101 protein-coding genes, 3 tRNA genes and 1 riboswitch (1 of these 105 cut by a window edge) are annotated in these 113816 nt (G+C 59.0%); of the genes, 64 read left to right on the forward strand and 40 right to left on the reverse strand.

The features are described 5' to 3' along the window. Together tamA and tamB are read left to right on the forward strand one after the other, a co-directional pair. A protein-coding gene (tamA, locus tag I6G90_RS02040) for an autotransporter assembly complex protein TamA (RefSeq protein ID WP_197929517.1) crosses the window boundary here: on the forward strand, positions 1 to 211 show its end. Its footprint begins 1565 nt before the window's first position; the window shows 211 of its 1776 coding nt (coding positions 1566-1776); its start codon lies off the left edge, out of view; its stop codon occupies positions 209 to 211. 61 nt (positions 212 to 272) lie between these two features. Beyond that, entirely contained in the window at positions 273 to 4121 is a 3849-nt protein-coding gene (gene tamB / locus I6G90_RS02045; RefSeq protein WP_197929519.1) for an autotransporter assembly complex protein TamB, read from the forward strand. Between the two features lie 175 nt (positions 4122 to 4296). Here tamB and I6G90_RS02050 read toward each other — a convergent pair. Together I6G90_RS02050 and I6G90_RS02055 are read right to left on the reverse strand one after the other, a co-directional pair. Beyond that, positions 4297 to 4381: transfer RNA gene (locus I6G90_RS02050), tRNA-Tyr, on the reverse strand. A 34-nt stretch (positions 4382 to 4415) separates the two neighbouring features. Continuing rightward, positions 4416 to 4500: transfer RNA gene (locus tag I6G90_RS02055), tRNA-Tyr, on the reverse strand. Between the two features lie 124 nt (positions 4501 to 4624). On the opposite strand from I6G90_RS02055, the gene I6G90_RS02060 reads away from it, so the two are divergent. Beyond that, the gene (locus tag I6G90_RS02060) at positions 4625 to 5134 is read left to right on the forward strand and encodes a VC2046/SO_2500 family protein (RefSeq protein ID WP_197929521.1); all 510 of its coding nucleotides are present in this window, start codon (positions 4625 to 4627) and stop codon (positions 5132 to 5134) included. Between the two features lie 112 nt (positions 5135 to 5246). Here the strand turns inward: I6G90_RS02060 and hpf are convergent, their stop codons facing one another. Then, complete coding sequence (hpf, locus tag I6G90_RS02065; protein WP_005334257.1) at positions 5247 to 5585, reverse strand: ribosome hibernation-promoting factor, HPF/YfiA family; 339 nt, start codon at positions 5583 to 5585, stop codon at positions 5247 to 5249. Positions 5586 to 5953: 368 nt separating this feature from the next. Here hpf and I6G90_RS02070 point away from each other — a divergent pair, with 368 nt between their 5' ends. The 3 genes from I6G90_RS02070 (at position 5954) to I6G90_RS02080 (ending at position 11635) form a co-directional block, all read left to right on the forward strand. Continuing rightward, positions 5954 to 8458: a putative bifunctional diguanylate cyclase/phosphodiesterase gene (locus I6G90_RS02070; RefSeq protein WP_197929523.1), complete on the forward strand. Its 2505-nt coding sequence runs from the start codon at positions 5954 to 5956 to the stop codon at positions 8456 to 8458. A 99-nt stretch (positions 8459 to 8557) separates the two neighbouring features. Continuing rightward, entirely contained in the window at positions 8558 to 10459 is a 1902-nt protein-coding gene (locus tag I6G90_RS02075) for a transglycosylase SLT domain-containing protein (RefSeq protein ID WP_197929531.1), read from the forward strand. 177 nt (positions 10460 to 10636) lie between these two features. After that, on the forward strand, positions 10637 to 11635 hold the full coding sequence (locus tag I6G90_RS02080) for a LacI family DNA-binding transcriptional regulator (protein ID WP_075112099.1): 999 nt from the start codon (positions 10637 to 10639) through the stop codon (positions 11633 to 11635). Positions 11636 to 11714: 79 nt separating this feature from the next. On the opposite strand, the gene I6G90_RS02085 is transcribed toward I6G90_RS02080, so the two are convergent. After that, a complete protein-coding gene (locus I6G90_RS02085) occupies positions 11715 to 13667 on the reverse strand; it encodes a TonB-dependent receptor domain-containing protein (RefSeq protein ID WP_197929533.1) in 1953 nt (650 codons plus the stop codon). Positions 13668 to 13879: 212 nt separating this feature from the next. Between I6G90_RS02085 and I6G90_RS02090 the strand changes: the two genes are divergently transcribed. The 6 genes from I6G90_RS02090 to I6G90_RS21450 all read left to right on the forward strand — a co-directional run bounded on the left by I6G90_RS02090 (position 13880) and on the right by I6G90_RS21450 (position 19070). Continuing rightward, a complete protein-coding gene (locus I6G90_RS02090) occupies positions 13880 to 14824 on the forward strand; it encodes a hypothetical protein (protein WP_232254400.1) in 945 nt (314 codons plus the stop codon). 268 nt (positions 14825 to 15092) lie between these two features. Further along, positions 15093 to 16181 (forward strand): pyruvate dehydrogenase (acetyl-transferring) E1 component subunit alpha, encoded by a 1089-nt coding sequence (pdhA, locus tag I6G90_RS02095; RefSeq protein WP_197929534.1) that lies wholly within the window; start codon positions 15093 to 15095, stop codon positions 16179 to 16181. Then, entirely contained in the window at positions 16174 to 17160 is a 987-nt protein-coding gene (locus I6G90_RS02100) for an alpha-ketoacid dehydrogenase subunit beta (protein ID WP_197929535.1), read from the forward strand. The genes pdhA and I6G90_RS02100 overlap by 8 nt, the downstream gene beginning before the upstream one ends. After that, positions 17157 to 18257 (forward strand): dihydrolipoamide acetyltransferase family protein, encoded by a 1101-nt coding sequence (locus I6G90_RS02105; protein ID WP_197931139.1) that lies wholly within the window; start codon positions 17157 to 17159, stop codon positions 18255 to 18257. The genes I6G90_RS02100 and I6G90_RS02105 overlap by 4 nt, the downstream gene beginning before the upstream one ends. 207 nt (positions 18258 to 18464) lie before the next feature. Continuing rightward, positions 18465 to 18674, forward strand: a complete 210-nt coding sequence (locus I6G90_RS02110) for a cold-shock protein (protein ID WP_075112094.1) — start codon at positions 18465 to 18467, stop codon at positions 18672 to 18674. A 90-nt stretch (positions 18675 to 18764) separates the two neighbouring features. Continuing rightward, complete coding sequence (locus tag I6G90_RS21450) at positions 18765 to 19070, forward strand: hypothetical protein (protein ID WP_332260273.1); 306 nt, start codon at positions 18765 to 18767, stop codon at positions 19068 to 19070. On the opposite strand, the gene I6G90_RS02115 is transcribed toward I6G90_RS21450, so the two are convergent. Further along, entirely contained in the window at positions 19057 to 19305 is a 249-nt protein-coding gene (locus I6G90_RS02115) for a TIGR02647 family protein (protein WP_197929536.1), read from the reverse strand. The genes I6G90_RS21450 and I6G90_RS02115 overlap by 14 nt on opposite strands. A gap of 245 nt (positions 19306 to 19550) precedes the next feature. On the opposite strand from I6G90_RS02115, the gene I6G90_RS02120 reads away from it, so the two are divergent. Continuing rightward, entirely contained in the window at positions 19551 to 20102 is a 552-nt protein-coding gene (locus tag I6G90_RS02120) for a hypothetical protein (RefSeq protein WP_197929537.1), read from the forward strand. A gap of 194 nt (positions 20103 to 20296) precedes the next feature. Here the strand turns inward: I6G90_RS02120 and I6G90_RS02125 are convergent, their stop codons facing one another. After that, on the reverse strand, positions 20297 to 22411 hold the full coding sequence (locus I6G90_RS02125; protein WP_197929538.1) for a TonB-dependent receptor domain-containing protein: 2115 nt from the start codon (positions 22409 to 22411) through the stop codon (positions 20297 to 20299). Positions 22412 to 22787: 376 nt separating this feature from the next. Here I6G90_RS02125 and I6G90_RS02130 point away from each other — a divergent pair, with 376 nt between their 5' ends. The 11 genes from I6G90_RS02130 to I6G90_RS02180 are packed head-to-tail and all read left to right on the forward strand — an operon-like array spanning position 22788 to position 30050. Then, positions 22788 to 23411: a PepSY-associated TM helix domain-containing protein gene (locus I6G90_RS02130; RefSeq protein WP_197929539.1), complete on the forward strand. Its 624-nt coding sequence runs from the start codon at positions 22788 to 22790 to the stop codon at positions 23409 to 23411. A 12-nt stretch (positions 23412 to 23423) separates the two neighbouring features. After that, complete coding sequence (locus tag I6G90_RS02135; RefSeq protein WP_197929540.1) at positions 23424 to 23906, forward strand: DUF2271 domain-containing protein; 483 nt, start codon at positions 23424 to 23426, stop codon at positions 23904 to 23906. After that, the gene (locus I6G90_RS02140) at positions 23903 to 24712 is read left to right on the forward strand and encodes a DUF4198 domain-containing protein (RefSeq protein WP_197929542.1); all 810 of its coding nucleotides are present in this window, start codon (positions 23903 to 23905) and stop codon (positions 24710 to 24712) included. Before I6G90_RS02135 ends, I6G90_RS02140 begins: the two co-directional genes overlap by 4 nt. Continuing rightward, positions 24709 to 25017: a hypothetical protein gene (locus tag I6G90_RS02145; RefSeq protein WP_182932584.1), complete on the forward strand. Its 309-nt coding sequence runs from the start codon at positions 24709 to 24711 to the stop codon at positions 25015 to 25017. The genes I6G90_RS02140 and I6G90_RS02145 overlap by 4 nt, the downstream gene beginning before the upstream one ends. Beyond that, on the forward strand, positions 25001 to 25471 hold the full coding sequence (locus I6G90_RS02150; protein WP_197929544.1) for a hypothetical protein: 471 nt from the start codon (positions 25001 to 25003) through the stop codon (positions 25469 to 25471). The genes I6G90_RS02145 and I6G90_RS02150 overlap by 17 nt, the downstream gene beginning before the upstream one ends. Beyond that, the gene (locus I6G90_RS02155) at positions 25471 to 26343 is read left to right on the forward strand and encodes a metal ABC transporter solute-binding protein, Zn/Mn family (protein WP_182934300.1); all 873 of its coding nucleotides are present in this window, start codon (positions 25471 to 25473) and stop codon (positions 26341 to 26343) included. Before I6G90_RS02150 ends, I6G90_RS02155 begins: the two co-directional genes overlap by 1 nt. Further along, positions 26343 to 27026: a metal ABC transporter ATP-binding protein gene (locus tag I6G90_RS02160; protein WP_182932582.1), complete on the forward strand. Its 684-nt coding sequence runs from the start codon at positions 26343 to 26345 to the stop codon at positions 27024 to 27026. The genes I6G90_RS02155 and I6G90_RS02160 overlap by 1 nt, the downstream gene beginning before the upstream one ends. Beyond that, positions 27026 to 27904, forward strand: coding sequence for a metal ABC transporter permease (locus tag I6G90_RS02165; RefSeq protein ID WP_182932581.1), 879 nt, complete (start codon positions 27026 to 27028; stop codon positions 27902 to 27904). Before I6G90_RS02160 ends, I6G90_RS02165 begins: the two co-directional genes overlap by 1 nt. Beyond that, positions 27901 to 28677, forward strand: a complete 777-nt coding sequence (locus I6G90_RS02170; protein WP_128821457.1) for a hypothetical protein — start codon at positions 27901 to 27903, stop codon at positions 28675 to 28677. Before I6G90_RS02165 ends, I6G90_RS02170 begins: the two co-directional genes overlap by 4 nt. Positions 28678 to 28690: 13 nt before the next feature. Next, positions 28691 to 29668, forward strand: a complete 978-nt coding sequence (locus I6G90_RS02175) for a LysR family transcriptional regulator (RefSeq protein ID WP_197929557.1) — start codon at positions 28691 to 28693, stop codon at positions 29666 to 29668. Then, complete coding sequence (locus I6G90_RS02180; protein WP_042057449.1) at positions 29658 to 30050, forward strand: DUF2750 domain-containing protein; 393 nt, start codon at positions 29658 to 29660, stop codon at positions 30048 to 30050. The genes I6G90_RS02175 and I6G90_RS02180 overlap by 11 nt, the downstream gene beginning before the upstream one ends. Positions 30051 to 30167: 117 nt before the next feature. On the opposite strand, the gene I6G90_RS02185 is transcribed toward I6G90_RS02180, so the two are convergent. The 5 genes from I6G90_RS02185 to I6G90_RS02205 all read right to left on the reverse strand — a co-directional run bounded on the left by I6G90_RS02185 (position 30168) and on the right by I6G90_RS02205 (position 37389). Continuing rightward, positions 30168 to 32018, reverse strand: a complete 1851-nt coding sequence (locus I6G90_RS02185; RefSeq protein ID WP_197931140.1) for an extracellular solute-binding protein — start codon at positions 32016 to 32018, stop codon at positions 30168 to 30170. 130 nt (positions 32019 to 32148) lie between these two features. Continuing rightward, positions 32149 to 33042 (reverse strand): EamA family transporter, encoded by an 894-nt coding sequence (locus I6G90_RS02190; protein WP_197929559.1) that lies wholly within the window; start codon positions 33040 to 33042, stop codon positions 32149 to 32151. 172 nt (positions 33043 to 33214) lie between these two features. After that, a complete protein-coding gene (locus I6G90_RS02195; protein ID WP_197929561.1) occupies positions 33215 to 33961 on the reverse strand; it encodes a DeoR/GlpR family DNA-binding transcription regulator in 747 nt (248 codons plus the stop codon). 94 nt (positions 33962 to 34055) lie between these two features. Beyond that, positions 34056 to 36488 (reverse strand): formate C-acetyltransferase/glycerol dehydratase family glycyl radical enzyme, encoded by a 2433-nt coding sequence (locus I6G90_RS02200; RefSeq protein WP_197929563.1) that lies wholly within the window; start codon positions 36486 to 36488, stop codon positions 34056 to 34058. Positions 36489 to 36492: 4 nt separating this feature from the next. Next, positions 36493 to 37389, reverse strand: coding sequence for a glycyl-radical enzyme activating protein (locus I6G90_RS02205; RefSeq protein ID WP_182939308.1), 897 nt, complete (start codon positions 37387 to 37389; stop codon positions 36493 to 36495). Between the two features lie 128 nt (positions 37390 to 37517). On the opposite strand from I6G90_RS02205, the gene fsa reads away from it, so the two are divergent. Together fsa and I6G90_RS02215 are read left to right on the forward strand one after the other, a co-directional pair. Beyond that, positions 37518 to 38171, forward strand: coding sequence for a fructose-6-phosphate aldolase (gene fsa, locus I6G90_RS02210; protein WP_042057440.1), 654 nt, complete (start codon positions 37518 to 37520; stop codon positions 38169 to 38171). Positions 38172 to 38299: 128 nt separating this feature from the next. Further along, positions 38300 to 38479: a hypothetical protein gene (locus I6G90_RS02215; RefSeq protein WP_042657126.1), complete on the forward strand. Its 180-nt coding sequence runs from the start codon at positions 38300 to 38302 to the stop codon at positions 38477 to 38479. 17 nt (positions 38480 to 38496) lie between these two features. On the opposite strand, the gene I6G90_RS02220 is transcribed toward I6G90_RS02215, so the two are convergent. Further along, positions 38497 to 39696 (reverse strand): HD-GYP domain-containing protein, encoded by a 1200-nt coding sequence (locus I6G90_RS02220; RefSeq protein ID WP_197929565.1) that lies wholly within the window; start codon positions 39694 to 39696, stop codon positions 38497 to 38499. A 168-nt stretch (positions 39697 to 39864) separates the two neighbouring features. Between I6G90_RS02220 and rsuA the strand changes: the two genes are divergently transcribed. Continuing rightward, positions 39865 to 40557 (forward strand): 16S rRNA pseudouridine(516) synthase RsuA, encoded by a 693-nt coding sequence (gene rsuA, locus I6G90_RS02225; RefSeq protein ID WP_005359501.1) that lies wholly within the window; start codon positions 39865 to 39867, stop codon positions 40555 to 40557. 19 nt (positions 40558 to 40576) lie between these two features. Here rsuA and I6G90_RS02230 read toward each other — a convergent pair whose 3' ends face one another. Next, positions 40577 to 41476 (reverse strand): DMT family transporter, encoded by a 900-nt coding sequence (locus I6G90_RS02230; RefSeq protein ID WP_042057436.1) that lies wholly within the window; start codon positions 41474 to 41476, stop codon positions 40577 to 40579. Between the two features lie 156 nt (positions 41477 to 41632). Here I6G90_RS02230 and I6G90_RS02235 point away from each other — a divergent pair, with 156 nt between their 5' ends. Continuing rightward, positions 41633 to 43270: a peptide ABC transporter substrate-binding protein gene (locus I6G90_RS02235; RefSeq protein ID WP_197929566.1), complete on the forward strand. Its 1638-nt coding sequence runs from the start codon at positions 41633 to 41635 to the stop codon at positions 43268 to 43270. 10 nt (positions 43271 to 43280) lie between these two features. Then, positions 43281 to 43823 (forward strand): phosphodiesterase, encoded by a 543-nt coding sequence (gene yfcE, locus I6G90_RS02240; protein ID WP_058053721.1) that lies wholly within the window; start codon positions 43281 to 43283, stop codon positions 43821 to 43823. Positions 43824 to 43859: 36 nt separating this feature from the next. Here yfcE and I6G90_RS02245 read toward each other — a convergent pair whose 3' ends face one another. The 3 genes from I6G90_RS02245 to flgA form a co-directional block, all read right to left on the reverse strand. After that, on the reverse strand, positions 43860 to 44276 hold the full coding sequence (locus tag I6G90_RS02245) for a flagella synthesis protein FlgN (protein ID WP_042057429.1): 417 nt from the start codon (positions 44274 to 44276) through the stop codon (positions 43860 to 43862). Continuing rightward, positions 44273 to 44593 (reverse strand): flagellar biosynthesis anti-sigma factor FlgM, encoded by a 321-nt coding sequence (gene flgM, locus I6G90_RS02250; RefSeq protein ID WP_005350652.1) that lies wholly within the window; start codon positions 44591 to 44593, stop codon positions 44273 to 44275. Before flgM ends, I6G90_RS02245 begins: the two co-directional genes overlap by 4 nt. A gap of 91 nt (positions 44594 to 44684) precedes the next feature. Beyond that, positions 44685 to 45368, reverse strand: coding sequence for a flagellar basal body P-ring formation chaperone FlgA (gene flgA, locus I6G90_RS02255; RefSeq protein WP_139709299.1), 684 nt, complete (start codon positions 45366 to 45368; stop codon positions 44685 to 44687). 144 nt (positions 45369 to 45512) lie between these two features. On the opposite strand from flgA, the gene I6G90_RS02260 reads away from it, so the two are divergent. The 14 genes from I6G90_RS02260 to mgtE all read left to right on the forward strand — a co-directional run bounded on the left by I6G90_RS02260 (position 45513) and on the right by mgtE (position 60137). Continuing rightward, the gene (locus I6G90_RS02260) at positions 45513 to 46424 is read left to right on the forward strand and encodes a chemotaxis protein CheV (protein WP_197929567.1); all 912 of its coding nucleotides are present in this window, start codon (positions 45513 to 45515) and stop codon (positions 46422 to 46424) included. A 17-nt stretch (positions 46425 to 46441) separates the two neighbouring features. Then, positions 46442 to 47266 (forward strand): CheR family methyltransferase, encoded by an 825-nt coding sequence (locus tag I6G90_RS02265; RefSeq protein WP_042657132.1) that lies wholly within the window; start codon positions 46442 to 46444, stop codon positions 47264 to 47266. Between the two features lie 284 nt (positions 47267 to 47550). Then, positions 47551 to 47949: a flagellar basal body rod protein FlgB gene (flgB, locus tag I6G90_RS02270; protein WP_005334169.1), complete on the forward strand. Its 399-nt coding sequence runs from the start codon at positions 47551 to 47553 to the stop codon at positions 47947 to 47949. Next, the gene (gene flgC / locus I6G90_RS02275; RefSeq protein ID WP_005350658.1) at positions 47949 to 48368 is read left to right on the forward strand and encodes a flagellar basal body rod protein FlgC; all 420 of its coding nucleotides are present in this window, start codon (positions 47949 to 47951) and stop codon (positions 48366 to 48368) included. The genes flgB and flgC overlap by 1 nt, the downstream gene beginning before the upstream one ends. A gap of 15 nt (positions 48369 to 48383) precedes the next feature. Beyond that, a complete protein-coding gene (locus I6G90_RS02280) occupies positions 48384 to 49124 on the forward strand; it encodes a flagellar hook assembly protein FlgD (protein ID WP_139407607.1) in 741 nt (246 codons plus the stop codon). 10 nt (positions 49125 to 49134) lie between these two features. Beyond that, positions 49135 to 50499 carry a flagellar hook protein FlgE gene (gene flgE, locus I6G90_RS02285; RefSeq protein ID WP_058053725.1) on the forward strand — a complete coding sequence of 455 codons (1365 nt, stop codon included), beginning with the start codon at positions 49135 to 49137 and terminating at the stop codon, positions 50497 to 50499. Positions 50500 to 50643: 144 nt separating this feature from the next. Then, a complete protein-coding gene (gene flgF / locus I6G90_RS02290) occupies positions 50644 to 51390 on the forward strand; it encodes a flagellar basal-body rod protein FlgF (protein ID WP_197929568.1) in 747 nt (248 codons plus the stop codon). 14 nt (positions 51391 to 51404) lie between these two features. Beyond that, positions 51405 to 52193, forward strand: a complete 789-nt coding sequence (flgG, locus tag I6G90_RS02295) for a flagellar basal-body rod protein FlgG (RefSeq protein ID WP_005334158.1) — start codon at positions 51405 to 51407, stop codon at positions 52191 to 52193. Between the two features lie 14 nt (positions 52194 to 52207). Continuing rightward, positions 52208 to 52879 carry a flagellar basal body L-ring protein FlgH gene (flgH, locus tag I6G90_RS02300; protein WP_042057417.1) on the forward strand — a complete coding sequence of 224 codons (672 nt, stop codon included), beginning with the start codon at positions 52208 to 52210 and terminating at the stop codon, positions 52877 to 52879. A gap of 8 nt (positions 52880 to 52887) precedes the next feature. Then, a complete protein-coding gene (locus I6G90_RS02305; RefSeq protein ID WP_182932571.1) occupies positions 52888 to 53985 on the forward strand; it encodes a flagellar basal body P-ring protein FlgI in 1098 nt (365 codons plus the stop codon). A 43-nt stretch (positions 53986 to 54028) separates the two neighbouring features. Further along, a complete protein-coding gene (gene flgJ, locus I6G90_RS02310; RefSeq protein ID WP_197929569.1) occupies positions 54029 to 55102 on the forward strand; it encodes a flagellar assembly peptidoglycan hydrolase FlgJ in 1074 nt (357 codons plus the stop codon). Between the two features lie 3 nt (positions 55103 to 55105). Beyond that, positions 55106 to 57109 (forward strand): FlgK family flagellar hook-associated protein, encoded by a 2004-nt coding sequence (locus I6G90_RS02315; RefSeq protein ID WP_197929570.1) that lies wholly within the window; start codon positions 55106 to 55108, stop codon positions 57107 to 57109. A gap of 4 nt (positions 57110 to 57113) precedes the next feature. Further along, entirely contained in the window at positions 57114 to 58322 is a 1209-nt protein-coding gene (gene flgL / locus I6G90_RS02320; RefSeq protein ID WP_197929571.1) for a flagellar hook-associated protein FlgL, read from the forward strand. A gap of 179 nt (positions 58323 to 58501) precedes the next feature. Then, positions 58502 to 58671, forward strand: a riboswitch (M-box (ykoK) riboswitch). Positions 58672 to 58793: 122 nt separating this feature from the next. Continuing rightward, positions 58794 to 60137 carry a magnesium transporter gene (gene mgtE, locus I6G90_RS02325; protein ID WP_058053728.1) on the forward strand — a complete coding sequence of 448 codons (1344 nt, stop codon included), beginning with the start codon at positions 58794 to 58796 and terminating at the stop codon, positions 60135 to 60137. A gap of 60 nt (positions 60138 to 60197) precedes the next feature. On the opposite strand, the gene ppx is transcribed toward mgtE, so the two are convergent. The 3 genes from ppx to I6G90_RS02340 form a co-directional block, all read right to left on the reverse strand. Next, positions 60198 to 61688, reverse strand: coding sequence for an exopolyphosphatase (ppx, locus tag I6G90_RS02330; RefSeq protein ID WP_042057403.1), 1491 nt, complete (start codon positions 61686 to 61688; stop codon positions 60198 to 60200). Continuing rightward, positions 61678 to 63747 (reverse strand): polyphosphate kinase 1, encoded by a 2070-nt coding sequence (gene ppk1 / locus I6G90_RS02335; RefSeq protein ID WP_197929572.1) that lies wholly within the window; start codon positions 63745 to 63747, stop codon positions 61678 to 61680. The genes ppx and ppk1 overlap by 11 nt, the downstream gene beginning before the upstream one ends. A gap of 74 nt (positions 63748 to 63821) precedes the next feature. Continuing rightward, positions 63822 to 64337 (reverse strand): glycine cleavage system protein R, encoded by a 516-nt coding sequence (locus I6G90_RS02340; RefSeq protein WP_033138700.1) that lies wholly within the window; start codon positions 64335 to 64337, stop codon positions 63822 to 63824. Between the two features lie 197 nt (positions 64338 to 64534). On the opposite strand from I6G90_RS02340, the gene I6G90_RS02345 reads away from it, so the two are divergent. The 5 genes from I6G90_RS02345 (at position 64535) to I6G90_RS02365 (ending at position 70581) form a co-directional block, all read left to right on the forward strand. Further along, entirely contained in the window at positions 64535 to 65413 is an 879-nt protein-coding gene (locus I6G90_RS02345) for a DUF2726 domain-containing protein (RefSeq protein ID WP_197929574.1), read from the forward strand. A gap of 267 nt (positions 65414 to 65680) precedes the next feature. Next, the gene (locus tag I6G90_RS02350) at positions 65681 to 67102 is read left to right on the forward strand and encodes a sigma-54 dependent transcriptional regulator (RefSeq protein ID WP_042057396.1); all 1422 of its coding nucleotides are present in this window, start codon (positions 65681 to 65683) and stop codon (positions 67100 to 67102) included. A gap of 106 nt (positions 67103 to 67208) precedes the next feature. Then, complete coding sequence (locus tag I6G90_RS02355; protein ID WP_005334126.1) at positions 67209 to 68243, forward strand: sensor histidine kinase; 1035 nt, start codon at positions 67209 to 67211, stop codon at positions 68241 to 68243. Between the two features lie 91 nt (positions 68244 to 68334). After that, entirely contained in the window at positions 68335 to 69678 is a 1344-nt protein-coding gene (locus I6G90_RS02360; protein WP_197929575.1) for a sigma-54-dependent transcriptional regulator, read from the forward strand. Positions 69679 to 69819: 141 nt separating this feature from the next. Then, a complete protein-coding gene (locus I6G90_RS02365) occupies positions 69820 to 70581 on the forward strand; it encodes a Nif3-like dinuclear metal center hexameric protein (protein WP_197929577.1) in 762 nt (253 codons plus the stop codon). A 117-nt stretch (positions 70582 to 70698) separates the two neighbouring features. Here the strand turns inward: I6G90_RS02365 and purN are convergent, their stop codons facing one another. Next, positions 70699 to 71337 (reverse strand): phosphoribosylglycinamide formyltransferase, encoded by a 639-nt coding sequence (gene purN / locus I6G90_RS02370; RefSeq protein ID WP_197929579.1) that lies wholly within the window; start codon positions 71335 to 71337, stop codon positions 70699 to 70701. Positions 71338 to 71369: 32 nt separating this feature from the next. Then, positions 71370 to 72407 (reverse strand): phosphoribosylformylglycinamidine cyclo-ligase, encoded by a 1038-nt coding sequence (gene purM, locus I6G90_RS02375; protein ID WP_197929580.1) that lies wholly within the window; start codon positions 72405 to 72407, stop codon positions 71370 to 71372. A 176-nt stretch (positions 72408 to 72583) separates the two neighbouring features. Between purM and upp the strand changes: the two genes are divergently transcribed. The 3 genes from upp (at position 72584) to hda (ending at position 75184) form a co-directional block, all read left to right on the forward strand. Beyond that, positions 72584 to 73210, forward strand: coding sequence for a uracil phosphoribosyltransferase (upp, locus tag I6G90_RS02380; RefSeq protein ID WP_005320172.1), 627 nt, complete (start codon positions 72584 to 72586; stop codon positions 73208 to 73210). Between the two features lie 150 nt (positions 73211 to 73360). Next, positions 73361 to 74380 carry a DUF2066 domain-containing protein gene (locus I6G90_RS02385; protein ID WP_197929581.1) on the forward strand — a complete coding sequence of 340 codons (1020 nt, stop codon included), beginning with the start codon at positions 73361 to 73363 and terminating at the stop codon, positions 74378 to 74380. A gap of 102 nt (positions 74381 to 74482) precedes the next feature. Continuing rightward, on the forward strand, positions 74483 to 75184 hold the full coding sequence (hda, locus tag I6G90_RS02390; protein ID WP_021231044.1) for a DnaA inactivator Hda: 702 nt from the start codon (positions 74483 to 74485) through the stop codon (positions 75182 to 75184). Positions 75185 to 75302: 118 nt separating this feature from the next. On the opposite strand, the gene aceA is transcribed toward hda, so the two are convergent. The 4 genes from aceA to I6G90_RS02410 all read right to left on the reverse strand — a co-directional run bounded on the left by aceA (position 75303) and on the right by I6G90_RS02410 (position 79428). Further along, positions 75303 to 76616, reverse strand: a complete 1314-nt coding sequence (aceA, locus tag I6G90_RS02395; protein WP_197929582.1) for an isocitrate lyase — start codon at positions 76614 to 76616, stop codon at positions 75303 to 75305. A 75-nt stretch (positions 76617 to 76691) separates the two neighbouring features. Continuing rightward, positions 76692 to 78299: a malate synthase A gene (aceB, locus tag I6G90_RS02400; RefSeq protein WP_197929583.1), complete on the reverse strand. Its 1608-nt coding sequence runs from the start codon at positions 78297 to 78299 to the stop codon at positions 76692 to 76694. Between the two features lie 688 nt (positions 78300 to 78987). After that, positions 78988 to 79128 (reverse strand): hypothetical protein, encoded by a 141-nt coding sequence (locus tag I6G90_RS02405; RefSeq protein ID WP_162851501.1) that lies wholly within the window; start codon positions 79126 to 79128, stop codon positions 78988 to 78990. Between the two features lie 223 nt (positions 79129 to 79351). After that, positions 79352 to 79428, reverse strand: a tRNA-Pro gene (locus tag I6G90_RS02410). Between the two features lie 312 nt (positions 79429 to 79740). On the opposite strand from I6G90_RS02410, the gene tadA reads away from it, so the two are divergent. The 9 genes from tadA (at position 79741) to I6G90_RS02455 (ending at position 90780) form a co-directional block, all read left to right on the forward strand. Further along, positions 79741 to 80223 (forward strand): tRNA adenosine(34) deaminase TadA, encoded by a 483-nt coding sequence (gene tadA / locus I6G90_RS02415; protein ID WP_232254401.1) that lies wholly within the window; start codon positions 79741 to 79743, stop codon positions 80221 to 80223. A 204-nt stretch (positions 80224 to 80427) separates the two neighbouring features. Continuing rightward, entirely contained in the window at positions 80428 to 82665 is a 2238-nt protein-coding gene (locus tag I6G90_RS02420) for an ABC transporter permease subunit (protein ID WP_042655872.1), read from the forward strand. A 32-nt stretch (positions 82666 to 82697) separates the two neighbouring features. Beyond that, the gene (gene pstA, locus I6G90_RS02425; protein ID WP_042060396.1) at positions 82698 to 84347 is read left to right on the forward strand and encodes a phosphate ABC transporter permease PstA; all 1650 of its coding nucleotides are present in this window, start codon (positions 82698 to 82700) and stop codon (positions 84345 to 84347) included. A gap of 127 nt (positions 84348 to 84474) precedes the next feature. Beyond that, positions 84475 to 85293, forward strand: coding sequence for a phosphate ABC transporter ATP-binding protein PstB (gene pstB / locus I6G90_RS02430; RefSeq protein WP_033138278.1), 819 nt, complete (start codon positions 84475 to 84477; stop codon positions 85291 to 85293). 84 nt (positions 85294 to 85377) lie between these two features. Continuing rightward, a complete protein-coding gene (gene phoU / locus I6G90_RS02435) occupies positions 85378 to 86088 on the forward strand; it encodes a phosphate signaling complex protein PhoU (RefSeq protein ID WP_042060395.1) in 711 nt (236 codons plus the stop codon). A gap of 190 nt (positions 86089 to 86278) precedes the next feature. Next, positions 86279 to 87598 (forward strand): hemolysin family protein, encoded by a 1320-nt coding sequence (locus I6G90_RS02440; protein WP_042060394.1) that lies wholly within the window; start codon positions 86279 to 86281, stop codon positions 87596 to 87598. Positions 87599 to 87616: 18 nt separating this feature from the next. After that, positions 87617 to 88159, forward strand: coding sequence for a hypothetical protein (locus tag I6G90_RS02445; RefSeq protein ID WP_042655870.1), 543 nt, complete (start codon positions 87617 to 87619; stop codon positions 88157 to 88159). Between the two features lie 293 nt (positions 88160 to 88452). Next, a complete protein-coding gene (locus I6G90_RS02450) occupies positions 88453 to 89355 on the forward strand; it encodes a homocysteine S-methyltransferase family protein (RefSeq protein ID WP_197929585.1) in 903 nt (300 codons plus the stop codon). A 9-nt stretch (positions 89356 to 89364) separates the two neighbouring features. Continuing rightward, positions 89365 to 90780 (forward strand): basic amino acid/polyamine antiporter, encoded by a 1416-nt coding sequence (locus I6G90_RS02455; protein WP_197929586.1) that lies wholly within the window; start codon positions 89365 to 89367, stop codon positions 90778 to 90780. A gap of 111 nt (positions 90781 to 90891) precedes the next feature. Here the strand turns inward: I6G90_RS02455 and I6G90_RS02460 are convergent, their stop codons facing one another. Then, complete coding sequence (locus I6G90_RS02460; protein ID WP_197929587.1) at positions 90892 to 91731, reverse strand: sterol desaturase family protein; 840 nt, start codon at positions 91729 to 91731, stop codon at positions 90892 to 90894. Positions 91732 to 91912: 181 nt separating this feature from the next. Here I6G90_RS02460 and I6G90_RS02465 point away from each other — a divergent pair, with 181 nt between their 5' ends. Beyond that, the gene (locus tag I6G90_RS02465) at positions 91913 to 92704 is read left to right on the forward strand and encodes a substrate-binding periplasmic protein (protein WP_197929589.1); all 792 of its coding nucleotides are present in this window, start codon (positions 91913 to 91915) and stop codon (positions 92702 to 92704) included. A 130-nt stretch (positions 92705 to 92834) separates the two neighbouring features. Here I6G90_RS02465 and I6G90_RS02470 read toward each other — a convergent pair whose 3' ends face one another. From I6G90_RS02470 to I6G90_RS02480, 3 genes are all read right to left on the reverse strand, one after another. Further along, positions 92835 to 93578 (reverse strand): amino acid ABC transporter ATP-binding protein, encoded by a 744-nt coding sequence (locus tag I6G90_RS02470; protein WP_197929591.1) that lies wholly within the window; start codon positions 93576 to 93578, stop codon positions 92835 to 92837. An 83-nt stretch (positions 93579 to 93661) separates the two neighbouring features. Continuing rightward, on the reverse strand, positions 93662 to 94621 hold the full coding sequence (locus tag I6G90_RS02475) for an amino acid ABC transporter permease (protein WP_197929593.1): 960 nt from the start codon (positions 94619 to 94621) through the stop codon (positions 93662 to 93664). A 100-nt stretch (positions 94622 to 94721) separates the two neighbouring features. After that, positions 94722 to 95522: a transporter substrate-binding domain-containing protein gene (locus tag I6G90_RS02480; RefSeq protein ID WP_042060381.1), complete on the reverse strand. Its 801-nt coding sequence runs from the start codon at positions 95520 to 95522 to the stop codon at positions 94722 to 94724. Positions 95523 to 96034: 512 nt separating this feature from the next. Here I6G90_RS02480 and I6G90_RS02485 point away from each other — a divergent pair. Continuing rightward, positions 96035 to 97168 (forward strand): GGDEF domain-containing protein, encoded by a 1134-nt coding sequence (locus tag I6G90_RS02485; RefSeq protein WP_197929595.1) that lies wholly within the window; start codon positions 96035 to 96037, stop codon positions 97166 to 97168. A gap of 92 nt (positions 97169 to 97260) precedes the next feature. Here I6G90_RS02485 and uhpC read toward each other — a convergent pair whose 3' ends face one another. The 8 genes from uhpC to I6G90_RS02525 form a co-directional block, all read right to left on the reverse strand. Next, positions 97261 to 98595 (reverse strand): MFS transporter, encoded by a 1335-nt coding sequence (uhpC, locus tag I6G90_RS02490; protein ID WP_197929596.1) that lies wholly within the window; start codon positions 98593 to 98595, stop codon positions 97261 to 97263. Between the two features lie 21 nt (positions 98596 to 98616). Then, positions 98617 to 100137, reverse strand: a complete 1521-nt coding sequence (gene uhpB / locus I6G90_RS02495) for a signal transduction histidine-protein kinase/phosphatase UhpB (protein WP_197929598.1) — start codon at positions 100135 to 100137, stop codon at positions 98617 to 98619. Continuing rightward, positions 100134 to 100724 carry a transcriptional regulator UhpA gene (uhpA, locus tag I6G90_RS02500; protein WP_005334071.1) on the reverse strand — a complete coding sequence of 197 codons (591 nt, stop codon included), beginning with the start codon at positions 100722 to 100724 and terminating at the stop codon, positions 100134 to 100136. The genes uhpB and uhpA overlap by 4 nt, the downstream gene beginning before the upstream one ends. Before the next feature lie 168 nt (positions 100725 to 100892). Continuing rightward, the gene (gene rnk, locus I6G90_RS02505) at positions 100893 to 101288 is read right to left on the reverse strand and encodes a nucleoside diphosphate kinase regulator (protein ID WP_005334070.1); all 396 of its coding nucleotides are present in this window, start codon (positions 101286 to 101288) and stop codon (positions 100893 to 100895) included. Positions 101289 to 101529: 241 nt separating this feature from the next. Then, entirely contained in the window at positions 101530 to 102267 is a 738-nt protein-coding gene (locus tag I6G90_RS02510; RefSeq protein WP_197929600.1) for a substrate-binding periplasmic protein, read from the reverse strand. 82 nt (positions 102268 to 102349) lie between these two features. Next, positions 102350 to 103036 (reverse strand): hypothetical protein, encoded by a 687-nt coding sequence (locus I6G90_RS02515; RefSeq protein WP_197931141.1) that lies wholly within the window; start codon positions 103034 to 103036, stop codon positions 102350 to 102352. Between the two features lie 72 nt (positions 103037 to 103108). Beyond that, entirely contained in the window at positions 103109 to 104500 is a 1392-nt protein-coding gene (locus I6G90_RS02520; protein WP_111806652.1) for an alkaline phosphatase, read from the reverse strand. 11 nt (positions 104501 to 104511) lie between these two features. After that, positions 104512 to 105909: an alkaline phosphatase gene (locus tag I6G90_RS02525; RefSeq protein WP_197929602.1), complete on the reverse strand. Its 1398-nt coding sequence runs from the start codon at positions 105907 to 105909 to the stop codon at positions 104512 to 104514. 323 nt (positions 105910 to 106232) lie between these two features. Here I6G90_RS02525 and ylqF point away from each other — a divergent pair, with 323 nt between their 5' ends. Then, positions 106233 to 107183 carry a ribosome biogenesis GTPase YlqF gene (gene ylqF, locus I6G90_RS02530; protein WP_075113807.1) on the forward strand — a complete coding sequence of 317 codons (951 nt, stop codon included), beginning with the start codon at positions 106233 to 106235 and terminating at the stop codon, positions 107181 to 107183. Positions 107184 to 107339: 156 nt separating this feature from the next. Here the strand turns inward: ylqF and I6G90_RS02535 are convergent, their stop codons facing one another. The 3 genes from I6G90_RS02535 to dinG form a co-directional block, all read right to left on the reverse strand. Further along, a complete protein-coding gene (locus I6G90_RS02535; protein WP_197929604.1) occupies positions 107340 to 108236 on the reverse strand; it encodes a histone deacetylase family protein in 897 nt (298 codons plus the stop codon). Between the two features lie 99 nt (positions 108237 to 108335). Further along, on the reverse strand, positions 108336 to 108995 hold the full coding sequence (locus tag I6G90_RS02540) for a YccT family protein (protein ID WP_197929606.1): 660 nt from the start codon (positions 108993 to 108995) through the stop codon (positions 108336 to 108338). 142 nt (positions 108996 to 109137) lie between these two features. Continuing rightward, a complete protein-coding gene (gene dinG, locus I6G90_RS02545) occupies positions 109138 to 111210 on the reverse strand; it encodes an ATP-dependent DNA helicase DinG (RefSeq protein ID WP_197929608.1) in 2073 nt (690 codons plus the stop codon). Positions 111211 to 111606: 396 nt separating this feature from the next. Between dinG and I6G90_RS02550 the strand changes: the two genes are divergently transcribed. Beyond that, complete coding sequence (locus I6G90_RS02550; protein WP_197929610.1) at positions 111607 to 112710, forward strand: porin; 1104 nt, start codon at positions 111607 to 111609, stop codon at positions 112708 to 112710. Positions 112711 to 113816: the final 1106 nt, after the last annotated feature.

Consider the following 113816-nt stretch of genomic DNA (forward strand, 5'->3'; position numbering starts at 1 on the left):
CAACTACCGTTTCAGCGAGAAGTGGCTGGGGGCCATGTTTGTGGATGGCGGCACCTCCACCACCGATTACAGCGAGCCCTGGAAGATCGGTACTGGTGTGGGTGTGCGCTGGGTCACCCCCATCGGTCAGGTCAGGCTGGATCTGGCGGTCGGGGTATCGGAGGAGGATAAGCCCTTGCGGCTGCATTTCGCATTGGGGCCTGAATTATGATGTTGTCTAAACGCTTTTTTCTTTGGCCGCTGCAGCTGTATCTTGCGCGGGGGTCTGCATTGTGATCTGGCTAAAACGCATTTTTCTCTGGCTGATGGGGCTGGTGTTTCTGCTGCTCATCGGCGTCAGCCTGCTGGGCTTTACCCATCAGGGCAACAAGTGGTTGTGGCAACAGGCCAAGGGGGTGCTACCCTCCCTCAAGGGGGAGCTGGTGGCCGGCCAACTTGGCTACGGCTGGACCCTGGAAGGGGCGGGCTGGCAGGATGAGCTGGTGGATGTCACGGTCGAGCGCGCCGTGCTCGACTGGGATCTCGGCAAGTTGTTGCAGGGTAAGCTCTGGATAAAATCCCTGGCGGTGACCCATCCGGTGGTCAAGGTAGCTGACTCCGAGCCGACACCGGAAGAGCCTTCCGAACCCTTTGTCTGGCACCCGTTGCCGCTTAAGATTCAGATCGACAGCCTCAAGGTCGCGGATCTCGATCTGGCGGTGCCCGGCGTGGCCGTGACCCTGGGGTCGCTCGATATCGGCGCAACCCTCAACCGCAAGGGGATGATTGTGCGCGGCCCGGTGCTCGATAACCTGAAAGTGACGCTGGATGACGCGGCGCCTGCCAGCCCAGCCAAATCTGCCAAGCCGCCAGCCATAGCGAACGCCAAGACCGTTAACGTAAAGCCCATTAACGATAAGAGCGCTAACGAGAAGCAAGCCGGGACTGCGGTTGCTCGCACCGACAAGGCCAGTGCCGAGGTCGCCAAACAGGGCAAAGGGGCGCCAGTTGCAAAACCTGCAAAGGCTGCTCCCGTTATCCTGCCCGCCATTCACCTTCCTTTCCCCATCCAGCTGGAAGGGGTCAATGCGACCCGGGTGCAATATAAGCAGGGCGAGCTGATCGAGGGGCTCGACAAGCTGCTGCTTTCGGCCACCGCCGCCGATGATCGCATCGAGGTGCGCGAGCTCTCGCTGCGCCACGCCATGGCCGATCTGGCGCTCAAGGGCCATATCCAGCTCAGTGATGACTACCCGCTGGCGGTGACGCTGGATGCCAAGGCCCGCAAGGGGCTGCTGGATGGCGAGCTGCAAGGGCAGCAGGCCACGCTGGCGTTGAGCGGTTCGGTCGGCAAGCTGGGGCTGGTGTTGTCGGCCAAGGGACCGGTCGCCGCCAATCTCAAGGGTTCTCTGGCCGCCCTCGACCCGGATCTCCCTTTTGATTTGGCCCTCGACTGGAAGGGCCTCGGCTGGCCATTTCATAAGCCTGCCAAAGATGAGCCGAGCTATCGGCTGGATAAGGGGAGCCTGACTACGAAGGGCAAGCTCTCCGGCTACCAGTTTGCCCTCAATACCTCCGGCAAGGGGACCGATGTGCCCCCCTTCAAGCTTGCACTGGATGGCAAGGGGGATCTGGAGCGGCTCAGCAAGATCGCCTTGCAGCTCAACGCCCTCAAGGGGGAGCTGAAGCTCGATGGCAAACTCGCCTGGAACAAGGGGATCGAGTGGCAGGGGATCACCCTGTTCAAGGGGATCAATCCGGCCGAGCTGGTGCCTGAGCTGAAAGGGACGCTGGCCGGTGAGCTGGAGAGCCGTTTCGTGATGAACGAAGCGGGCCACTGGGAGCTGAAACTGCCCAAGCTCAAGGTGGATGGCAAACTCAACCAGTACCCGTTGGCCCTCAAGGGGGAGCTCAGCGGCAACGACAAGATGGAGTGGCAGATCCCGGCGATCTCGCTGCAAAGTGGCCCCAACCAGTTGCAGGCCAAGGGCAGTATCAGCACTGCCCAGTGGAAGCTCGATGCCAACCTGCAGGCTCCCCAGCTGGGGGGCATCTATCCCGGCCTGAAAGGGGATATCAAGGGACAGGTGAAGGTCAGTGGCAATCAGCAGACGCCAAAAATCGATGCGGATCTGGCCTCCGACCGGCTCTACTATGCCGGCACCGACCTGAAGGGGATTAGCCTCAAGGGCAATGCGGTGATCGGCGCCAAACCGGCCGGTGAGCTCTCGTTGTTGGTGGCGCAGCTGAAACAGGGCGAAACCAAGCTCAGCCAGCTGGCCCTGAACCTCAGCGGCGATATCAGTCAGCATCTGTTGACCCTGACCATGAAGGGTGACCCTGTTGCCGCCAACCTCAAACTGGGTGGCGGCGTGCGCGGGGATCACTGGCGCGGGGAGCTCTCCGAGTTGCAGCTGAAAACCCCGCTGCGCCGCTGGGATTTGAGCTCCCCCTGGGCGCTGGATCTCGATCTGCCGCGTCAGCGGTTGGTGATGGGGGATCTCTGCCTCGGCTCCCAGGGGGCCAGCCTCTGCGTCAAGGGGAGTCAGGTTTCCGCTGCCCAGGGCACCCTGGAGTTTGCCCTGAGCGAGTTTGATCTCAAGCGGCTGCGCCCCTGGTTGCCGGACAACTTCCGCTGGCAGGCGATGCTATCTGCCGATGGTCGCGCCAGCTGGCGTGGCAATCAGCCGACCCTGCATGCGGTGGTGCGCACCACGCCGGGCACCTTTGTCGCCGATGGCCTCAAGACCGACTATCAGCAGCTGGCACTGGCCCTGGATTTCGAGCGGCAGCAGGCGGCCATTCGCCTCGATTTTGCCTCCAAGCAGATCGGCAATATCGATACCGACCTGCTGATCAAGGAGCCTGCCGGTCGCGGTCTGCTCGGCGGTCAGCTCAAGTTTGACGATCTCAAGCTCAATACCTTCGCGCCGCTCATTCCTGAGGTGCGCTCCCTGCAAGGGATCATCTCCGCCGATGCCCGCTTCGACGGCACGCTGGCGGCGCCCCTGCTGTTTGGTCAGCTCAACCTGCGTGACGGTGAAGTGCAGACTCACTCCGACATGGTGACCCTGACCAAGCTGGTGACTCGCCTCAAGATCGAGGGCAACCGCGCCGAGCTCGATGGCTCCATGCTGGTGGGCAAGGGGCCGCTGGCGTTGGGCGGCTGGCTCAGCTGGGCCAAGATGCCGGTCAGCGGCAGCCTCACCATTCAGGGCAAGGATCTGGAGGCGCAATATCCGGGCATGGGCCGGGTCAGAGTCTCGCCCGATATCGCCGTGTCGCTGGGGGAGGAGACCCGCATTACAGGTCAGGTGGATATTCCCTGGGCGCGCATTCTGGTCAAGAGCCTGCCGGATTCGGCGGTGGCGGTCTCCGACGATGTGACCGTGGTCTATGACGATCTGCCCCCCGCTCCCAAGCAGGCCAGTCTGCCGCTGGCGATGAAGGTAGCGATCCGCCTTGGCAACGATGTGAAGCTCGATGCCATGGGGCTGAAGACCGATGTCTCCGGCGGTCTCAATATCCGTCAGGATCCCGAGAAACCGCTGGCAGGCAATGGCCAGCTGGTGCTGACCAACGGCCGCTTCAAGGCCTATGGCCAGAACCTTATCATCAAAGAGGGGCGGATCCTCTTCTCCGGTCCGCTGGATCGGCCATTCCTCAACATCGAGGCCAACCGGGATCCCGATACCATCGAGGGTCAGGTGACGGTCGGGGTGCGGGTGACCGGCCCAGCCAGCAAGCCGGAGATCACTGTCTACTCCGAGCCGCAGATGGCGCAGTCGGAACAGCTCTCCTATCTGCTGCGCGGCAAAGGGTTGCAGACCGGCGGTGAGGATGGCGGTTTCAACGGTCTGCTGGTGGCCGGTGCGGTGAGTCAGGCCAACGGCGTGGTGTCGAGCATCGGCGAGTCGCTGGGGATGAGCGATGTCTCCCTCGATACCGCGGGCAGTGGTGACAACACTCAAGTGACCCTGTCGGCCTATCTGCTGCCGGGCTTGCAGTTCCAGTACGGGGTCGGGGTGTTCAGCCCCATCGCCGAATTCAAGCTGCGCTACGAGGTATTGCCACGGCTCTATCTGCAGGCGATGAGCGGGGTGGCTCAGGCGGTCGATATTTTCTATCGCTTCACCCTGTAACGCTTTGCCCCGTAACAGGGCTGATATGGACGTAAACGGGAGGCGCAGGCCTCCCGTTTTTTATTGCGCGATCGGCAGCGGGCAAACGGCGATAAAGGGCAGCAGTGCAGAGGAACAACGGATTGGGCAGGTCAGAAATGCGAAAACCCGGCACGAGGCCGGGTTTTCTGAATGATGGTGGAGGGAGAAGGATTCGAACCTTCGAAGGCAGAGCCGTCAGATTTACAGTCTGATCCCTTTGGCCGCTCGGGAACCCCTCCACGGGGTATTGCTTTTAACTTGTCGCACTTGAAATGGTGGAGGGAGAAGGATTCGAACCTTCGAAGGCAGAGCCGTCAGATTTACAGTCTGATCCCTTTGGCCGCTCGGGAACCCCTCCACAAGTGCGAGGCGCATACTAACAGATCTTCTGGTTTTGTGAACCCCCAAGCAGGATTTTTCCATTAAAAGAATTGGATTTGTGGCCGATAACCAGTGAAATCGCCATTTTCGAGAGTTATCTCATGCTGCCCAGTTCAATCCGTAATCACCTGCTCGTCGATGAGGGCCAGTTGGGGCAGCGCCTCAACCGTGACCTGCAGCATGGCGATCGGGCGGATTTCCGGTTGCATCTGGCCCTGCTCACTGACGCGGTGGAGGAGCAGCCCTGGTTTGATGCCAAACCGGCGGCCAGTCCCCAGAGCCGTGACTGGCGTCTGCACTTTGACCTGAGACCGGCAGAGGTGCTGGTGGCTGAAGGGGCAGGGAGTGACTGCAGTGCCATCAATGAGCGGTTGCAGCAGGGGGGAAGCATGGTGGATGTGCGGCTCTGGCTGGCGCTGCAAACACCGCCGCTGGCGGTCAAGCAACCGCTGCTGGATGAGGCGGTCTACGACAACCTGTCGCCGCTGGCGCGGGAGCGGTTGCATGGAAAGCTGGCCGATATGCCACGCCAGGAGGATCCGCTGGTACTGTTGCCGATCCTCGACCGTTTGCAACAGGGGGTGGATACCCGGTTGCACTGGCTCAGTTGATGGCGCCTGTTCACTGGCGTAACGCAGCGCTGGTGGGGTAAATCACAGGCAACAAAAAGGCGGGTGACCCCGCCTTTATGCTCTTTGGAATTTTTAGCCTTGCGGCATGCTATCAAGCGTCGGCTTCATCCGGTTGCGGCTGCTCTTTGAGCGCGGCGTTGGCGCGACGGGCAATCGGCTTCTCGGTGTGACGATTGAGTTGGCGCTCGAGCTTTTGACCCAGTTCGTTGATGGCGGCGTAGAGATCCTCATGCTCTGCCTGGGCAAACAGTTTGCCGTTGGGGATGCCAGCACTGGCTTCGACTGTGAACATCAGACGCTCTTTGGAAACAATCACATGGGGTGTGATGAGAGGCACCTGAAGACGTTCGAGCTTTTCAAAACGGGATTCGATGCGCTCGCGGATAGCCGGGGTGATGTCGATGATTTTGCTGGTAATTTCGATTTTCATATTGGCCCCCTTCGGGTCGTCTTGCTTGTGTCTTCACCTTCAGATTACTCATTGGTAAAGATTGAAATGTGATCTATGTCACATAACCTTCCCTTGGCTATTCAGCAACTTATAAATTGTGATCTTTTCCGGTTTCGTGCCAAAAACAGCTTGAGCTCCATGAAACTGGCAGGCAGTATGACGGGAATAGGATCGTTTCTGTCCCTTCTTGGCAGCACTTCGTGTCGACCTCATGTTCGGTTTCCACTGCTTGATATCGCATGTTTGTACTCTTCCCTCGCAACCGCTGATCTGATGAGTGGATGCAGGGGGCGTTGCTGTGCCCGATGGGACATCAAACGTGGTTGGTTGTTGTGTTGGAGTGGTAAATGAAGCAGCAAGCCACGCAAGTCATGTGGTTTTTCGATCGGCAACATGATCAGTGGAGTCTCTCTGATCAGGGGGCCTACCAGCAGTGGCAAGGGGAGGGCAATCATCCCTGGGCCGCTCGCCTGTTACCGGAAGATGAGGCAGGCTTTGCCGACTTTCTCGTCCGGCTTCATGAATCACATCTGCCAGAGCAGTTCATCGGTCATCTGAAAGATGATCAGGGTCAGCTCAACCATGTGCTCTGGAGCGGCCAATTTGTGCCCACCCAGCAGATCTGTTGTGGTTGGCTGGCCCCTCTCGATACTGCCAACAGCGCGGTCTCCTCCCTCAACCTCTCTTTGCCATTGCTGCAAACCACCCTGCTCACCCAGTTGGCGCAGGCGCTCTCTGCCCGCACCGGGCTCGATTTCTTCAATACCCTGGTCAGCCAGCTGGCTCACATTCTCAAGGTGGATGCGGTCTGGGTGGGGGAGCTGTGCGGTGCCGACCGAGTCAGAGTGCTGGCCGCCGACGGGCTGGCGCAGAAGGATTACCCGCTGGCGGGTTCCCCCTGTCAGGAGCTCTACAAGCAAGGTGCCATCTGTTTCGAGGTGATCGACGAGTCGCAGGAGTATCAACCCTGGCTGGCGGCCGGGCAGACTTACTATGGTCAGCCGCTGTTTGATGCCAGAGGTCAACTTCTGGGTCATCTGGCGCTGCTCTATTCGGCCCCGGCAGATACCCGCAACCTCACCTCGGTGCTCAATACCTTCTCGGTACGGATGGTGGCCGAGCTGGAGCGGCTGCAAACTGATGCCCAGATGCGGCTCTCTGCCGTTGCATTCGAGACCCACGAAGGGATCATCATCACGGATCCGGGGTTCAAGATCCTGCGGGTCAACAACGCCTTCAGCCAGATCACCGGCTTTGACAGCCAGTCGGTACTGGGCCTGCATCTGGAAGAGGATCTCTGGCCCAATCTGGGGGGACTGGGCTACGAGCTCAACACCCTCAGCCGCTGGCAGGGGGAGACCCAGCGTCGCCACGTCGATGGTCACACCTATCCCCAGTGGGAGATAGTGACGCCGGTGCAGGATGAGAAAGGGGTGATCAGCCACTTTGTCATCTGCTTCGAGGATATCTCCGAGCGCAAGGCGGCCGAGCGGCGCATTCAGGATCTCGCCTATTACGACGAGCTGACCGGATTGCCCAATCGCCGTCAGCTGCACGAAACCCTGGTGCAGACCTTCAACGAGTCGGTCCGCGACGGCCTGATTGGTGCGCTGCTCTTTATCGATCTCGATCACTTCAAGACCATCAACGACTCCCTAGGCCACGCCACCGGTGACTGGCTGCTCAAGGAGGTCGCCGCTCGCCTCAAACGGCTGGTGCGACAGGGGGATTGTCTGGCACGCCTCGGCGGTGACGAGTTTGTGCTGTTGCTGCCATCGCTCTCGGCCAGCCCGCCCCAGGCGGAGATGCAGGCCGATATCATTGCCGAGCGGCTCATCACCGAGATTGCCGCTCCTTATACCTATGTGGGACAGGTGCTGCACATCGGCGCCAGCGTCGGCATTACTTTGTTTCCGGATCGGGAGCAGGGGGTCGATGATCTGCTCAAGCAGGCAGATACCGCCATGTATCAGGCCAAGTCCGCTGGCCGCAAGACCCGTCGCTTCTTCGATGCCTCGATGCAGCAGCAGGCGGATCGCCGTCTGCTCATTCACAACGAACTGCGCAATGCCCTCAGCCAGCAAGAGCTGACCCTCTACTATCAGCCCCAGCATATGGTCGATGGCGGCGATATCATCGGCGTCGAGGCATTGATCCGCTGGCAGCCAGCCGGTCGCTCACTGGTCTCGCCGGCCGAGTTTATTCCCATCGCCGAGGAGACCGACCTGATTGTCGATATCGGCAACTGGGTGCTGCACGAGGCCTGTGCCCAATACGTACTGTGGGAGGAGAACGGCATCCACATTCCGCAGATCTCGGTCAACGTCAGTGCCAAGCAGTTCCATGCCACCGACTTTGTCGAGCGGATCCACGATGTGCTGGCGCAAACCGGCATGGATCCGGCCTGCCTCAATCTGGAGATCACCGAGTCTGTGGTGCTGGGTCACGCCGAGGACACCATCAGCAAGATGACCGAGCTCAAGGAGCTCGGCATCAGCTTTGCCATCGACGATTTTGGCGCCGGTTACTCCTCCCTGAGCTATCTCAAGCGGCTGCCTGCCGATGAGCTCAAGATCGACCGCTCCTTCATTCAGGACATCCCGAAAGATGGCGACAACATGGCCATCGTCGAGGCGGTGATCGCCATGGCGCGCCATATGGGGTTCAACGTCACGGCGGAAGGGGTGGAATCCCGTCAGCAACTGGAGTTTCTCAAGGCGCAGGGGTGCAGTTTCTATCAGGGCTATCTCGCCTCCAAGCCGCTGCCGGTGCCCTATCTGGAGAAATATGTACAGCGGCTGACCAGACCGGAACCGCTGCGCGAAATACAGCTGAGTAGTGCAGAAAAATAGTCCCTGCTCCCCGCTGTAGCGCTGCCTGGCAACGGGTAGAATGAGAGGCAGTAGACCCACCGCCACCGGGCGGTGTATTGCCCTCAATGGAGATGTTCAGTGAAAGCTGTATGGGGAATTGTTTTGTCGGCGCTGTTTGTGCCGACTCTGATGGCGCAGACTGCCGACCAGACGCTCTACCGTCAGGCGTATGACGCCGTACGGGCCAATGATCAGGCCCGTTTCCAGCAAATTCGTGCCCGGTTGACCCATTATCCGCTGCTGCCCTATCTCGATTACTATCAGCTCGCCTTTCGTCCGGGGGCGGCCGATTACAACGATGTGACCCGCTTTATCCGCCAGCATGGGGATACCCCCCAGTCCAACCGGCTGGAGCGCAGCTATCTGACCTATCTGGCCCAGAGCCAGCAGTGGTCGCAGTTCCTGCGCTTCTATCCGGCCAAGCCGAGCTCCACCGATCTGCTCTGCATGCACTATCAGGCGCTCTATTACACCGGCAAGCCGAAAGAGGCGTTGCAGGGGGCGGGCAAGATCTGGATGAGCGGCCAATCCCGCCCCGATGCCTGCTCCCCGTTGTTCCAGCTGTGGCAGGCATCCGGTCAGCGTACCCAGGAGAAGATCTGGCAGCGGATGACGCTGGCGTTCGAGGCGGAAAACCCCAACCTGATCCGCCATCTTGGCGCGACCCTGGGTAGCGGCTTGCAGAGCTATGGCGATCAGATGGTGACCCTGTTCGAGCAGCCCGCCAAGGCGATGAACCCGGCCTATTTCAGCAACAACCCCTATTCACGCAAGCTGCTCTCCCTCGGCCTGACCCGCTATGCCAATCAGGAGCCGGAGTCGGTGCTGCGCCAGCTGGCGCTGTTCCGTAGCCGTTTCGGCCTGACCCAGGCCGAGGTGAAACCGGTAGAGCGTGCCATTGCCCGCCGTCTGTTGCTGGATCGCGCCATTGCCCAGCGCAGTTGGGTCGACAGCACGGTGAAAAAGCTGGCGGATCCCGATATCACCGAGCTGCGGGCGCGACTGGCCATCTGGGAGCAGGACTGGCGTGGCCTCTCCGGCTGGGTGAAGATGATGCCGATGGCCCGTCAGAAAGAGGATCGCTGGCGCTACTGGATGGCGCGCTCCCTTGAGGTGCAGGGGCAGCAAAAACCGGCGCGAGATCTCTATCTGGAGACCGCCAACCTGCGCGGTTTCTACGGCTTTATGGCGGCCCAGCGCACCGGTGTGCCCTATCGCATGAAGAATCAGAGCGTCAAGCATGTACCGGACTGGCGCACGGCCAGCCAGCGCTGGCCCTTCCTGTTGCGGGTGCGCGAGCTGCTGTCGATGAACGAGATTGCGGCGGCCCGCTCGGAGTGGATCCACAACATGGATCGCAATCCGGTGGCCCAGCGCATCGAGTTTGGCCATATCGCCCTCAATCAGGGGTGGCACGAGCTGGCCATTCTCGCCAGCATTCGCGCTGAAGCGTGGGATGCCCTCGATTTGCGCTTCCCGCTGCCGCTCAAACGCACCTTCTCCCAGATGGCGCAAGAGCGCACCATGAACACCAGCCTGCTCTATGCCATCTCCCGTCAGGAGAGTGCCCTCTATCCGCTGGCCCAGTCGCCGGTGGGCGCGCGCGGCCTGATGCAGCTGATGCCGGCCACCGCCAAAGAGACTGCAGGCAAGCTGGGGGTGCCTTATCGCAACGAGCAGCAACTGTTTGATCCTGCGATGAATATTCGCCTCGGTAGCGCCTATCTCAAGCGCTTGCTGGATGTCTATGATGGCAACCGGATCCTGGCGGCGGCCGCCTACAACGCCGGGCCGGGCCGGGTAAAACGCTGGCGTGACCAGAGTGACAACAAGCCGATGGACGTGTGGGTCGAGAGCATCCCGTACAAGGAGACCCGCAACTACGTCCAAAACGTGTTGTCGTTCGATCTCATCTATCAGCATAAGTTGCAGCAGCCGCTGCGCTTCATGTCGGAGCGGGAGCTCAATCACGCCTATTGAGTCGGGGGCCGCCCGCCGGCCCCTGTTTTCAAATTTCCCTGCAGCCGCGTATCATCGGGTAAGGTTCTGTTACCAAAGGAAACATGCCCGGTGACCTGGCTCCGGGAATTACATCAGGCCGCAGGGTATACTCAGGCGTCGGCACCGACAGGTTCCCCCACAATAAAGGAATGGATAGTGGCAACGATTAAAGACGTTTCTCAGCTGGCAAATGTGTCTATCTCCACCGTGTCGCGCGTTATCAACAACACGGCACAGGTAGCACCGGAAAAGCGTGAGGCCGTATTGGCGGCCATGAAGGAACTGAATTTTCGACCCAACAGTTTTGCTCAGGCACTGGTCAGCAAGCGTTCCAACTGCATTGGCGTGCTGGTCGGCGACCTCTGCGGTGGCCCCTTCTTTGCCCAGATGATGCGTGGCATCGAGACCATGGTCGATCAGGCCAACAAGTTCACCATCGTCATGTCTGGCAACCATGATATCGCCCGCGAGCGTCATGCGATTCAGGCACTGCTGCAGCGCCAGTGCGATGCGCTGATCCTCCACAGCAAGGCGCTGCCGGACGAGGAGCTGAGCGAGCTGGCGGCAGGCTCTACCCCCATTGTCTTTATCAATCGTCAGGTACCCGGGGCCGAAGATCGCTGCGTCTGGCTGGACAATAAGGCCGGGATCACCACCGCGTGCCAGCACTTGCTGGATGCCGGTCATCGCAAAATTGCCTTTATCACCTCCGATGATGAGGAGTTTGTCGATGGCCTGCAGCGGATGGCGGGCTATACCCAGACTCTCGCCAGGGCCGGGATCGCGTTTGATCCGGCTCTCATCAGCCGCGCCTTTGCCGACGAGAACGGCGGCTATGTGGCGATGAGTGAACTGCTGACCCGCGGTGTCGAGTTCACCGCCGTGCTCGGTTTCAACGATGGCATGGTGGCTGGGGCGATTTCTTGCTTGCTGGAGCGGGGTTACAAGATCCCGCAGCAGGTGTCGGTGGTGGGGTTCGACGATATTCCCTACGCCCGCTACATCTATCCCAAGCTCACCACGGTACGTTACCCCATCGAGGAGATGGGCAGCCGCGCCGCCGAGTTGGCGCTGCGCCTGCTCGATCACAAGCCGGTGGACGGTCTGGCGCTCAAGTTTGAAGCCCAGCTGGTGGAGCGTGAGTCAGTCGCCTGACGTGCGTCAAACAGCGAATAACAACGTGGCCCCATCGGGGCCACGTTTGTTTTTGCTTGTTGTCTGCTTGTCGGCCCGTTTAGAAGCGGGCTGATCCGCTGACGTAGTAACTGCGACCCGGTTCCACGTTCTGGAAGGTGGGGTCTTTCTCTTGCAGGCGCACATCGGTCAGGTTGGTGATACCGACCCGCAGATCAAAGTTGCTGGTGACCTTGAAACCGGTGCCGAGATCGAAGGTTTGATAGCTGGGCAGCTTGTGCAGTACGACAACCTTGTTGACGGTCTGCTCGGCAAACTGGGTGCCGGTGTAGGTGGTGCCGACAAAGGCATTGACCCGCTCGGTGGCCTGCCAGGTGATCTTGGCGTTGGCCTTGTGCTCCGGCCGCTCGGGCAGGGCCTGACCCTGATCGCCCTCAGCCTTGAGATAGGTGTAGTTGGCGCCGAGGTTGATATCGTCGGTCAGATCGAGCCTGCCGGTCAGCTCCAGTCCCTTGGTGGTGGCCTTCTCCAGGTTGTACCAGGTGCGGTCAGTGGAGTTCGGCAGCTGTTTGAAGGTGAGCATGTCGTCGATATCGGAGTAGAAGAGAGTGGCGCTGGTCTCCCAGATCCCTTGCCCTGCGATAACGCCCAGCTCGTAGTTGGTGCTGGTTTCCGGCTTGACCTTGTCACTGCCATAGATACGGCAGCTGCCGCCGCAGCTCTCGATGCTGTAACCGTTGGAGTACTGGTGCGGTGCCGGTGCCTTGAAGGCCTGGCTGACACCGCCCTTGGCGGTCACCAGCTCGTTCATCTCATAGACCAGATAGCCGCGCGGGGTGAAGTGGCTGCCGTAGATCTCGTGGTGATCGTAACGGCCACCCAGCGTGAAGGTCAGGCTGTCGGTCAGGCCAATCTCGTCCTGGGCGAACAGCGCCTCCTGTGAGTGGCTCTCCTTGCCACCGATATCCTTGTAGCTCACCGCATCCACCAGCTCCCGATCCAGATATTCACCACCCAGGGTCAGGTAGTGGTTGGCCAGTGCCAGGTTGGTATAGCCCTTGAGGGTCAAGGTGTTCTCTTCCAGCTCCCGCTGCTGCGGGGCTGAGTAGCTGGTGTTGAAGTCGTCGATCTGGGAGGTCTCGTAGTTGGCCATGACGGTGGTGTCACCCCAGCTCCAGTTCCCCTTGTGGGTCAGACCAAACAGGTTGCGATCGTTCTGCTGCTGGCGGCTGTGCACCTTGTTGCCGGTCTTGCGGAAGATATCGAGGGGCCGCTCATCCTGATTGTAGAGATAGTCAAACTCGAAGCGCTGCTGCTCATCCACCAGCCAGCTCAGGGTGGAGGCGAAGTTGCGGGTCTGCTTGGCTTCGATAAGGGGGATGCCGTCAGCAGCTTCGGTGGGGGTCCAGGCTTGACGGTCATACACCTCGCCGTTCATCCGGATCAGCAGGTTGTCGGTCAGCGGGCCGGTAAAGCCCAGGTTGGTTCTGTGCTGATCGCCGCCATCCTTGCCCTCGATAGCCTTAAAGTCGGCATCGGCCGCCCCTTGCCAGGTTTTGCCCGGCTGCTTGGTGATGATATTGATGACACCCCCGATGGCATCGGAGCCGTAAAGTGCCGACATGGGGCCACGGATCACCTCGACCCGCTGGATCATGCCAAGGGGCACCGGGGTGTTGTCGAAGTTGCCGCCGCGCCACAGGGCATTGGAGGAGGAGAGGCGTTTGCCATCCACCAGCACCAGGGTGTACTTGCCGGACATGCCGCGAATACCGATATCGCTGCGGCCATTGGTGTCAGCTTCAGCCTGAATGCCCACCTCGTGGCGCAGCAGGTCGGCAAGGTCATTGACCGGTGCGGCGGCGATCTGTTCTGCCGTGATGACAGAGATGGAGGCTGGTGCCGAGCGGGTATTGTGCGCCGTGGTGGTGACGGTGATCACCTCGTCGGCTTGAGGCGCTTTGTTGGCGGCGATCGCTTGCTGGGTCAGCAGGGTGACTATGGTGGTGGCCAGCAGGCTGGGGGCAATAAAACGGGAGGCTGAGAATTTCATTATTTACATCTTCCATAATATTTAAATGATAAGCATTATCATTATCTCGGCTACCTTGTTCCGTTCGCAACACTTTTTTACTGACGAGCTGACGGGGCGGGTACGGTGCAATGGCAACCACCATCCGTGATCGATGGCTGAGACTATCAGGGGGGGGAATGGATCTGGCCGCGATAACTGATGTCATCAATAAACGCGAGAGGCGGGTTGTCATGGTGGGCGAGAGCGAGGAGATAAACCTGATGTCGGGGATAGCGCAGGAAAGTGAAAACGTGGTCAGAGTGGTCGCCATGACTCCGATAGACGCCATCCGGGAAGCCTTGCTGGCGGGCACGCTGGTTGGGCTGGGGGAGCCGCACTGGCACCCGGATTTTATCCGGCGCCAGCACGCCTGGCTGTGTGATCCGGCGCTCTGGGGAATCATGACCGATCTGGTGCTGGAGTGCGGCAACCGCCGCCATCAGGGCTTGCTCGATGCCTGGCTGGCGGGGGAGGAGAGCTGGCAGGGGGAGCCGCTCACGCTGGTACGGCTCTATCCGGTCTGGCTCGACTCCTGCGCCTTTCCCGCCTGGATGGCCCCCGAGTTTCCGGCCCTCTTCGCTGCCCTGCGCCAGAGCAATCTGGCGCGCCCTGCACATATGCGGCTGCGGGTGCATCTCTGCGAGCCCTTATTCGAGTGGCAGGAGATGAGCCCGAAGCGGTGGCTGCAGCACAACAGGGAGCGGGATCAGGCGCTGGCCGGCTATCTTCTTGCACTTCCCGCTCGTGGCGTGGTGGTACTGGCGGGTGCGCGCCATCTGCTCAAAGCCGCAGGGGATCCCCACTTTGCGCAGCCGACGCTGGGCCAGTTGCTGGAGGCAGCACGGCCGGGTTGGCTGCAGGTGCTTCACCCCTGGCCAATGGTTGATGAGATAGGAGATGAGGAGGAGAGGGTGAGCGAACTGGTCGGTATCACGACAGCCGGTCTCTATCCCCACTGGCCGGAGCATCCGCCGCTGGAGACTCTCATCGATCGGCTGGTGCGCGTGGCTGACAGGGGGCGGGAGATGCGAATTTGCCCCACCTTGCTGGCAGAGCCCTGGCGTAGCCGCTTGCTAAGCCGCGCTCACTTGCTGCCAGTTGGCATGGCCCGCCAGCTGCAACAGTGGCTGGCGTAACTGCTGGTGCGAATAACCACCGAATGACGTAACAGAAGGGGGAGCCAAGCTCCCCTTTTCAATATTTGGCATCCTGCATTCAGCGCCGCAAAGTTGCACCATTTACGGCATACCTTGCCACTCATCGCCGAAAATTCAGCTCCTTCGCTACTTTAAAGAAGTTTCTACTGGTCTTACCTGAGTAAATCCCTTTGCTTTTTATTTAACAAGGTATTTACATCTAAGTGTCACCAGCATCGGTGACGCCTACAACGGCAAGGAGCCAGTTATGACCCATGTCGACATCCCTTTCCTTCGTTACCTCGATGCGGAAGGGTGCCAGGTCGCCACCTTACCGACCTGGCTGGACAAGGCGATACTGCACACCTTCTACCGCAACATGGTGATGGTGCGCAGCTATGACAAAAAAGCGATTGCGCTGCAACGAACCGGCAAGCTCGGTACCTTTCCCTCCCACCTCGGGGCGGAAGCCGTGGGGATTGGCATTGGTCTCGCCATGCAGTCGCAGGATGTCTACGTTCCCTACTACCGGGATATGCCTACTCTCTATGCGCGGGGCGTGCCGATGGAGAAGAACCTGCAATATTGGGGCGGTGACGAGCGGGGCAGCTATTTTCTCAAACCCGATGGGACCCCCTCTGAAGATCTCCCCATCTGCGTCCCCATCGCCACCCAGATCACCCACGCCTGTGGCATTGCGTCTGCCTTCAAACTGCGTAATCAACCGCGTGTCGCCGTTGTCACCATCGGCGATGGCGGCACCTCCAAGGGGGATTTTCTGGAAGGGCTCAACTGCGCCGGTGTCTGGCACCTGCCGATGGTCATCATCGTCAACAACAACCAGTGGGCCATCTCGGTGCCGCGTAAGCTGCAATCGAGCGCCCCTACGCTGGCCCAGAAAGGGATTGGCGCCGGTGTTCGTAGCCTGCAGGTGGATGGCAACGATGTGGTGGCGGTCTACGATGCCGCTCGCAGTGCCATCGAACGGGCCCGCAGCGGCAAGGGGCCGACTTTGATCGAGGCGGTCAGTTATCGTCTAGGGGATCACACCACGGCCGACGATGCCACTCGCTACCGCGATGGGGCCGAGGTCGAGGCTGCCTGGGCCAAGGAGCCGGTCAAGCGGCTGCGCCAGTTTATGCACAGCAAAGGGTGGTGGGATGAAGGGCAAGAGCAGAGCTTGCTGGCAGAGGCTGCCCGAGAGGTAGAGCAAGCGGTCGCCCGTTATGAGGCGATGGCGCCCCAGCCACCGGAGGCGATGCTCGATTATCACTACGCCAGCCTGCCCGCCGAACTGTTGCCCCAGCGCGAGCGAGTGATTGCCAAGGGGATGAAGCAGGAGGTTGGCCATGAGTGAGATCAGTTTGCTGGAAGCGGTCAACATGGCCCTTCACTACGAGATGGAACACGACCCGGATGTGGTGGTACTAGGCGAGGATGTGGGAGTCAACGGCGGGGTATTTCGCGCCACCGTGGGCCTGCGCGACAAGTTCGGTTTCAAGCGGGTGATCGACACGCCGCTGGCTGAAGGGTTGATCGCCGGGGTGGCGGTCGGCATGGCCACCCAGGGGCTCAAGCCGGTGGCGGAGTTCCAGTTTCAGGGCTTCATCTTCCCCGGGATGGAGCAGATCATCTGTCAGGCGGCGCGGATGCGAAACCGTACTCGTGGCCGCCTCTCCTGTCCCCTTGTCTATCGCTCTCCCTATGGCGCAGGCATCCATTCGCCGGAGCACCACAGCGAGAGCGTCGAGGCGCTGTTTGCCCATATTCCCGGGCTGCGGGTGGTGATCCCCTCCAGCCCGAGGCGCGCCTATGGCTTGCTGCTCTCGGCCATCCGTGATCCGGATCCTGTGATGTTTTTCGAACCCGATCGCATCTATCGCTCGATGAAATCCGAGGTGGTGGATGACGGTGTCGGCCTGCCGCTGGATGTCTGCTTCACCCTGCGCCCGGGCCGGGATATCACAGTGGTGGCCTGGGGTGCCTGCATTCAGGAGGTGATGCGGGCGGCGAACCTGTTGGCCGAGCAGGACATCCAGTGCGAGGTGCTGGATCTGGCCACTATCAAGCCGCTGGATATGGCGACCATCCTCACCTCGGTGCGCAAGACCGGGCGCTTGCTGGTGGTGCACGAGGCGTGTGGCAGCTTCGGAGTCGGGGCCGAAATTGTGGCGCGGGTGACCGAGCAGGCACTTCCCAGCCTCAAGGCACCGCCCAAGCGGCTGACCGGCGTGGATGCCGCCGTCCCCTACTATCGCAACGAGGCGTATTACCTCATCACCGAGCAGGATATCGCCGATGCCGCTCACCAGCTGATGGAGAACCAGTGGCTATGAAATTTTTCAAATTACCGGATCTGGGTGAAGGGTTGGCCGAAGCCGAGATCGTCGAATGGAAGGTGAGTGCCGGGGATACCGTCGCGGTCGATCAGGTGCTGTTGTCGGTGGAAACGGCCAAGGCGCTGGTGGATGTGCCCTCTCCGGTGGCCGGGGTAATTGCACGTCTCTGTGGCGCCGAGGGGGATATCCTCCATATCGGTGCACCGCTGGTGGAGTTTGAGGGGGGTGAGGATGATGGCACCGTGGTGGGCAAGGTGAGCGCCCATCAGCAGCACATTGAGGATCACTTCGTGGTGGGGGCCATTGCCCCGGGTGGCATGCTGGTACAAGCCATGCCAGCGGTGCGGCTGCTGGCACAAAAACTGGGTCTGGATATCGAGCGGATCAGGGGAAATGGCAGCGGCGGCATGGTGACCGAGCTGGATGTGCAGCAGGCATTCGAGGCTCAGCAGAGCAGCGGCAACGAGTTTCTCAAAGGGGCGCGGCGGGCCATGGCCAAGGCGATGGAGCACTCTCATCAGACGGTGGTGCCGGTCAGCATCACCGACGAGGTGGATTTGCGTCACTGGAGATCCGATGAAGACGTGACGGTGCGCCTTATCAAGGCCATTGGCGTGGCGTGCCGCGCCGAGCCGTCGATGAATGCCTGGTTTGATGGCGAAACCCTGTCAAGACGGCTGTTCAACGAGGTCAATGTGGCCATTGCGGTGGATTCCAAACATGGTCTCTATGTGCCGGTGATGGAGAACGTGGCCGAGCGCGAGGGGGCGGATATCCGGCAGGGGCTGGATCGGATGATCGCCGATGTGAAGGCGCGCGCTGTGCCTCGCGAAATGTTGCAGGGGGCGACCATTACGCTCACCAACTTCGGCGCCATCGCAGGCCGCTACGCCAGCCCCATCGTCACGCCGCCGCAGGTGGCCATCATAGGGGCAGGCAAGCTGTTCGAGAAAGTGGTGTTCATTCATGGTGAAGCTCGCCCCGTCAGGGCTCTGCCACTGTCGATGACATTCGATCACAGGGCATGCACGGGCGGGGAGGCGGCACGTTTTCTCAGAGCGTTGGTCGAAGCGTTGGAAACGGCCACCTTATAACGGTTTGCGCCCTGTCATTGGCAGGGCACAAATTTGTTTGCGTAATCTACAAAGCCACGTATAATCCAAATCAGCTTGAAAGGGCGATAGTTATGTCAATGAATACGATGTTCTACATCTTGTCCTGTTGTTCATAAGTTAATCCCGTTTTTTGAGCTTTATCCGCTGAAAAGCATAAGTAATTATTTTGAATACAGGTTTAAAGATATGTCTAACATGATCACCGGTACCGTTAAGTTTTTCAACGAAACCAAAGGTTTTGGCTTCATCCAGCAAGAAAACGGCCCGGACGTTTTCGTTCACTTCAGCGCTATTCAAGGTGCCGGTTTCCGCACCCTGGCTGAAGGTCAGCGCGTACAGTTCTCTGTGACCCAAGGTCAGAAAGGCCCGCAGGCTGAGAACGTAACTGCTCTGTAATTCTTACAGAATTTAAGAAAGCCGTGGTACCTCTGGTGCCACGGCTTTTTGTTTATCTGGCTCCCGCTACTGACTCACATGTGCTGAATCATGCTGCTATCGCTTCTGCTTGTTGCCACCCTTACACCGATCTCTGACGCGCCGGTACCGGTTCAATCCGCGATGGAAGTGCAGGCTATCTGCCAGCAATTTGTCCAGGTCAGGATGGGGGCTGCTCTACAGCCCTATGAGGTCCATGCACGACTGGTCCCTGAAAGGGAAAGGGAGTGGCTGGTGGATGGCAAAGTAAAAGGACCCGAAGGTCCTTTGCTGTTTGCCTGTCATCTACGCCAGGGGGCACATTGGGAGCTACTTAACTTTTCACTCTGGGCACCACAGCCCGTCAAAGCGGTTTGAGTGCGACCAGCAGGTGCTGCAGGTGTTCAACCATGGTCATGCCAAACGGGGTGAGATAGCCGCCATCTTCTGCACTGATCAGTCCCTGCTGATGCAGACGAACCGCTGCTTGGCACAATTCATCAGACATATCGCTGCGTAATTTAATCCCCAGGCTCATGTTGGCCGGATCAAAGCATGCCAGTATTTTCAAATCGTTCACGAATTCGTTAGAAACCTGGTCGATCCCAATCATGGATTTACTCCTTACGCTAAAGATGTATGCAAATTAGCATCCCCGGATCCACTTTAGTGGGCGCTGGCTCAAATTATTGATCTTTGGCTGGATGCTGCGTTTCAAATGCTGTTTTTTTCGGCGTAATCAGATGGTTGGCTAACAGCGTCGCCAAGGGTCGAGCCGGGCCAAACGTGATAGGATAGGGCACTTCTTTATATCGGACGGTCTATTGGTGGCTGTTCGCCCTGTTCAAGGTATCGCTCATGGTCAAGATCACTCTGGTATCCCTGCTGCATTCACTTTGTGCCCGCTTTCCTGTCTACCCTACCGCTTCGCTGACGTCACTGCTGGATGCCCATCAGGGCGAGGTGTGGTTGCCTGCGCGCAAGGGGGCCGATATTGCGCTGCTGCGCAAGCATGCCAAGGGGGCTCATGAACTGGCTTCACTCGATGCAGGCTGGTGTGATTTTGCCGCCAGCGACAGTGGCGAGACGCCCGAGCTGGATGCGCTTGCCAACTACGACAGCGAGATGATGGATAACCTGCTGATGTACTGGCACAGCGCCGCCAAGATCAATAGCCCGATCACCGATAACCTGTTCGAGCTGCGCCGCGAAGTGGTGGATGAGGCACACGGGGCCAAGCTCGCGGCCGCCTGGGAGCAGCAACAACAGCTGCGTTTTGAACAGCTGATGGCGATGGCGGCCAAGGGCCGGGATCTGCTCTGCTTTGTCGAAGTGGAGTCCGCCTACTGGCTGCGGCAAAAGCTCAGTGAGCAAACGGACATCAGCCTCTGCGCTCCCTCGATTGAGTGAGTAGGAAGGTGGTTTCGGTACGCAGATGAAGAGGCTGTTCAACCACAAACAGCGGTTGTACAGGAAGGTTGAGCTGTAGCGCGAGGAGTGGTCGGGAGAAGAGTATCTGCTCCCCCATGATGTGCGTTTGGCTAGAGAAGGTTGAAAATAGATGGCCCATGACGGGCCATCCTGGTTAAGTAAACGTCAGCAGATCAGAAGGTAATGTTGGTCGAGATCCAGAAGCGGCGCCCTTCCTGATTGTTGTTGTATTCGTTGGCATACGCGGTTTTGCCACCGTCGTTATAGGCGTGGTACTGCAAGAAGTCCTCATCCAGCAAGTTGTAGATGGTGCCATTGACGGTTACGTTGTCGCTGATCCGGTAAGACGCCCCCAGATGGAACAGGGTAAACGCGCTGTAATCACCAAACGCATCTTGCTCGGCACCCACTCCGCGCCAACGCTTGCTGCGATATTCCCCCTGCAACCAGGTATTGAGCTGGGCTGTGGTTTGCCAGTTCAGCTTCATGTTGACCATATGCTTGGGGGTATCGGTCAGTGGCTGGCCCGCTTGTTTGCCCGATTTCTGCTCGCTGTCGGTGAAGGTGTAGTTGGCCTTGAGATCCCAGTATTCGGCCAACGGAATATAAGATCCCACCTCTACGCCCCGGGTAATGGCTTCATCGATGTTGACCGTCTGGCCAAACTCCTTGATGTCATTCCAGTTGGTGCCAATGTCGATACAACCCGGCTGATTGGGCACCTTGCTGTAGTGACAGTTAGCCACCGGCGTACCACTGGCGATCTTGTCGTGGAAGTCGTTGTGGAACAGGGTGACGTTGGCGTTAAAGCCGTTATCGGCCTGATAGTAGGCGGCTATTTCAGAGCTGGTGGTGGTTTCGGGCGTCAGGCTGGGAGTACCGATCAGCGGCAAGGCACCCTGACGACCAAATCCGACGATCCCGCTGGTCAGTTGATCCAGGCGAGGGGTCTTGTAACCCTGGCTGACACCGCCTTTAAAGGTCCAGTTGCTGCTGGCATCCCATACCAGATATCCACGGGGACTGAGCTGGCTGCCAAATACGCTGTGATCATCGTGACGGGCGCCGATGGTTAGTGCCCAGTCGGGCAGGAAACGCCACTCATCTTCGGCAAATAGCGCCCATTGGGTATGCTCAAACGGTGCAGTAGCGACGCCGTCGATCATCTCGGCTTTCCACCACTGACCACCTACCGAGAGGGTGTTATCGCCCAGTACGGTGACCAGCTTGCTGTCGACAATGGTGTTCTCCAGCTCCAGAGTGCGCGGTGCGCCTGCGGTTTTGCCCGGAACGCCCTTGGGCAGGGTACGCCCTGCGGTGTCGGTTTCACTGCGAGTAATGCTGCTGGAGAGGTTGCCGAAATTGAAACGGCCATCGTGAGCCAGCACATACTGATCGCGGGTATAGCGTTGCTGTTTGTCATAACCCCCGATCTTGGTCGGCGTATCCAGGGTGCCAAGCTGGCCTTCACTGTTGTCATACTCTTGGGTGCCGCGGTCAACATCGAACCAGATGTCCTGATTGTCGGTAGGGGTGAACGTCAACCGTCCTCCCAGGTTGCGGATATCCGATTTAACCGGATTTGCCCCCATGATCGGTGTTTTCTCCACGCCATTCGCATCTTGATAGCGAATGTCAGAGGCACTGCGATCAAACAGGCTGCCACGCAGGGTCAGTCCCAGCTTGTCTTCAATGACGGCGCCGCTGGTATAGAAACTGACGCCGGCACTGTCGCCAAACTCACTGTGTTGCTGCTGGGTATTTTCCAGCGTCAGGGCACCCATCCACTCCTTGGCGGGTTTGCGGGTAATGATGTTGACCACCCCCCCCATGGCATCTGAGCCGTAGAGCGTCGACATGGGGCCACGGATCACTTCGATGCGCTCAATGGCGGCCACTGGCGGCATAAAGCTGTTGGACGTTTCACCGAATCCATTGGGGGTCACGTTCCCCACATTGTTCTGACGGCGCCCATCGATCAGTACCAGGGTGTAGTCGCTGGGCATACCCCGCATGCTGATATTCAGGCCACCAGTCTTGCCGACGCTGCCTCCCACATCCACCCCTTCCACATCGCTGAGTGCATCAGCAATGCTGGCCACCCGTTTTTGTTCCAGATCTTCGCGGGTGATGACCGTGATGCTGGCGGGGGCATCGGTGACCTTCTGCTCAAATCCGGATGCTGTGACCACCATGGTTTCATTGATGGTCTGGGCCAGGGTTGCACCCGCAGGCAGCAAGGCGAGCGCAATGGCGTAACCGAGGTGGGATGGTTGAGGCATGGGCATGTTAACTCTCCTGTTTATATTCTGAACTCTGCTGAACTACCAAAATTATTATTGATAATCATTATCATCCTTTCGCGGCAGCATTCTATGCAAAGTCACAACGCGCAGAGAGTGATGTTTATGGAACCTGTCGTTCCAAAAACTGGAACTCGCGAGAGGAGGCTGTACCTCGGGTGATAGTTAATTAATCGCTTGAGGATTAATTTCATTTAAAATCAGTTGGTTATTTTTTCAGTAGCACAAAATGACGACGCCGCCCTCCCGCAAAAAAAGTGTTGTTGTCAATAACGTTAATTAAACGCCATTGACAATGATTCGCATTTACAATAGTTTGCCGCCGCTTATGACGACCATCCTGCGGGAGCTTTTCTTTATCATGTCGAGCCACTCTGCCCGTCCTCACCATGTACCTCGCTGGGTCCGGCCTCTGCATACCTACAGCTCCATGCTGATGCTGATGGTCATGCTCTTTTTCACCCTGACCGGATTGACTCTCAATAACCGCCAATGGCTACCCGCCCCGTCTCCCCTGATCCAGCAACAGCTGTCATTACCGCCCCTGTGGGCCGAGACCGGTTTATGGCAGGAGGATCCGCTGTTGGCTGGTACTCAGCTGTTTCACTGGTTACGCCAGCAACACGGGCTCGAGGGAGGCGAGATGGTGATGGAGTGGAATGCCGAAGAGCAGTTGCTCACCCTCGACATCAAGCGTCCCGGCGGTTACAGCCTGGTCGAGATTGAACCCGCCTTGGCAGAGGTGAGGATTGAGACCCAGCCATCTGGCGTCCTGGCCGTGCTCAACGATCTGCACATGGGTCGTTACAGCGGTGAGATGTGGCGATGGTTTATCGATCTCAGTTCGTTGGTGATGCTGCTTTTTACCCTGACCGGGTTCTGGCTGGTGTTGTCCCGGCGCAATCGTCGCACCAGCCTGTTTGGCCTGAGTGTGACGGGCGCGGCCCTGATGGGCGTGCTTTATTTCGTGATCCTCTACTACTAAACGGAGTCCCGGATGCTCAAATCCACCATGCTGGCACTCTCGCTGGCGAGCTTGCCAGCGGTTGCTGACGTCACTCTGTCGCTGGAACTGCCCCGCCACGAAGGCAGCCAATACCGTCCTTATGTTGCGGTCTGGGTTGAAAACCCCCGGCAACAGGCGGTGGCGACCATCACCGTCTGGCGCAAAGAGGCGGACTGGCTCAAGGATATGCGGCGCTGGTGGCGAAAAAGTGGTCGTTATGAGAACGGCCTGCCGGATGGCGTCTCCGGTGCGACTCGTAAACCGGGCGTGCACCAGCTGCACTGGGATGGCCGTGACCATCAGGGGAATGCCCTGCCGTCGGGACGCTACTCCCTGCATATCGAAGCCGTGCGCGAACATGGCAGCCGTTCTCTGGTCAGCCAACCCATTGAGCTTGGCCAAACAGCCAGCTACCACCTGAAACCGGTCGCCGAACTGGGCCCGATCACCATACATACCGGAGTTAAATCATGACCAAATATTCTGCTGGCTGGGGGCTGCTCGCCCTGTTCGCCACCTGTGCGGCCGCTCATCCGGTCTGGATGCTGCCGAGCGAGTTCAACGTGTCGAGCGACAAGGATCACTGGATCACCGTGGATGGTACCGCCTCCCACGGGGTCTTCAGCTTTGACAAGCCGATCGGGCTGGACAATGTCACCGTCTATGACCCGGCAGGCAACCCCGGCCGAACCGGTCCTTATTACAAGGGACAGCGCCGCAGCGTGTTCGATCTGGCCGTGAATGAGGTGGGCACTTACAAGATCGAGCTGCGCAATCCGCCTCGCTATGTCACCGCCTATACCATTGGCAAGCGCAATACCGAACGCCGGATCATGGCGAACAAGCAGGAGGCGGCCGCTCAGGTGCCCGCCAAGGCGCAAGGGGTAACCACCTATGCCATGCAAAATGTCAGCGCCTTCTATGTCACCCGTAACACCCCGAGCGATACCGTGCTCAAGAGCACGGGTCAGGGACTGGAGCTGCAACCCTTGACCCACCCCAGTGATGTGGTGGTGGGTGAAGCGGCCCGTTTTCGTCTGACGTTTGAGGGTCAGCCGTTGGCCGATCGCAAGGTGGAAGTGGTGGGTCACGGTACTCAGTGGCGCGACGGGCGCCAGCAGCAGGAACTGGTCAGCGACAAGGATGGTGTGGTGACGGTGACCCCGACCCAGACCGGCCCGCACCTGCTCTCTGCCAACATTGAGCAGGCCAGCCAATCGCCGATGGCTGACAAGGTTGCGATCAATTACCTGCTGACCTTCGAGGTATTGCCGCAATGATCCTGTGTAACAAGTGGCTGCCCGCTCTGGCCCTGCTGATGCCGCTGGCCGCACAAGCTCACTATCCGGTGATGGATTGTGGCCGTGAGGGTAACGAACTGGTCTGCAAGGTGGGCTACAGCGACGGTACCCTGGCGAGCGGTGCCGAGGTCGTCATGTATAGCTATGACGACGAGGTGCTGTTCTCCGTCAAGGCCAATGGCCGTTCGGAAGCGCGTTTCACCGAGCCGGAGGGGGAGTTTTATATCCGCTTCGATGCCGGACATGAAGAACCCGCTGAATTTGATTATGCCGAGCTGCTCTGAGATGAGCGGCTGCCGTGAGCGCGTCGTGCCGGATGATGGCCGCAATGAGAACCGCTGGGTGGCACTGTTCACCGCCGCCGTCTTGTTGTGCGGGGTAGTGGGGATCTATTTGCGTCAGGCGCCAGACACGCCTGTGGCACAAACGCCTGATCTCACCCCGGCTGGCCGTCAGCAGCTGACCGAGCTGGTTATCGCCCTCGATGAGGCCGGCTTTATGGCCAGTGATGGCCACTGGCCCGCGCTGGCCGCCATGGAGCAAGCCCTGATCCCCCCTTTTAGCGAGGGGGGCTGGCAAGAGCTGGCCAATGGCTGCTGGCTGGGACCACGAGTGGGCGAACCCGATGCGCGCTGGCTTGTCTCGTTGCCTGCTAATGCCATTTTTCTCGATGGCGAAGGGGCATCCGGCATCTCTGACTGCACTACACCTCTCCACTGGATTTTGATGACACCATGATGCGTATTTTTCTGGGCCTGAGCCTGCTGCTGACCCCCCTTGTTGCATGGAGCAAGCCGTTGACCGTGGGGATCACCCTTCACCCTTATTACAGCTATGTGCACCATATCGTGGGTGATCGTGCCAAGGTGGTGCCGCTGATCGAGAGCGGCTTCAACCCCCATAGCTATGAACTGCAACCGAGCGATCTCAAGCGCTTGAGCAGCATGGATGCACTGGTGCTCAACGGCATCGGCCATGACGAGTTTGCGGTACATGCCCTTGAGGGGCTGGCGCTGCCCAAGCTGACCCGGATTTACGCCAATGCCGACTTGCCGCTGCTCGCCACCAGCAAGGGGAGCTACAACCCCCATACCTTCGTGGCCATCGATGCCGCGGTGCGTCAGGTCTATACCATTGCTCGCGAGCTGGGGCGACTTGATCCGGCCAACCGCGACTATTTTCAGCAAAATGCCCTGACCTATGCCCGCAGCCTGCGAGCCATCAAGAACCGCTACCGGGCTGAGTTGTTGACGCTGGATCTGGCCAGTGTGCGCATCGCCAGTACCCATAATGCCTACGGCTATCTGCTGCAGGAGTTTGGCATCGGCATCGACACCGTCATTGAACCGGCCCACGGGGTTGAGCCCAATGCGACCCAGTTGCAGCAGACTATTGAGCGGATCAAGGCGGCCAATATTCAGGTGCTGTTTACCGAGCTGGATATGGATAACCGCTACGTGGAGCTGATCCAGAACGCCACCGGGATCCGGATTTACCACTTCTCCCACATGACGTTTGGTGACTATGACCCTGACCTGGTGAGCCGCGAGATGGATCACAACCTCAAGACCCTGGTCAAGGCGCTGTCACTGGCGGCGCAGGCCAGCTGATGGGGCCGTCAATCCTGCTGCAAGGGCTTGCCTTGTCGCTCAATCGGGTGAGCATACTCCAGCCCATCGATGGCACCTTCGCGGCGGGCAAGCTGCATGCCATCGTTGGCCCCAACGGCGCGGGCAAATCCTCCTTGCTCAAGTGCGTGCTGGGTCTGCGACCCCATAGCGGCGACGTGTTTCGGGAGTGGGCGGGGGCGCCGGGTCCGGTGGCTTATGTGCCGCAGCAGAGCCAGTTTGAGCCATCCCTGCCCATCACCATCAACGAATTCCTGCTGGCGACATTCTCGCGCCGCCCCCTGTGGTTGCCGATGACGTCGGCGGCGAAAGTGCGGATCGATCAGCTGTTGGCGCAAGTCGGGCTGACCGGGAAGGGACATTTGCGCCTCGGTCAGCTGTCTGGGGGGGAACGCCAGCGCTTGCTGCTGGCACAAGGGCTGGATCAGGGGAGTCAACTCTGGTGTCTGGATGAGCCCATGACCGGGCTGGATCAAGAGGGACAAGAGATGGTTAACCGCTTGCTGCTGCAACTGCGCGGGCAAGGGGCCACCTTGCTGGTGGTGCATCATGACATGACCTGGGTGAGGCGTTATGCCGACCGGGTATGGGTGATTGATGGCGGGCTGGCAGCGGTCGGTACCCCGGATGAGGTGTTTGCCGATGCCCAACTGGAGGTGGCGTGATGGAGAGTCTGCGTCAATGGGTATTCTCCCTCTTTGCAAGCGGCTATTTGCCCGAGATGTTCCAGTACGCCTTTCTGACCAATGCCCTGGTAGCGGCCCTCTTGATGGGGCCTCTGCTCGGGGCGCTGGGCCCGCTGGTGGTGGTCAAGCGGCTGGCGTTTTTCTCCGAAGCGGTCGGCCACGGTGCCCTGACCGGTGTGGCTCTCGGGATCTTGCTGGGCGAACCGGCGACGGCGCCGCTGGTGGCGCTGTTTTGTTTTTGCATCCTATTTGCCCTGCTGCTCCACTGGGTCAAGAGCCGCACCCAGATCCCTTATGATGCGTTGGTGGGCGTGTTCCTCTCGTTTGCCATCGCGCTGGGGGCCGCCTTGCTGCTCTATGTGGCCAAGCGGGTCAACGTACATATCCTGGAAAACGTGCTGTTTGGCTCGATCCTGACGGTCAAGGATCTCGACCTGCTAGTGCTGCTGATCATTGCCATTCCTGCGCTGCTGATGTTGCTGCGCGGAACCAATACCGCCCTGCTGGCGAGTCTGGCGCCGGAGTTGGCGCGCAGCCGCGGGGTGGCGGTGCGTCTCTATGACTATCTGTTCGTGTTGCTGATTGCCCTGATGACGGTCGCCTCGGTCAAGGTGATTGGGGCCATTCTGGTGGGGGCGCTGCTGCTTATCCCCGCAACGGCGGCCCGACTGGTGAGTCGCAGTGGTGCCCAGTTTTTCTGGCTCTCGGTGCTGTTTTCAACCCTCAGTTGCTTCCTCGGCATTCTGGTGCCGATGGCGGGCGCCCTGCCACTGCCTTCCGGGGCGGCCATCGTGATGTTTGCCTCGCTCTTTTTTGTACTTGCGCTCGGTTACCGTCGCTGGAGAACCATTGAATGAGATCCTTTGTTTGTTTGCTGCTCGGCCTGCTGGCGTTGCCGTTGTGGGCTGCGCCGACCGTGGTCAGTACCGTGCCGGTGTTGCACGCCATCAACCTTTCGCTGTTGGCCGACACCGGTATCGTCGCCCGTTATCTGCCGCCCGCCAGATTGCCGCTGAACCGGATCCCCGGCTGGCTGAGCAAGGTGGACGTGGCCACCCTGGGACCGGCCGATGCCCTGCTGACGATGGAGTCGTTGCAGCCGGAGCTGGCGATATATCCCCTGTTGCGCCAGCGCCAGATCCGGGTCGTGCCCATTGATGTCGCGCGGGAGCTGGCGCCGGCAGGCGCCAAAGTGACCCTGCGAGCGGACGGGGAGGGGGACTACTTCTGGCTCGATTTTGGCAATCTGACCCTGATGGGCAATGTGGCCGCGCGGGATCTGGCCCGTATGTGGCCAGCCCAGAGCGCGCAGATTGAACGCAATCGCCAGCGATTGCTGCGGGCGGTGCAGGGCAGTGCCATGGCGTTTGACGATGTGCTGCTGGCGCACAATGTGGCCAGTCTGGCGGTGGCCGATCAACGGCTGATGCCACTGGCGCAGGCGCTCGGTCTGCCATTGGTGCCGCAACAGCAGGCCGATCTGGTGCTGACCAGTCGTCCGCTCAAAGGGCGTTCCCGTGGCATCTGGCAGCCGGACCCCTTGCTGCGGCTTGGAGATCAGCCGATCGAAGTCTGGCTGATGCAAAATCAGCAAGCTCTGGTTCGCCAGCTCGCGCCAACAGCCGATTGATGCGGGAATGTGAATGCTGGACCTGATCGAAATTAAAATATTCTGCGCCGTGGTCGAGTGCGGCGGTCTAACCGCTGCCGCCGATCAACTCGGTTTCCCGAAATCGACCATGAGCCGTCGTCTCGCCCAGCTGGAGCTGCGGGTTGGTCAGCCGTTATTGCGTCGTCAGAGCAATCGACTGCAACTGACGGAGGCGGGTCGATTATTTGAATCCTATGCCCGGCAGATGCTGCGACTCTCGCAGCAAGGGCTGCAGGTGATGGAGGATCTGCGGGAAGAGGTGAGCGGGGAGTTGCAGGTACGCTGTCACCCCGTCTGTGCCGAGACATGGTTTGTGGAAGCGCTTGAGTCGTTTCTGGAGCACTATCCCGGGGCCAGGATCAGTCTGAAAACAGACGAGCAGCTCTCTCCCAACAGTGCCGCTCAGGGTGAAATCTGGTGCTGGTTCGGGACGGATCCCGAGTGTGGTTTGCGTTACGAGCCGTTGGTGCAACTGCCCGCCTCTCTTTATGCCAGCCCGGACTATCTGGCAGGACAGCAGCCGATACAACACCCCAGGGATGTGAGCACCCATGACTGGATTGGTGAGGGCGCGACGATCAACGACGGGGTGCTGTTACGGCATCGACAGGAGGGGGAGTATCTGTGCCAGCCTACGCCCTCTCGCTTGCTGTTTGATGATGTGGGGATGCAGATCAGCGCGATGCGACGTGGCCGGGGCATCGGTATTTTACCAGATACCCGTGTCCGGGCGCTGAACCGGGCCCATCCGGACAGCTTGATCCCCTGTTTGCCGGGTTGGCAAGCGGTGCCATGGCAGGTGGGATTGCTCTATCCTTATGGGCGGCAGCCGCGCAAGGTCAGTGCATTACTGGCTCATATTCGCAGTGCGCTCCCACCCTCCTGGCGCGGGTGCAAGCTGGACAAGCTGCCGACAAGATGTGAACATGGCGCCCTTTATCGAGAGAGAGACTTGGCCAATGAGCTATGAACTGAGCGACACCGAGCGCAATGCCGCGCTGCAACTGAACGCTGATTACCGTTACGAACACTTCATCAGCAAGCTGGTCGAGCATGAAGAGCTGTTTGTTCTGACTGACGAACATGGCGTCATGATGCTGACCACCGATGATGAAGATTGCATCCCGGTATGGCCGCACCCGGAGTACGCCAAGGCGTGGGCCGAAGGTGAGTGGGCCGATTGCAAGCCGCAGTCCATCACCCTGAAAGTGTGGCTGGAGCGCTGGGTTGACGGTATGGAGCAGGACGAGCTGTGTGTTGCCGTGTTCCCGACCCCGGATCAGGAAGGCATCGTGCTGGAGCCGGCCGACGTGGCTGACGCCATTGCCGAGAAGCAGGCCAAGCGCGGCTAATTGCCTCGTTTGCTTGCAAGCAACCCGGTTGCAAAACAAGACCCCGCCACTGTGCGGGGTCTGTCGTTTTTGGGGCGGACATCCTGTGCTCGCTGGAGCAGAGGAGGGCGGCCAAAATTACGGTTGCCGATAAGTGGTGTCAGTCAGGAGCACGACCGGGAACGTTTGGTCGGCCTTGATGGCCGCTTTGGTCTGTGCCTTTGCCTCTTCATCAATCCACAGCAGTCCACCGTAGCTGTAACCGCTGTTGTCGCCACCGAGGGGCCAGTAGAGCTGCTCGCTCTTGGGGGTTGCGGGCTCCTTGGGCAGTTTGATCCAGCGCCAGGCCCCTTCCCGCGTGTAGGGCACCTGATAGGCAGGGACGAAGCTGGCCAGCTCATAGAGCCGCTGCTGGATCTGCCGTGACAGGGCCGCCTTTTTGGCAAAGTCGAACTCCTTGTCGTACTGCTCCACCAGCGCCGTGATGGCGTCATCATCGATGTTCATGATGTTGTTGGTCTGGGGCTTGTTGGCATTGACCTTGTGGAAGAACTCCCAATAGGCGGGGTAGCGGCCGCCGCTCCAGGCCATCCAGGCGCTCTGATGCTTTTTCTCCAGCATCGATTTGAACCCGGCCGAGGCATCCATCAGGTTGAGCTCGAGATTAAGCCCCGCCTTCTTGGCCTCTTCCCGCAGCAGCGTGAGCCGCTGGGCGTGTTCTGCGGTGGTGTAGGTGATGGCGAGGGTCAGTGACTGCCCCTTGTCGTTTTGCAAAATCCCCTGCGGCCCCACCTTGTTGAAACCGGCTTTGGCAAAGTATTCCCGCGCCAGTTTGGGAGCGAACGGACGGGCCTTGATCTCGCTGTTGGTAAACTCCCCCTGACCGGCGCCATAGCTGTTGAGGCGCAGGTAATCCCCCCGCAACAGGGTGGTGAGCATCTTGTCGAGGTTGAGGGCGTGCTGGATCCCGAGCCGCACATCGAGATTGCTCAGCAGCGGATCGGCGGTGTTGAGATAGAGCCCCATCGGCGATTGCGGGGTCTGGTTGTAGAACCAGATACGCGAGATATAACCCTTTTCGAACTCCGACGTTTTGGTCTTGTCGTGCCACCAGTTGGGCATCACCAGTGGGAAGGTGTCGAGATCGCCGCGCAGGAAGTGCTGCCAGGCGATGTTCAGATCCCTGAGCACCTTGATCTCGATCCGCGCGGGATTGAAGCGATGCTGGAAGTAACGTTCGTCATCCCCCCACCAGTTTTCAATCCGCTTGAAGGTAACCGACTTGCCCTTTTTCACCTGATCGAGCTGATAGGGGCCAGTGACCGGCAACACCTTCCAGTTGTACTCCTTGACCCAGTTGGCAGTGAGCGTGATGGCGTGGCTCGGCTCCGGGCTGATGGGCAGTGATTCGAGCAGATCCTGGCGGCTCTTTTCGGTGCCGCTGGTGATGGCCAGGGTGCGATCATCAAACTTGGTGATGTCGGCTATCTGGGTGCTGTAGTAGTTGTTGTACCAGGGATCGTTGATCTCTTTGCTGCGCATCATCTTGAGGGTAAAGAGCCAGTCATCGGCGGTGACCGGTTGGCCGTCTGACCAGCGCGCCTTGGGATTGATGCGAAAATAGAGGGTCTTGTGGTCGGCGCCGAAGGCCCACTCGTTGGCCAGCATCGGCATGGGATTGCCGGTGACGGGGTGGGTGCTCAGCAGTGGCAGGTTGCTCTCTCGCACGTAACCGGCAAAGCCGCCGTTGGAGTCGGGGCCATATTTGCGCAAGGTAAGGGGGAAGCTGGTCATAAAGGTGCGAAAGGTGCCGCCGCGCCTGGCTGCCGGATCGGCATAGAGAGGATCCTGGTTGTTGCTCTCCCACTTCAAATCAGCGGGTAGCGTGGCACTCCAGCCAAACGGGCTCCAGCACAGGGTCAGGGCGATGGCGGTGGCGCGAATGATAGGGGGGAGGCGGCGCCCCCCGGCGGTGATGGTCGATGGCATATCCTTGCTCTCCTGAAAGTCTGCTTCCTGCAGATCACGCTCTGATAATGTCAGCCCTGATAGGGACTGGCTCATCATGAAAATTTTATCCTGTCAGGTCAATGAAATAGCGCGAATTGACAGGCGCTCATCAAGTCGCGCTCTGTGGTTTTAACCCGCGCAGTCGGCCACCGAGCAGATGCACCACAAAGCCGAGCAGCACCAGACCTGAACCCAGCCACTGCATGGCGGTCGGATGTTCATCGAGCAGCAGGGCGGCCGCCACCATGCCGACACAAGGGATCAGCAGGGAGAGGGGCGCCACCTGTGCCACCGGGTAGCGCATCAGCAGTCGCCCCCACAGGCCGTAACCCAGCCAGGTCGCGACATACGAGAGATAAAGCACGCACAGCAATCCCTGCCAGCTGAAGTTGAGCAGGCTGCTGGCTATCAGCTCCGGCCCCTCGAACAGCCAGGAGAGGGCAAAAAACGGCAGGATGGGCACCAGACCGCCCCAGGCGATCAGGCTCGGCAGCGTGGTCTGATAGCGCAGACCAATCTGGCGATTGATGACGTTGCCAAGGCCCCAGCAGGCTGCGGCGCACAGTGTCAGCACGAAGCCGAGCAGGGTCAGGTTGCCTTCGCCGTGGGTGGCGATGAGATAGAGGCCGAGCCCCGCCAGCGGCAGCGCCACCCAGTGGTGGGGCTGCCAGCGCTCCCCCAGCCAGATCATGGCGAACAGCAGGGTGAACACCACCTGGGATTGCAGCACCAGCGAGGCCATGCCCGCCGGCATGCCGAACTTCATGGCACTGAACAGAAAGGCGAACTGACCGAGGCTGATGGCCCCGCCGTAGGCCAGCAGCCAGCGCCAGGGCATGGCGGGCCTGGGCACCAGCAAGATGGCGGGAAAGACCACGCCGATAAAGCGCAGCGCACCCAGCAGTAGCGGTGGTATCCCCTCCAGCCCCCACTTGATGGCGATGAAGTTGAGCCCCCAGCAGAGGATGACCAGAGCGGCCAGACACTTGTCCTTGGTTTGCATGGTTGAAATCCCTGTCATCAGCAGTGCGGCGCGCGGATTTACACAGCCCGGCGCGATCGGCAAGAGGGCGAGCATACCCCTGAGCTGGTGGTGAGTGTCAAGGACAAAGGCCCGTTTGGATATTTCTGGTTGAGAGGCCCGTAGCTGCTTTTTGTTGCAAGGTCAGGGCAGATCAGGCCGTGACGCAGTGCAGCGCAATACCACGGTTGGTGATAGCCGCACGCATGGGGGCGGGCAGGGCATCGTCGGTGACCAGCACGCTGATCTGGCCCGGTGCGCCAAGCTGGCTCGGGTGAATGGCGCCAAATTTGCTGCTGTCGGTGATCACCACATTGGTCATCCCCTTGGCCAGTACGCTGTTGACCACGTCGGCCCGCATCATGTCGCGACCGGTGAAACCCACCTCGGGGTGAAAACCGTCGACCCCGATAAAGGCCTTGGAGAAGTGCACCTGCTCGATACAGAGGCGCGTCAGCGGCCCCACCACGCTTTCGCTCTGATGCTGGAACAGCCCGCCAAGCAGCACTACCTGAGCCGGGGTGTCTTTGAGCAGATGGGCGATATAGCTGCTGATGGTGATGATGGTGACCCGTTTGTGCAGGGCCAGATGGCGCGCCAGCATGGCGTTGGCGCTGCCCCCTTCGATAAAGACCGTTTCGCCATCTTCCACCAGCTGGGCGGCCCGCTCGGCGAGGCGCTCCTTGAGCAGGTAATTGATGTTCATCCGGGCATCCGGGTCATCGGTCTCCAGCGCCATGGCCGAGCCGTGTACCCGTCTGAGCAGTCCCTGTTTCTCCAGTGCGGTGAGGTCGTTGCGCACCGTCACCTCCGACACGCCGGTGTGTTGGGCGAGCTCACTCACGCTCATCTTGCGAGCCTGATGGACCAGAGTGAGGATCAGTTGGTGGCGTGGGTTCATGGTGCGCTCGCATGCAAGGTGGTGGATAGCGGCAAGCCACCCGTGGGGTGGCTTGCCAATCATATGACGTCACAGGCGCCATGGGCGCGCCCCGTCAGAGACTGTGCTCGGTGCGGGCGATGATATCATCTTGCGCATCCGGGGATAAGGCGGTGAAGAAGGCCGAATAGCCCGCCACCCGTACCACCAGATCCCGGTACTGATCCGGATTGGCCTTGGCCGCCAGCAAGGTCTCCCGCGAGACGATGTTGTACTGCACGTGCCACCCCTTGTGCACCTCGAAGAAGGTGCGCAGCAGGCTCATCAGCTTGGTTTTGTCCCGCTCGTTCTCAAGGCTCGCCGGACTCAGCTTCTGGTTGAGCAGCACCCCGCCGAGGATCGCCGCCGTGGGCAGCTTGCCGATGGAGTTGAACACCGCCGTAGGGCCGAGACGATCCGAACCTGAAGAGGGGCTGGCCCCTTCCGCCAGCGGGGTGCGGGCATGGCGGCCATCCGGGGTGGCCATGGTGGCCGCACCGAACGGCACGTTGGCGGAGATGGAGGAGGTGCCCGCATAGTAGGTGCCACCGATGGGGCCACGCCCGAAGCGGGTGTTGTGCAGCCCCTTGAGCTCGTCGATGTAGCTCTGGTAAGCCTGTACCAGCAGCAGGTCAACCTCGTCCAGATCGTTGCCATATTTGGGGGCGGCGTTGGTGAGGCGCTGACGCAACTGCTCTCCTGCCAGCCCTGCAAAGTCCTGCTCCAGGGCGGCAGCCAGCTCGTGCTGATCCACCACGCCCTGCACGAACACCAGTTTCTTCAGGGCCGCCAGACTGTTGCCGAGGTTGGCGATCCCCACCTGCAGACCAGAGACCCAATCATAGACGGCGCCCCCCTCCTTGATGGTCTTGCCGCGCTCTATGCAGTCATCCACCAAAGTGCTGCAGAGGATGTCGTGGGCTTGGGCCTCCAGCACGCTGTCGACCACGCAGTCGATCTCGATGGATTTGCGGGTGAAGTAGCGCACCTGCTCATCCCAGCGGGCCATCACCTCGTCAAAGTTGCCAAAGCTCCCGTCTCGCAGCGATTGGGTTTGGGGCAGGAATACCTTGCCGGTGGTGGCATCGCGGCCGCCATCGAGGGATGCCAGCAGAATGCGGGCGAAGTTGATAAAGCTCATGCCGGTGCAACGATAGCCCCACTTGCCGGGCACGGCGGTCTCGATGCAGCCGATGGCGGCGTAGTGGTGGGCATCTTCCACGCTCACCCCGAGCTTGATGAACTCGGGGATCACCACCTCGTCGTTGTTGAAGGCGGGCATGCCAAAGCCGCAGCGGATCACCTGAATGCAGGCGTCGAGGAAATCCTCGCTCATCCCCGCGTGGTAGCGCACCGAGAGGTTGGGCTGGGTGGATTTCAGCTGGCCGCAGGACTCCAGAATCGCGTAGGAGAGGCCGTTGACCGCGTCATGGGCCGCGCCATCCCGCCAGTTCTGGCCACCGATGGTGACGTTTTGATAAAGCGGGCTGCCGGCGGAGGCCTTGGAGTGGGTGCCGGAGCGGATCTTGTTCACCTCCAGCAGTTTGAGCCAGCACCCTTGCAGCAGCTCGATGGCGCGCGTCCGAGGCAGGGATTCCGACAATTCTACCTCGCGGCGATACCAGGGGTAGAGGTACTGATCCATCCGGCCAAACGACACCGAGTGGCCGTTGGATTCGATCTGCAGGATGAGCTGGATAAAGTAGCAGAGTTGCAGCGCCTGCCAGAAGGTCTCGGGGGGCTGGTGGGCGATGTGGGCGCAGTTGAGTGCGATGGTTTCAAGCTCGCTTCGGCGCTCGGGGCGCGGCTCTTGCGCTGCCATGTCGCTGGCAAGGGCTGCGTAGCGCCCGATGTGATCGCTGACCGCCTCCAGGGTGATGGCGACGGCGTGCAGGAACTGCTCGCGCTGCAGATCGGCCCAGTCCGCCAGATCCAGCCGACTGCGCCGCTCGGCCACCTTGGCCTTGAAGCCATCGAGACCCAGCGTGAGCAGCTCCTCATAGTTGACCGCGAGGTGAGCATCCCCCGAGGTCATGTTGCCCTCGGCCTTGATGATGCCGCTCTCCAGCAGCGCTTTCTGCTCGTCGGTAAAGAGGCCGAAGCAGCGGTCCTGCACCGTCTGGCCGCGCCAGAAGGGGGTGAGGGCATGGATGACCTCCTTGTCAGTTTCGCTGACCACAAAACCGGCGCCGGGACGGTCGGCCAGCTCGTCGATCTCCTTCTCAATCCAGCTCACCGTGTATTCGGGAAACAGCGGCGCCGCCCGCACCTGACTGGCCTGATTGCCGACGATGAGCTCGTCGTGCTTGATCCAGATGGTGCGCTGCTTGAGGTGGTGGGCCAGCGCCAGGGCACGGCGCACCGGCAGCGGCCGGGCGAGGTGAGCCTGATAGGCCTCGGTGTAGTGGCGGGCCCGCTCGGTGCAGACTGGTGGCTGGACGATGTGGATCAGGCTCTCCTTGTGGGCACGGATCCGCGGGGGCAGGGTGGTGAGGTCGAGCTGGGTCATGATCTTATCCTCTGGTCACAGGGGTCAGCCCCTGACGTTGGGCGTATGCGTGGGCAAAGCGGAGTAAATCGGGATCGTCGAGCGGCGTGTCCGGTGCCTGATAGGGCAGATCCAGAAGGGCATATTTGCCCATCCCCAGCGTGTGGTAGGGGAGGAAGTGGATCTCCTGCACCGTGCCGAGGCTGGCGGCGGTGTCGGTGATGGCTTCGATCGATGCGCGGTCGGCATTGAAGCCGGGAATGAGCGGCACCCGGATCTGCATCGGCACGCCGTGTTCGGCGAGGCGTTTGAGGTTCGCGATGGGCAGCTCCACCTTGCCGCGGGTCCAGTGGAAGAAACGTTCTTTATCCACGTGTTTGAGATCCGCCAGCACCAGATCCAGTGAGGGGAGGCTTGGCTCAATCTGGTGCCAGGGCACATGCAGGCAGCTCTCGACCGCTGTGTGCAGCCCTTCTGCCTTGCAGCGGGCCAGCAGGGCAGCGGCAAAGCTGGGCTGCATAAAAGGCTCGCCACCGGAGAGGGTGACGCCACCGCCGCTGCGCTCGAAGAAGGGGCGATCCCGCAGTATGGTGTCTATCAGGGTGTCCAGGGTGTCATCCCGACCGCACACCTGCAGCGCTTCGCTGGGGCAGAGGCCGCGCAGCCGTTCCATATCGTCGGCCTTGAGGGCAGAACGGCTGAGCTGGATCCCCTCGCTGTCACGCAAGATTGCCGGACAAGCCTGGCTGCAGAGCTGGCATCCCTCGATGCACTGGCGCCGGTCGAGTAGTATGTCCGGCTTGGGAGAGCGGCTCTCCGGGTTTTGACACCACAGGCAAGCCAGCGAGCACCCCTTGAGAAACACCAGGGTGCGAATGCCGGGGCCATCGTGAGTTGAATATCGTTGCAGGTCGAAAATCATACCGCCTCCTTTTGTTTTTTCATTCTATTTGCTTTCATTCGAAAGTTGATTTGATTTCGATCAGGCAATTTGCAGATGTTTTATCGCTAGAATGGCGACATATTGAACATCCCGTTAAGGAGTTAGAGATGGAGCTGTATCTCGATACCGCCGATGTGGCGGCAGTGCGTCGCTGGTCACGGATCCTGCCGTTGGCCGGTGTCACCACCAATCCTTCCATTACTGCCGCCGGGGGCATGCCGCTTCGCGAGCTGCTGCCCGCCCTGCGCGACGTACTGGGCCCCAAGGCGCGCCTGTTTGCCCAGGTAATGGCCAAAACCGAAACCGAGATGGTGCGCGAGGCGTTCGCCCTGCGTGAGCTGGACCCGGATCTGGTGATCAAGATCCCGGTATGCGCAGAGGGATTGGCAGCGATCAAGAGCCTGACTGCCAACGGGGTACCGACCCTGGGGACGGCTGTCTATACCCCGCTGCAGGGCTGGCTGGCGGCGGTAGCGGGGGCGGAATATGTCGCGCCTTACGTCAACCGGCTGGATGCTCAGGGCGGCGATGGCATCGCCACCGTGCAGGAGCTGCAACAGCTGCTTGAGCTACACGCCCCGAACAGCAAGGTGCTGGCGGCGTCATTTCGCACTCCCCGTCAGGCGCTTGACTGCCTGCTGGCCGGTTGCCAGTCCATCACCTTGCCGCTCGATGTGGCGGAGCAGTTGCTGAACGTGCCTGCGGTGGATGCGGCGCTGGTGAAGTTTGATCAGGATTGGCAGCGCGCCTTCGGTCGCTGATTGCAGTGACAAGCGGATTGTTGTGATAAAGGGGGGAGGGTGAAGCGCAGGTTGTGGGGATTGACCGACTAGACTTGAAAGAGGGGGCCAGGTTCGCTGGCCGCCCTGCAGTTTACCGGAGGTATCCCATGAGCGACCATTTGCTACTCCCCCATGGTGAAGATTTGCGTCGTGCGGTGCTTTGGCTCAGCGAGCATCACTTGCACGATATCTCTGCCATTGAAGAGGCCAGCCTGCGTTTTGATCTCTCGCCACTGGATGAGGAGTTTCTGATCCAGCACTGGCTCGACAGCCAGCGCCAATCATGAATATCTGAGGTGAGGGATTAGAAGAAGTTGGCGAGTTTGATGCCAAACTCTTTGGGATCGACCGTATTTTCAATGCTCTCCTGCACACCCGATTTGGCCAGATCCAGCCACTGCACCTCGAGGTAGTGACGCTGGGTGGCGTGATAGATCACCTTGACCACCGGCTTGAGCGGTTGCTGTTCGTTGCGCTGCATCACGATGGCCAGGCGCTGGTTCGAGAGTTGCACCAGCGTTCCCACCGGATAGACCCCCATGCACTTGATGAACTTGGTCACCAGTTCGGCATCGAAGTGCTGATTGATCCCCTTGAGCAGGATGCGAAACGCCTGGGTCGGCTGCATGCCCGCTTTGTAGACCCGATCCGCGGTGATGGCATCATAGACATCGACGATGCCGCTCATCCGGGTATAGAGCGAGAGCTGATCGCCTTTGAGCCGTTGCGGGTAGCCGGTTCCATCGAGTCGCTCGTGGTGGTTGGCGGCCACTTCCAGCATGGTGGGGGTGATGCCCGGGGTGTTGCTTAAGATCTCGTAACTGTGCACTACATGCTGGCGCATGATGGTGAACTCCTCGTCAGTCAGCTTGCCCGGTTTGTTGAGCACCTCGTCCGGAGTCATGATCTTGCCCACGTCGTGCAGCAGGCCACCCAGGGTCAGCTCCTTTAACACGCTGCGTTCCAGTCCCAGATAGCGACCGAAGTTGGCGAGCAGAATGGCCACGTTCATGGAGTGCTCCATCAGGTAGGCATCCTTGGCGCGAATACGGGCCAGACAAAGCATCGCATCGCCGTGGCTGAACATGGTGTCTACCATCTCTTCGGCGACTTCCGCCAGCGGGGTGATGTCAATGGGTTCACCCGCCTTGAGCTGGCGAATGAACTTGCCTTGCAGCTCGCGGGCCTCTTGGTAAAGGCGGCGGATCTTCAGCTCTCGCCCTTCGCCGTTGGCACTGGCCCGGCGTCCCGCCTGAGCGCTGTTGGCATTGAGGTCGGGGGAGATAACGGCGTCACTCTCGGCGCTGCCCAGCTTGCTGCGGGCCAGATCGATGCGCACCGTGAGTACCCCCTGGCGTACCAGATTGGCAATTTGTGCCACGCTGGTCACCATGCCCATCTGGGCAATCTCCATCCCACCTGTCTGGCTGGCGATAGCAATGACATACATGCCGGGTTTCAGCTGGTTGACGGGAATGACGGGATAGGATGCTTGAGACTTCATGAGGGCTTCCTGACTTTTATTATTATGAGTATCGTTCGGATGGGTCACACCGGAGAAGTGTAACATTGGATGACCAGTTCGTCATAATTGGCAACCCCTTAACAGTGGCGTTGTCGCCCCCGCCCGATATAATGACGCCCCTTTACTTGTTGGACTCCGAGGTTGTGAATGCGGCTTGATAAATTTCTGTGCGATTGTTCCGATTTGACCCGCTCGCTGGCAGGCAAACTGATCCGTCAGGGTGAGGTCATGGTGGATGGCATTGTGGTCAAGCAGCCCGCCTTTCATATCAATGAGCAGAGCCAGATCGAGTTTGACGGCGTGCTGCTGACGCTGGAGCAGCGCAACCGCTATTTCATGCTGCACAAGCCGGAAGGTTACGTCTGCTCCAACGAGGATCCGGATCACCCGACCGTCTTCTTCCTGATGGATGAGCCGGCGATGGGCAAGCTGCACGTGGTGGGTCGCCTCGACCTCGATACCACGGGTCTGGTGCTGGTGACCGACGACGGCCAATGGTCCCACCGCATCACCTCGCCGCGCCACGAGTGTGCCAAGACCTATCACGTCTGGCTGGCCGATCCGGTGAGCCCGGATGCGATCGAGCTGTTCGCCGAAGGGGTCTACCTGCGCAACGAGACCGATAAAACCCGTCCTGCCCAGCTGGAAATTCTCGGTGAGTGCGAGGCCCGCCTGACCATCCACGAAGGCAAGTACCATCAGGTCAAGCGGATGTTTGCCTCCATCGGCAACAAGGTCGTTGGCTTGCATCGCGAGCGGGTGGGTGGCCTGACGCTGGATGAAGAGCTGGCACCCGGTGAATACCGCGAGCTGACCGCTGAGGAGATTGCCCTGTTCTGATCAGGGATGGTGCCGGGTGTCAGTGAGTGCTGAAACCCAGCACCAGCGCCGTGCCCAGGGTGGCAATCAGTGCCCCAGCCCAGGCGGCAACGGATGGCCGCTCCCCCGAGTGCCACCACAACAGCGGCAGCAGCAGTACCGGCGTGGTGGAGGAGAGAATGGCTACCATGCCCACCTCGCCCTGCCGCAGTGCCATCAGGATCAGCGTCATGCCCAGCCCCATCGCCAGAAAACCGTTGGTGGCAATCATGGCGAGGATCTGGCGATTGACCGGTTTGAGCGGCATCGCCAGTGGCAAGCGCCCCAGCCGCAGGACGCAGTGGGCCAGCAGGGCACTGCCCATCCGGATACCCGATGCACTCACCGCATCCACCTCACCACTCATCATCACCGGCTTGGCGATGATGGCTCCCACGCTTTGACACAGTGCCGCCGTCAGGCCAAGGCCAATTCCCAGCGCCAGATTGCCACGGATCTGCTCCCACTCGTTGCTGCTACTGCGTCTGCCAAACAGGATCGCCAGCATCACGCCGGCAAAGACCAGCATGGCCCCCAGCAGTCGCCAGCCCGTCAGCTGTTCATTAAAGAGCCACAGCCCAAGCAGGGCGGAAAACAGCGCATGGCAGGAAAAAAGCAGGGCACTGCGTCTTGGCCCCAGCCGGTTCATGCAGGCAAACAGCGCCGTGTCGCCGACGAAGATGCCGACCAGCCCCGAGATGGCGAGCAGGGGCAGGGCGCTTGCGGTGAGGGTTTGCCAGCCACCGGTGAGCAGACTCATGGTGCCGAGCATCAGGCTGACCAGAAACATGCGCCAGCGACTGTAGGCAAATGCGCCGAGATGACGGGCCGGTTTGACCGAAATTAGCGCTGCAACTGCCCATAAACTGGCCGATGCGAGGGCCAGCCACTCATAACCCATAAAAACTCCTGAAAAAATTAACCCGAAAGACTCCATCTCCCGGGCAAGCCCGATACAATACGGGGCGTTTTCGGGGATAACAAGAGCGGCATCAGGCATTCATCAGGCGCGCCGTCGGCCTTCCCCTCCTGCAGTGGTTTTATTCGAGGTTTTGTCATGAGGTATGGTTTCTTCCCCAAGCTGGCGCAACGCTGGCTCTCCCCGCTATTGCTTGCCGTGCTGGCAGGGCCCCTGGCCCATGCCACCACCGTTGAGCAGCAGCCTCTGCTTGCCGATCGGCAAACCCTGGTCAAGGGCAACGGTGCCGAGCCGGAGTCGCTGGATCCGGCACTGGTGCGATCCGGTTTTCCGGGGGAGGCGGTACTGGTCGATCTGTTTGAAGGGCTGGTCAGCGATGACGGGCAGGGGCATATCGTACCTGCTCAGGCACTGCGCTGGGAGGTGAGTGACGATGGGCTGGAGTGGCGTTTTTTCCTGCGTCCCCAACTGAAGTGGTCCAATGGCGAGCCGCTGGTGGCCGCTGATTTCGTCTATGCCTGGCGCCGTCTGCTCGATCCGGCCATCAATTCCCCTTCTGCCGGGTTGCTGCTGGCGACGGGGATCAACAATGCGCAATCCATCTATGCCGGCGCGCTGGAGCTCGACAATCTGGGCATTGAGGCGCAAAGCGACCAGATCCTGAAAATCACCCTGGAGCGGCCTACCCCCTATTTTTTGCAGCTCATCAGTCAGCGCCCCTTTGTGCCCGTCAATCAGAAAGCGATAGCCCAGTTTGGCAAGCAGTGGACCGAGCCCGGCAAGCTGGTGAGCAATGGTGCGTACCGGCTGACAAACTGGACGCCGAACGAGCGGATCGAAGCCGAGCGCAATATCCACTACTGGGACGACCTGCACACCCGTATCGGGCGGGTCACCTACCTGCCGATCACCTCGCAACATGCGGAGCGGCTGCGTTATGAGGCCGGTGAAATCCAGCTGACCAACAAGGTCTCCCCCGGCTATTACCAGAAGATGAAGCGCGAATCCCCGGAGCGGCTGTGGGGCTTGCCGCTGTTTGGTACCTATCTCTATGCGTTCAATCTGAAGCGCCCGGAACTTCAGGATGTGCGGGTGCGTCAGGCGCTCTCCATGGCGGTTGATCGACAGCAGCTCATTGGTGCTGTGAGCGGGCAGGATGAACAGGCTGCATGGTCGCTGTTGCCGGAGATGCCGTGTTATCCCCGGGTGGTATTGCCTGTGGCGCTCGAGGATATGCCGACTCGGCAGGCCAAAGCGGCAGCCCTGCTGTCAGCGGCCGGGTATAACAGTGCGAATCCACTCAAGCTGAGCATTACCTACAACACTGCCGACACCCACAAGCAGATGGCGATGGCCATTGCCGCCATGTGGCAGAAGCTGGGGGTGCAGGTCTCCCTCAACAGTCTGGAGTGGGGGGCCTATCAGGTGGCCAAGGATAGCGGTGATTTTCAGGTGGCCAGAAGCTTCCTGTTTGGCGATTACGTCGAGCCGTCAGCCATGCTGGGCAGCTTCCGTTGTCAGGATCTGCGCAACGAGAGCGGCTACTGCAATCCCGATTTTGATCTGCTGCTGGAGCAGGCGGCCAACACGCTGGACAGTGCGAGCCGGGGTGAACTGTACCGCCATGCCGAACAGTTGCTGCTCGAAGAGGCGCCGATCATCCCCGTATATCATTACAATCAGATGAGACTGGTCGATCCCGCGCTGCGAGGGCTGCCCAGCCAGAATTTGAAAGGGACGATTGCCACCAAGGATCTCTATTTCAGCCCGCAGTGAGGAGCATTTCATGAAACTTGCCATCATTTCCGACATCCACGGCAGCATCATTGCGCTGGAGCGGGTGCTGACCCAACTTGAGCCCTGGCAGCCGGATCACTATCTGCTGCTCGGCGATCTGCTCAACCATGGCCCGCGCAATCCTCTGCCGGAGGGGTATAACCCGGCTGCCGTGGCCGATCGGCTCAACGAGCTGGCACCGCAGATCATCGCGGTGCGGGGCAATTGCGATTCCGAAGTGGATCAGATGCTGTTGCGCTTTCCCATTACCGCCCCCTACAACCAGCTGCTGGTCGATGAGCGGCGCTGGTTTGTCAGCCACGGTCATCTTTACCGTCCGGACGAGGTACAGCTCCCGGCGGGCAGTCTGTTCCTGAGTGGCCACACTCATGTGCCGGTGCTGGAGTGGCAGGGGGAGCGGGTATTGATGAACCCGGGATCGATCTGTTTCCCGCGCGGCGAGCTGCCTGCCAGTTACGGGTGCTATGAAGACGGGGTGCTACGCGTCAATGCGTGTGAGGATGGGCGAGAGTTGCTGAGACTGGTGTTTTAAAACGGACAGCAAAAATGCAAGGCCTGATAAGAGATGTCAGGCCTTGATACCGTAGGAGCGGGTGCCAGAGCGAGTGTTGCCCTTGGCGTCATAGGTCAGGCTGTTGCGATCTCGCAACTGACTCAGAAAGGTTGCCAGACGACGGTTGGAGACCATGCTCAATTCAAGCAAACGACCGTTGATATCATTTTGTGCCTGGCAGGCATCCAGTTTTGCACGAAGTTGCGCTATCACGTCGGGATATGCTGCCAGCTGCAGTGCCAGTTCCGGCATCTCTGCCAGCGTCTTGTCCAGGGTTTCTATCGCAGCAAGCAACTGCTGTTTGCGCTCGGTCAGTGCAGGCAGGGCCAGTGCCTGATGCTGCTCGAGCAAGCTGAACTCCTCTTCCAGAATGCCTTGCATCTGGCTGAGGTAATCATCTTGGGTGTGCAGTAACGAAGGTAAGTCCATCATCCCAGAACTTTGTCCAGATTGGCCTCGAAACTGAACATCTTCTTGGCAACAGCTTCGCTGTTGACCTGATATTCGCCACTGGCAACGGCTTTTTTCAGTCGTTCGACCTTGCTCTCGTTGCCGGTCGAGGCGGTATTGAGGTTTTGTTGCATTTTTTGCAATTGTTGCGCCTCACTGGTCAAGGAGACGGAGTCCAGCTTGACAGTAGCCGCTTTGTTTTCGGGCGATGAGGTGACTGACTTGCTGCCTGTCCCCTGGCTATTAGCGGTATTTTGCAACCGATTGTTCGCCAAGTTGTTGATATTGTTGATGGCCATTTTAGTTACCTTCGTCTGCTTTAAGGTTTGCTTACCTGTTTATCGGTGCGGCAGGTCAAAACTTTAGAAAAAAGTTGTCAAGGATCCGGATTTAAAACGTGACCGATACGGCACCCACTGCACTGACTTTACCCTCAACGGTTTTGCCGGAGCGAATATTGACGAGTTTGATGATCTCTCCGAAGCTGCCATCTTGCAAGGCTCGGGCCATGGTTTTGATCTGGAAGTTGCTGTTTTCTGCCGTCAGAGTGACCTGATCCCCTTTACACACTACACAAACCTGGCTCAAACGGATGGGCTGCCCCGGTTTTAGCTCCCGCTTGCTGCGCACCCCGATAAGAGGGGCTGTGTCAGTCAGGTAGTCGCCGCGGATCAGGGTTTGATCCTGATAGGCCAGGACCAGCTGGCTTTCACTCAGCAGATCCCCCTTGGCAATGGGGTTGGCCACCGTGACATAGGGCTTTTGAATGCTGACCCGCACCGGGAGATAGACGTCCCAAGGTTTGTCTTCCTCACATTTAAGGTAAACTGTTGTATTGCGGCGAATTTCCATTTTTGCTGGTAAGCTGATAGTGAGCAGATCTTCGCAGCGGGTCAGTGGGAGCCGTTCATCCAGCGTGGCAGGGGTGACCTCAGCTCTGGCATCCAACGGAACATCCAGCTGGCTGTAAACGAACTCTTGTGCCCTTTCTTGCAGATAAGTAGTGACGTCCGAGGCGTAGCTGGAAGATATGCTGCCAAAAAAGAGGCTGATGAGTAAAAGTCGGTTAATCATTTTCGCTCGTTGGTCGATAAGTTGTTCACGCATATCACCATATTTAACTATGATTGCTTCAGAATCTGTTCGTTGTCACATCGATAGTCTGACGCAATCCATCACGCATGCATGATTAATGCCAAGCGTTTTTAGGGAGTGTTTATGGCCAGTATTCTGGACTCGGTCAACCAGCGTACCCAGCTCGTGGGACAAAACCGGCTGGAGTTGTTGTTGTTTCGTCTCAACGGACGTCAAAGATTTGGCATCAACGTATTCAAAGTGCGTGAAGTGTTGCAGTGCCCCCCCTTGACCGTGATGCCCAAACTGAACTCCTGCATTCGCGGGGTCGCCCATATTCGTGGCCAGACGATTTCGGTCATCGATCTCAGCATGGCGGTTGGCAAGCGTCCGATTGAAGATTTGAGCAAGTGCTTCATTATTATCTCCGAGTACAACCGCTCCATTCAGGGTTTTCTGGTGCATTCGGTCGAGCGCATCATCAATATGAACTGGGAGTCGATCCTGCCACCGCCCAAAGGCGCGGGTCGCATCAACTACATGACTGCGGTCACTGAGGTGGATGGCGAGTTGGTAGAGATCCTCGATGTTGAACGCATTCTCAACGAGATCTCCCCGGTATCTACTGAAGTGAGCAAAGAGCTGGTGGAGTCTAGCATCGACCACCCGACCCTGGGACGTCCTGTGCTGGTTGCCGATGACTCTTCTGTTGCGCGCAAACAGGTGCAGCGTGCGCTCGAAGCCATCGGGGTCGAGTGCGTGCTGGCAAAAGATGGTCGTGAAGCACTGAATATGCTGCTGGAAATGGCCAAAAATGGCCCCATCAAGGATCAGATTGCGCTGGTGATTTCGGATATCGAAATGCCGGAAATGGATGGTTACACCTTCACTGCAGAAATCCGGAATAATCCCAATCTCAAGGATTTGCATGTTATTCTGCATACCTCCCTCAGTGGGGTATTCAACCAGGCCATGGTGCAGAAAGTGGGGGCCAACAATTTCATCGCCAAGTTCCAACCGGATGAATTGGCCAAGGCCGTACAAAACGCACTCTAATAAAGAAGAACAGCTGCATGAAGACACTTTCGGACGACTTATACAAACAGTTCAGCAACTTTCTGGCGGTTCAGAGCGGGATCGTGCTGGGTGATAACAAACAGTATCTGGTGAAGAGCCGTCTTTCACCGTTGATGGCTCAGTTTGGCATCGAGAGTCTGTCTGATCTGGTTACCCGTGCAATGAGTGTGCGAGAGCGTGACCTGAAAATGGCCGTGGTGGATGCCATGACAACCAACGAGACCCTCTGGTTTCGTGATACCTATCCGTTTCAACTGCTTACCGACAAGATTTTCCCTGAATTGGGGAAAAGCGGCCGCCCCATCAAGATCTGGTCTGCCGCATCGTCGTCAGGGCAAGAGCCCTACTCCATTGCCATGACGGCGCTGGAACAACAGATGAAAAAGCCGGGCACCTTGCCTGGTGGCGTGCAAATTGTCGGAACGGATATCTCGACGACCATGCTCAACCAGTGCAAGGAAGGCATTTATGACAGTCTTGCACTGGCTCGCGGGTTGTCACCCGAGCGCAAGAAGATGTTTTTTGAGCCTTACGGCGACAACAAGATGCGGGTAGTGGAGCGAGTCAGAAAATTGACCACCTTCCGGCCGATCAATTTGCTGGAGAGCTACAGCCTGCTCGGCAAGTTTGACATCATTTTTTGCCGTAACGTGCTCATCTATTTTGCGCCGGAAGTGAAGTCGAAGATCCTCAACCAGTTTGCTGCCAGCCTCAATCCTGGTGGATATCTGATGTTGGGGGCGTCGGAATCACTGGCCGGATTGACCGACCGGTTCGAGATGATCCGCTGTAATCCGGGGATAGTCTACAAGGTCAAATAGGCCTGATAGCCTTGATATTCTGGGTTCTTGCCAGTTCATGTAAAGAGGGAAGCGATTAGCTTCCCTCTTTCTTTCTCTACAGCTCAATGCCTCTATTTACCTGCCATTTCCAACCACTGCCAAGATGGTTAACAACCTGTGGTAGCCAGACGTTACCTGGCTGCGGGAGCGAGATACTCCCGTGGTTTCTGGTCTTCAATGTGCTCATCCCCAGATCATCGAGTTCAGTGATTCGCTTATGGCACACCTCTTGCAAACAAAATATACCAAGCAGGAGGTGTGCTATGGCTCTTTCATTTGACAAGGCATTCGGTGTTCATCAACACACGATAAGCGTTCGCGCCAAGCGGGCTGAAGTGCTGTCCAGCAATATTGCCAACGCGGATACCCCGGGCTTCAAAGCCAGAGATATCAACTTCGCACAGGCGTTGCAGGAGGCCCAGTCGCATCAGGGTTTTGGTCTGGCCACGACCAGCGAAAAGCATTTTGCCTTGAATATGGACGCTCCGGGTACCGTGCAATATCGCAACCCGCTGCAACCGGATACCGGTGACGGCAATACGGTCGATGTGCAGCAGGAGCGCAGCGAGTTTCTGCGCAATAGCCTCGAGTATCAAACCTCCCTTGAATTTATGAATAGCAAGATCAGTGGCCTGCTGAAGGCCCTGAAAGGAGAGCAGTGATGAGTTTGTTCAAGGTCTTCGACATAGCAGGCTCGGCTATGAGCGCACAGTCCGTGCGGCTCAACACGGTTGCCAGCAATATGGCCAACGCGGACAGCGTCAGCTCCAGTGTGGAAAATACTTACCACGCCAGGCGGCCAGTCTTTGCCGCCCAGCTCGATCAGGCGATGTCTGACAAGCAGGGCTCGGTCGGGGTTGAGGTGAAGGGCATTGTCGAGAGCAAGGCGCCACTGCTTAAAGAGTACAACCCCAACCACCCGATGGCGGACAAAGACGGCTTCATCTTCAAGCCGAACGTCAACATGGTTGAAGAGATGGCCGACATGATCAACGCCTCGCGCAGTTACCAGACCAATGTCCAAGTTGCCGATTCGGCCAAGAAGATGCTGCAGCAGACGCTCCAGCTTGGCAAGTCCTGATAGGAGGGATGCAGCATGGTCGATACAACCAACAATGTGAACGGTATCAGCCGTACCACGACCCAGACGACTGGCACCACTACGACACCGAAGAAAGAGCTGGATCAGGCTTCATTTATGAAACTGCTGACCATGCAGCTGTCATATCAGGATCCCTTCAAGCCGGTCGACAATGCCCAGATGCTTTCCCAGATGGCCTCCATGTCTACGTCGGAGGGGATCAGTAGTCTGTCTACCCAGATGGGCAAGCTTAATGACCAGATGATATCCAGCCAGGCTCTGCAAGCATCCTCCTTGGTTGGTCAAAATGTATTGCTGAACAGCAATATGAGTTATTTAGACAAGGAGGGGGGATTTTCCGGTGTAGTAGCTGTTGGCACTACCAATAAATACGCGAATATCAAAGTTACCATCGAAGATGAAAAGGGCCAAGTTATCAAAGAGTTTCCTCTGGAAGGAGACCAAAAAGGTAACGTTGAAGTGGCTTGGGATGGTACAGACAAGGCTGGTAAACGGGTTGCCGCAGGAAAATATGTCATTAAAGCCAGCGGCACTCTCGATGGCAAGTCTGAAAGTATTGGTGCATATGCCTATGCAAAGGTGGACAGTGTTGCCTTGGGTAATGCTGCTAATCCTACTCGCCTCAATTTGAGAGGCCTTGGTAGCGCGTTTTTGCAAGATATTCTGCAGATTTCAGGAAGCAATTCAAATCCGACGGTTACACCGTCAAAAACCACGTCGACAGCATCGATCTAAGGAGCTGGATATGTCATTTAACAATGCCTTGAGCGGTGTCAACGCGGCACAAAAAGACTTGAACGTCACCGCCAACAACATTGCCAACGTTAACACCATGGGCTTTAAAGAGTCCCGTGCCGAGTTTGCGGATGTCTACGCCAACTCCATCTTTGTCAATGCCAAGACCCAGGTCGGTAACGGTGTGGCAACCGGCGCGGTTGCCCAGCAGTTCCATCAGGGGGCGCTGCAATTCACCAATAACGCACTGGATCTGGCGATTCAGGGCAATGGCTTCTTTGTGACCTCTGACGGTCTGACCAACCTGGATCGCACCTACACCCGTGCCGGTGCCTTCAAGCTCAATGAAAACAGCTATATGGTCAACAATCAGGGTCATTATCTGCAAGGGTATGAAATTAACGTAGATGGTACGCCCAAAGCGGTCAGTATCAATGCGACCAAGCCGATCCAGATCCCTGACAAAGCTGGTGAGCCTATTCAAACCAGTAAGATAGAAGCCAGTTTTAATCTGCCATCCAAAGCTGATCCGTTGCCATCCGGTTTTGGTGGTGGTCCGGCTTCAACGTTTGATCCCAAGGACTCCAAAACTTACTCGTCATCAACATCGGTTGTGGTGTATGACTCGCTCGGGGAACCTCATACCATCACCCAGTACTTCGTTAAAGAAGCAGACCCACTTAACCCAGGTAAACCGACTACGCCAACATCCTGGCGTATGTATCTCTATCAGGGAGATACTAGCATCGATATCGTTGGTGGTGCAGCTCCGACAATGGCGGCGCCCCCCCCGGCTGCACAGGCTCCATTGGGAGCACAGATTACGTTTGGTGCTGATGGCAAGATGATTACCCCGACGGTACCTGCGGCCATCAAGACGGAGCAGTTGGGGGCCGGTGGTGCTGGTATTATTACCAACGGCGCTGATGGTACCCAGCAAGTGGAGATTGAGCTTGGAACTGTGACCCAGTATGCCTCACCGTTTGAAGTCAACAAGTTGTCACAGGATGGTTCCACCGTCGGCCGTTTGACCAAGGTCGAGATCACGCCAGATGGTATTGTGTCTGCAACTTACAGCAACGCCACCACCATCAAGGTAGCGATGGTCGCCATGGCCAAGTTTGCCAACTCGCAAGGATTGACTCAGGTTGGTGATACCTCTTGGCGACAATCCCTGCTCTCTGGCGATGCTTTGCCGGGGACACCCAACTCGGGCACGTTTGGCACCATCAAGTCATCGGCGCTGGAGCAGTCCAACGTGGATTTGACGTCCGAACTGGTTGATCTGATCACTGCCCAGCGTAACTTCCAGGCCAACTCCCGTTCGCTGGAGGTCAACAGTTCGCTGCAGCAGACTATCCTGCAGATCCGTTAATTACACAATGCATGAAGATGAGAGGGGGCCTGGCCCCCTCTCTGTTTCTGTCGCCTCCTCGCGCTTCTTACTCCCCGCTATCTTTGCTATTGGCACTCTAATTGCATTTCTCCTGTCAGAGTCATCTGTTTGACGGAGAATTCCATGGATCACCTGCTTTATATCGCCATGTCCGGGGCCAAAGAGACCATGAACAGCCTGGCTGTTCGGGGCAATAACCTCGCCAATGCCAATACCACCGGTTTCAAGTCCGATTTCGAGCAAGCCAGGAGCATGCAGGCGTTCGGTGAGGGCTTGCCAAGCCGGGTGTTTGCCATGGCTGAGCGTCCGGGTCAGAACCTGCAGCATGGCATGCTGATGACCACCGGACGGGATCTGGACGTGGCGGTGGATGGTCCGGGCTGGATTGCCGTGCAGGATCCCAAGGGCGGTGAAGCCTATACCCGCATGGGGAATTTACAGGTCAATGCGACCGGCAACTTGCAAACCTCGACCGGCCTGAATGTGGTGGACGACGGTGGTCAGCCTATCGTGCTGCCTATGCCGATGGAGAAACTCGAGATCAATCGGGATGGCACCATTAGCGGTCGACCGGAAGGGGCTGCCGCCAACTTGCCGGAAGATTTCCAGCGGATCAAGCTGGTCAACCCGGCCGCCGATGCGGTGGAGAAGGGACAAGATGGTCTGTTTCGCCGCAAGGATGGCCAGAATGAAGCCGCCTCGGCCAATGTCGGCCTGATTGCCGGCTCCCTTGAGGGGAGCAACGTCAATGTGGTGGATGAGATGACCAACCTGATCCGGCTGCAACGTCAGTTCGAAACCCAGGTCAAAATAATGAAGACGGCCGAAGATAATGATGAAGCTCAAACCCAACTGCTGCGAATCAGCTAATCAAGGAGTTACCTATGAATCCCGCACTCTGGATCAGCAAGACCGGGTTGGATGCACAGCAGACCAATATTTCGGTCACCTCGAACAACCTGGCGAACGCCAGCACCGTGGGCTTCAAAAAGTCACGGGCCATCTTTGAAGATCTGCTTTATCAAAACATCAACCAGCCAGGTGGCCGCTCCTCTGCCGATACCGAGCTCCCCTCCGGCTTGATGCTGGGTGCGGGGGCCAAGGTGGTCGCGACCCAGAAAAACCACAGCCAGGGCAACGTGCAAACCACCGACAACTCGCTGGATTTGATGATCAGTGGCCGTGGTTACTTTGAAATTCAGCTGCCGGATGGCAGTGCGGCCTATACCCGTAACGGTCAGTTCACCCTCAACGATGAAGGGACCATAGTGACGCCGGGTAATGGCTATCCGCTGCAACCGGAAATCCAGATCCCGGAAAACGCCCAGAGCGTTACGGTGGGTGAAGATGGTCAGGTCTCGGTGCAGCTCAAGGGCGATGGCGCGTCTCAGGTGGTCGGTCAGATCAACATCTCCGACTTCGTCAACGCCAGCGGCTTGCAGCCGATGGGGGAGAACATGTTCGTCGAGACCCAGTCCAGCGGTGCTGCCGCGCAGGGAACTGCCGGTGCCGATGGACTGGGGGTGATCAAGCAGGGGATGCTGGAGACCTCCAACGTTAACGTGACCGAAGAGTTGGTGAACCTCATTCAGGCTCAACGGGTCTACGAGATGAACTCCAAGGTGCTCTCCGCCGTGGACGGCATGATGTCCTTCCTGATCCAGCGTACCTAATTAGGAGGCGCATGATGAAAGCCGTATGGATGCTGGGATTGCTGGTGCTGGGAGGGTGTAGCAGCACCCCCAATACACCCAAGCCTGATGATCCCGAGTTTTCCCCCGTTTACGGGGAGTCGGAGCCGGTGTCGGTGCGGCCGACAGGGGCGATTTTCCAACCGGATCAGGTCAATGGCATCTATTCGGATATCAAGGCGCACAAGGTGGGTGACATCATCACCATCGAGTTGGCGGAATCGACCTCTGCCTCGAAAAAAGCCAATACCCAGAGTGGCAAGGATAACAAGTTCAATCTGGACCCGGTCAAGTTGGGTGGCGTGCCCGTGACCGCCAGCCCCTATGATCTCTCGGCCTCCATTGCTCAAGACAGCGCGTTCAAGGGCCAGGCCAAGGCGGATCAGAGCAACAGCCTGCAGGGTAATATTTCGGTCAGCGTGGCCAAGGTGCTGCCCAACGGCAATCTGGTGGTGCGCGGCGAGAAGTGGATCATGCTCAACAATGGCAATGAATATATCCGGATCACCGGCCTTATTCGCCCAGAGGATGTGACGTCTGACAACAGCGTCTCGTCCCAGAAGGTGGCCAATGCCCGCATTTACTACGGTGGTACCGGCGATCTGGCCAATAGCCAGGAGCAAGGGTGGCTGACCAGCTTTTTCAATGGCCCCTGGTGGCCGCTCTAGGAGATGTTATGAAGTCACTCCGTCTTGTCACTCTGCTTTGCTGTTTGCTCCCTCTGGGCGTGGCGAATGCTGCCCGGATCAAGGACATCAGCTCGGTTGAAGGGGTGCGCAACAACCAGCTGATTGGTTACGGCCTGGTGGTGGGGCTGCCCGGTACTGGCGAGAAGAACAACGCCTTCACCGAGCAGACTTTCCGCACCATGCTCAACAACTTTGGCATCAAGGTGCCGGATAACATCAAGCCCAAGATCAAGGATGTGGCGCCGGTGGCGATCCATGCCGACTTGCCACCCTTCTCCAAACCGGGCCAGACCATTGATGTCACGGTTTCTGCCATCGGCGAGGCCAAAAGCCTGCGCGGTGGTACCCTGCTGCAAAGCTTCCTGAAAGGGTTGGATGGTCGGGTTTATGCGGTCGCGCAGGGCAGTCTGGTGGTCGGTGGTCTGGGGGCCGAGGGGGCTGATGGCTCCAAGGTGGTGGTCAATACCCCGACCGTCGGGCGGATTGCCAACGGTGCGACCGTGGAGCGGGAGGTGCCCAACTCCTTCAGTCAGGGGGACACCATCACCTTCAACCTTAACCGCCCAGACTTTACCACTGCGCGCCGGTTGGCCGATGTGGTCAACGATCTGGTGGGGCCCAATACCGCTCAGGCACTCGATGCTACCTCGGTCAAGGTCTATGCCCCACGGGATCCGGGTCAGCGCGTCTCCTATCTCGCCACCATCGAGAATCTGGAGGTGGATCCGGCCAATGAGGCGGCCAAAATTATCGTCAACTCCCGTACCGGCACCATCGTTATCGGTAGTCAGGTCAAGCTCAAACCGGCGGCCATCAGCCACGGCGGCCTGACGGTGACCATAGCCGAAAACCAGCAGGTCTCCCAGCCCAACCCGTTGTCGGGGGGCGAGACAGTCGTGACCAACAACTCGACCATCAATGTCCAGCAGGAGCCGGGGCGGATGTTCAAGTTTGATACCGGTGCGACCCTGGACGACTTGGTTCGCGCGGTCAATCAGGTCGGGGTCGCCCCCGGTGATTTGATGGCCATCCTCGAGGCGCTGCAGCAGGCAGGCGCCATCGAGGGGCAACTGGTCATATTGTAACAAGCGGCAAGTGGTTGCCACGGGTGGCAATGAGGTAAGCAAAATGGCGGAGTTTGACACCAACAGCGGCATGAATCTCGGGATGGTACAGGACATCAAGAACCTGGACCGTCTGCGCCAGATGAGCCAAAGCAAAGAAGGGCAGGCCGAAGCGCTCAAGAGTGCATCGCGCCAGTTCGAGTCAATCTTTACCCAGATGCTGTTTCAGAGCATGCGTCAGGCCAACGGGGTGTTGACTCAGGACAACCCGATGAACAGCAGCTATACCCAGTTCTATGAAGGGATGCTGGATGAGCAGCGGGTTGCCGACATGTCGAGCAAGGGGGGGCTGGGACTGGCTGACATGGTGGTCAAGCAGCTCTCTCCCGAGACCTTTACCCATCAGGATGGGCGGGTGCTCAAGATGCCGCAGCGTACCGAACGGACCTACAAACCCTATCAGCCACCCACGGCGGCTGCCGATGATTTGATCGCGGCATCAAAAGTTGGCAAAGATTTTGCTGAGAAAGAGATGGCGGAGGGTGTCAAGGAGAGCTACAGGCTCACGATGCCCCATCGACCACACCGCAGCATACCGCCCATGGGGCGGATTGCCAGCGAAGAGGGCAGTGCCGCCAGTAGTGGGGGCAAAGAGTTCGATACGCCGGAAGAGTTCGTCAATCGCCTGATGCCGCTGGCCAAGAAAGCGGCCGACAAGCTGGGGTTAAGCCCGGCGGTACTGGTCGCTCAGGCGGCACTGGAGAGCGGTTGGGGCAAGCGGGTGATCAAGGATGGCGAGGGGCAGGTGACCCATAACCTGTTTGGCATCAAGGCAGATCCGCGCTGGGAAGGGCCCAAGGCGGTGGTCAGCACGCTGGAGTATGAGCAAGGCGTCGCCTCCCGTCAGAAAGCTTCATTTCGCTCCTATGAGTCGTTTGAAGAGAGCTTCAACGACTACGTGGACTTCCTCACCTCCGGCTCTCGCTACAAGGGGGCCCTGGCAAAGGTGGATAGCCCGGACCGCTATTTTGAGGCGCTGCAACAGGCGGGTTATGCCACCGATCCGCACTACGCCAGAAAACTGAAACAGGTATTGCGCAGTGATGCCATTGCCCAATACAACGAGATGGAGCTGTAACATATGGCAAGCGACCTGCTTGGGATTGGTTCATCGGGCGTGCTGGCGCAGCAACGCCTGCTGCAGACCACCAGTAACAACATAGTGAACGTCAATAGCCAGGGCTATGTGCGTGAGCGTACGCTGGTGTTTACCAATTCCATCGGTCTTGGTACCGGTGACATCAAGACCCAGCGGGTGATCAATGACTATATGCAGGGTGAGGTGCGCCGCGATACCTCCGCCTATCACGCTTCTATGACCCATTACGAACAACTTGCGGGTGTTGACAGCTTGCTGGGGGATACCAGCAACAGTGTGGGAGCGGCCATTACCTCCTATTTCAAATCATTCCACTCTGCCAATGAATCGCCCGCCGAGATCGGTGGCCGCAAGGTGGCGATGACGGAGCTGAGTGGCATGGTCAACCGCTTCCATACCCTCTCGGCCCAGTTCGACAAGCAGAGCGATACCCTCAATACCCGTATCGAAGATGAAACCAAGCAGGTCAACAGCCTGCTCACCAGCATCAATGATCTCAACCAGGCCATCCTCCGCACCCAGGGTTCACCCGAAGAGAACCTGATGCTGTTTGATCAGCGGGATGAGGCGATCCGCCAGCTGTCGGAGAAGATGGATATTCGCACCGTAGCCCAACCCAACGGCAGCATGCTGGTCAATATGAGCACTGGCCATTCGCTGATCCTTGATGGGGGCGTCGCCCAGTTCAAGCTGATTGCGGGGGATCCTGACTCCCGGGATCAGGAGTTGCAGCTGACGTTGGGGGATAATCAGGCAACCATCGATAACGAAACATTTGGTGGGGCCATGGGCGGGCTGTTCAAGGCGCGTACCGACCTCGAGCCAACCAAGCGCGAGCTGGGGCAATTGGCTGTCGCGATGGCAGATGCCTTGAACCAGCAAAACCGCCTCGGTATGGATCTGGATAACGAGATTGGCGGCGATATCTTCACCCTGCCTACCAGCAAGGGATTGCCATACGGCAGTAATACCGGGACGGTCGGGGCAAATGTCAGTTTCGTGCCGGGCAAGGGGACGTCAGTCACGCCATTTGATTACGAAGTGCGCTTTAGCAGCGCAACCGGTTATGAGGTGTTCTCGTTGGACAAGTCTGGCAATCGTACCTCTGTGAGCACGGGGACCATGCCGCCAGCGACCTTTGAGCTGCCCGGACACGGGATCTCGATCGACCTCACCGGTACGCCGGCTGCGGGTGACAAATTGTTGCTGCAACCAACCAAAAGCGCGGCCGCAGGGCTGGAGCAACTGATCACCCGACCGGAAGATTTGGCGTTGGCCTCTCCACTCAAAGCGGAAAAGACCACCAATAATGGCGGCGGGGCAGATATCAAACTAGGGGGGGTATTCAATACCGGAGCAGGGTCAGGTTTTGGTACCAATAGTCTGAGCCCGACGGCGCCCCAGGTCGTCAAGATTGACACCAACGGTAACTATCAGGTTTTTCAAGCCGATGGCACTACTCTGATAGGTACGGCACCTGCGAGCAGCAAGGGACAAGACCTGATGTCAGCGATCGTCAACCCTTTCCCCGCCGGAGCCGCAGTCTATGCCAACCCGAAACAGGCCCCTGGCTACGAGTTCAGTATCACCGGAACGGTGAAGGCTAACGATAGCTTCAAGCTCAGTTACAACAGCAATGGCTTTGCCGATAACAGCAATGGTCTGGCCTTGGCCGAGCTGCAAAACAAGGATCTGGTGCGCAAGAGCACCAATGGTGGTACCACCAATGACAAGATGACTTTTAATCAGGCCTATTCCGGGTTGGTGATGGAAGTCGGCAACAATACCAGTCAGGCAAAAACCTTGCTCAAGGCCAATGAATCCAAGCTGATCCAGAGCACCGGTATCTTTGAAAGCGTGTCAGGGGTCAATCTGGAGGAGGAGGCAGCCAATCTGATCCGCTTCCAGCAATCCTATGCCGCTTCGGCGCAAATCGTCAGTACCGCCAAAACCATTTTCGATACACTGCTCTCGTCCGTGAGGTAACGTCATGCGCATCACCACCAACATGATCTACGACCGGAATATCTATTCCCTCAACAGTGCCAATGAGCGGTTGAATACCGCCTATCAACAGCTGCAAACCGGTAATAAATTTCAGACTGCCGGCGAAGACCCCGCGGGGATGAGCCAGAAGATGGCACTGACCAAGGAGATCGACCTGTTCAAGCAGTATGGGGTCAATGGCAGCTTGCTGGAAAACAGCCTGGGACATGAAGAGACGGTATTGGATTCTCTCAATACAGCGATGCTCAGTGCCCAGACCCTGATCCAGAAATCCAATAACGGCGCGGTCAGTGACGATGATCGCAAGGCGATTGCCAGCGAATTGGAAGGGTTGCAGCAGCAGATGTTCGACCTGATGAATAGCAAAAACTCCTCGGGTGAATTCATCTTTGGCGGCAATCAGAGCAAGACCCAGCCTTATATCAAAGACGCCAACGGAAAATATATTTATCAGGGAGATCCTGGCCAGCGAAATATTCAGGTATCACCCACAGTACAAATTGCTGCCAATGATTCTGGACAGGATCTGTTTGAAATTGTGGCGACCCGAAGAACCGCCAGTGCCACCACCGCGAATATCAAGGTCGGGATCGGCGATCAGGGTAATTTTGATAATTTTTTCAAATCCAATTACAACTCGGCACTGCCCAGCAACACCTATACCGTATCAACGACTATCGGTCCACCGGATACCTATGATATCAAGGATAGCGGTGGCAATACCCTGCAAACGGGTAACTATACTGCCGGTACCAAGATCCCTTTCAATGGTCTGGAGTTGACCCTTGATCTGCCAGCCGGTGGCGCGGCTCAGCAGTTTGACCTCAATCCACCGAAAAATGACAATATATTGAACGGTATGTCGGATTTTATTACGGCTCTGCGCGATCCCACTATTTCTGCCGAGACGTTCGAGCAGAAAATAGCCGATGCCACCGTCCATATGAAAAATGCCCGCCTGAATATCGATCATGGATTGGGTGAGCTGGGTGGCCGGATGAACAGTCTGGAGCAGGTTATGGGCTCCAATGAAGGGCTCAGCACCCTCAACTCAGAGGCGAGAGCCAAGGTGTCGGAAGCGGATCTCTATGAGGTTATTTCGACGCTCTCCAAAGAGGATGCGGCATTGAGTGCCTCGCAACTCTCTTTCAGCAAGATAAGTCGTCTGACGCTATTTGACTATATCCGCTAATGAAGAGGCCCTTTTGGGCCTCTTCTGTTATCGCTGCACTGCAAACCGGTTTCGCGTTATTTCCTGCCAATTGTAACAAGCTGTTGCCATCCCCCATTTAATGGTTGCTGCGGGGTTGACCTCCCTGCGGTATTGGATAATCATGCCGCCCGCACAACAGAGGGTTGTGCGTATTATTTGCAGCATCTCGTTAGGCGAGGCTCCTGTATAAACACAGGCCACTGATCTCACGACGTCCAGAGACGCCCAAGATCAGGACAGTTTTCATCGGATTAAGGTGTAAACCCAAGTGGCTTCCGGCATGCCGGATACGTTATACAGTGCTAAAGCTGGTACGTGGGGATGATGACACGCCGAACGGCGTCATTTCCTGCCTATTACTCGTCAATCAAATTGCTGTTTTCTTATCGTTGCATCCGGCCATTTCCGGAGGCGTTCAGGCTTGCCTGAAATCACATGAGGACATCTGTGATGAAGAAAACACATACCATTCTTAACCGTCACCAACTGCTCGATCTGGCTGCCCTGCAGGGCTGGCTGGAGTCCAATCTGGATCCTGTTCAGCGAGCCGATCAACTGCTGACCCTGCGGCCAGAAGAGCTCAACTGTGTCTTTGATACGCTACCTGCCCCGCAAGGTGCAGAGCTGCTTGGCTCACTCTCTGCCGAGAGTGCCGGTCGCCTGTTGCAGCGGCTGCATGGCAGCATTGTCAGCGTGTTGCAGGAGGCCATTCCCCGTCGCGAGATGGTGGCCATCCTGCGCAAATTGAGCCGTCAGGATCGCACCATGTTGCTGGCCCGTTTCCCGACCCAGGCTCAGGCCATGTACTACTCTCTGCTGGATTGGCCCACCGAATCGGTGGGGGCCAACATGCGCCACGAATATCTGGCGGTGCGGGAGGAGGACACGGTCGGTCACGCCAAACAGCTGATCCACGATGCCTGGGACAATGCCCAGCTGTTTCGCCACATCTATGTGGTCAACGGGGATGGCCGTCTGCAAGGGAGCCTCTCTCTCAAGACCCTGCTGATCGCCGACCCGCTGGCTAGCGTGGCAAGCCTGATGGATCGGGAGACAGTGCGGATCAACGCCCGGGCGGATCAGGAGCTGGCAGCGCGCCTGCTGATTGACCGCGACTTGTCGGTATTGCCGGTCGAGGATCAGGGACGACTGGTCGGTATTTTCCATGTCGACGATGCGGCTGATATCTTGGAGCTCGAATCCACCGAGGATGCCGAGATGCAGGGTGGCTCATCGCCGCTCGATACCCCTTACCTGCAGGCGACGCCCTGGCAACTGTGGCGCAAGCGGGTGGGCTGGCTGCTGATCCTGTTTGTGGCGGAAGCCTACACCGGCACCGTGCTACGGGCCTTTGAGGAGCAGCTGGAGGCCGCCATCGCGCTGGCGTTCTTTATCCCCTTGCTGATCGGTACCGGTGGTAACAGTGGCACCCAGATCACCACCACCATAGTTCGTGCCATGGCGGTCGGAGAGGTGAGTCTGCGCAATCTCGGCACCGTGCTGAAAAAGGAGCTCTCCACCGGTCTGCTTATCTCTGCGGCCATTGCGGTTGCGGCCTGGATCCGGGCATGGAGTCTCGGCGTCGGCCCCCAGATCGGTATGGTGGTGACCTTTACCATCATCGCCATCGTGCTCTGGAGTGCCACAGTCGCGTCTATTATTCCCATGGTGCTGCGTCGTTTCCGGATTGACCCGGCTGTAGTTTCCGCACCGTTTATCGCGACGCTGGTGGATGGTACCGGCCTTATCATCTACTTCGAGATGGCCAAGTGGTTGTTGCCCGAGTTGCAGTAACGGGCAGATTGATATGCAAAAGGCAGCCAGTGGGCTGCCTTTTGCATTTATCTTTCCGGTTTAGCCGAGCTGGAACAACAGTGGCCAGCCCTGCTCCTGGCAATAACGATGTTCCTTCTCCAGATTCTGCATCAAGAGACGGTTATCCTCGCACCAGTCGATCGGCAGGGTCACGACCAGCTGATCGCCTTGCACTGCGACTTTCCACTCCGGCAGCAGGTTGTCCTGGCGCTTGTGGTGAGCAGCGACAGCGAGGCGCAAAATGCGGATGCAGCGCAGCACGGTTTGCAGGTCGTGGTTGGGCAGGGGCGGCAGTTCGGAGAGCTTGAGCCCCTTGCGCTGAAAGCGCACCAGCGCGGCCAGCAGGGCCTGATCGTCCTGGTTGAAGCCGGGCAAGTCGGTGTGTTGCAGGATATAGGCGGAGTGGCGATGGATGCCGCTGTAGTTGATGGCAAGGCCAATTTCGTGCAGCCGCGCCGCCCAGCCGAGGATGGCGCGATAGGGCTCTATTTCCATCTGCCACGGCTCTTGCAAGGCATCGAACAGGGTCAACACGCTCTGCTCCACCCGGGCGGCTTGTTTGCGATCCATCCGGTAGTGGGTGCCCAGCGCCTGTGCGGTACGCTCGCGGATATCGTGGTGCTGCAAGCGCTCCTCGAACTCGTAAAGGAGCCCTTCGCGCAGTGCACCGTCAGAGTAGTCCAGTCGCTCGATGGGCAGCGAGGTAAACAGTCCGAGCAGGATGGCGACCGCGGCGGCAAACACCTCCAGGCGCTCTTCGGTGAGCCCCGCCAGCTTGAGGTTATCGACCCGCTTGCGCTCAATCATGACGGCCTTGAGATGTTCCAAGCCCGCGAGGGTGATGCTGCCATCGGTCCAGCCCTCGCCCTGCAATACATCGCGCACGGTACGAATGGAACCGGAGCTGCCAAGGCAGCTCTGCCAGCCCAGCTTGCGATACTGGTTGATGATGGGGGCGAGCTGGTGCTGGGCCTCCAGCACCGCATTGCTGAAGTTTTTCTCGCTCAGCTTGCCGCTGGCAAAGAAGCTCTGGGTAAAGCTGACACACCCCATCTTGCGGCTGGTGAGGGCCTTGTGATCAAACCCTTCGCCGATGATGAGTTCTGTGCTGCCGCCGCCGATATCCACTACCAGCACCTGACCCTCGATATGCTGGGTATGGGCGACCCCCTGATAGATGAGGCGCGCCTCCTCCTGCCCGCTGATGATCTCGATGGGGTGGTTGAGCACCTTGGCCGCTTCACTGACGAATTCGCGGGCATTGCTGGCACGGCGCAATGTGTAGGTGCCGGCGATGCGGATCTGGTCCGGCTTGATATTGGTGAGTCGCTCGGCAAACAGTGACAGGCAGGCGAGGCCGCGTTCCATCGCCTCCGGGCTCATTCGTTTCTGCTCATCCATCCCTTCGGCCAGACGCACCCGCTCCTTGATGCGATCGACGATGCGAAAACGTCCTTCGCTCAGGTGGGCGATCACCATGTGAAAACTGTTGGAGCCGAGATCCACGGCGGCATAGAGACTATTGTCCATTGTTTGACTCGATACGTTTGAGATAGTCGTAAATCGCGACCTGAGAGCGGATCTTGCGGCGGTTTCCCCGCTTCACATATTCGTTCTTCTGGTCGGCATCGATCACCCGTGCCTTGCAGGTATCACTCAGTTGTAGCTCGAGAATATCCATGATGCGCTGCTTGAGCCGCTCATCATAAATGGGCGTACCCACCTCGATCCGGCCGTCGATATTGCGGCTCATCCAGTCGGCGCTGGAGATATAGAGCTGGGGGTTGCCCTTGTTGTGGAACACCATCACCCGCGGATGTTCAAGGAAGCGGTCGATGATGCTGATCACCTTGATGTTGTCACTGAGGCCTGGTACGCCCGGACGCAGGGCGCACATGCCACGGATGATCATCTGGATTGGCACCCCCGCCTGACCGGCGGCATAGAGGCGGTTGATGAGATCCTTGTCCACCAGATTGTTGATCTTGAGGATGATGCCGCTCGGCTGGCCCGCCTTGGCGTTGGAGAGCTCGTTATCGATGAGACGATAGAGCTGACGGCGGCTGTTGATGGGGGAGACCAGCAGGTGGTTGAACTTGTAGCGCCGATACGGATATTCGATGTATTCGAACACCCCCTCTACTTCGGCGGTGATATCCGGATTGCGGGTCAGCAGCGAGAAGTCGGTGTAGATCTTGGCGGTCTTCTCGTTGAAGTTGCCGGTGCCGATGTGGGCGTAGCGCACCGCCTCACCCTGCTCGTGGCGGGTGATGAGGCAGAGCTTGGAGTGGATCTTGAGGCTCGGCACCCCGAACACCACCTTGACGCCGGCATCGGTCAGGATGTTGGCCCAGTCGATGTTGGCCGCCTCGTCGAAGCGGGCGCGCAGCTCCACCACCACGGTCACCTTCTTGCCGTTGTTGGCGGCGTCGATGAGGGAGTGGATGATGCGCGACTTCTTGGCCACCCGATAGATGTTGATGCGAATGGCGCTGACCGCCGGATCGAACGCAGCCTGGCGCACCAGCTCGGTGAAGTGGTGGAACTTGTGGTACGGGTAGTAGAGCAGTATGTCCTGCTTGGTGATGGCGTCGAAGGCGTTGACGAAGCCGTCAAAATCGCGGCAATCCAGCGCCGGCAGCTTGGGGTTTTCCAGATAGTCACGGCCCACGTTGGGGAAGCCGATGAAATCCTTGAAGTTGTGGTAGCGCCCGCCCGGCATGATGGCGTCGTAGCTGCTGATCTGCAGCTTGAGTTTGAGGAAGCTTATCATGGCGGCGGGCATCTCCCGCTCGTAGACGAAGCGCACCGGCATGGCGGTGAGACGCTGCTTCAAGCCGTCACTCATCTTGTCCAGCAGACTCAAGTCCAGCTGGTCGGAGAGCCCGTATTCGGCATCCCGGGTCAGCTTAACCGCATAGGCGGCAATCTCGTCGTAGTCGAAGAAGCCTTTGAAGATCTCGTCGAGACAGAAGCGGATGACGTTATCCAGAATGATGATCTGCTTCTTGCGGCGGGTTCCTTCCGGCGGCAGCTGGAAGAAGCGGGGCAGGTCATCGGTCGGCACTTCCACCAGGGCATACTGGATCACCTGACCGTTCTTCTTCATCTCGACGGCCAGATAGGTGTACTCATCCTTGAGGAACTTGACCGGATTGACCTCCTTGTTGAGCAGGATCGGGATGATGTGGCGCAGCACCTTCTCCTTGAAGAAGACCCGCAGCCACTTCTGGATCGCCTCGGAAAGCTGGTTCTCGTTGACCAGGAAAATGTTGTGGCGGGCCAGCGCAATCAACAACTCCTTGTAGGTGTTGTCGAACGCCTCACCGAGCGCCATCACTTTCTGCTGGATGGCGCGCAGCAGCACCTTGGCTTCATCATCGCCGCCATGTACTTCGTTGATCAGAATGCGGCGCTTGACGTCCGACACCCGCACCTTGAAAAACTCATCCTGGTTGGAAGAGAAGATCCCCAGAAAACGGACCCGCTCGATGAGGGGCACCGTCTTGTCCATTGCCTCTTGCAACACCCGTTCATTGAATGAGAGCCAGCTCAGCTCTTTCTCTTCATACAGCTTGTCGGTGCTCATGTTGTGCCTCTGTTTCAGGTCGCGTCTGCGCGGCAGTTATGGCGTTAATATATGACAAATAAATGACAAGATGGTTACTGCTCGCTGAACGCCTCGTCGATGTCGACCACCAGATCGTCGGAGAGGGATTCCAGCGCGGTGATCAGGTCATCCATGGCGAGCCCGTCGGGCAGGGCTACCAGCGCGTGAGCATAGAAGAGCGGGGCGCCGGAGTGGGGGGCCGGTTCACAGCCGGTGGTGAGATCGGCCACGTTGATCTCGAGTTGGCGCAGGATGCTGGCCACTTCGTGTACGATGCCGGGGCGGTCGTTGCCGGTCACCGTCATCATCACCTGATGAGCCGGTTCGGCGGTGGGTGTCCCTTCGGCAAAGCTGATGGTCAGACCCGGCAGCAGGGCCAGCGCTTCACACAGGCTGCGATAGTGCTCATCGGGCACTGAGACATGAAGGATACCGGCAAACTGGCCCGCCAGTTCGCTCATGGCACTGCCCAGCCAGTTGCCCTGCTCGCGGCTGATGACGGCCGCCAGACTCTCGACGATCCCGGGTTTGTCTGCACCGATCACGGTGACCACCAATTGCTTTTGCATCCTGCTCTCCTTGAAATTGGAACTCTGGCTCGATCCCCATTGTGCCTGCTGTGGCTGGTCATATGAACCCCCGCCTGCGGGCAAATAGATAAAAAGACGGGACTTTTACACTTTCCATACGCTTGTCTGCTGCCTTGCTCCGTGGCGGCTGTGGTAAAGTGGTTCCCCTTTCGTGTTGTGAACTGGATCGTGCTCTCATGAATACCCTTGTCGTATCGGGATTGCTGTTGCTGGCGCTGCTTGTGTTGGCGATCTTCTGGAGCAGAGGCAGACAGCAAAAGCGCCTGCCCTATGATGTGCAGGAGACCCTGTTCAGCCCCGCCGAGCGATCGTTCCTCGGGGTGCTGGATCTGGCGGTGGGTGACAAGGCCCGGGTCTTTGCCAAGGTGCGGGTGGCCGATGTGCTGACGCCGCAGGCCGGGATCGGCAAAAGCAAATGGCAGCAGCACTTCAACAAGATCAGTGCCAAGCATTTCGACTATCTGCTTTGCCACCCCGCGGATCTCTCCTTTATCTGTGCCATCGAGCTTGATGACAGCTCTCACCGTCACCAGAAGCGCAAGGCGAGGGATCTCTTTCTGAAAACCGCCTGCGACAGCGCCGGTCTGCCGTTGTTGCAGATCCCGGCAAGTGCCAGCTATCTGGTGGAAGAGCTGCGCGAACAGATCCTGCCGCTGCTGGTCAAAACCAGCGAACCGCTGGTAGAGGATCTGCCGCACGGGGCGCGCCGCGAGCCGACGTTCAATCCTCTGCTGCTGGATGGCGTGGATGTCGGTGCCGGGATGCGTGGCCGTACTGCCCATGCCGAGGCCATCTCGCCCGCGTCGTTCCACGAGCCTGCCATCCACTCCAGGGGGATGGTGGAGATGCCACAGAGTGAGAGTGAGCTGGTCGATGGCCTGTTTGCCGACGTGGAGGATGATGAAGAGCACGAGATACACCACTGCCCCCGCTGCGATGCGCCGCTAGTGGAGCGGGAGGCGAAAAAAGGCCCCCACGCCGGTCGCCTCTTCCTGGCCTGCAGCCGTTTTCCCGAGTGTCGTTACGCGGCGCCGCACCACCATAATCACCACTGAGTGCTACTCACCGTGTCGCATGCTGCCCTCTGACGAGGGCAGTTTTCTTTGTGCGATGGGCGGCGTTTATGGGCGGCGCGGCATGCAGAAAATTCCTCGGCAAAATTTATCTAATCTCCCGTTTCTGTCGATACACTTAGCCTGAATACGACAATTTTTGACAATGTGTCGGAATTTTGGCACTTTGTGCCGGTCATGACATCGCCCAACCGCGTTTTATGACCCAATAAAACAATAAGTTAGATCAGGACATCGCGAGGAATGGATATGGTGGAGATGGGCGTGTTGATTGTTGATGCCGATGCGCAGCGGCGCCAACAGTTGGGAACCGTGCTCTCGTTTATGGGGATCCCGTGGCAAGAGGTGGCGCAAAGCGATCTGGATGTGGCCATCGAATCCTCCGGCCCGCTGCAAGGGGTGCTGGTGGGTGAACTGACCGACCGTCCCTTGTCAGAGCTGCTGGCTGCCTTCCCCCGCACGCCGTTCCTCTCGCTGGTTGAGGCCGATCTGCCCAACAGCAACTTTATCGGGGTCGCGCTCTCGCCCTTTACCTATGAATCCCTCACCCGTCATCTGCACTTCTGTCAGGCGTTTGTCTCCTTGCATCCCCGTCAGCAGACCCATGACAAGGGTCAGGCCCTGCTGCGCTTGCTGGTGGGCAAGGGGAAGGGGATCCAGGAGGTGCGTCGGCTCATCAGCCAGGTGGCCGAGACCGATGCCAACGTACTGATCCTCGGGGAGTCGGGTACCGGTAAAGAGGTGGTGGCTCGCGCTATCCACGAACTCTCTTCCCGTAGCAGTGGCCCCTTCGTGCCCATCAACTGTGGCGCTATTCCCGCCGAGCTGCTGGAGAGCGAACTGTTTGGCCACGAGAAGGGGGCGTTTACCGGCGCCATCGCGGCCCGTCGCGGTCGCTTCGAGCTGGCGCAGGGGGGCACCCTGTTCCTCGACGAGATCGGCGATATGCCGATGCCGATGCAGGTCAAACTGCTGCGGGTATTGCAGGAGCGGTTGTTCGACCGGGTCGGTGGCGGCAAGCCCATTCAGGCCGATGTGCGCATCATCGCGGCTACCCACCGGGATCTGGAGGCGATGATCCGCACTCAGGGTTTCCGTGAAGATCTCTACTACCGCCTCAACGTCTTCCCGATTGAGACGCCGCCGCTGCGAGATCGCATCGACGACATTCCGTTGCTGCTGCAGGAGCTGCTCAACCGCCATGCCGAGCAGCACCACGGCTTTATCCGGTTGACCCAGCGGGCGCTTGAGTCGCTGATGCAGTACCCCTGGCCTGGCAACGTGCGCGAGCTCTCCAACCTGCTGGAGCGGCTGTTGATCCTCTACCCGCACCAGATCGTCGATGTGGCTGACCTGCCGAGCCGTTATCGCCTGTTGCCGAGCGAGCCGCGGGATGAGCGGTTGACCGAGATGGATGAGCGCGATGCGCTGGCTGCGGTGTTCCAGGAGCCGCCCGAGCTGGATCACTCCCTCGCCTCGGCCCGCACCATGCAGTTGCCGGAGGAGGGGGTCAACCTTAAAGAGATGCTGGCCGACCTCGAAGTGGAGCTGATCCGTCAGGCGCTGGAGTCTCAGGACGGGGTGGTGGCCCGCGCCGCCGATCTGCTCGGCATGCGCCGTACCACTTTGGTGGAGAAGATGAAAAAGTACGGGATGAGCAAGGACGTCTAAGGGTCAAAGCCTTGACGCCTATGCACAATTCATTGTTTTAATTCACATAATTTAGTGGCATGGAAATTGAATAACCTGACCCAATAGCCAGTTTGAGGTCAGGTTTATGACAATCCAGCAGCAGGACATGCCACTCCAGTCCCACGAAGTGAGCCAGCTCTATGCCATCTTTAAGGCGCTCCCCACCGGGGTGTTGCTGCTTGATGGGGCAGGGGTGGTCACCCGCGCGAATCCGGCGGCCATCTCCCTGCTGGGGGAGCCGCTGGAAGGGGAGCTCTGGCGCCACATCATTGCCCGCTGCTTCGAGCCGCGCGAGGATGATGGCCACGAGATCTCCCTGCGCGACGGGCGCCGGGTGCAGCTCTCGACCCAGCCGCTGCCGGATCAGCCCGGCCAGCTGGTCTTTATCAACGACCTGACCGAAACCCGTAAACTGCAAGACCGCATCAACCATATGAAGCGGCTGTCGGCGCTGGGCAATATGGCGGCCTCGCTCGCCCACCAGATCCGCACTCCGCTCTCCGCCGCCATGCTCTATGCCGCCAATTTGGCCAACCGCACCCTCAAGCCGGAATCCCGCACCCAGTTTCAGCAAAAGCTGATGGCCCGTTTGCAGGATCTGGAGAAGCAGATCAACGACATCCTGCTGTTCGCCCGTAATGGCGACAATCAGGTGGTCACCCCCATCTCGGTACAAGGGTTGTTGGCTGAAGTGCAGGCCGGTGCCGAGGCCTTCTGCCAGCAGCAGGGCTGCGAGTTGCACATGGAGGCGCCGGAGCCCGATCTCTGTCTGCTGGCCAACAGCAGTGCGCTCGCGGGGGCCATCAACAACCTGATTGCCAATGCCCAGCAGGCTGGGGCCACCTCGCTGCTGGTCAGCGCGGTGCGCAGCGGCGCCCGGGTGGAGATGCGAGTCATCGACAACGGCAAGGGGATCCCTTCCCATCAGCTTGGTCAGGTATTCGAACCCTTCTTTACCACTCGCTCTCAGGGCACTGGCCTGGGGCTAGCGGTGGTGCAATCTGTAGTGCGTGCCCATCAGGGGGAGGTCGGTGTGGCCTCGGTTCCCGGTGAAGGCACCTGCTTTACTCTGTCGTTCCCCCTGCATCAGCAACCGGTGCAGCTTGGAGGTGTAGCATGACCCATATCGGATCCAGGTTGTTAGCCGGGGCCAGCTGGCCGTTGGCGGTTAATGTCGATGAGCTAGAGCTGTTGGCTGTGGGAGGTGTAGCATGACACAGGCCAGGATCCTGGTAGTTGAAGATGACAATGGCCTGCGCGAAGCGCTGGTGGATACCCTTTTGCTCGGCGGTTATGAGTGCCGTGAAGCGGACAGCGGCGAGCGGGCTCTGCTGGCGCTCTCCCGTCAGCCGTTTGACATGGTGATCTCCGATATCCAGATGGGGGGGATGGACGGTCTCACCCTGCTGGCCACCATCCGCCAGCAATATCCGCAGATACCTGTGCTGCTGATGACCGCCTACGCCAACATCGATGGCGCGGTGCGCGCCATGCGCGAAGGGGCCATCGACTATCTGGCCAAGCCGTTCTCGCCGGAGGTGCTGCTCAATCAGGTCAGCCGCTACGTGCCCGCCCAGAAGGTGGAGAAGCGCGCCGTGGTCTACGGGGATCCCAAAACCGCCGAGCTGTTCCAGCTGGCGACCCGGGTGGCCAGAAGCGAAGCGACCGTGATGGTGACCGGCCCGAGCGGAACGGGTAAAGAGGTGCTGGCCCGTTATATTCACGACAACTCCAATCGCGCCGAGCAGCCTTTCGTTGCCATCAACTGCGCCGCCATTCCGGAAAACATGCTGGAGGCGACCCTGTTTGGCTACGAGAAGGGTGCTTTTACCGGTGCGGTGCAAGGGTGCCCCGGCAAGTTCGAGCAGGCGCAGGGGGGCACTCTGCTGCTCGATGAGATCACCGAGATGGATCAGGGGCTGCAAGCCAAATTGCTGCGGGTGTTGCAGGAGAAAGAGGTGGAGCGACTCGGCAGTCGCAAGATGATCCCGCTGGATGTGCGGGTCATCGCCACCAGCAACCGGGATTTGAAAAAAGCGGTGCAGGATGGCCTGTTTCGCGAAGATCTCTACTACCGCCTCAATGTCTTCCCGCTGCGCTGGTCTGCCCTGTGCGAGCGGCCCGGCGACATTCTGCCGCTGGCGGAACACCTGCTGGCGCTCCATGCCAGTCAGCAGGGGCTGCCGACACCGCAGTTGACGGACGCCTCGCGGGAGCGGCTGCTGGCCCATCCCTGGCCCGGCAACGTGCGGGAGCTGGACAACGTGGTGCAGCGCGCCCTGATCCTCAGCCCGGACGGGGTCATTGACTGTGATCACCTCATTCTGGAGGAGCTGGACGAGCAGGAGATGGAGTTTGTCAGCGTGGATCGCAGCTATGGCGGCGACCGCCTCGGCAGTGAGCTGAAGCAGCAGGAGCACCAGATCATTCTCGACACCCTGCAAGATTGTAACGGCAGCCGCAAGGCGGTCGCCGACCGGCTCGGCATCAGCCCGCGCACTCTGCGCTACAAGCTGGCCCAGATGCGGGAGGCGGGGATCGACCTGCCAGCCTGAGGTCGGCAGGGAAACCGCACTGTGTGGGGGCTGTCATGGTCTTGACGGCCCGGCTCGATTATCATGGGGCCCTTGGCGCTTTGAGCCTGGGCCCTGTTTTTATTGGTAAAGCAGGGGACCGAGCCTTAATAAGGGACCCCTATGATCTCTCATCGAAAACTCGAAACCGTACTGAATCATCTGCTCGAACCTCATGCCATCAAGGATTACTGCCCCAACGGCTTGCAAGTGGAGGGGCGCGAGCGCATTCGCAAGGTGGTGACCGGTGTCACCGCCAGTCAGGCGCTGATCGACGCGGCGGTGGCTGCCGAGGCAGATGCCATTCTGGTCCATCACGGCTACTTCTGGAGCGGTGAACCGGCCCAGATCACCGGCATGAAGCAGCGTCGGCTCAAGACCCTGCTGACCCATGATATCAACCTGTTTGCCTACCATTTGCCGCTGGACGTCCATCCCGAGGTGGGCAACAACGCACAGCTTGCCAAGCTGCTGGATATCAAGGTGCGCCGTGGTCTGGAGCCGTGGAACAGCAAGAGTGTCGCCATGGTGGGCAAGCTGGAGCAGCCGATGAGCGGAGCCGACTTTGCCAAGCTGATTGCCGAGCGCCTTGGCCGCGAGCCGCTGCACTGCGGCGATACCGGCCCCGAGCTTATCCGTTCCGTAGCCTGGTGCACCGGCGGCGGTCAGAGCTACATCAATCTGGCGGCGGAGCAGGGCATCGATGCCTTTATCTCCGGTGAAGCCTCCGAGCAGACCATTCACACCGCCCGCGAGATGGGGATGCACTTCTACGCCGCAGGCCACCACGCTACAGAGCGTTACGGCGTCAAGGCGCTGGGGGAGTGGCTGGCGACGGTGCACGGGCTGGATGTCACCTTTATCGATATCGACAATCCGGTGTAGGGTCGCTTGGCCGCGTAGCGGCGTAATCGGACCTGACCTAAGCCATCGTGCGGTAGGTAGAAATGACAAGGGAGGCCTAAGCCTCCCTTGTTGCATCTGACATGCAGTCGTTAGCGGTTACTCGCAGGCGTAACCAGCGGGGCCCAGCAGGGAGCCATCCAGTCGCACGGCACCATCTACCATCTGCAGCCGGCCTTCGCAGAACCAGCGTACCACCAGCGGATAGATGCTGTGCTCCTGCGCCTGTACCCGTGCCGCCACCTCATCAGCATCATCCCCTTCGAAGATGGGCACGCGGGCCTGCAGGATCACCGGGCCGCCATCCAACTCTTCGGTGACGAAGTGGACGCTGGCGCCATGCTCACTGTCACCGGCATCGATAGCGCGCTGGTGGGTGTGAAGGCCCTGATACTTGGGCAGCAGGGAGGGGTGGATATTGATCATCCGCCCGGCGAAATGGCGCACCAGATCGCCGCTCAATATCCGCATAAATCCGGCCAGCACCACCAGATCTGGCTGATAGTCTGCCATCAGCGCCAGCAGGGCGGCGTCATACTCCTCCCGGCTGGCGAACTGCTGCTGGGCCAGAATGGAGGTCGCCACGCCTGCTTCTTTGGCGCGAACCAGACCATAGGCATCGGCCTTGTTGCTGATGACGCCGACCACCTCACCGGCGATCTTGCCGCTGGTGCAGTGGTCGAGGATCGCCTGCAGATTGCTGCCGCTGCCGGAGATCAGCACCAGGATGCGTTTCATAGGGGAGGTCATTTGGTTGTTGATCCGGTCATTCATTGAATGACGACCTGCTCCTCACCGTCGGCTGCCTTGGCGATGTGGCCGATGTGCCATGCGTTCTCGCCTTGTGCCTTGAGCAGGGTCAGCGCCTTCTCCAGCTGGTTGGCGGGCAGGGCGATGATCATGCCGACACCGCAGTTGAAGGTGCGATACATCTCGTGACGGGTGACGTTGCCAGCCTGCTGCAGCCAGCTGAACACCGTCGGCCACTGCCAGCTCTGCTCGTCGATCACCGCCTGAGTGTTGGCGGGCAGGACGCGAGGGATGTTTTCCCAGAAGCCGCCGCCGGTGATGTGGGAGAGGGCGTGGATCTCGCACTCCTTGATCAGCTTGAGTACCGGCTTGACGTAGATGCGGGTCGGCTCCAGCAGGGCGTTGGCCAGAGTGGTGTCACCTAGCGGCTGATGCACGTCGGCCTTGGAGACTTCCAGGATCTTGCGCACCAGCGAGAAGCCGTTGGAGTGGGGGCCGCTGGCGGCCAGGGCGATCAGGGCATCCCCTTCACCGACCTTGCTGCCGTCGATAATTTCGCTCTTCTCCACCACACCGACGCAGAAACCGGCGATGTCGTAGTCTTCCCCTTCATACATACCCGGCATCTCGGCGGTCTCGCCGCCCACCAGGGCACAGCCTGACTGCTCGCAACCGGCACCGATCCCGGTGACCACTGCGGCCGCGGTGTCCACGTCCAGCTTGCCGGTCGCATAGTAGTCGAGGAAGAACAGCGGCTCGGCGCCCTGTACGATCAAGTCATTGACGCACATGGCCACCAGATCGATGCCCACGGTGTCATGCTTCTTCAGGTCGATGGCCAGCCGCAGCTTGGTGCCCACACCATCGGTACCGGAGACCAGTACCGGCTCCTTGTAGCCCGCAGGGATTTGACACAAGGCCCCAAAGCCGCCAAGACCACCAAGGACTTCAGGACGACGAGTGCGCTTTGACACGCCCTTGATACGTTCAACCAGTGCATTGCCGGCATCGATATCTACGCCAGCATCCTTGTAGCTCAGTGAGGTTTTGTCAGTCACGCGTATTCCCCGTCATGTAAAGAAGTGGAGGGTAAAATTCGGGGCGTATTCTAACAGTGGCGGTGAAAAACCAGAAAGGAAATCGTTTGCGCGTTTTTGCGCGGAAATGCTCTACAAGCGGCGGCTTTTGTTGTATGATTCCGCGATTTTTTTGCGGCAGGTTAGAGGAGATAATAATGAAAGTCGTTGAAGTCAAACACCCCCTGGTCAAACACAAGATCGGTCTGATGCGTGAAGGCGATATCAGCACCAAGCGTTTCCGTGAACTGGCCAAAGAAGTGGGCAGTTTGTTGACCTATGAAGCGACCTCTGACTTCGAAACCGAGAAGGTTACCATCGATGGCTGGAATGGGCCAGTAGAAGTTGACCAGATCAAGGGCAAGAAGGTAACCGTCGTACCTATCCTGCGTGCCGGTCTTGGCATGATGGATGGCGTGCTGGAGCACATGCCGAGCGCCCGCGTCAGCGTGGTCGGTATCTACCGCGATGAAGAGACCCTGCAACCGGTTCCCTATTTCGAGAAGATCGTCAGCAACATCGAAGAGCGTCTGGCCCTGGTTATCGATCCGATGCTGGCTACCGGCGGCTCCATGATTGCCACTATCGATCTGCTGAAGAAGAAAGGCTGCCAATCCATCAAGGTGCTGGTACTGGTTGCCGCGCCGGAAGGGATCAAGGCGCTGGAAGCCGCTCACCCTGACGTAGAGCTCTACTGTGCTTCTGTCGACCAGGGGCTGAACGAGAAAGGCTACATCGTGCCGGGTCTGGGCGATGCAGGCGACAAGATCTTCGGTACCAAGTAACTTGAAACCTTGACCCGCTTCCCATGTGGAAGGGGTGATCGGAGCCGGCGCATCGCCGGCTCTGCTGTTTGTGGCCACATGTGCCAGCCTTGCCGCAGGATACGCCTTGCCGCTACCATAAGCACACTCTCCCATTTCGAGACTCTGTTCATGTTCAAACGTGTTGTGACCGCCCTCTGCTGCGGCTTGTCATTCATGGCCTCGGCCGCTCAGGTGGCCGACCTCTATCAGGGCAAGGCTCCGACCAGTGGTGACATGGTGGCCGCTCAAGGGCAGGCACTCGGTCAGGTGCTGATCAAGGTGACCGGCAAGCGCGACATCCTCACCCAGCCGGTGGTGGTCAAGGCGCTGGCGGCCCCGGCCGACTATGTCAAAAGCTATGGCTATCAGGATCAGGACTCGGTCAAGTATCTGAAAGCCGAGTTCAAGAGTGACAAGGTCAACAGCCTGGTCTCAGAGAGCCAGTTTGCCTTGCTTGGCCCGGCTCGTCCCCAAATGGCCATCTGGCTGGTGGTGGATCAGGGGGAGCGTCGCCTGCTGGCGGATCAATCCAGCGATGGTTGGGCGCAAGCCTTGCGCGAGCAGGCCCAGACGCTGGGGCTGCCCATCAGCATTCCGCTGATGGATCTTGACGACAACATGGCGGTCAGTGCCACCGACGTCTGGGGCCGTTTTGCCGACCCGATTTTGCAGGCCAGCCAGCGCTATGGCGCCGAGATGGTGGTGCTGGGCAAGCTGACGCCGGAAGGTGATAAGTGGAGCATCGACTGGGGACTCTACGGCCCCAAAGCGGCCGGTGAAGTGACCGAGCTGACCCGTGGCAACAGCAGTGGCACTCAGGCTGAAGTGGCGCAAGGGTTTGCCGATACCCTGGCAGCCTGGCTAGTGAAAAACTACGGTGCCCGCATCTCGGGTCCGGCAACCAGCCAGACCCTGGTGGTGGATGGACTCGCCGAAGTGGACAGCATGATCGCCGTGCAGAAGATGCTGCAGGGGATGGCCAACGTCAGCAAGGTGGCGATCGGCAAGCTGGAAGGGGATCAGGTTACCTTCAACTTTACCCTGCAAGGGGAGCAGGCCGAGCTGGTGCGGGCACTGCAGCTCGAGAGTCGTTTGCACAAGGTTGACGATAATGGCAGCGGTTTGCGTTACCAATGGTCGCAGCCCTGATTTTATAAGGCTTTTGTAGACCGCCCGGCTGGTCCGGGCGGTTCTCTATCTGCCTTTGCGATGATACACTTAGCCACAAATGTCACAGTCAAAGCCCAACGAGTGAAGCAACCGGCCCAACTGTCTTTAGCCGTACAACTACCGGATGATGAAACCTTCGTCAGTTTTTATCCCGGCACCAATGCTCATCTGATCACCGCCCTCAAGAACGCGGCCATCGGTCAGGGATCGCCTTTCCTCTATTTCTGGGGAGCCAAGGGATCCGGACGCTCTCATCTGCTCCACGCCACCTGTGCCGAGGTCAACGCCCGCGATGCAGCGGCGGCTTATCTCTCCCTCGATCAGTTTGAACAGCTCGATCCCAGCATGCTCGATGCCCTCGAAAGCCTGCCGCTGGTCTGTCTCGACAGCCTCGAGGCGATCGCCGGCAATGCCGTGTGGGAGCGCGCACTGTTCGACTTCTACAACCGCTGGCAGGAGAAGGGCGAGGGGACGCTGGTGGTCACCGGTTGCAGCGCACCGCGCAAACTGGGGCTGCAGCTGCCGGATCTCGCCTCGCGCCTCGACTGGGGTGTCAGTTTCCATCTCGAAGAGCTGGATGATGAAGGCAAGCTCAGTGCCCTGCAGCTGCGTGCCGAGCTGCGGGGCTTCAAACTGCCCATCGATGTGGGCCGCTTCCTGCTCAACCGACTCTCCCGCGATATGCGCACCCTGCTCACCACCCTCAATCAGCTCGACAACGCCTCATTTCGCGCCAAGCGCAAGCTCACCATCCCCTTTGTCAAAGAGATCCTCGAGCTCTGATCCTCTCAACAGTGTCCGGTTGTGCGCCAGACTTTCGTTTGAATGGCAGATAAAAAGAAACCCCGGCATCAAGCCGGGGTTTTGCTATCTCAAGAACTCTCTCAAAGAGTTCTGCCTATCAGTGGAACTGATCTTCTTCGGTGGATCCGGTCAGCGCGGTTACCGAGGATTGGCCACCCTGAATGACGGTAGTCACCTTGTCGAAGTAACCGGTACCGACCTCCTGCTGGTGCGCCACGAAGGTGTAGCCACGGCTGGCGGCGGAAAATTCCGGCTCCTGCACCATCTCGACGTAGTGCTTCATCCCTTCGCCACGGGCGTACTGGTAGGCCAGCTCGTACATGTGGAACCACATGTTGTGGATACCAGCGAGGGTAATGAACTGGTACTTGTAACCCATGTCGGAGAGCGCTTGCTGGAAGCGGGCGATGGTGGCATCGTCCAGATTCTTCTTCCAGTTGAAGCTCGGGGAGCAGTTGTAGGCCAGGATGCGATCCGGGAATTTGGCCTTGATCGCTTCGGCAAATTTACGCGCTTCGTCCAGATCCGGCTTGGCGGTTTCACACCACACCATGTCGGCATAGGGGGCGTAAGCCAGACCGCGAGCGATGGCCTGATCGATACCGGCACGTACCTTGTAGAACCCTTCGGCAGTGCGCTCGCCAGTCAGGAAGTCTGAATCGTACGGGTCGGCATCGGTGGTCAACAGGTCAGCGGCGTTGGCGTCGGTACGGGCGATCACCAGGGTGGTGGTGCCGCACACATCGGCTGCCAGACGGGCGGCAACCAGCTTCTGCACCGCTTCCTGAGTCGGTACCAGCACCTTGCCGCCCATATGGCCGCACTTCTTGACGGAAGCGAGCTGATCTTCGAAGTGCACGCCAGCAGCGCCCGCTTCAATCATCCCCTTCATCAGTTCGAAGGCGTTCAGCACGCCGCCGAAACCGGCTTCTGCATCTGCCACGATCGGCAGGAAGTAGTCGATAAAGCCCTCATCCTGCGGCCCAACCTTGTTGGCCCACTGGATCTGGTCGGCACGGGCGAAGGAGTTGTTGATGCGCTCCACCACGGACGGCACCGAGTTTGCCGGGTAGAGGGACTGATCCGGATACATGGTGGAGGACAAGTTGTTGTCTGCCGCTACTTGCCAGCCGGAGAGATAAATCGCTTCGATCCCCGCCTTGGCTTGTTGCACGGCCTGGCCACCGGTCAGGGCGCCGAGGCAGTTGACGTAGCCTTTTTTGGCGTCGCCGTGGATCAGTTCCCACAGCTTGTCGGCGCCGCGCTGGGCCAGGGTGTGCACCGGCTGCAAGCTGCCGCGCAGGTTCACCACATCTTCGGCGCTGTAGCCGCGCTTGATCCCTTTCCAGCGGGGGTTTTCCGCCCAGTCTTTCTCGATAGCCTGGATCTGTTGCTCACGGGTCAGTGCCATATCAGTTCCCTCTTTCATTGATTTCACGTTTCCATTGACTTGTTATTGGCGGGCTCCGCTGGGGAGGCCCGGAGTTCAGAGCCGCTCGTAACCGGGCAGCGTCAGAAAATCGATCAGAGTATCGGCGCAGGTGATCTCTTCCATCAGTTCGCTCGCCTCGGCAAAGCGACCCGCTTGCCAGCGCTCGGTACCTACCTCGGCTTTGACCACGTCCTGCTCTTCGGCCAGCATCTGGCGGAATAGCTCCTTGGTCACCACTTTGCCGTTCGACAGGCTCTTGCCGTGGCGGATCCACTGCCAGATCGAGGTGCGGGAGATCTCGGCGGTGGCGGCATCTTCCATCAGACCGTAGATGGGCACGCAGCCGTTACCGTTGATCCAGGCCTCGAGATATTGCAGGGCGACCCGGATATTGGTGCGCATCCCCGCCTCGGTGCGCTCGCCCTCACAGGGGGCCAGCAGGTCAGCGGCGGTGATGGGGGCATCCTGCTCGCGCAGCACGCCGATCTGGTTCTTGGCGCCAGCCGCTATGGTGGCGTTGAACACCGCCATGGCGGTATCGGCGAGGCCGGGGTGGGCAACCCAGGTGCCATCGTGGCCGTTGTTGGCTTCGCGCTCCTTGTCGGCTTTGACCTTGGCAAACACCTGCTCGTTGACGGCGGCATCCTTGGCCGGAATAAAGGCGGCCATGCCCCCCATCGCCAGCGCACCGCGCTTGTGACAGGTCTTGATCAGCAGCCGCGAGTAGGCGGAGAGGAAGGGTTTGTCCATGGTCACCACCTGACGATCAGGCAGGACGCGATCCGGATGGTTCTTCAAGGTCTTGATGTAGCTGAAGATGTAGTCCCAGCGGCCGCAGTTCAGCGCCACGATGTGATCCTTCATCTGATAGAGCAGCTCATCCATCTCGAATACGGCCGGCAGGGTTTCAATCAGCACGGTGGTCTTGATGGTGCCACGGGGCAGACCGAACTTGTCCTCGGTCCAGGAGAACACTTCGCTCCACCAGCGCCCCTCCAGATGGCTCTGCAGCTTGGGTACGTAGAAGTAGGGGCCGGAGCCTTTGGCCAGCAGCGCCTGATAGTTGTGCAGGAAGTAGAGGGCAAAATCGAACAGGCCACCGGGGATGGGCTCGCCATCGAAAGTGACATGTTTTTCCGGCAGGTGCAGACCACGCACTCGGCAGATGAGCACCGCCGGATTGGGGTTCAGGGTATAAGCCTTTCCTTCCGGACTGGTGTAAGAGACTGTGCCGTTGACCGCATCGCGCAGGTTGATTTGCCCCTCGATCACTTTATTCCAGGCAGGGGCCAGTGAGTCCTCGAAGTCCGCCATGAACACTTTGACGTTGGCGTTGAGGGCGTTGATCACCATCTTGCGCTCGACCGGGCCGGTGATCTCCACACGGCGGTCTTGCAGGTCGGCGGGAATGCCGCGAATGGTCCAGTCACCTTCACGGATGTGGGCGGTTTCCGGCAGGAAGTCCGGCAGCTCGCCGCCATCGATACGGGCCTGACGTGCCACACGTTGTTTCAGCAATTCCCCTCTTTGGGGAGCAAAACGTTCCACCAGTTCGGAGACCAGAGCCACCGCGTCCGGCGTCAGAATTTGCGCGTATTCGGGCAGCATTTCGCCCTGGATGCGAAGGCGGGCGCTGCAGTGGGTCTGAGCCGGTGCCGACATAAGGTTCACTCCTTTGAGAATTACATTTTGAACTTACTAACTACGACTAAAGTCGAATCCCTGTTCTTGCAAACTTCCCGTAACAGCGGGATAACACGATTGATAAGGTGCGAAATATTGTTGATTACGTCAACAGTTTTTTTTAAACGCCTGTTTTCTCGCTGTGGTTAAGTTTATGTTTTTTATTGTTTTATTGGATTGGTATAAAAGCTCTACGCAGATGGTTATGCTCCTGCTTTTTCCCATCGGACAACGGCTAATTTGGGCTGTTACCCAGCCTCTCATTTCGTAACTTATTACGTAATAAAATTACAAATGCAAAAACAAATCCCGACCTTACTCCAGGCTTTGCCAAAACAGCTGTATAAAGTGCGTTTGAATGTGGCAATGAAGGTTTTGCTATTGCTAGGGCTGGTTGGTGAACGTGCGTTTTAAACTTGTGGTGGTGATGTGGGCTCTGTTGGCACCTGCGGCTGCAGTGATGGAAAGTGAAGCGCAATAACGTAGGTTTGTATCAGTTGTCGGGGGGAATGCCGGGGTGGGAGGGGGGAGAAGCTTCAGTCAATAATGCTGCCATCCTCGATGGAATTAGCAGTTTGTCGTTTTTTGCTGATTTCTCGCCAAGGGCGGGAAACGGAGGGCGTTGAACAGGCGATGCGCCGGGGATTGAGCGGCCATCTGGCCGGGCTCAATAGTCATCATCCGGTTCGGCAAGATCGATCACGTCGAGCTGGACGACCTGTTCATCTTCGTTTTCGGTATGGCAAGGGGTGTCGTGAGGAACGGAATAAAGCGCATTGGCGGGTGTGAGATCTGTGGTCTGGTGCATGCCTGGTCCTGTGTTGAACGCAAGCCGGACAGTGATCCCTTCACTGGTGTTTCCACCTCCCTGTTTTGTCTACCGGCGGAAAGTTGCGCATCTTAATGAGTTAGGCAAAAAGATTCAAGTGGTTCTGAGTGTTTTTTGTGCTTGATGGGCAGGCCGCGTCAGGAGGATAAATCGGAGGCAAAAAAATAGCCCAGTCGTTTGACTGGGCTATTCTCGGGGAAAATGGTCGGTGTGAGAGGATTCGAACCTCCGACCCTCTACACCCCATGCAGATGCGCTACCTGGCTGCGCTACACACCGACGGAGTCAGATTCGGCTGACGGGGAGGAAGTCTAATAGCATGGCTAAACGGGTGCAACTCCTTTTTTATCATAGAGATGCCGATTGCTTCTTTATTGCTCAGTCTGGATGCGGCTTGGGTCTGACGCGCAGATTTGGCATAATCGCCGCCCTGTCACCGCGAGCTATCATGCCAGCTATCTATGGAATTATCTGACAGGTGTGGATAGCGGGAATGCAAACAGCACAATTGAACAATATAAAGAGGGGATGGGCGTGAAACCATCAGAGGTCCCAGAGAGACCGAGTCAGACCGCGCAGGACGAACAGTGGATGCGCCATGCCATGGCATTGGCTGACCGCGCCGAAGGGATTGGCGAGATCCCGGTCGGTGCCGTGCTGGTGCTGGATGGTCAGGTGGTGGGCGAGGGGTGGAATCGCTCCATCAGCGAACACGATGCCTGTGCCCATGCCGAGGTGATGGCGATCCGGGCGGCGGGCAAGCAGCTGGCGAACTACCGGCTGCTCGATACCACTCTGTATGTGACGCTGGAGCCCTGCTGCATGTGTGCCGGTGCGCTGATCCATAGCCGGGTCAAGCGGGTGGTCTATGGCGCCCGGGATCTCAAGACCGGTGCCGCGGGGTCAGTGTTCGAGATCTTGCAGGACCCGCGCCACAACCACAGTGTCGAGCTGACCGGCAGCGTGCTGGCCGATGCCTGCTCGGCCCAGTTGTCGGCCTTCTTCAAGCGTCGCCGTGCCGAGAAAAAGGCAGCCAAACAGGCGCTGCAACAATCAAACGATACCCTTTCCTGAATCAATCGGGGGCAGCGCAGGCTGCCCTTGCTGATTGCCTTTATAAATATCACTTTATAAACAATGTGTTGTGATCGCCTTCCTTCGACATAATCCCCGCGTTTTTTTCCGCTAACAACCGCTGTTAAAGCGGTTCCGATGTAACAAAACTGTCATGCAACCGCCATATAATGCCGCGAAGCCTAGCTTACATTGAGGTCTTGCATGTCATCGGAATCGTTAAACCTGGTCATGGCGGGCAGTAGAAAACGCCGGATCAAGGATAAATTGGCCAAATATGGCGTCACCACAGGCGGAGCCCTGGTACTGGTGGCGCTGTTGCTTATCTTCTTTTATCTGCTCTATGTGGTGAAACCCATCTTCAATGGCGCCTCCATGGAGCCGACCGCCTCGTTTACCCTGCCTGCCGCAGGAAAGACCGCCTGGCTCGGCGTGGAAGAGCAGAACGAGATCGGCTATCGCTTCAGCGATAAAGGGCAGGTCAACTTCTTTGCGGTGCAGGGAGATGACAAGATCAAGGTCGGCCAGTCACTGGGTCAGGCCCAGGTTGCCGGTGACATCACCACGGTGGCGACCCCGGCACCGGGCCAGCGACTGATCGCCTACGGCTTTGCCGATGGCAAGGCGCAGGTGGTCCAGCCGGCGTTCAAGGTCTCCTATCCCAACGATGTGCGGGTGATTGAACCCAGCCTGCAATATCCCTTCGGCGAAGAGCCGGTGGTGATCGACCCGCAAGGGAAGGCGCTGCAGCTGATGGTGTTCGAAGCCACCAAGGACAAGATGGCGACCGCCGCCGTGACCGAAGATGGTCGTGGCGTGATGACGGTGATGAGCGGTGAGGAGAACTTCCTCTCCGGCGAGATTGAGTGGAGCAGTGAAAACTACACGATTCCCTCTCTGCCGCGCCATGTGGATCAGATGTTGCTGACCCCCAACCTGCGCATTCTGTTCGTGCGCGAGGGCAATCGCCTCTCCGTTTATGACATTCATAACCTGAGCGAAATCTCCCTGCGCAACGTGCTGGAGATCAATGCCTCCAACGCCAATGTGACCCGTGTTCAGCTGCTCTCCGGTGCCTCTTCGCTGCTGGTCGGCAATGACAACGGCGTCATCTCCCAGTGGTTCGAAGTGGCGAAGGATGGCAAGCGCCAGTTCACCCAAATTCGTGACTTCAAGGGTGATGGCGCGGTGGATCTGCTGACTCCCGAGCACTTTCGCAAAGGCTTCATCAGTGCCGACAAGGACGGCATCATCAGCTTCTTCCACGCCACCGGCGAGACCAAGCTGCTGACCGAGACGGTAGAAGGGGGCGAACTCTCTGCCCTGGCCATCTCCCCTCGTCACAACCTGTTGCTGATGCAGCAAGGGAATACCTTCAAGCTGTTCTCGGTGGAGAACGAACACCCCGAAGTGACCTGGTCTGCCCTCTGGCAACAGGTGTGGTACGAAGGGTATCCGGAGCCCCAGTATGTGTGGCAATCCACCTCTGCCAGCAACGACTTTGAAGCCAAGCTGAGTCTGGTGCCGCTGGTATTCGGTACGCTGAAAGCCTCTTTCTACGCCATGGTGTTTGCGGTGCCGCTCGGCGTGGCCGGTGCCATCTATACCGCCTACTTCATGTCGGCGGGGCTGCGCAAATACGTCAAGCCGACGGTCGAGATTATGGCGGCGCTGCCGACCGTTATCCTGGGCTTCCTGGCGGGTCTGTGGCTGGCGCCCATCATCGAGGGGGCGCTGCCCGGGGTGATCCTGCTGCTGGTGCTGCTGCCGATGGGGATGCTGCTGACTGCGCTTATCTGGAACTATCTGCCGGAGCGCGGCAAGTCCTGGCTGCCGGAGGGGTGGCACGCCATCCTGCTGATCCCGGTGCTGCTGCTGATTGGCTGGGGTGCCTTCGCCCTGAGCCCGCTCATCGAGAATGCCTTTATGCACGGCGATTCGCGCATCTGGCTGACTCACGAAATGGGCATCAAGTTTGACCAGCGCAACTCGTTGGTGGTCGGTATCGCCATGGGCTTTGCGGTCATCCCCACCATCTTCTCCATCGCTGAAGATGCGGTCTTCTCGGTGCCCAAGCACCTGACCCAGGGCTCGCTGGCGCTGGGGGCCACCCCGTGGCAGACCCTGAGCCGGGTGGTGATCCTCACCGCCAGCCCTGGCATCTTCTCGGCGGTGATGATGGGCCTTGGCCGCGCCGTGGGCGAGACCATGATCGTACTGATGGCAACCGGCAACACCCCCATCATGGACTTCTCCATGTTCCAGGGGCTGCGTACCCTCGCCGCCAACATCGCGGTGGAGATGCCGGAATCGGAAGTGGGCAGCTCCCACTATCGGGTGCTGTTCCTCGCCGCCTTCGTCCTGTTTGTGTTCACCTTTATGTTCAACACCCTGGCCGAGTTTGTCCGTCAGCGGTTGCGTGAAAAATACAGCTCGATGTAAGGGGCGACTCTGTAATGGACAAGGAATCGACAATGGGTAAGTGGTTTAAATCAGGGGCCCCCTGGATCTGGATGACCGGCGGCGCCGTCAGCCTGAGTCTGGTGGCGGTACTGGGTCTGCTGCTGCTGATCGGCTGGCGTGGTCTGGTCTACTTCTGGCCGCACCCCATCTATGAGTGGCAGCTGGAAGACGCGAGTGGCAACAAGAGCGTACTGATCGGCGAAATCAACGATCGCGAGCAGGTTCCGGTGGAGCGACTGCGCGCCGCAGGTCTGCCGCTGGAAGGGGAAGAGCGTGAGCTGCTGACCCGCTATCTGGTCAAGACCGGCAACCGCGAGTTCGTTGACCTCGATTTTCGCTGGGTGCTGGAGACGGACATCAAGTCCCAGAGCCAGCCAGCCGAGCTGGCCATGGTTGAGCGTGCCACTAACGGCAACTTCTATGGCTATATCGTCGGGGTGAAAGAGGATGGCCGCGAGCTCACCTCGGATCTGCATCCTGCTCTGCAGCGGGTGCTGGCGCGAGCCAATGCCCTCTCCGAACAGGCCAACGATCTGCAAAAAGGGGACATCGGCAGCATCAACTATCAACTGGAGCGGCTCCGCCTGAAAGAGCGCAAGGCCGAGCTGGATGACAAGCTGACCGATCAGCTCAAAGCCGAACTGGCCAGCGAGCGTCAGGCCCTCAACGATCGTTATCAGGTGCTGGAAAAAGAGCTCTTCTCCCTGCGTGCCCAGGCGGACAGAGACAGCATCACGGTCAAGGATATGCGTGGCGAGTTGGTGACCATGCCGATGTCCAAGGTACTGGATGTGGTATGGCCCAACGACATGAGCCTGCTGGCCAAAGTGGGCCACTGGTTCCACCAGATCGGCAAGTTCGTCTCTGACGATCCCCGTGAAGCCAACACCGAGGGCGGGGTGTTCCCGGCCATCTTCGGCACTGTGTTCATGGTGTTCCTGATGGCGATCATCGTGACCCCGCTGGGGGTGGTGGCGGCGGTTTACCTGCACGAGTATGCGGGCAAGAACAGCCTGACCAAGATCATTCGCATCGCGGTGATCAACCTGGCGGGTGTGCCCTCCATCGTTTATGGCGTGTTTGGTCTGGGCTTTTTCGTCTACACGCTGGGTGGCTCGCTGGACCAGCTGTTCTACCCGGAGGCGCTGCCGAGCCCGACCTTTGGCTCACCCGGCGTGATCTGGTCGGCGCTGACCCTGGCCATCCTGACCCTGCCGGTGGTGATCGTCTCCACCGAAGAGGGGCTGGCGCGGATCCCGAGCACCATCCGTCAGGGCTCGCTGGCACTGGGGGCGACCCAGGCCGAGACCCTGTGGCGCATCGTGTTGCCCATGGCGAGCCCGGCTATCATGACCGGCCTTATTCTGGCGATTGCCCGTGCGGCCGGTGAAGTGGCGCCGCTGATGCTGGTGGGGGTGGTGAAGCTTGCTCCAACGTTGCCGATGGATGGCAACTTCCCGTACCTGCATGTGGAGCGCAAGTTCATGCACCTGGGCTTCCACATCTATGACGTCGGCTTCCAGAGCCCCAACGTCGAGGCGGCCCGCCCGCTGGTCTACGCCACCTCCTTCCTGCTGGTGACGGTGATCGTGGGGCTGAATCTGACCGCTATCGGTATTCGTAACCACTTGCGCGAGAAATTCCGGTCGCTGGAGCATTAATCCGGCGTCCTTGAGACAAGATCGAGAGAACAGATGTGCGGCCAGGAGAGTGCCGCCATCTGTCAGCAGCAATCATGGCAGTCGCTGGCAAGAGTCCGGTTACTCCAGACTGATTTTGAGGTAACAGATGATCAACGTAACGACCACGTCTACCCAGCACACCGCGCTGGACCTGCTCAACCTGAGCCCGGAGCAGACCGCGCTGGAGGTTAAGGATCTCAACCTGTACTACGGCAGCAAGCAGGCGCTGTTCAACGTAAACATGAAGATCCCCAAAGGGCAGGTGACCGCCTTTATCGGCCCGTCAGGCTGTGGCAAATCGACCCTGCTGCGCTGCATCAACCGGATGAACGATCTGGTGGAGATCTGTCGCATCGAAGGGGAAATTCAGCTGCACGGCCACAACATCTATGACAAGAGCGTCGATGTCTCCGCCCTGCGTCGTCAGGTGGGCATGGTGTTCCAGCGCCCGAACCCGTTCCCCAAGTCCATCTACGAGAACGTGGTCTATGGTCTGCGCCTGCAGGGGATCAACGATCGTCGCACTCTGGATGAAGCGGCCGAGCGCTCCCTGCGCGGTGCGGCCCTGTGGGACGAGGTGAAGGATCGTCTGCATGACAACGCCTTCGGTCTCTCCGGTGGTCAGCAGCAGCGTCTGGTGATTGCCCGCGCCATCGCCATCGAGCCGGAAGTGTTGCTGCTCGATGAACCGACCTCGGCGCTCGACCCCATCTCCACCCTCACCATCGAGGAGCTGATCAACGAGCTCAAGAGCCAGTTCACCGTGGTGATCGTCACCCACAACATGCAGCAGGCGGCGCGGGTGTCGGATCAGACCGCCTTCATGTACATGGGCGAGCTTATCGAGTACTCGGATACCAACACCATCTTCACCACCCCGGCCAAGAAGAAGACCGAAGACTACATTACCGGTCGTTACGGCTAAGGAGAGGAAAGGATGAACCTCAGCAAACAGATTGGCAGTCGGTTCCACGACTAGGGCATACTCGGAGCATCAAGGATTATTTGTATGGACAATATGAACCTCAATAAACACATCTCCGGTCAGTTCAATGCCGAGCTAGAGAGCGTGCGCAATCAGGTGCTGGTGATGGGCGGTCTGGTGGAGCAGCAGCTCACCGACGCCATCGCGGCGATCCACGATCAGGATCTCGATGCAGCGCGCAAGATCGTGGCCAACGACCACAAGGTCAACGCCATGGAAGTGGCGATCGACGAGGAGTGCACTCGCATCATCGCCAAGCGTCAGCCGACAGCGTCCGACCTGCGACTGGTGATGGCGATCATCAAGACCATCACCGATCTGGAGCGCATTGGCGACGTGGCCGACAAGATCGCCCGCATGCTGACCGACAACGCCAACAAGCCGCAGCCGCCGCTGGTGTCGCTGGAGAACATGGGCCGTCGCACCATCAAGATGCTGCACGATGTGCTCGACGCCTTCGCCCGCATGGATCTGGATGCAGCGCTGGCGGTCTACAAGGAAGATGACAAGGTAGACCGTGAGTACGAGTCCATCATCCGCGAGCTGATGACCTACATGATGGAAGATCCCCGCACCATCCCCCAGGTCCTCAACGTGTTGTGGGCGGCGCGTGCCATCGAGCGGGTCGGCGATCGCTGCCAGCACATCTGCGAGTACATCGTCTACTACGTGAAAGGCAAGGATGTGCGCCACACCAAGGCGGACGATCTGGGCTCCCTGCTGGGCAAGGGCTGACCGGAAGTGAATAAAAAGGCGCGTGAAGCGCCTTTTTTGTTGCATAACTGGTCGGAGTAAGATAAAGCCCCCAACTGGCTGTTTTCTGATAGAATACGTCCCCTGTGTGAGTCCCGGATGGACTCACGGTCCGGTCTCCCGGGCCCAGTTTGCCGTCTTGTGCTAAGGCGGGTGTAGCAATAGGTTCATCATGAGTTTTGCCGATAGTTTGTTCTTTTTAATGCTGCTGGTAGGCGGCAGTGTGTTTTTCTCCCTCTCCGAGATCTCTCTCGCCGCGTCTCGCAAAATCAAGTTGCAGGTGATGGCGGATGAAGGCAATCGCCAGGCCGAAAAGGTGCTGGCCCTGCAGGCCCAGCCGGGTAACTTTTTCACCGTGGTGCAGATTGGCCTCAATACCGTCGCCATTCTGGGCGGTATCCTGGGTGAGTCTGCCCTCAACCCCGCCATCAAGGAGATTGTCTCCCAGTTCTACCAGGGCCCCTGGCTTGGCGAGATCAGCTCCGGTGCCTCCTTCGTGTTCGTCACCGGCATGTTTATCCTGATCGCCGACCTGATGCCCAAGCGTCTGGCCATGACCATGCCCGAGCAGATTGCCGTGGTGGTGGTGCGCCCCATGCTCTTCTTCGTCACCGTGCTGATGCCGCTGGTGTGGGTCTTCAACGGGTTGGCCAACTCCCTGTTCCGCCTGCTGCGCGTCTCCACGGTGCGCAACGACGAGATCACCTCCGACGATATCTATGCGGTGATGGATGCAGGCGCTGAGGCCGGCGTTATCCAGCGCGAGGAGCATCAGCTCATCGAGAACGTGTTCGAGCTGCAATCCCTTGGCGTTACCTCCGCCATGACGGCCCGCGAGAGCCTGATCTACTTCACCCTGCAAGAGAGTGAAGAGAGCATCAAGGCGAAGATCGCCGAGCACCCTCACAACAAGTTTCTGGTCTGTGACCACAACCTCGACAGCATCAAGGGCTTCGTCGATGCCAAAGAGCTGCTGATCCGCGTCATCAGTGGCCAAAGCATCGATCTCATCGGCGGCAATCTGGTGCAGAACGTCATCATCATCCCCGATACCCTGAACCTCTATGAGGCGATGGAGTACTTCAAAAATCATCGTGGCGACTTTGCCGTGGTGATGAACGAGTACGCGCTGGTGGTGGGGATCGTCACCATGAACGACCTGATGAGTACCGTGATGGGCGAGTGGGCGACTCACGTGGTGGAAGAGCAGATCGTCCAGCGTGACGAGAACTCCTGGCTGGTGGACGGGGTGACCCCTATCTCCGACGTGATGCGCGCCTTCGATATCGAAGAGTTCCCCGAGAACCAGAACTACGAGACCATTGCCGGCTTCATCATGTATATGCTGCGCAAGATCCCCAAGCGCACCGACTCGGTCAAATACGCCGGTTACAAGTTCGAAGTGGTCGATATCGACAGTTACAAGATCGATCAGCTGCTGGTTACCCGGGTCGAACCGGTGGTGGCCGAAAAGCCAGTTCAGGAATCGTAAAAGGAGCGACATAGAGTCATGAAGATGCAGTCTCATTCCCGTGCGCTGGCCTGTGTCGCGCTCGCCCTGGCACTGGGTGCCTGTAGCCAGAGTGCGCCGCGCAAAGCCACGGTGGCTGCCAAGCCGGCAGCTCCCAAGCCCGCCGTGGTCGTGCCGCAGCCGGATCCCGATGCGGTGGTGCAAAGCGGCATGGCAGAGCCGAGCCCAGTTTTTGATGAGCAGTACCACGGCCCGGATCAAGGATCGCTGGAGTCGGTGACCGCCCTGTTTGCCCGTGGCTACATCGAGTCCGCCATGCGCGAGACCATGCTGGCGGCGGTGCACAACGACTATCCGCTGCTCGGCATGCGGGATGTGCGGTTGACCGATCCGGTCTCCAAATTCCTCACCTCCAGCCATGCGGCCACCACGGCTCATGACTACCTCTATGCAGGCGTACAGCGTCGCCTCGGTCGTCCGCTCAGCCCTGCCCAGTGGGAGCAGATCTGGCGTGGCTTGCCGCAGCAGGGTCGGGTCTCCGACTGGGTCAAACAGATCAAGCGAGTGCTGGCAGGGCGTTAAGCCGCCAGCGGATCAAGATAGTGATGAGGCCACCTTCGGGTGGCCTCTTGCATTTCTGCATTTGCCTTGCCGGTCGCATGCTGATTTCTGCTGATACTGATTGCCGCCCGTGGCGCTTTGTTTTATCTTGTTTTGGCCATCTAGGCATCTATATGTTTTTATGGCTGTATAATAAAAGGGCTTCCCAGGATGAAGCCGGACGATCTGCAGCGATTCGACGCGAAACCGCAGATCAACAAAACAAACAGATAAATACGCACATAAACAACGCACATAACAAAGAGACACGACAGATGGAAACCAGGGAATTGTGGGTGCTGGATGGGGGCATGGGGCGCGAGCTGGCACGGCGGGGGGCACCGTTTCGTCAGCCCGAGTGGTCGGCGCTGGCCTTGATGGAGGCGCCCGAGACGGTGCGTGAGGTGCATCAGGCCTATGTGGCGAGCGGGGCCAGGGTCATCACCACCAACAGCTATGCGCTGGTGCCGTTTCATATCGGCGATGAGCGCTTCTTTGCCGACGGGGAGGGGCTGGCAGCCCTGGCTGGTCAACTGGCCCGCGAGGTGGCTGACGATCAGCATGGCGCCGTGCAGGTGGCGGGTTCGCTGCCGCCGCTCTTTGGCTCTTACCGTGCCGATCTGTTCAAGGCGGACAGGGTGAGCGAGCTTGCCACGCCGCTTATCCGGGCGCTGTCACCTTATGTGGATATCTGGCTGGCGGAGACCATGAGCCTGATTGCCGAGCCGCTGGCCATCCGGGCCCTGTTGCCCAAGGACGGCAAGCCGTTCTGGGTCTCCTTCACCCTGGAAGATGAGGCGCCGGGCAACGAGCCGCGACTGCGTTCCGGCGAGCGGGTGGCCGATGCGGTGACCGCACTGGTGGCGGCCGGAGTCGATGCCATCCTGTTCAACTGCTGTCAGCCCGAAGTGATTGAGGCCGCGTTGACGGTGGCCGGTGACAGGTTGCAGGCAGTGGGCCGTGCTGACATTCGCCTCGGTGCCTATGCCAACGCCTTCCCGCCGCAACCCAAGGAGGCCACCGCCAACGATGGGCTGGACGAGATCCGCGCCGATCTGGGGCCGCAGGATTATCTCGGCTGGGCCGAGCACTGGCGCGCAGCCGGCGCCAATCTGATCGGCGGCTGCTGCGGTATCGGCCCCGAGCATATTCAGGCGTTGAGCAGCCGGTTGCGCTAAGGAGCACCCATGAAAGAGAGCAAGATTGGGCTCTGGTCCCTCACCGCGCTGGTGTTCAGCTCCATGGTGGGGGCGGGGATTTTCAGCCTGCCCCAGAACATGGCCGAGGTAGCCGGCGCGCGCGCCGTGCTGATCGGCTGGGGCGTGACGGGGGTGGGCATCCTGGCGCTCGCCATGAGTTTTCTCTATCTGTCACGACTCAGACCGGATCTCGACGGCGGCATCTACAGCTACGCCCGCGCCGGGTTTGGCGATCTGGTGGGCTTCTTCTCCGCCTGGGGCTATTGGCTCTGCGCCACCATCGGCGTGGTGGGCTATCTGGTGATCGCCTTTGCGGCGCTGGGCAGCTTCGTCGATACCCCGGAACAGATCTGGTTTGGTGACGGCAATACCCTGGCGGCCTTCATCGGCGAGTCCTGCATTCTCTGGGCGGTGCACCTGCTGGTGGCCCGTGGTGTGCAGCAGGCGGCGTTGTTCAATCTGGTGGCGACCCTGGCCAAGAGCCTGCCGCTGCTGCTGTTTATCCTGTTCGCCTGCTACTGGTTCGACCCGGTTACCTTCGCGGCGGAGCAGCAGGGCAGCACCTTGGCGGTGCCGGTCTCCGAGCAGGTGCGCAACACCATGCTGATCACCCTCTGGGTCTTTACCGGCATCGAGGGGGCTGCGGTGCTGTCGGCCCGCGCCAGAAACCGGCGGGATGTGGGCACGGCCACCGTGCTGGGGGTGGTATTGGCCCTGCTGCTCTATGTGCTTATCTCGGTGTTGGCGCTGGGGATATTGAGTCGCCCCGAACTGGCTGCCCTGCCCAACCCCTCCATGGCAGGGCTGATGGCCCAGATGACCGGATCCTGGGGCAAGCTGCTGATCAGCGTCGGCCTGATCGTCTCGGTGCTCGCCTCTTACGTGAGCTGGACCCTGTTCTCGGCCGAGGTGCCGTTCAGCGCGGCCCGTCACGGTGCATTTCCTGCCATCTTTCGGCGCCAGAACCGCAACGGCACCCCCATCGCCTCGCTCTGGCTCACCAGCCTGACTGTGCAGACATGCCTGCTGCTGGTGTGGCTGCTCGGCAAGGGCTACACCAGCCTGCTGCTTATCTCCACCTCGATGATCCTGGTGCCCTACCTGCTGATCGGTCTGTTTTTGCTCAAGCTCTCGTTCAGCAGGAAGGGGGAGGGCGGGCAGGGCCGCAGCCTGATGCGGGCGGTAGCACTGGTATCGAGCGGTTACGGCTTCTGGCTGCTCTATGCCGCCGGGGTGGAGTATTTGCTGCTCTCCTTGCTGCTCTACGGGCCGGGCTTGCTGCTGTTTCTCTACAGCCGCCGTCAGCTGGGCACAGATCTTTGCCTGAGTGGCCGCGAGCGGCTGTTGGCCGGAGTGACCTTGCTGAGCCTGATCCCCGCCGTCTGGTCGTTCGCCCATCTCTGATATCGAAGATATGACTGACCATAAAAGAGAGCGCCATTGTGGCGCTCTCTTGTTATCAGTGACTGGTTATCAGGGACTTGCTATTCGGACTTTGTTATTTGGGGCGAGGGCTCAACGGCTGGCTGGCCCGGCCGGTTTGCCAAACAGCACCGCGAGCTTTTGTCGCCAGGGCAGGCCTCGGGCGTCGCGCAGCATATCGCGCCATTCGTGGAAGGTGAGGGTTAGCGGGTTGAAGCTGTGGATCGGTTTGGTGATGCCAAAGCGACACGGCTCGGCCGGGTCCTCTTCGACAAAGGTGCCGAACAGCCGATCCCAGATGATTAGCACCCCGGCAAAGTTGCGGTCTATGTACTTGGCATTGCTGGCGTGGTGCACCCTGTGGTGGGAGGGGGTGTTGAAGACCCACTCAAGCCAGCCGAGTTTGCCCACCACCTGGGTGTGGACGAAGAATTGAAAGCCCAGGCTGAGCAGCACGGTGGCGACTACTGCCTCGGGCGGGAAGCCGATGACAATCATCGGGATCCAGAACAGCCACATGCCGGAGACCGGATACATCAGGCTCTGGCGAAAGGCGGTGGAGAGATTTAGCCGTTCCGAGCTGTGATGCACCACATGGGACGCCCACAACCAGCGCACATGGTGGCTGGTGAAGTGGAACAGCCAGTAGCAGAGATCCTGCAACAGGAACAGCAGCAGCACGCTCCAGAGGTTCAGCTCGATATCGAACAGCCGCCAGCCCCAGAGGGTGTCATACAGATAAGCGATGGCGATGGCCGCCAGCGCATCGCCTCCCTGATGCATCAGTGCCAGCGCGGCATTGGCGAACAAGTCTCGCCACTGGTAGGTGGCTGTGGGGAAGGCGGCGCCATGTTTGCGCAGGTAGGCCATCTCCCAGCCGATAAAAGCCAGAAAGAGGGGGGATAGGTAGAGCAGGAGCAGTTGCACATCCATGAGCAGATATCCATTCAGAGCAATTGCTCTCCAGCATAAAGGATGAAAGCAATATTTCATTAACATTTTCGAGCCTCTTGCCCGATGGCTCTGGCGAGTTTGCAGTGAGGCCGCAATTCAATCCGATGGATGGTGACCGCTGACTATGCTTGATGCAGATTGAGCGTCAGAGGATTGGTTAATGCGTATCTGTGTTTATCTGTTGCTGGGATTCTGCCTGCTGGCGCAGGCCAAAACCCGGGTGGAGATAGTGGCGGATGCCAGCTATCCCCCCTACTCCTGGCAGGAGGGAAAAGAGGTGCGGGGGATCTATGCCGATATCATCCGTGAGGTGACTTCCGCCATGCCCGACTATGAGGTAGTGCTCAAACCGATGCCATGGCGGCGCGGTCTGAGCATGGTGGAGCAGGGCAGCGCATTTGCCATTTTCCCTCCCTACTATATGCCGGATACTCGCCCCTATATCTGGCCCTACTCCCAGCCGCTACTCGACGAAGAGCTGGTAGTGATGTGCGGCGTCAGTGTTGCTGCCAATACCCCGCAGGCAAGGTTTCCGCTTGACTATCAAGGTTTGCGCTTTGGTATGAACGCCGGTTTTGCCGTCGGCGGCGATGCCTTCTGGCTGGCGGTGAAGGAGAAGAAAATCGATGTGGAGGAGGTGAAGAGCAACCGGGAGAACCTGCTCAAGATTGTGCGGGGGCGGGTGGATTGCACTATCAACGATCGCCTCTCTCTGCTCTATGAACTGCTCGCCATGATCAAGGGGGATCAGCTGGCGGTGACCGATATCTCGTTGCTCAAACAGGGGCCCGTGCTCAGCCGGGAACAGGGTTTTCTCGGTTACAGTCGCAAGGGGGATTTTCCCTACAAGGAGGGCTTTATCGAGCAGTTTGACAAGGGGCTCTATCAGCTCAAAAAGCGCGACGGGATCAAGCCCATCGTCGAGCGCTATTTGGGAAAGTCCCCGCGCTGAGCCGGTAACTGCGGGAGCGGCTTCAGCAGCGAGTAGTGTTGTGTCATCCGATCCGCAAAGAAAAAGAGAGAGGAACCATGGTTCCTCTCTCTTTTTTAACTGACCATTTTAACTGGCTGTGAGTCTGCGTTTACAGCACCTGGCTCAGGAACTGGCGCAGGCGCGGGGAGGGGGGATTGTCGAAAAAATCCGTTGGCTTCTCATCCACCAGCAGTTCGCCACTCTCCATAAAGAGCACCCGATCCGCCACTTCGCGGGCAAAGCCCATCTCGTGGGTCACCACCACCATGGTCATCCCCTCGCGGGCCAGCCCCTTCATCACATCCAGCACTTCGCCCACCATCTCCGGGTCCAGCGCACTGGTGGGCTCGTCAAACAGCATGATGCGTGGCTGCATGGCGAGCGCCCGGGCGATCGCCACCCGCTGCTGCTGACCACCGGAGAGCTGGGACGGGTAGCTGGCCGCTTTCACCGACAGTCCCACTTTCAGCAGCAGCGCCTTGGCCCTGTCTTCGGCATCACGGCGTGACAGGCCGCGCACCTTCTGCGGGGCGAGAGTGATGTTGTCCAGCACCGTCAGGTGGGGGAAGAGGTTGAAGGACTGGAACACCATGCCCACCTCTTCCCGCAGTTTGTTGACATCGCCCGGCTCGGTCAGGCAGATGCCGTCGACTACTATGTTGCCGTCGTTGATGGTCTCCAGCTGGTTAAGGGTGCGCAGGAAGGTCGATTTGCCCGAGCCACTGGGGCCGACGATCACCACCACTTCCCCTTCGGCCACCTGGGTGCTGACGTTTTTCAGCGCGTGTACCTCGGTGCCGTAGAACTTCTCTACTCCAGTCGCTTTGATGATGGGATCAGTTGCGGTACGCATATTTCGCCTCCAGAAGACGAATCGGGAAGGCGAATGGGGTGCCGGCAGCACTTATCGGCGCCTGTTGCACCTTGATGATGGGATCAGTTGCTGCGCGCATATTTCACCTCGAGACGGCGTACCAGGAAAGAGAGGGTACCGGTGAGCACCAGATAGAGCAGGGCCACGGTAAACCACACCTCGAACGGGCTGAAGGTGGAGCTGACCACCTCGCGCCCCGCCTTGGTCAGATCGGTGATGGAGATGACCGAGACCAGTGAGGAGTCCTTGATCAGGTTGATGAACTGGCCTGCCAGCGGCGGCAGCACCCGCTTGAACGCCTGCGGCAGAATGACGTAGCGCATGGTCTGAGCCGAGGTCATACCCAGGCTGCGACCCGCCTCCATCTGCCCCTTGTGGATGGAGCTGATACCGGCGCGGACGATCTCCGCCACATAGGCGCCGGTAAAGACCGCCAGCGCGGCGACCCCGGCGGTGAAGCGATCGAGGTTCAGCACGGTGCCGATAAAGAAGTAGACGATAAAGATCTGCACCAGCAGCGGCGTGCCGCGGATGAGCTCGACGTAGGTGACCGCCAGATTGCGCAGGGCGGGATTGGGGGAGAGACGTGCCAGCCCGGCCAGCGTACCGAGCAGGATGGCGAAGATGCCCGCCACCAGCGAGAGCTTGACGGTGACCCAGACCCCCCAGGCGATGGGGCCTGCGGTCCAGCTCAGCTGGGTATCGAGGGTATCGCCACGAAAAATGGTATCCCCTTCGGCGACTTGTACGCCGGTGCTGGCGATGGCTTGCCGCACATTGGGATCGAGATCGTCTTGCAGGAACAGCTTGCCCTTCTCGGCCTCGCTGGTACCCGCCATCACGGTGCCGTCAAATTCGGCCAGATTCTTCTGTTCTGCCTGATAGGCGATGTATTGGGGAATGCGTTCCCAGCGCCAGGTGTAATCCACGGACTGGACAGCCTTGTAGATGCCGAATACGGCAACCAGCAGCATCAGCAGGAAGACGCCCTGCCAGAGTAGCTGATTGGGCTGTTTTTCCATCTGTCTTGTCGGTTTGGGTGTGTGCACAGTCACAACCTCTTCTCGTTATTGTGTGGGGAGCTGCGTGGTGCAGGGGCGGCAATGCGCCGCCCCCCGGAGGTTATTTGAGCTGGTTCAGCCAGGTATTGGATTCGAACCACTTCTTGTAGAGACGGTCATAGCTGCCATCGCCCTTGATCTGGCGCAGGTAGTTGTTAAACCAGTTGAGGGTGTCCTGATCCCCTTTGCGGATGGCCCAGGCCAGTGGCTCGAAGGTGAACGGCTTGTCGAGGTGCACCACGGCGCCCTGATTCTGGGAGGCGAAGATGGCGTTGTAGGGCAGGTCATAGACGAAGGCATCGACCTTGCCGTTGATCACTTCCAGCTTGGCGTCATCCTGGGTTTCAAACTGCAGCAGGGTGGCTTTCGGGATCAGGCGCTTGACCGCCTGCTCGCCGGTGGTGCCGAGCTTGACCGCGATCTTGTACTTGGGATCGTTGAGATCGGTGAAGGATTTGATTTCGCCTGCCTTCTCTTTGCGCAGCACGATGGTCTGGCCGACCACGATGTAAGGATCGGCGAAGTTGACCCGCAGGTTGCGCTGGGGAGTGACGGTCATGCCGCCCATGATGACGTCGAACTTGTTGGTCAAGAGCGCCGGAATGATGCCATCCCAGGCGGTGTTGACGAACTCGACCTTCACGCCCATCTCTTTGGCGACCATCTTGGCGAGATCCACGTCAAAGCCGATGTATTGGCCCTGCTTGTTGGTCATCTCGAAGGGTTGATAGCCCGCATCGAAGCCAACCCGCAGCACGCCGCGTTCGAGCACGGCATCCAGGGTGGACGTGGGGGCTGGGGTCGGGGCCGCCGTGGCGATCCCGCAAAACAGCAGGGTAGAAAGAATCAGTTTTTTGATCATAAGTGACGTCTCTGTCGGTGGTGTGTTCGGCCTTGAACCTGATCCCGTGCGACTCCGTGGCACAAGAGACTGCTGCATCCGGCAACAGGCAAGACAGGATGAATGTCTTGAGCGGGACAAAAGCCCCATATGAGATGCTATGAATAGTGGTTGAGTGAAAAATGTACCAAAAACAGATTGTGTCAGAAGACTCAACAGGTTAGAGACATTTATTGCTCATGGCTTCATTCATAAAATCACACGAAAACAACATATCTATCTAATGGGGTGGGTTCAAGCCCAAATTGTGCCCAAGACATTTTGTTACATAGCGAGGGGCTCGCATGTGGCTTTTGTCGGGGGGATCTCATCAGTGGGTATGCATCGAGCCTGTGGTGACGGAATGGTGAGAGTGATCCAGCAGCGCGAAAAACCGGCGAACAGGATGTTTTTATTGTGAAAACAGTCAGGTCCCTCTGGGTCTAGGCAAACGCTTCTCATATACTCAGTTACCCTCTCTGTATGGCTTTGGTATGGACGCCTCACTACTGCTCAAGCTGGATATTTTTACCTTGATGATCATGGCCTTGTGTGGCTATTGTCTCGGTTTCCTCACGCTCACCATCATTCGCGTGACTCACCACGATATTCCCGGCGTCGGGGTCTGGTGGTGGTCCAGCCTGTTTGCCATGCTGGGTCAGGCGGGATTCGCCAGTCTGCTGCTGACCCCCACGCCTTATGGCTCCTGGGTTGGCAATGTCTTCCTGATTTTTCATGTGTTGTTGCTGCTGGTCGCCCAGCGCTGTTTCTTCCGTCAACCGCCCGGCTGGCGCGCCTGCTGGGGCTTCATCCTGCTGTTTGCCGCCATCATGACCTGGTCGGTCGCCATCGATGGCCGGATTGCGGTGCGGGTGATGATCAGCAGCGCTACCTTCCTCGTGCTCAGTACGCTCATCATCTGGCAGCTCTGGCGCCACGGCCGTCCCGATTATCAGGTGGCGGTCTGGGTGCTGATTGGCCTCAATCTGGCACTGATTGCCATGACCCTGATGCGGATATGTGCCGTTTGGGGCGAGGTGATCGAAAGCCCGTTCCAGCGTCAGTTGTTCAACGTGTTGCCCTATGTCTCCATGCTGGTGGGCAGCTCCATGCTCACCTTCGGGGTGCTGCTGCTCTGCAACCAGCACCGGGCGCTGGAGCTGCGCTATCAGGCCAGCCATGACCCGCTGACCGGGTTGTTCAATCGTCGCGGTTTTATGGAACGTCTGGCCCGGGGACGGCCTGCACAGCAGGGGGCTCTGGTGGTGCTCGATCTGGATGACTTCAAGCAGGTCAACGATCGGCATGGTCATGAGGTGGGCGATCGGGTGCTGGAGCGGGTCGGGCTGGCGCTGCGCGAGCTGGAGGGGGTGTTGGCCGGTCGCTTTGGGGGCGAGGAGTTTGTGTTGCTGTTTCGCCATGCCACCGCAGACGAGGCGATCGCCCGTTGCCAGTCACTGCTGGTTCAGCTTGCGGCCAGCGAGGTGGAGGGGATCCATATTACCGTCAGCATGGGGGTCGCCCACTGGCAGGGAGAGTGGCATTTCGACCACCTGTTCCGGCGCGCGGACGACGCCCTCTATCGGGCCAAACGGGAAGGGAAGAACCGGGTCTGTCAGGCGGCCTGAGGCAGTGATAGGTTCAGGGATAAAGGCAGGGCGCGGTGATCCGCGCCCTGCCTGCTTCCGCTTGCCTGATCTGGCTTGCCAGATGCCAGCCGCTACTCTGCATTCGCTTGAGCGGTTCTGGGGGCCTGCGCCTTGAGGAAGGGGAGCAGCAGCAGGGCCGAGACGCCCGCCGCCACCGAGATCACCACGAAGAAGCCGTTCCAGTGCCAGATCTCCATCACCTTGGCCAGCGGATAGCCCGACAGCGCCGCCCCCATGTAGGCAAACAGGCCGACGAAGCCGGTGGCTGCCCCCGCCGCGTTTTTGTGGGAGCACTCCGCCGCCGCCATGCCGATCAGCATCTGCGGGCCAAACACGAAGAAACCGATGGTAAAGAAGCAGGCCGCCTGCATCACATAGCTGAAGAAGGGCATCAGCCAGAGCGATCCCACCGCCAGCAATATTCCCACCGCAAAGATCAGGTTCATCGGGCCACGGTTGCCGTTGAACAGCTTGTCCGATCCCCAACCCGCAACCAGAGCACCGATAAAGCCTCCCACCTCGAACATGGAGATGGCCGAGTTGGCACTCATCAGATTGAAGCCGCGCTGCTCGGTCATGTAGAGATTGCCCCAGTCATTGATGGCGGTACGCACCACATAGACCAGCACGTAACAGCAGGCGAGCAGCCAGATGTAGGGGTTGCCGAGCACATATTTGCGCAGGATCTGGCGGTGGGAGAGCCCCGCATCCTGGGTCTGCTGGGCCAGCTCCATGGCGTCCTTGCGCCACTCGCCCACCGTGGGCAGCCCCATGGCGCTCGGGGTATCCCGCAGCCGCCAGCAGAGGAACAACCCCGCAAGGATGGCGATAAGACCGGGCACTATCATGCCGTAGCGCCAGCCATGTTGCAGAGCAATGGTGCTGACGATGAGAGGGATGAGCGCCCCGCCGACGTTGTGGGCGGTGTTCCAGGCTGACCACCAGACCCCGCGCTCGGTGCGCGAATACCAGCTGGTGAGCAGCTTGGAGCAGGGGGGCCAGCCCCAGCCCTGAAAGAAGGCGTTGGCGACCCAGAGGGCGGCAAACATCCAGAGTGCCGACGAGAGGCCGAACAGAATATTGATGACGCCGGTGGCCATCAAGCCAATCCCCATGAAGTAGCGCGGGTTGGCGCGGTCGCTGATGATGCCGGAGAAGAACTTGGAGCAGCCGTAGGTGATGTAGAACAGGGTCCAGAGCATGCCAATGTCGGACTTGTCCAGCATGCCGCTCGCCAGCATGTCCGGCATGGCGAAGTTGAAGCTCTTGCGGGTGAAGTAGAAGACCGCGTAGCCCAGATACATGGTCAGCAGCAGATGCAGCCGCCAGTGGCGATAGGTAGCGTCGATCTCGGCCTGATCCCGGATAAGCGGTTGCGGCGGCGCGCTTCTCATAAAACTCAGCACAGGCTGGCCCTCCGGTAGTGATTAGCCATGACTCTCCTCCCGTCTGCGACTGGGCAGGTTGACCGTCAGCTGGGTGCCGTGGATGCAGGAGAGTTGCAGACTGCCCCCGAGCGCCTGTACCCGCTCGCGAATGCCGAGCAGGCCATAGCCCTGTTGCGGGCGACTCTGTGGCAGGCCGCGGCCATCATCTTCCAGCACCAGTTGCAACTGCTCGCCGCTGGCCCGGGCGCGAATGGTGACCGAGTGGGCATTGGCATGTTTGACCACGTTGTTGAGCCCCTCCTGACAGACCCGAAACAGGGTGACCCGCTGGGCATCGGAGAGATCCCCATCCGCCAGCTGCCACTCCAGCCGGGTGACGATGCCGTGACGCTCCAGCTCCAGCTCCCGCAGCAGACTGCGTACCGCCTGCTCCAGGGTCATGTCGTCGAGCTGGCGCGGGCGCAGGCGGCCGAGCAGGCCACGTACCGCGTCGTAGATCCCGAGCGACAGGGTGTCGATCAGGGCGCTGCTCTGACCTACTCCCGCATTGTCGGGGGCTAGGCGGCGCACAATACCGGCCTGGGTGCGAATGGCGGTGATGGTCTGGCCGATATCGTCGTGCAGCTCGCGCGCCACCTCCTTGCGGATGCTCTCCTCGGTCTCCAGCAGCCGCTCGGTGAGTTGGCGATTGTGGGCGAGCTGGCGGGTCAGCGCCTGATTGAGTTCGCGCTGGCGCTGGATCCCCGCACCGAGCAGCAGGCCGGTGAGGCTCTGGGCCAGCAGGGAGAGCAGCAGGTCGAGGGGGTGATCATGCCAGGCCTGACTGGCCAGCAGGGCGATGGTGTTCATCAGGGTGGCGAGCAGCGCCCCCTGCCAGCCGTAGCGCCACGCCATGGCGATGATGGGGATGGCGAGACAAAACGGGGTGAAGCGCACCAGCGAGTTGGGCAATCCCAGTTGCAGCCAGAGGCTCAGCACGAACAGCAGCAGATACCAGACCAGATGGCGAAAGCGCCAGTCCACCGGCTGATCCACCAGTGCCGGGCCGAGCGGCACCCAGGTGGCGCGGGTGAGGTAGTGCCAGATCAGCATGCAGGTGGAGGTGAGGGTCAGACCGCCGGTCAGACTGAGCAGCAGGGCCGAGAGGCCATCTTCCCCCGCCAGATGCCAGAGCAGGGCTTGCAGCAGCGCCGCCGCCGTGACGGTAGCGAGCAGCAGCAACAGTTGCTGCCAGTCGTTGCGCACCTGCTGGCGACGGGCAATCAGTAGCGGCAGCAGGGTCAGCAGACTGCCCGCGACCAGCCACGGCCAGTGGGGTAGCCCCACCTCCTGATTGAGCCAGTAGAGCAGCAGCCCTTCGCACAGTAATAGTGGCGGCCAGTAGTGGCCGGGACTTTGCAGCAGCAGGCCGAGGCGCAGCCCGAAGGGGAACAGCAGCACCGCCAGCGCCGGGCCACCCGCCAGATGCAGGCTGATGCTCCAGAGGCAAAACCAGCCGGCGGCAAAGATGAAGCAGGCCGCCAGCGCGATGGCGACATAGCTGGCAAAACGGGAGATCACCAGCTATCCAGCATGCGGTGGGCCAGCTCGACGTTGTTGCTGACCTTGAGCTTGTCCATCAGGTTGGCGCGATGGACGTGAACCGTCTTGGGGGAGAGGCCAAGCTGCTCGGCGATGGCCTTCACCTCCAGCCCCTGTGCCAGCAACTGGGCAATCTCCCGCTCCCGATTGGTGAGGGGATCCCGGCTGCTGCTGGCCAGCTTCTGGGCGATGTCCGGCGTCAGATAACACCCCCCCTGGGCGGCGGTGCGCACGGCGGCGATCAGCTCGTCCGGGCTGCAACGCTTGGAGAGAAATCCCTTGGCACCGGTCTGCAGTGCCTGCTCGATAAGTGCCGGGCTGTCGTGCACCGAGAGCATCACCACCGCCAGACCGGAGGGGAGCTGCTTGAGCAGATCCAGCCCCGATTGGTCGGGCATCGAGATGTCGCAGACGCAGACCCGCGCCCCGCTGCCGGGCAGACCGGCAAGGGCGTCGCTGGCGGAGCCGAATTCGGCGACCACCTGCAGATCGGGCTCCAGATTAAGCAGTTGGGCAAAACCGGATCGGACGATCTGGTGATCGTCGATGAGGGCAATTTTTATCATGATGTCAGCCTGAAATTCGGTGCGTCATGACCATGACGCGGCCAACAAGATACCTGCCCCCCGAGTCAGGCTCAAGGGGCGGGGGACGATAGGGGGAAAATCGGCTCGATAAGCAGGGGAAGCTTGATCGGGATCAGGCTGTGCGGGCTGGCCTGCCCGTAACCAGAGTTAGCGGTGCAGCTCGCCGGCGCGCTCCGGCTGATAGACCACTTCCAGAATTTCTACCTCGATAGTGCGACCGGCCGGGCCCGGCCAGGCGATGCTGTCGCCCACTTTCAGGCCGAGCAGGGCACTGCCCACCGGCGCCAGTACCGAGATGTTGCTCTCGTCACCCTTGGCATCGCGCGGGTAGACCAGGGTGAGGCAGAACTCGTTGCCGCTACTCTGCATCTTGAAGCGCACCTTGCTGTTCATGGTGACCACGTCCGGCGGCATGTCGGCCGGTTCGCGGATCTCGGCGCGGTCCAGCTCTTCTTGAAGGGCCAGATGCTGCGGGTGGTTGCCGAGCAGTTGTTCGATACGGTCCAGATCAAGGCTGGAGATAACGAGATGAGGTTGTTTCATAGGATATTCCTTCAATAGCAGAGAGGCCAGGCCGACAAGGGAAGGCTGGCCAGTACGCTGGATGTCACACAATGGTTTACACAGATTCAAAACAGTGAAAATGCCATGCCCCCAAACGACTCGCGGCCGAAGGAGCGAGGCGGGGGCTCAGCAGGGTGTGAGCAAATGCGAGGAAATAACGAGTATTTTCATGGGGCTACCATAACCATTCTGGCTGGCCTTGGCAACCGTGACTGAGTGACTACTCAGGAGCCTGATAGTTGTACTGACGGATGATCCGCGCCAGGGTGCCATCATGGCGCATCTCGTCGATCACGGCTTGCCAGCGACGACCTTCGGTGAAGGGGAACTCCTTGCTGGCGGCGACATAAAACTGGGTGCGCATCAGGGTCTCCCCGCGTACCAGCAGGTCGGTCGGCAAAGCACCAAGGCGCTGGTTGTAGAGGATGGCGTTCCAGGCGGCCACCCAAGCATCGATGCGACCCCGATTCAATTTCTGGGCATTGAGCTTCTCGGTAGCCACAGTATCACTCTCAAGCTGGAGTCGTTGTCTGAGCAGATGCTGACCGAAGGAGTAGCGCAGGGTGCCGACCTGCAGCGGGGGGAGATCAGTCACCCTGAGCGGGGCAGGATGAAACCGGCGATCGCTGACGATGACAAAATCGTCATCGAGGATCGGTGTCACCCAGTAGTAGAGGTGTTCCCGTTGAGAGCTGCGCACCGGCGGGATCAGCAAGACATCCTTGCGATGCGCGGTTTGGGTGAGCGCCCGTGCCAGCGGCATCAACTCGATGGTGAGCGGTTCTTTGAGGCGTCGGGCGGCCTCTTCCATGATCTCGATGGCGACACCGCTTGGTTTGCCGTGAGAGGAGCGAATGACATAGGGGGGCAGCTCGGCCGCCACCAGCACAATAGCCTGGGCGCCGGTGTGTACCAGCAATAACAGCAGGGCAAAAAAGGGCAGGCAGAGAGCGCGCATCAAGATCGTGAGCCAGAGTCGAATGGTCAGAGTGTAACATTCCTGCCTGCGTTGTCTTTCCACCCGCTGAAGGGTTGGGATCTCAGTCGAAGAAATCCCGCAGATCGCGCACTTCGTAATCGGCGAGTTGCAGCCAGGGGAGCTGAGCGGGCAGCTTGCGCAGGGTCACCTCCATCCGATAGCTGCGATAGCCGTCGAGGCTGGCCGACTCGACCACCAGCGGGATCTGCCACTGATGCGACCAGAGAATGCGGGTTCGTTGCTGCCCTTCGCGTTTTTCATACCAGCGGGCCTGCTCGGGGGCGGACTCATCCAGCGGAGTCATCCCCTCGATCAGCGCCGGGTTGACGAGATGGCGGATCCGCGGCCAGTCGGGTTTGAAGGCCACCTGGCCATACTCTTCCACCGGCACCTCTACCAGCTGGTTGTGCCAGCTGTCGGCGTAACGCAACTGAAGTTCACCCTCATCACTGCGGCTCACCCAGCGGGCCGCCATCTGGTGGGTAAAGTGCTTGTGGCCGGGCGTGGCGTCGTGAGTGGCGTGATAGGCGCGCGCAAGGGGCAGGGGAATGAGCCGCTGGCTCCACACCTGATTGCCCACACGCAGCCACTTCTCCTGCCAGACACTCTCTCTGGCGATGCCATCGCTGCCGGTGACCCGGTCGTGATAGCTGATCCGGGCGGCGAGGTCCGGGGGCGTGTCGTCAGCATAAAGGGGGAAGGCGAGGGTGCTGCCAAGCAGCCATAACGAAAGCAGAAATCTCATCATCATCTGTCGCTCGAAAGAGCCGGGGCCCGGGCCGCTGAACCGATTGCTCAGCTGCTCCCGGGCCCCCGCTGCTTACAGGCCGAGCGCCTCCCGCAGTTTGCCAAATACCTTGGTGTTATCCAGCGTGCCCTTGAAGCGGTTGCTGCCGGCGCCATCGGCAAACAGCATCACATCACCGCCACCGTGGGTTTCCGACGCCAGCTGGACGCCGGTCTCCTGCAGATAGTCATTGGCCATCACCTGATCGCTGGTGAGGACGGGGCGCACGTCCGCACGGTTGGGGCCGTTACCGAACACCAGGGTGGTGAAGGGCTTGCCATCCACGTCGTTCTGGGTCGAGCCGTCGCTATTTTTCACCAGATCCAGCACCGGATTACCCTTGGCGGCGTAGCCGTTGATGGTCATGGTGTGGTCATGGTCGGCAGTGACCACGATCAGGGTATTGTTGAGGTCCACTTTACCGAGGGCTGTCTTGACCGCCTCGTCCAGTGCCACCGCATCGGTGAGGGCTCGCTTGGCGTTGGTGCCATGCAGGGCGTGATCGATCCGGCCACCCTCGACCATCAGGAAGTAACCCTGACTGTTCTGGCTCAAGAGATCGATCGCCTTGGCGGTCATCTCGGAGAGCGACGGCTGGGTGTTGGCTGCCCCCTTGGCGACCCGATCCAGCTCGTAGTCGAGGTGGGATTTGCTGCTAAACAGTCCGAGCAGCTTGCCACTGGTGACCTTGGCCAGATCGCTTTGGGTGGTGACATAGCTGTACCCCTGCGCTTTCATCTCGGCGGTCAGGTCGCGGTTGTCATTGCGACCGCCCTTGTTGCTGGCGCTGTAGGGGGTCCAGTGGTTGGCACCGCCGCCCATCAGCACATCGACCCCATCCTTGAGGGCACTGTTAAAGCCAGCGCCTCCCGGAACAGCCTGTGCGGCGATGTCATAGGCGGCATCCCGATGGCAGATATGGGAGTAGGTGGCCGCCGGAGTAGCGTGGGTCAGCTCGGTGGTGGTGACGGCCCCGACCGATTTGCCCGCCGCCTTGGCCAGCTCCAGGATGGTGGGCACCGGCTTGCCGTTATCGCTGCTGCAGTTGTTGACGGTTTTGTTGCCGTTGACATCTTTGCCGGGGGCGACGGCCCTGGTGTCGCTGCTCATGGCGATCACCTCGTTGTTCATCTTGACCCCGGTGGTGTAGGCCGCCATGGAGGGGGCCGAGTCGGTGGTCTGGGCATCGTTGGAGAAGGTCTTGATGCGGGCACTGCGCGGCAGCTTCATCATCTCCAGGTTGCCCTCTTCCCCCACCTTGAACAGGCGGGTGGCGGTGAGCACGGTGGGCCCCATGCCATCACCGATAAAGAGAATGACGTTTTTGGCATCACCGGCCTGTGCCTGGGAGGTTGCGCCCAACGCACTGAACAGGGCGGCGCAGACCAGCGTGTGCTTGATGGATGTGTTCATCTGTTTGCTCATGAAAGTGCTCCTTACAGCTTGGCCGCAGCCTTGATCTTGCCGAACACGGCGGTGTTATCGAGTGAGCCATGGAAGCTGTCAGCCCCCTTGCCGATGGCGCCGAGGAAGACATCGGTGCCGCCGTGGGTCTCGTTGCCGATCTCGCCCACCTTGACCACGACTTCCTGGTGATAGTCATTGGCAGAGACGGTGGCATCATCGAGCGGGGCGACGCTGCTACGCGGGCCATCCACCCGGTTGTAGCCGTTGCCAAAACCTATGATGGTGTAGGGCATGCCCTCGCTATCCTTGCTCGGTTCGCCCGTCTCGTAGTTCTTCACCAGCCCGAGCACGCCGGGGTTGCTGGCGGTGGTCTTGCCGGTGCGCTTGGCGTAACCGTTCAGCACTAGCGTGTGGTCGTGGTCGGCGGTGACCACGATCAGGGTGTTTTTCAGCTCGGGGTCGCTCTTTTTCACCTCGTCGATGGCAGCCTTGATGGCGTTGTCGAAGGCGAGGGTATCCTGCAGCGCCCGTTTGGCGTTGGTGTCGTGCAGGGCGTGATCGATACGGCCCCCTTCCACCATCAGGAAGTAACCCTTCTCCTTGCCCTTGAGCTGCTTGATGGCGGCCAGGGTCATCTGGGCCAGTGACGGCTCGCTGGCGGGGCGGTCCAGGTCATATTTCATGTGGCTGGAACCAAACAGACCCAGCAGTGGCTTGCCCACATCGGCCTTGTTCAGCTCATCCAGATTGCTGGCAAACTGGTAACCCTTGGCCTGCATTTCGCTGATGAGGTTGCGGCCATCCTCCCGCTTGCCCTTGTCGGCTTTGGGCAGGAAGAAGCTGCTGCCGCCACCGAGTACCACGTCCAGCCCCTCTTTCAGGGCGCCGTTATAGCCTTTGCCGCCCGGCACCAGCTGGGTGGCGATATCTGCCTCCAGATCCCGGTTGCAGATATGGGCATAGGTGGCCGCCGGGGTGGCGTGGGTCACCCGGGTACTGGTTACCACGCCAGTACCGCGGCCATCGGCTTTGGCCAGCTCCAGCAGTGTGGTCACCGGCTTGCCAGCGCTCTTGCTGCAGTCGCTCTCATAGGTGGCATCGCCGTCCATGCTGATGACGCCGTTGTTGCTCTTGACCCCGGTCATGTAGGCCGCCATGGAGGGGGCCGAGTCAGTGACCTGGGCATCGTGGGAGAAGGTCTTGATGAAGGCCGTCTCTGGCAGGGTATCGATGGTCAGATCACCCGCTTCGCCGACACCGTAGATGCGGGCCGCCGTCAGGGTGTTGAGGCCCATGCCGTCACCGAGGAAGAAGATGACGTTGGTGGGCTGGGCGGCGGGCTTGGTCGCCACCGTGTCATTGTCTGATTTGCAGCCGGCGGCCAGGGCGGCGCCGATCATCACTGCAAGTCCTGCCATTTTTCTCATTGGGGTTCGCTCCTTGTAAAACCTGAGCGCAGCCTAGAGGGGGCTGATGACACTTTTACTGACTATCAGTGACGGTTGTGTGAAAAAAGGATGAAAATGTTACATTATATCAATGTGTTATCTGTCAATTGAGCGGGTGGGTCTGCTCGTTTTCGGCTGCTTTGCTTCGTCTCGACGGTTTGCTGATTTGATGAGGTGATGGCTAGAATGACCTGTCAAAATGGGCCCGCAACAGGTAAAATGCGCCCCCTTCGTTCGATGCCCGCGGCAGAGCGCCTGTTGTTCCATGCGCGCGCCCGCAGCCCCCACAGAGAGTAACGGATATGTCCATCAACTGGTTCCCCGGTCACATGCACAAGGCCCGCAAAGAGATTGCCGAGGTCATGCCCCAGGTCGATGTGATCATCGAGATGCTCGATGCCCGCATCCCCTTCTCCAGCGAAAACCCGCTGGTGCCCGAGCTGCGTGGTGATACCCCGGTGATCAAGGTGCTGAACAAGGCGGACCTCGCCGATCCGGCGATCACCGATCTGTGGGTGGCGCACATGGAAAAAGAGAAGGGGATCAAGGCGCTGCCGTTGACGCAACAAGAGCCGGAGAAGATCAAGCAACTGCTGACCCTCTGCCACGAGATGCTGCCGGAGCGTAATTTTGAGCTGCGCGGCGTGCGGGCGATGATCATGGGGATCCCCAACGTGGGCAAGTCCACCCTGATCAATACCCTGGCGGGGCGCATCATCGCCCGCACCGGCAACGAGGCGGGGGTGACCAAGTCCCAGCAGCGGATCAAGCTGGAGAACAACGTCATCCTGACCGATACCCCGGGTTTTCTCTGGCCCAAACTCAACCCGCCCTCCTGCGGTTATCGGCTGGCCATCACCGCGGCCATCAAGGATACGGTGTTCGACTATGCCGATATCGCTATGTTCGCCGCTGATTACTTCATCAAGGCCTATCCGGAGCGGATCAAGGCACGCTACCAGATAGCTGAACTGCCCGAGACCGAGATCGAGCTGCTGGAGATGATTGCCCGCCAACGCGCCTTCGTGCGCAAAGGGGGTCTGGCCGATCTGCACAAGGCGTCCGAGATCCTGATCAACGAGTTCCGCTCCGGCCTGCTTGGCCGCATCTCGCTGGAGACTCCGGAGATGGTGAGCCTCGAGATCGTCGAGGCTGCGGCAGACGCAGAGCAAAAAGCCAAAGAGAAGGCCGAGCGGGAGGAAGAGCGTCAGGCCCGCGCCCGTCGCAAGTACGCCCGCAAGCGGCAAAAATAGTTATCCTCAGGGTCCCAAGCTTGCCTGACAACGAGCGAGCTTATGTGACCGGGATGACGAAGCAAGAAGAGGCGACCCCAAGGGTCGCCTCTTCTGTTTTATCTGGTGAAGTGCCCGCCCACTCTGATGGCGTGTCCACGCTATCAAGCCATGCCATCAGCCAAAACGGTGGCGAGCCGTCTCAAACAGCGACATATGAAGCGGGAGCAGCTGCTGCCAGTCGCGGCGATAGCCGCCACCGGGCACCGCCGCGATGGGCACGCCGTGCTGCACTGCGCAGTCAAACACCATGGCATCGCGCAGGCGAACCCCTTCATCGCTCAGGGAGAGATAGCCAAGCTCGTCGGCATGATGCACATCGACGCCCGCTTGATAGAGGATGAGATCCGGCGAATATAGGCGCAGTGCCAGTGAAAGCGCCTGTTGCAATGTGGTGAGATAGGCATCGTCCGTCATGCCGCTTGGCAGTGGAAAGTCGAGGTGAGAGGTGGCTTTGTGGTGGGGGAAATTGTGCTCACCATGAAGGGAGAGGGTAATGATATCGCGCCGTCCGGCGCACAGGGCCGCACTGCCATCTCCCTGATGCACATCGAGATCGACGATCAGCACCTGTTCACAACGCCCCTCGTCGAGGCAAGCTTGCGCGGCAATCACCAGATCGTTGAACAGACAAAAACCGCTGCCGTGATCCCGATGGGCGTGGTGGTAGCCGCCGGAGATCTGCAAGCCGCTACCCTGCTCAAGTGCATAGCGGCTGGCGGCAATAGTGGCACCGACCGAGCGCAAGGTGCGCTCTATCAACATGGGTGACCAGGGAAAACCGAGCTTGCGGATGGCGCGATCTTCCAGCTGGCCGCTCAGGGCCGCCGCGACATAATCGGCATCGTGAATACGGCAGATTTGCTCCCGGGTGGCCGCAGGCGCTTCGCCAAGAGGATAACCTTGCGCCTGCAACTGCTCAAACAGCCCCTGATACTTGACCAGCGGGAAGCGATGACGTTCGGGCAGGGTCAGGGAGGAGTAGAGGGGGTGATAGTAAATATGCAGTGACATCAGGGATTGGTTCCATCGGTGCAGAGATGAACCTGGATATGAAAAAGGGGAGCCAGGCTCCCCTTGTCATTCCCGACGGGTCAGGATGAAGATCCCGGATTACTGCTGCTGGATAACCCAGATCTGGAAGGCTTTGCGGGTTTCCGCATCCGCCTTGTTGTACCAGTTTTGCAGCTGGGTCAGGGCTTCCGGATTGCTCTGTGCCTTGCTGGGGGCAACCTGAACCGGTGCGCTGGCGGCAGCCATCACAGCAGCAGTAGAGACGGCAACGGTTTTGGGCTGGTTGAAGGCTTTGCCCATGTTGATCAGCTCTTGCTGATAGTCACGGGTCAGCTGGAAGCCTTCTACTTTCGGCATCACGAACTGTTCGCTGCTCACTTGCTGGCCTGTGACCTTGTCTTTCAGCGCCACTTTCTGATCTTTGACAAACTGCTTGGCTTCGGTTTCGTTGCGGGGCTTTTTGTAGTCCAGTACCAGCTTCTGGTTATCGGCGGCGGTAAAATTGAGTACCAGCGGCTCGGCGGTCACCAGCTTGATTTCGTTACGGCTGGAGTAGTTGCCTTCAAAGGCGATGACCAACTGGTGCTTGCCTGCAGAGAGGGGGAAGGTGCTGGTTTTATCGAGCAGCTTGGGATTGATGGACTGGCCATCGATCAGCTGGACGACATAAGGGTTGGTCACTTCCAGTTGAGCATCAGCCAGGGCGCTACCGGCCCACAACAGACCAGCCAAGGCCGGTACCAGAACAGTCAGTTTCATTTCATCTCCTTGAACAGTCAGGCGATTGCCCACTGAAAACAGGGGCTCATTTTTGCAGGTTTGGCCCACTGCGGCAATGGCTCTTTCTGGGGGCGAAAGTTCGTGCCGTTGCCACTCGGTTTGTCAATAAACGCAGGCTTATTTACTCAATCCGCCGCGTGAACGGGGGGAGGGCATCGAGCAGCCCCTTGCCGTAACGTTTGGTCAGCAGCCGTCGGTCAAGAATGGTGACCCGTCCCCGATCGGCCTCTTTGCGAATGAGGCGGCCACAGGCCTGGATCAGTTTGCGCGATGCCTCTGGCACCGTCAGTTGCAGGAACGGATTGCCCCCCCGCTGCTCGACCCACTCGGCGGTGGCCTCCTCGACCGGCGAGTTGGGCACCGCGAAGGGGAGCTTGGTGATCACCAGATTGGTGAGGTAGTGACCCGGCAGATCCAGCCCCTCCGAGAAGCTGCCGGTACCACATAAAATGCTGGGCTGACCGCCATCACATTTTTGCTTGTGCAAGGTGAGCAGGGCATTGCGGGACGCTTCCCCCTGCACCAGCAGGGAGAGTCCCTTGGCACGCAGTCCCGCCACCACTTCATTCATCTGCCGGTAGGAGGAGAAAAGTACCAGGCTTGCCTCCTTGCCCGCCAGAATGCGCGGCAGCACGCTGACAAGCTCGCTGGTAAAAGCAGGCGAGTTGGGTTCGTGCGCCATTTTGGGCAGATAGAGCTCGGCCTTCTGATAGTCAAAGGGGGAGCGCAGGCGCAGGTAACGGGTGCCGTCATGCTCCTTGAGCCCCACCTGATGGCGAAAATAGCTAAAGGAGGAGAGGGCGGTGAGGGTCGCCGAGACCAGCACGGCCCCCAGACATTTCGACCAGAGCCACTCCTCCAGCAGATAACCGACCTCGATGGGAGAGGCGTGCAACCAGATATCGCCATCGTCACTCTTGGCCATCCAGCGGGCGAGCGGGGTCTTGCCGGTCGGGACATGGCGTCCCAGCATCTCCCACAGGGCGCAGAAACTCTCCAGCCGCTGCAGATGAAAACCGCTTTCAGCCAGCAGGGGTTCGGCCTCCTTGCGACGGATCTCGCCATCTTTCAACGCTTCACCAATGGCCCCCTGCATCCGGTCCAGTGCCCGCAGCGCCTTCTTGCTCGACTCCTTGAGGTTTTCCGCCAGCATGGGCAGGGGGTCAGGCAACACCCCTTCGGCGAAGCGGTAGTGGGGGTCAGTGCCAAACAGCCGATCGTTGGCGCCGAGCCACTGCTCAACGGCCTTGAGATCCGGCTGGATAGAGGCCAGCGCATCCTGCAGTTTGAGCTGGGGGTCGAGCAGACTCTCTTTATTAAGCGTCCGCGCCAGCTTGCCTGCACTTTGTACCAGCTTCTCCAGCCAGCGGCGCGAGCCTTTGATGCTGGCCGACGCGGCGCCGTGATCCCGGGCGATGGTGGGCAGGTGATGGGCTTCATCCAGTACATAGATGCACTCATCGGGGGGCGGCAGGATGATGCCCCCCCCCATGGTGAGATCGGAGAGCAGCAGGGCATGGTTCACGACCAGCACATCGGCACTGTCCATATCGTTGCGGGCGCGATGAAAGGGGCAGTGCTGATGATGGCTCAGCGCCTTGTTGCAGGTGTGGCGATCGGCAGCGATGCGATCCCAACAGAGGTCGGGGATCGGCTCCGGCCAGTTGTCCCGATCCCCGTCCCACTTGCCATTCGTATAGGCCTGCCACAGCGCCTGGTAACGATCCTTGTCGCCGTCCGATGGCTTGTGTTTGCTCAGGCTACCGAAGTCGAGCTCGAAGTTGGCCATCTCGGCACCACTGGCAGCCTGCTCCAGCAGATGCTCGCAGCAGTAACGCTGACGCCCCTTGACCAGCATAAAGCGAAACGGCAGCTCGCTGTGGCGGTGGTAAAAGGGGAGGTCTTTGTGGATCAGCTGCTCCTGCAGGGCCACGGTAGCGGTGGAGATAACCAGCTTCTTCTGGGTGAGCCGTGCCACCGGGATGGCGCCTTGCGCATAGGAGAGAGATTTGCCGATACCGGTTCCCGCTTCGGCCACCAGGATCCGGCGCTGTTTGTCGTACTCGCCGGTCAGGGTTTTGGCGATTTCGGCCACCAGAAAATTCTGCTCTTTGCGCGGCACAAAACCGGGTAATCCATCCGCAATCTGGCGATAGGTTTGACGAATGGTGGCTTTGAGGCGAGTAGAGAGCATGAAGAGAAGGCCAGTTAAGGGTTAATCGAAGGACAAGGATACCCGCAACCCCTTGGTGAGGTCGAGGCAACAGCCATTATCACGGCAGTTTTACGCTGATCAGACCACTTTGGTTGTTTATCAGGCAGTTAGTGCCATTTGCATGCAAAACAAACTATTTGAGTCCAAATAATCAGCAGGATTCATTGTAAACGTTTTCCTTTTGCCTTGCCGTCAGGTGAGACTTGGCTCACATTTTTGTCTCCATGACTATGGTTTCCATAAAAAGTTCCAAGTTTTTTCATTGCGGTTCAAAAAATCCGGTGCTAGTCTCGGCGGCATAGTGATGCAAAGAACATCGCTAACACAGGGAATAACAAAGACTTAGTGTTTAACTTACAGTAGGCATTGGAAACTATGAAAAAGACAATTCTGGCTATTGCTATCCCGGCTCTGTTTGCATCCGCAGCTAACGCAGCAGTGATTTATGACAAAGACGGCACCACTTTCGACGTATACGGCCGTGTACAGGCTAACTACATTGGTCAATACGACAATACCGACGATTCCTTGAAGGGGTCATCGCGCCTTGGTTGGTCCGGTAAGATCGGTCTGAACAATACTTGGTCTGCAATTGCCAAGACTGAATGGCAGGTTGCTGCTGAAAATAGCGATAACACAAAACAACGTACTGTCACTGTCCTTGATCAGAATGGCAATAAAACCACAAACACCGTAAATGTAAATGATGATAGCGGTAAGTTCCAAGCTCGACATGTTTACGTTGGGTTTGATGGTGGCCAGAACGGGCAAATTATTTTTGGACAGACCGATACAGCTTTCTACGATGCCATCGCAGCTACCGATATCATGAACGAATACGGCGATCTGGCTAACTTCTACGAAGGTCGTCAAGAAGGTCAGGTAATCTACTCAAATAAAGTAGGGGGGTTCACTGGCAAGCTGTCTTACCAAACAACAGATGACACAGCTAAGTCCTCTAGTGATGTTGCAGATAAGCTGCAAATTATTTCTTATGACAATGTGAAGCGTAAGAGTGCATATGCCGCTGCAGCAGGTTACGCATTTGACTTTGGTCTTGGCCTGAACGCTGGTTATGCATACTCAGACTTGGAAGGCAAGAATACCTTGGCTGGTACCGATGGCGACAAGAAAGATTGGGCTGTCAGTGCTAATTATGGTATCAATGGTTTCTACTTTGCCGGTATGTATACCGAAGGTGAAATGAAAAACAAGAACAACGGTAACAAGCTTGAAGGTAAAGGATACGAGCTTGCCGCTTCTTACACCGTTGATGCATGGAAATTGTTAGCTGCTTATAACAAGGCCGAGGTACGTGCTTCAACTGCTACCGTTGGTTACGAAGATGTGATTGACCATGTAGCTCTGGGTGTTCAATACAACTTTACCTCCAAGCTGAATGCCTACGGTGAGTACATGATTCAGGGTCTTGATAAGCAGGACGATCAGTACAATATTGGTCTGCAGTACAACTTCTAATGTGCGACGAGAGTCGTGCGAATCTCAGTCTAAATCTCTGATTTAGCTGGGGAAAGTGGTTCCGGGTCGCGCCGGAACCACTCCTTTGACCCTAAAGGCAGCGCTTACGAAAGTAGGTGAGGGAGGCTCAAGCGGGCTCTGCTCCTCCAATTTAGCCCTGGGGAAACCTACGGGTCACGGACAAAATCGAAAGATTTGAATCCGGTAACTTCAATAGTGTCACTCGATCTCACGCTTCACTGAGGCGGTCTTGGGATGGGGACAGGGACGACCAACACCCTCGTGGTTGTTGTGTTAACCTTGGATCACTCATTCATGAATCCGCTGATAATGAGAAGGCGAATCTGCACACCTGTTTTACAGGAAGGGGCAGGCCACTCGATCCTTCTCCCTTGATAGCTCTGTTCAAAGTCAATCGAACCTTTCTACTCCGACGGGAGTGTCAGCGTAACCGCATTGTCCTTTGACAAAGGTCGACCCAGTGTCACCCAACCCTTTAGCCTCCATGAGGCCGGGTTGTGTTTCTAACTGTCCTCCATAGATGACGAGTTTCCTTGGTGCCTCTAGTCACAGGGTTTCTCCACCATCGACTTTCAGTCCTGCAACTCATTCCATGTGCCGGCGTGACGCCCATTTGCGTCTACCCAGTGGTCAAGTACAGCCTGAAATCCATGTAAATAAGGAAGAGGACGGGACCTCCGGTCAGCCTCTTTTCCATATTCGTACGCGTAAGCTGTGTATGCGATTGTTCCACCCGACTCCACTTCTTCCCTGGAGGGGAGCCGGACATGGGAACCCGTGGTTCAGCCCACGGTAGCCTAGGGGTAGGGCATTTCCGGTAACGGTTTTGTCTGAAGCGCCCTGACAATGTACCCACCCGCAAGGGTCTGTTTGCCGCGAGGGAAACAGGAGATTCTGCCAGCATCAGGCGGATGAGGGGCTAGACTAGCTCGCCATGGTGAACATATGTGAACCACTGATAAACCCCGTCACTGTAAACCGGCGCAAGATGCTGATGCGCCGAAGCCAAACGGTACGAAGCCGGTTAATCCTCTATTAGATGGGATTACGCTGACAAAAGGGCTTTCGGGGGATAGGTGGCACCT

It is taken from the genome of Aeromonas allosaccharophila (genome assembly GCF_016026615.1).
GTDB classification, from domain to species: Bacteria; Pseudomonadota; Gammaproteobacteria; order Enterobacterales; family Aeromonadaceae; genus Aeromonas; species Aeromonas allosaccharophila.

What these genes read in the sequence shown, in the direction of transcription:
- I6G90_RS02120 (WP_197929537.1), top strand. Translation starts at nt 19,551, where the DNA reads ATGGTCAAGATCACTCTGGTATCCCTGCTGCATTCACTTTGTGCCCGC.
- fsa (WP_042057440.1), top strand. Translation starts at nt 37,518, where the DNA reads ATGGAGCTGTATCTCGATACCGCCGATGTGGCGGCAGTGCGTCGCTGG.
- I6G90_RS02450 (WP_197929585.1), top strand. Translation starts at nt 88,453, where the DNA reads ATGGAAACCAGGGAATTGTGGGTGCTGGATGGGGGCATGGGGCGCGAG.
- mgtE (WP_058053728.1), top strand. Translation starts at nt 58,794, where the DNA reads ATGAAGAAAACACATACCATTCTTAACCGTCACCAACTGCTCGATCTG.
- I6G90_RS02165 (WP_182932581.1), top strand. Translation starts at nt 27,026, where the DNA reads ATGGAGAGTCTGCGTCAATGGGTATTCTCCCTCTTTGCAAGCGGCTAT.
- I6G90_RS02235 (WP_197929566.1), top strand. Translation starts at nt 41,633, where the DNA reads ATGAGGTATGGTTTCTTCCCCAAGCTGGCGCAACGCTGGCTCTCCCCG.
- I6G90_RS02365 (WP_197929577.1), top strand. Translation starts at nt 69,820, where the DNA reads ATGATCTCTCATCGAAAACTCGAAACCGTACTGAATCATCTGCTCGAA.
- flgC (WP_005350658.1), top strand. Translation starts at nt 47,949, where the DNA reads ATGAGTTTGTTCAAGGTCTTCGACATAGCAGGCTCGGCTATGAGCGCA.
- flgL (WP_197929571.1), top strand. Translation starts at nt 57,114, where the DNA reads ATGCGCATCACCACCAACATGATCTACGACCGGAATATCTATTCCCTC.
- ylqF (WP_075113807.1), top strand. Translation starts at nt 106,233, where the DNA reads ATGTCCATCAACTGGTTCCCCGGTCACATGCACAAGGCCCGCAAAGAG.
- I6G90_RS02115 (WP_197929536.1), bottom strand. Translation starts at nt 19,305, where the DNA reads ATGATTGGGATCGACCAGGTTTCTAACGAATTCGTGAACGATTTGAAA.
- I6G90_RS02350 (WP_042057396.1), top strand. Translation starts at nt 65,681, where the DNA reads ATGGTGGAGATGGGCGTGTTGATTGTTGATGCCGATGCGCAGCGGCGC.
- I6G90_RS02215 (WP_042657126.1), top strand. Translation starts at nt 38,300, where the DNA reads ATGAGCGACCATTTGCTACTCCCCCATGGTGAAGATTTGCGTCGTGCG.
- I6G90_RS02550 (WP_197929610.1), top strand. Translation starts at nt 111,607, where the DNA reads ATGAAAAAGACAATTCTGGCTATTGCTATCCCGGCTCTGTTTGCATCC.
- I6G90_RS02060 (WP_197929521.1), top strand. Translation starts at nt 4,625, where the DNA reads ATGCTGCCCAGTTCAATCCGTAATCACCTGCTCGTCGATGAGGGCCAG.
- I6G90_RS02315 (WP_197929570.1), top strand. Translation starts at nt 55,106, where the DNA reads ATGGCAAGCGACCTGCTTGGGATTGGTTCATCGGGCGTGCTGGCGCAG.
- I6G90_RS02090 (WP_232254400.1), top strand. Translation starts at nt 13,880, where the DNA reads ATGGTGGGCGAGAGCGAGGAGATAAACCTGATGTCGGGGATAGCGCAG.
- purN (WP_197929579.1), bottom strand. Translation starts at nt 71,337, where the DNA reads ATGAAACGCATCCTGGTGCTGATCTCCGGCAGCGGCAGCAATCTGCAG.
- rnk (WP_005334070.1), bottom strand. Translation starts at nt 101,288, where the DNA reads ATGAAACAACCTCATCTCGTTATCTCCAGCCTTGATCTGGACCGTATC.
- I6G90_RS02125 (WP_197929538.1), bottom strand. Translation starts at nt 22,411, where the DNA reads ATGCCCATGCCTCAACCATCCCACCTCGGTTACGCCATTGCGCTCGCC.
- I6G90_RS02100 (WP_197929535.1), top strand. Translation starts at nt 16,174, where the DNA reads ATGAGTGAGATCAGTTTGCTGGAAGCGGTCAACATGGCCCTTCACTAC.
- I6G90_RS02220 (WP_197929565.1), bottom strand. Translation starts at nt 39,696, where the DNA reads ATGAAGTCTCAAGCATCCTATCCCGTCATTCCCGTCAACCAGCTGAAA.
- I6G90_RS02360 (WP_197929575.1), top strand. Translation starts at nt 68,335, where the DNA reads ATGACACAGGCCAGGATCCTGGTAGTTGAAGATGACAATGGCCTGCGC.
- I6G90_RS02205 (WP_182939308.1), bottom strand. Translation starts at nt 37,389, where the DNA reads ATGATTTTCGACCTGCAACGATATTCAACTCACGATGGCCCCGGCATT.
- flgB (WP_005334169.1), top strand. Translation starts at nt 47,551, where the DNA reads ATGGCTCTTTCATTTGACAAGGCATTCGGTGTTCATCAACACACGATA.
- I6G90_RS21450 (WP_332260273.1), top strand. Translation starts at nt 18,765, where the DNA reads ATGCTGCTATCGCTTCTGCTTGTTGCCACCCTTACACCGATCTCTGAC.
- I6G90_RS02260 (WP_197929567.1), top strand. Translation starts at nt 45,513, where the DNA reads ATGGCCAGTATTCTGGACTCGGTCAACCAGCGTACCCAGCTCGTGGGA.
- phoU (WP_042060395.1), top strand. Translation starts at nt 85,378, where the DNA reads ATGGACAATATGAACCTCAATAAACACATCTCCGGTCAGTTCAATGCC.
- I6G90_RS02175 (WP_197929557.1), top strand. Translation starts at nt 28,691, where the DNA reads ATGCTGGACCTGATCGAAATTAAAATATTCTGCGCCGTGGTCGAGTGC.
- flgE (WP_058053725.1), top strand. Translation starts at nt 49,135, where the DNA reads ATGTCATTTAACAATGCCTTGAGCGGTGTCAACGCGGCACAAAAAGAC.
- I6G90_RS02140 (WP_197929542.1), top strand. Translation starts at nt 23,903, where the DNA reads ATGACCAAATATTCTGCTGGCTGGGGGCTGCTCGCCCTGTTCGCCACC.
- dinG (WP_197929608.1), bottom strand. Translation starts at nt 111,210, where the DNA reads ATGCTCTCTACTCGCCTCAAAGCCACCATTCGTCAAACCTATCGCCAG.
- upp (WP_005320172.1), top strand. Translation starts at nt 72,584, where the DNA reads ATGAAAGTCGTTGAAGTCAAACACCCCCTGGTCAAACACAAGATCGGT.
- I6G90_RS02230 (WP_042057436.1), bottom strand. Translation starts at nt 41,476, where the DNA reads ATGGGTTATGAGTGGCTGGCCCTCGCATCGGCCAGTTTATGGGCAGTT.
- hpf (WP_005334257.1), bottom strand. Translation starts at nt 5,585, where the DNA reads ATGAAAATCGAAATTACCAGCAAAATCATCGACATCACCCCGGCTATC.
- I6G90_RS02085 (WP_197929533.1), bottom strand. Translation starts at nt 13,667, where the DNA reads ATGAAATTCTCAGCCTCCCGTTTTATTGCCCCCAGCCTGCTGGCCACC.
- I6G90_RS02185 (WP_197931140.1), bottom strand. Translation starts at nt 32,018, where the DNA reads ATGCCATCGACCATCACCGCCGGGGGGCGCCGCCTCCCCCCTATCATT.
- I6G90_RS02105 (WP_197931139.1), top strand. Translation starts at nt 17,157, where the DNA reads ATGAAATTTTTCAAATTACCGGATCTGGGTGAAGGGTTGGCCGAAGCC.
- aceB (WP_197929583.1), bottom strand. Translation starts at nt 78,299, where the DNA reads ATGTCGGCACCGGCTCAGACCCACTGCAGCGCCCGCCTTCGCATCCAG.
- ppk1 (WP_197929572.1), bottom strand. Translation starts at nt 63,747, where the DNA reads ATGAGCACCGACAAGCTGTATGAAGAGAAAGAGCTGAGCTGGCTCTCA.
- yfcE (WP_058053721.1), top strand. Translation starts at nt 43,281, where the DNA reads ATGAAACTTGCCATCATTTCCGACATCCACGGCAGCATCATTGCGCTG.
- flgH (WP_042057417.1), top strand. Translation starts at nt 52,208, where the DNA reads ATGAAAGCCGTATGGATGCTGGGATTGCTGGTGCTGGGAGGGTGTAGC.
- pstB (WP_033138278.1), top strand. Translation starts at nt 84,475, where the DNA reads ATGATCAACGTAACGACCACGTCTACCCAGCACACCGCGCTGGACCTG.
- I6G90_RS02445 (WP_042655870.1), top strand. Translation starts at nt 87,617, where the DNA reads ATGAAGATGCAGTCTCATTCCCGTGCGCTGGCCTGTGTCGCGCTCGCC.
- I6G90_RS02465 (WP_197929589.1), top strand. Translation starts at nt 91,913, where the DNA reads ATGCGTATCTGTGTTTATCTGTTGCTGGGATTCTGCCTGCTGGCGCAG.
- uhpA (WP_005334071.1), bottom strand. Translation starts at nt 100,724, where the DNA reads ATGATAAAAATTGCCCTCATCGACGATCACCAGATCGTCCGATCCGGT.
- I6G90_RS02280 (WP_139407607.1), top strand. Translation starts at nt 48,384, where the DNA reads ATGGTCGATACAACCAACAATGTGAACGGTATCAGCCGTACCACGACC.
- I6G90_RS02135 (WP_197929540.1), top strand. Translation starts at nt 23,424, where the DNA reads ATGCTCAAATCCACCATGCTGGCACTCTCGCTGGCGAGCTTGCCAGCG.
- flgG (WP_005334158.1), top strand. Translation starts at nt 51,405, where the DNA reads ATGAATCCCGCACTCTGGATCAGCAAGACCGGGTTGGATGCACAGCAG.
- I6G90_RS02145 (WP_182932584.1), top strand. Translation starts at nt 24,709, where the DNA reads ATGATCCTGTGTAACAAGTGGCTGCCCGCTCTGGCCCTGCTGATGCCG.
- flgF (WP_197929568.1), top strand. Translation starts at nt 50,644, where the DNA reads ATGGATCACCTGCTTTATATCGCCATGTCCGGGGCCAAAGAGACCATG.
- pstA (WP_042060396.1), top strand. Translation starts at nt 82,698, where the DNA reads ATGGGTAAGTGGTTTAAATCAGGGGCCCCCTGGATCTGGATGACCGGC.
- I6G90_RS02510 (WP_197929600.1), bottom strand. Translation starts at nt 102,267, where the DNA reads ATGCGCGCTCTCTGCCTGCCCTTTTTTGCCCTGCTGTTATTGCTGGTA.
- I6G90_RS02130 (WP_197929539.1), top strand. Translation starts at nt 22,788, where the DNA reads ATGTCGAGCCACTCTGCCCGTCCTCACCATGTACCTCGCTGGGTCCGG.
- aceA (WP_197929582.1), bottom strand. Translation starts at nt 76,616, where the DNA reads ATGGCACTGACCCGTGAGCAACAGATCCAGGCTATCGAGAAAGACTGG.
- I6G90_RS02440 (WP_042060394.1), top strand. Translation starts at nt 86,279, where the DNA reads ATGAGTTTTGCCGATAGTTTGTTCTTTTTAATGCTGCTGGTAGGCGGC.
- I6G90_RS02470 (WP_197929591.1), bottom strand. Translation starts at nt 93,578, where the DNA reads ATGCGTACCGCAACTGATCCCATCATCAAAGCGACTGGAGTAGAGAAG.
- I6G90_RS02475 (WP_197929593.1), bottom strand. Translation starts at nt 94,621, where the DNA reads ATGGAAAAACAGCCCAATCAGCTACTCTGGCAGGGCGTCTTCCTGCTG.
- I6G90_RS02355 (WP_005334126.1), top strand. Translation starts at nt 67,209, where the DNA reads ATGACAATCCAGCAGCAGGACATGCCACTCCAGTCCCACGAAGTGAGC.
- I6G90_RS02385 (WP_197929581.1), top strand. Translation starts at nt 73,361, where the DNA reads ATGTTCAAACGTGTTGTGACCGCCCTCTGCTGCGGCTTGTCATTCATG.
- I6G90_RS02540 (WP_197929606.1), bottom strand. Translation starts at nt 108,995, where the DNA reads ATGAAACTGACTGTTCTGGTACCGGCCTTGGCTGGTCTGTTGTGGGCC.
- I6G90_RS02515 (WP_197931141.1), bottom strand. Translation starts at nt 103,036, where the DNA reads ATGATGAGATTTCTGCTTTCGTTATGGCTGCTTGGCAGCACCCTCGCC.
- flgJ (WP_197929569.1), top strand. Translation starts at nt 54,029, where the DNA reads ATGGCGGAGTTTGACACCAACAGCGGCATGAATCTCGGGATGGTACAG.
- I6G90_RS02340 (WP_033138700.1), bottom strand. Translation starts at nt 64,337, where the DNA reads ATGCAAAAGCAATTGGTGGTCACCGTGATCGGTGCAGACAAACCCGGG.
- rsuA (WP_005359501.1), top strand. Translation starts at nt 39,865, where the DNA reads ATGCGGCTTGATAAATTTCTGTGCGATTGTTCCGATTTGACCCGCTCG.
- flgM (WP_005350652.1), bottom strand. Translation starts at nt 44,593, where the DNA reads ATGGCCATCAACAATATCAACAACTTGGCGAACAATCGGTTGCAAAAT.
- tadA (WP_232254401.1), top strand. Translation starts at nt 79,741, where the DNA reads ATGCGCCATGCCATGGCATTGGCTGACCGCGCCGAAGGGATTGGCGAG.
- I6G90_RS02170 (WP_128821457.1), top strand. Translation starts at nt 27,901, where the DNA reads ATGAGATCCTTTGTTTGTTTGCTGCTCGGCCTGCTGGCGTTGCCGTTG.
- pdhA (WP_197929534.1), top strand. Translation starts at nt 15,093, where the DNA reads ATGACCCATGTCGACATCCCTTTCCTTCGTTACCTCGATGCGGAAGGG.
- I6G90_RS02525 (WP_197929602.1), bottom strand. Translation starts at nt 105,909, where the DNA reads ATGAGAAAAATGGCAGGACTTGCAGTGATGATCGGCGCCGCCCTGGCC.
- I6G90_RS02455 (WP_197929586.1), top strand. Translation starts at nt 89,365, where the DNA reads ATGAAAGAGAGCAAGATTGGGCTCTGGTCCCTCACCGCGCTGGTGTTC.
- I6G90_RS02265 (WP_042657132.1), top strand. Translation starts at nt 46,442, where the DNA reads ATGAAGACACTTTCGGACGACTTATACAAACAGTTCAGCAACTTTCTG.
- I6G90_RS02480 (WP_042060381.1), bottom strand. Translation starts at nt 95,522, where the DNA reads ATGATCAAAAAACTGATTCTTTCTACCCTGCTGTTTTGCGGGATCGCC.
- I6G90_RS02420 (WP_042655872.1), top strand. Translation starts at nt 80,428, where the DNA reads ATGTCATCGGAATCGTTAAACCTGGTCATGGCGGGCAGTAGAAAACGC.
- I6G90_RS02070 (WP_197929523.1), top strand. Translation starts at nt 5,954, where the DNA reads ATGAAGCAGCAAGCCACGCAAGTCATGTGGTTTTTCGATCGGCAACAT.
- I6G90_RS02345 (WP_197929574.1), top strand. Translation starts at nt 64,535, where the DNA reads ATGAATACCCTTGTCGTATCGGGATTGCTGTTGCTGGCGCTGCTTGTG.
- I6G90_RS02180 (WP_042057449.1), top strand. Translation starts at nt 29,658, where the DNA reads ATGAGCTATGAACTGAGCGACACCGAGCGCAATGCCGCGCTGCAACTG.
- I6G90_RS02485 (WP_197929595.1), top strand. Translation starts at nt 96,035, where the DNA reads ATGGACGCCTCACTACTGCTCAAGCTGGATATTTTTACCTTGATGATC.
- flgA (WP_139709299.1), bottom strand. Translation starts at nt 45,368, where the DNA reads ATGATTAACCGACTTTTACTCATCAGCCTCTTTTTTGGCAGCATATCT.
- I6G90_RS02150 (WP_197929544.1), top strand. Translation starts at nt 25,001, where the DNA reads ATGCCGAGCTGCTCTGAGATGAGCGGCTGCCGTGAGCGCGTCGTGCCG.
- I6G90_RS02535 (WP_197929604.1), bottom strand. Translation starts at nt 108,236, where the DNA reads ATGTCACTGCATATTTACTATCACCCCCTCTACTCCTCCCTGACCCTG.
- I6G90_RS02520 (WP_111806652.1), bottom strand. Translation starts at nt 104,500, where the DNA reads ATGAGCAAACAGATGAACACATCCATCAAGCACACGCTGGTCTGCGCC.
- I6G90_RS02110 (WP_075112094.1), top strand. Translation starts at nt 18,465, where the DNA reads ATGTCTAACATGATCACCGGTACCGTTAAGTTTTTCAACGAAACCAAA.
- I6G90_RS02155 (WP_182934300.1), top strand. Translation starts at nt 25,471, where the DNA reads ATGCGTATTTTTCTGGGCCTGAGCCTGCTGCTGACCCCCCTTGTTGCA.
- I6G90_RS02460 (WP_197929587.1), bottom strand. Translation starts at nt 91,731, where the DNA reads ATGGATGTGCAACTGCTCCTGCTCTACCTATCCCCCCTCTTTCTGGCT.
- I6G90_RS02190 (WP_197929559.1), bottom strand. Translation starts at nt 33,042, where the DNA reads ATGCAAACCAAGGACAAGTGTCTGGCCGCTCTGGTCATCCTCTGCTGG.
- I6G90_RS02160 (WP_182932582.1), top strand. Translation starts at nt 26,343, where the DNA reads ATGGGGCCGTCAATCCTGCTGCAAGGGCTTGCCTTGTCGCTCAATCGG.
- ppx (WP_042057403.1), bottom strand. Translation starts at nt 61,688, where the DNA reads ATGGACAATAGTCTCTATGCCGCCGTGGATCTCGGCTCCAACAGTTTT.
- I6G90_RS02200 (WP_197929563.1), bottom strand. Translation starts at nt 36,488, where the DNA reads ATGACCCAGCTCGACCTCACCACCCTGCCCCCGCGGATCCGTGCCCAC.
- I6G90_RS02245 (WP_042057429.1), bottom strand. Translation starts at nt 44,276, where the DNA reads ATGATGGACTTACCTTCGTTACTGCACACCCAAGATGATTACCTCAGC.
- I6G90_RS02195 (WP_197929561.1), bottom strand. Translation starts at nt 33,961, where the DNA reads ATGAACCCACGCCACCAACTGATCCTCACTCTGGTCCATCAGGCTCGC.
- I6G90_RS02405 (WP_162851501.1), bottom strand. Translation starts at nt 79,128, where the DNA reads ATGCACCAGACCACAGATCTCACACCCGCCAATGCGCTTTATTCCGTT.
- I6G90_RS02305 (WP_182932571.1), top strand. Translation starts at nt 52,888, where the DNA reads ATGAAGTCACTCCGTCTTGTCACTCTGCTTTGCTGTTTGCTCCCTCTG.